We start from the raw sequence: 113996 nt of genomic DNA, 5'->3' as shown, positions 1-113996 counted from the left end.
CCCGAGCCGTCGGCGCCGGTGCGCCGCTCGCGTCGCCCACCCCCGCGCCCACCCCGGAGATACCGGACTCGCCTGTGGGCGAGCAGCTCCGCTGGCTCCTGGAGGCGTCCGCGGCCCTTCCGATCCCCGAAGACCAGATCAGCGCGCACTTCAGCGCCGCCTTCCTCGAACAGATCTCACCGGCCCAGCTCAACGGGGTCCTGCAGAGCCTGGGCGGCCTGCGGCTCGAATCGCTGGCCGACGTCACGCCCACAACACTGACCGGGGTGGTCACGACCGGCGTCGGACGTCTTCAGATCTCCATGGCCGTCGACGGCGACGGGAGGATCGCCGCCCTCCTGTTCCAGCAGGAGCAGCGGCCGGCACCGCAGAGCTGGGCCGAGCTCGACCAGCGGCTGCGCGCGCTGGCGCCCCGGGTGGGGTTCCTGGCGGCCGAGATCCGCGGGAACGGCACCTGCCGTCCCGTGCACACCATCGCGCCGGACACTCCGCGGCCGCTCGGTTCGATGTTCAAGCTCTACGTGCTGGGCGCGACGGCCGAGAAGATCAAGAAGGGCCGGCTGTCCTGGGACACGCCCCTGACCATCCGGCCCGACCTGAAGAGCCTGCCGAGCGGCACGCTCCAAGACCGTCCGGACAACAGCACGGTCTCCGTCAGGGAGGCCGCCCAACTGATGATCTCGATCAGCGACAACACGGGCGCCGACCTGCTGATCGACAAGGTCGGCCGTGCCCGCGTGGAGGCCCAGGTGGGGCGGTGGTCCGGCCACACGGCGCTGAACCGGCCGTTCCTCACCACCAGGGAGCTGTTCCTCCTCAAGGGCGCGGACTATCCGCGCCTCGCGAAGAAGTACCTGTCGCTCGACCGCGCCCGGCGTTACCGCTATCTGGCCACGACCGTCGCGCGTACGCCGCTGAGCGCGGTGACGCCCTGGGACCGGCCGCGCGACATCGGCGCGCTGGAATGGTTCGCCTCGCCCGGAGACGTCTGCCGCGCGTTCGCGGGACTGTCCGCGCTGAACACGCCGCCCATCGACGAGATCATGTCGGCCAACGACGCCGGGCTGGGGCTCGACGCCGAGGCCTGGCCCACGGTCTGGTACAAGGGCGGCGGCGAGCCCGGCGTCCTCTCCATGGGCTTCCTCGCCCGTGACGCGGCCGGCAGGACGTACGTGGTGACCGCGCTCACGAGCGATCCCGTCACCGCGCTGGACGAGGCCTCGGCCGCGCCCGAACTGCTGGCCCTGGTGCGAGGCTCGTTCGCGATGCTGGCCCGCAGCTGATCCCTCCGCGACTGATCCCTCGGGCCGCGCCTGATTCCTCGCGCCTGACTCCTCGCGCCTGATTCTTCGCGGCTGATTCCTCGCGCCTGCCCCGGGCCGCGCCTGACTCCCCGCGGCCGATCTCCCGGCCCGCGTCAGGAGCTGAAGTCGCCCGCGGCGACGCGCAGGGTCCTGAGCAGGCCGAACATGTCGTCCAGCTCGGCGTCGTCGTACATGCCCATGCAGAAACCCGCGTTCATCAGGTCGGCCGTGGCGCGCCGCACGATGTCCCGGCCCTCGTCGGTGATCTCGGCGAGCACGCCGCGGCCGTCCCGTGGGTTGCGCATGCGGCGCACCAGGTCGGCGCGTTCGAGGCGGTCCACGGTATTGGTCACGCTCGTCGGGTGCACCATCAGCCGCTCGCCGATCTTCGACAGCGGCAGCGACCCGGCCCGGCTGAACGTGAGCAGCACGAGCGCCTCATAACGGGCGAAGGTCAGGTCGTACGGCTTGAGCAGCGTGTCCAGTTGCGCCAGCAGGATCTGATGGGCTCTCATGATCGAAGTCACGGCGGCCATGGCGGACGACGGCCCGAAGGTCGAACGCCATGTCTCGGCCGCCCGCTCGATCGGGTCGAACGGGAGCTTGAGCGGCCGGGGGCCACCCATGGGCGGCGGCTCTGAGCTGGGCGGAACGGACACAGCGATATACGGTAGCGCGACGCCGGCCAAGATCGACCAGTGCACCGAGCGTAACCGAATTCATTCCTTGACCCCAGAACTCCCCCTCGTACGGGTCACGCTCCGTTATGGTTGCCACGTCGAAAGGTGAGGCGGCGGCAAACCCGGCGGCACGGGGAACCCCGTCTGCTAGAGGACGTCTCGCGGACGGGGGTCCGCGGGGAGACGCGTCCGACGGCGGGCGAGGCGAGGCCGGCCGGCGAACCAGCGCCACGGGGAACGGCGTGGGTTCGCGTGCACCGCTCACACAGACACGGGGGAGATTCTCAATGGACAGCATCGCTGTCCCGGCGCCGCATGCGCGCCGGACTTCGGTGGCGTGGCCAGGGGCCGCGCCCTGCTGTGGGTGAGCATAGGGGCGGTTCACGCGGTGAGCTGAGACACGGCGCACTGGTCGCGGCGACCGTGCTGTTCGTGCTCGCGCTCGTCGCCGCGTGGAGCGTCCTCATTCCCGGTTTCATGGACTGGGACGACATAGTGGCGGCCGTCATCGGCTCGCTGCGCCTGACCGGGCCGCTCGGAGCCGCGTTCGCGGCCTGGGTCGCGTTCCGCAGGCGCCGCGCCGAGAAGGGCCGTGTCCTGACGCCGTGGCGGGCCGCCAGGGCGCCGTTGTCGATCATCGCGGTCGTCGCCGGCTCCTTCGGGGCCACCGTGCTGCTGCTCGGGCTGCGCGCCGCGCTGACCGGGCAGGGCGGGCCGCCGCTGCCCGGCGGTCTCGCGATGTCCGTCGCGGGGCTGGGGCTGTACATCGTGATCGGCTGGATCCTCGGCTGGCTCGTGCCGGTCGTCGTCGTCCCGCTGATCGCGGGAGCCGGCACGTTCGGGCTGTTCACCTGGCTGGCCACCGGGCCCAACTGGGCCGACCGGCTCACGCCCGCCACGCGGGAGCCGTACGACCTGCTCTCCGGCGTCAGCGAGACCGCCTACGCGGACCAGACGCTGTGGCTGCTGGGCCTGAGCGCCGCGCTGCTCCTCGGCTGGGTGGCCCTGGTGACCCGGCGCACGCTGGCGCTGGCCGCCGCGGTGATCGCCGTGCTGGCCGCCGGGACCGGCGCGGCCCGGCTCGTCACCGTGCCGCAGGCGGTGCCGGTGAGCGAACGCCTCATCTGTCAGGAATGGCCCATCAACGTCTGCGTCCATCCGGCGCTGCGCGGGGGCCTGGCCGAGCTCGCCACCGTGTTCACCACGCTGGCGCTGAAGCTGGCCGGCACGCCGGCCGCCTTCAAGAGGGTCGAGCAACGGGAGTACGGCGAGGACGACTCCGTGGGACCGGGCGTGATAGTCGTGCACATCGACGATCTCGGGTCCGGGTACGCCCAGCGGGCGGCCGCCGAGTTCCTCGACCGTCTGGCCCACCCCTGCGCGGGAGCCGTGGCCGCGGGCTACCGGGCCATCATCATCGCCTGGCTGCGAGACGTCTCGCTGCCCAGCGGGTCGTTGCGCGAGCACCAGCAGGCGGCCATCTGGTTCTCCGAGCTGAGCAACGCCCAGCGGCAGGACTGGCTGCGCATGTTCTACTCCGACTTCGTCTCCTGCGGCCTGCAGGCGAAGCACTTCGGCGGCGGCACCCATCCCGCCGACCCCGTCGCGTCGCGTTATCCGGTGAACCCCACCCCGACGTACGCGCCGGGCTATCCGGCCGAGCCGTCTCCTTCGGGCATGGCCGTCGCCACCGGCATGCCGACCGGACCCGACTGGGAGCCGGTCACGGACCCGCGCGGCGGCGAGATCGGCCCGGGATGGATCGGCCCGAGTCCGGCCGCCTCCGGGTGGCCGTCTCCCGCCGCCAGTCCCCCGGGTCCGGGCTCCGTCAGTCCCAGCCCCGTCGGTCCGGGCGCTGGCGGTCCGGGCGCTGGCGGTCAGGCTCCGGGCGGGCATGGCTCGACGGGTCACGGCCCGATGGGCCGCCCGGGTTATCCGGGTTCGTGGGACATGCCGAACCGCGGAGGCGCCCGGAGAGGCCGCCCTTGGGGGCCGACCCCCGGACGGTCGCCGCACCCCTGGCGGCCCGGAAGGACCGGCAAGCCCGCCGACCCCGCATCCCCGGACCGCCCGGGAACCCAGGAAAGGCCCGGCGCTCCTGGTGCTTCGAATGGGCAGGGTACGCAGACGCGGCCCGGCGGCGTCGGCGCGAGCCCTTCGCCCGCTCCGGATCGTTCCGGCCGCGCGCGGCCCGGCGGTGCCAGCCCTTCGCCCGCCCAGGACCACCGTCACGGCAGGCGACGGTCCGGCGGCACACCTCCCGGCCGCGACGGCCGCGCCGGACGCACCACCACGCGCCCCGGCGACGCCGGTCGCGCCACCCCTGCCCCGCATCCAACCGCCGACACCGACGCCCACGACACGATCCCCGAGGACGACCCCGGCGTACCCGGCGCGCTCCTGGCACCCGTCGTGTAGCCCGCCCCCCCGGCGAGAGAGGACAAGCCCCCGGCCCCGCCCACATAGGCCGATAGGCCCCAGAGGTCGCACCCCGCACGCTCCGCACCGCGCACCACCCCGCGCCCCGCACGGTCCCTACCCCGTGCGGGGCAGAACCCGGCCCGGGCAGGCCGCCGAACCTACAAACGAGGCCGCACCCCCCACCACCCGCGCCCGGCGCAGTCCGCACTCCGCGCCGGGCATGGCGGGAGCCGCCAAGGCACCGCAGGCGGCGTGAGCGCGGCGGCGGCAACCCGCCCGCTGCCGACAGGCGACACGCTCGCACAGCAGGTGCGCACCAACGTCGAGCATGGGGCGGCCGGCTGTTGCCGAGCGGGCCCGAGCGCCGCCGAGAAGGCCGGTTCGGTTATCGGTCCGGACCGGCGATGAGTTTGAGAAGACCGAAACACGGCCCACGAGCGGACGCGATCTTGTCCCGCGTGAGATCGCGGAAATACCGGGAAGATTCCCCCCGTGGACCGTCAGACCCGTCCCTCATTCGCGCCGGCCGACGCCGGCGCCGCCGCCACCGACGCCACGGCGAGCGCCGCGGCCCCCGCCCCCCGCTCGCGGCGCGGCTGGCGGGTGCTCGCCGGCCTGCTGTTCGTGGTCCTGCTGCTCGTGGTCGGCGCGCGGCTGACCTGGTCCTGGCTCGATCCGCTGGGCGAGCGCACCGTCGACCGCAGTGGGCCCGCGCTGCTGCGGTCGGTGCAGAACCTGAGCCGCTTCGAGGCCGCGACCGGCGACTTCCAGGTCATCGTCGACCTGGAGAAGGACGCCAGGTTCCTCCCTGACGCGATCAAGGGCTCCCGCACGCTCTTCGTGGGCGCCGGGACCGTGGACGCCTACGTGGACTTCTCCACGCTGCCCAAGGACGCCTTCACGGTCTCCCCCGACCGCACGACCGTGACGGTGCGGCTGCCGCACGCCGAGCTGGAGAAGCCCAACCTCGACAACAAGCGGTCGTACGTCTTCGCCCAGGAGCGGGGCATCTTCGACCGGATCTCCGACTTCCTGTCGTCGTCGCCGCAGAACCAGCAGGAGCTCTACGTGCTGGCCGAACGCAAGATCGGCGACGCCGCCGCCGCGAGCGACCTGCGTTCCCGGGCCGACCAGAACACCAAGGCCATGCTTGAGGGCATGCTGAGGTCCCTCGGCTTCACGACGGTCACGGTCAAATACGACGGCGAGCCCTGACCCGTCGGCCGCCGCGATGCGAGAGCCGTACGGGCCGGGGCTGGGCGCGGCGCCTGGGCGCGCCACAGCACCTCGGCGCAGCGCGGCCCGGTGGCTCAGCACAAGCCGACGGCTCAGCGCAGTGCGGCGATGAGGTCGTCGGCGGCGGCGTAGGGGTCGGTCTCCGCGGCGAGCAGCCGCTCGGCGAGCACGTCGAGACGGTCACCGTGGAGCACGGCGAAGCGCGACCGGAGCTGGGCCAGCGCGATGGCCTCGATCTCGTCGCGTGCCCTGGCCAGCCGCCGCCTGCGGGCCTCTCCGGACTCCTCCAGGTAGGCCTGGTGCTTGTCCAGCGCGGCCAGCAGGTCGTCCACGCCCTCACCCTTGGAGGCGACGGTCGTGACGATCGGGGGCCTCCAGGGCGCCTCCACGAGGGCCGTCATGGTCCGCAGCTCCCGCACGGTCGTCTGGACGCCGTCGCGGTCGGCCTTGTTCACGACCAGGACGTCGGCGACCTCGAGGATGCCCGCCTTGGCGGCCTGCACGCCGTCGCCCATGCCCGGCGCGAGGATGACAACGGTCGTGTCGGCCAGGTGAGCGATCTCCACCTCGGCCTGCCCGACGCCGACCGTCTCGACGAGGATGACGTCGCACCCCGCGGCCTCCAGCACGCGCAGCGCCTGCGGCGTGGCCCACGCGAGCCCGCCCAGGTGCCCTCGGCTCGACATGCTGCGGATGAAGACACCGGGGTCGGTCGCGTGGTCCTGCATGCGTACGCGGTCGCCGAGCAGGGCGCCGCCGGTGAACGGGCTGGACGGGTCGACCGCCAGCACCCCCACCGTGCTGCCGCGCCTGCGGAACGCCCGGATGAGCATGCCGGTCGAGGTCGACTTGCCGACGCCGGGGGAGCCGGTCAGGCCGATGACCCTGGCGGGGTGCGGCCGGGCGCCGCCGGTGGCGAGCTCGGCCATCGCCTCGCGCAGCGCACGGCTCACCGTCGTGTCTCCCCCGGCGGAGGCACCGCTCTGACCGCCGTTCGCGGCGGTTTCGGCGTTTTCGACGGCGTTCTCCACCAGCGAGATCAGCCGGGCGACGGCGCGCGGCCGGCCCTGCCGCGCCTGACCGACAAGCTCACGGACGTCCACCTGCGGCTCCGATCAGGCGCCGGGCGCGGGAACCCGGATGATCAGCGCGTCGCCCTGGCCGCCACCGCCGCACAGGCCGGCCGCGCCGAGGCCGCCGCCGCGCCGCTTCAGCTCGTGGGCCAGCGTCAGCACGATCCGGGCGCCGGACGCGCCGATCGGGTGGCCGAGCGCGATGCCGCCGCCGTTGACGTTGATCTTGTCGAGCGGGACGCCGAGCTCCTTCGCCGACTGCAGCACGACCTGGGCGAACGCCTCGTTGATCTCCAGCAGGTCGAGGTCGCCCACGGTCAGCCCCTGCTTGGCCAGCGCCTGCTTGATGGCGTTGGCGGGCTGGGACTGCAGCGAGTTGTCCGGCCCGGCCACGTTGCCGTGCGCACCGATCTCCGCCAGCCATTCGAGGCCCAGTTCCTCGGCCTTGGCCTTCGACATCACCACCACGGCGACGGCGCCGTCGGAGATCTGCGAGGACGATCCGGCCGTGATGGTGCCGTCCTTGGTGAACGCCGGCCGCAGCTTCGCCAGGACCTCGACCGTGGTGTCCTTGCGGATGCCCTCGTCGGCGGAGAAGAGCACGGGGTCGCCCTTCCGCTGCGGCAGCGGCACCGGGACGATCTCGTCATCGAACAGGCCCTTCTCCGTGGCCTCGGCGGCGCGCTGGTGCGACCGCGCCGAGAACTCGTCCTGCTCCTCCCGGGTCAGGCCGAGCCTGGCGTTGTGGCGCTCGGTCGACTCCCCCATCGCGATCTGGTCGAACGCGTCGGTGAGCCCGTCGTGGGCCATCGCGTCCAGGATGCCCGTGCCGCCGTACTTCACGCCCTTGCGCAGGCCGGACAGCAGGTGCGGCGCGTTGGTCATCGACTCCATGCCGCCCGCGACGACGATGTCGAACTCGCCCGCGCGGATGAGCTGGTCGGCCAGCGCGATCGCGTCGAGGCCCGACAGGCAGACCTTGTTGATGGTGAGGGAGGGCACCGTCATGGGAATGCCGGCCTTCACCGCCGCCTGGCGCGAGGGGATCTGACCGGCCCCGGCCTGGAGCACCTGCCCCATGATCACATACTGGACCTTGTCGGGGGAGACACCGGCGCGCTCCAGCGCGGCCTTGATCGCGATCCCGCCCAGTTCGACGGCGGACAGATCGGAGAGCGAGCCGAGGAGCCGTCCGATCGGTGTGCGTGCTCCGGCGACGATGACGGAACCAGACATTGAGACCCTCCACTACGAGATCGGGGCGACGGTGTCACCATACCCATGAGTAGGGCGGCCGCCCGGACGCGGGCGGCACGACGGGAACGCGGAGGAGACGGCGATGCTGCTGCGGATCGATCACGTGGGTGTGGCCTGCCACAACCTGGAGGAGAAGATCGAGTTTTACGAGTCCGTCTTCGGCCTGACCGTCGTCAGCCGGGAGGTGAACGAGGAGCAGGGCGTCCGCGAGGCCATGCTGCACGTCGCCGACGGCGCCCAGGGCGCGTCATATGTCCAGCTTCTCGAACCGCTGCACCCCGACACAGCGGTGGGCAGGTTCCTCGCCAAGCGGGGCGAGGGCGTGCATCATATCGGGTACGGCGTGGCGGACGTCACCAAAGCCCTGGAGGAGATCGGGGCGAAGGGCGTGCGCCTGATCGACGAGCGGCCCAGGCATGGGTCGATGGGAGCCTCGATCGCGTTCCTGCATCCGAAGGACGTGGGAGGGGTTCTCACCGAGCTCGTCGAGACGTCCAGGCGCTAAGTAAACGCAAGAAACGTTCATACGTAACAAGTCGCGCAGAAAGTCGGAGGGGGCCTCCAACGCGGCAGTACCGGAGTACGCTGGCGTACCACCGGACGTGGACGCCACACCGGCTTCCTCGCCTCGGAACCGACCCCCCGTCCGGCCCCCTGTAGCCGTCTCGACAACCAGGATCGAGCCTCATGCAGTCCGACATCGACGCCCAGCTGAACAACTTCTTCGAGGACGCCCCATCTCGCGAATTCGACGTGGTGCTCCGGGGTTATGACCGGCACCAGGTCCACGACCACCTGAAGACCCTCGACACCGAACTGCGTCAGGCCAAGGAACAGATCGGCGCCCTTCAGCGGGAGCTTTCCGACTCGCAGCGCCAGCTCCAGGAGCAGGAGCGGCCGACGTACTCGGGTCTCGGCGCCCGCATCGAGCAGTTGCTCAGGCTCGCGGAGGAGCAGGCTACCGAGCTCGTCCAGGCGGCCAGGTCGGAGGCGAACGAGATCCGCGCCGCCGCCAAGGTGGACGCCGCCGACCTGCGGGCGGCAGCGGAGAACGAGGCGGCGGAGAAGCGGGCGCTGGCGGCGCGCGAGGCCGAGGAGATGCGCAGCACCGCCGAGCGCGACGCGGAGGAGATCCGGTCGACGGCCCGGCGCGAGTCCGACGAGCTGACCGCCACCACCGAGCGCGAGGTCGCCAAGATCCGCGCCACCGCCGACCACGAGGTCGCGGAGAAGCGGGCGGACGCCGAGCGCGAGATCGCCAAGCTGCGCACCACGACCGAGCGCGAGGTGGCCCAGCTGCGGGCCTCGACCAAGCGCGAGCGCGACGAGGTGCTCACCACCGCCAAGCGTCAGGCGGACGAGATGCGGGCCCAGGCGCAGCGGATCCTGGAGGAGTCGGAGGCCAAGCGGGCCCAGGACGAGGCGGAGTTCGAAATCCAGCTCGCCGCCCGCCGCGAGGAGGCCGAGCGCCAGGAGGCCGAGCGCCACGCCACCGCCCAGGCCAACACCCAGAAGCTGGTCGCCGAGGCCGAGCAGCGCGCCGCCACGGCCGAGCAGCGGGCCGCCAAGGCCACGCAGCAGGCCGAGCAGACCCGCCGCGAGGCCGACACCCACGCCAAGCAGCTGCTGGCCAACGCCCGCAAGAACGCCGACCAGCTCGTGGCCGACGCCAAGGCCAGCGCCGACACGATCGTGACCGAGGCCAAGAACGAGGCCGAGCGCACCCGTACGGCGATGCAGCGCCAGGTGGACGAGCTCACCCGCCAGCGCGACAGCATCACCAGCCACCTCGCCCAGCTCCGCCAGCTGCTGGGCGGCGCCCCGCTGCCGGGCATGGACCCGGAGCCGGCGCCCGTCACCGCGGCCCCGCCGAAGCCGGCCCTGTCGGCTCCGCCGGTCGTGGAGAAGCCGTCCGTGCCCGCCACGCCGTCCGTCGAGCCGATCAGCTCCACCAAGAGCGACGACGACGCGGAGTGGTGGCAGGAGTAGCCACCGGCGCACAGGCGCACATCGGGGAGTCTGACGGCTGAACGAACGGGGCCCGGCAATACCGGGCCCCGTTCTAATGCCCGCCCCCCGACCCGCGTCTGAGCAGAAGATCCCGGCCCCCGGCTCGGCCAAGGACCCCCGAACCCCACGCCGAGCCAAAGGCCCCCGGCCTCAGGCCGAGCCGAAAACCCTTCGGCCCCCGGATCAACCGACGACCGCCGGCGCAGTTCCTGCCCCCGGCCCCGGCTCAGTCCAGTGACTTGACGAACTCCGCGACGGCGCGGTTGAACGCCTCGGGCTGCTCGATGGCGGACAGGTGGCCCGCCTTCCCGATGACGACGAGCTGCGCCTGCGGGATGGCCTCCGCCATGGCCTGGGCGTCCGGCAGCGGCGACAGCTCGTCCTCGTCGCCCACGACGACCAGCGCCGGCACGGTCAGGGACCGCAACGTGCCGAACGCGTCGGGCCGCGCGGCCATCGCCCGCTGGGCCCACGCGACCGCCGCGGGCGGCGCCGCCTGGACGAGCCCGCGCACGCGCCCGGCGACCATCCCCCGGCACTCCTTTGTGGTCGCCCCGAGCATCGCGGGCAGCGACTCGGTCACGAGGATGCCCGTGCCGCTCTCCAGGACCGCCGTGGCGATCCGCTCCCGGTTCGCCCTGGCCGGCTCGGGGTCGGCCTGGGCCTTGGTGTCGGCGAGGATCAGGCCGCGTACGCGGTCGGGGTGGCGGCGGCACAGGGCCATCGCCACGTAGCCGCCCATGGACAGGCCGCCGATCACGGCGCGGTCGATGCCCTCCTGGTCGAGCAGGTGCGCAACGTCGTCGGCCATGAGGTCGATCGAGGGCTCGTCGTCACCGAGCATCGTGCCACCGAAGCCGCGCAGGTCCGGGGTGATCACCCGGCAGACCGGCGCGAGGCCCTCGCGCTGGGCGAGCCACATCGCGGAGGACAGGGGGAACGCGTGGAGCAGGACGACTGGCAGGCCGCTCCCGGCGGAACGCGAGTAGAGCTGCATCAGGTCACGGTAACGCGCCACGCGCCCGGCACCGCCGTTCGTCACCGATTCGCGACCCCGGCGGCCCGTCCGTCACGTTCAGACCGTGGTGGGCAGTGGCGCGGCGGGCGGGTTCACCCGCTTGACGATCTCGTTCAGCACGATCCGCACGTACGGCTCGCCGACCCACAGGTGCTTGGCCCCGTCCACGCCGACGACCTCCGCCTGCGGCACCGCCGCGAACCGGCGTACGGCCTCCTCGGGCTGCAGGTAGTCGTCGTGCTCCGGCACCAGGGCCACCAGAGGGCGGCCGAACTCGCCCCAGGCGACGAGGTCCTTCTCACCGGCCCGCTTCAGCGGCGGCGACAGCAGGATCGCGCCCTGCACGATCGGGTCTCGACCCCACTTCAGCGCCAGCTCCGTGCCGAACGACCAGCCGAGCAGCCAGGGGTTCGGCAGGTCGTGGAAGTCGGCGTACTCCAGAGCGGCGGCCACGTCCCACCGCTCCCCCTCGCCGCCGTCGAAGGCCCCCTGCGAGGTCCCCCGGTCGGAGGTCGTGCCACGGGTGTTGAAGCGCAGCACCGCGATGTCGGCGAGTGCGGGCAGCCGGTAGGACGCCTTGCGCAGCACGTGGCTGTCCATCATCCCGCCGTGGGTGGGCAGGGGATGCAGGCAGACCAGCGTCGCCACCGGCGGCCGGCTCTCCGGCACGGCCACCTCGCCGACGAGGGTGAGCCCGTCGGCCGTCTGCAGCTCGATGTCCTCGCGCCGGGCAGGCAGCACCGTGGACGCCCTGATGTCCATTCCCACTCCGAAAGGTCGTGTCAATAACGGCTGCGGCCCGGACCGCGGTTGGCTCGGTTGCGCCAGCACGTGGTGTGCCAGTGCCGCCGCTCGTCCTCTCCCCCGGCCCAGGCCGGCCAGCTCACCACGTGCGGCAGTCCGGGCCTGATCTCCTGCTCGCACCCCGGGCACCGGTACGCCTTGCCCTGGGCGGCGCCGGAGACGTTGCGGACGACCCAATCGCCGTCGTGCGCGCTCTCCACACGGTCCACCCCGGCCACCTGAGGGCCCACCGGCCGTACGGCACTGCCGTCCGGGCGTTCGAACGGGCCGCGGCGGCGGGCACGTCGGGGACTCACGGCGGGCATCCTTCCGGGGGGCTCATGTCAGGCAGAACGGGAGAAGACGGCCCATTCTTCCAGCACCCGGTCGGGCGGCGTACAAGCGGACGCCTCGAACCCCGCGCACCGCGCCAGCCCACCCTCCGGCCTCCTCCCCCGCCCGGGCCATGCCCGACAGTCTCCCAGAACGCCTCGGGACCTCCGCGATCCCGGTAGGGTTGGCGCACATGCGGCTGGTCATCGCGCGGTGCAGCGTGGATTACGTGGGACGGCTCACCGCCCATCTCCCCATGGCCCCTCGGCTCATCCTCATGAAGGCGGACGGAAGCGTGTCGATCCACGCTGACGACCGGGCGTACAAGCCTCTGAACTGGATGAACCCTCCCTGCAAGGTGCGCGAGGAGGAGATCGACGGCGTGCTCACCTGGTCGGTCGTGCACGGCAAGACCGGCGAGAAGCTCGTGCTGACGATCGAGGAGATCCTGCACGACTCCAGCCACGAGCTGGGCATCGACCCGGGCCTGCGCAAGGACGGCGTCGAGGCGCACCTGCAGGAGCTGCTCGCCGAGCACATCACCACGCTCGGCGACGGCTGGACACTGGTGCGCAGGGAGTACATGACCGCCATCGGCCCGGTGGACATCCTGTGCCGCGACCACCTCGGCGGGGCGGTCGCCGTGGAGATCAAGCGGCGCGGCGACATCGACGGCGTGGAGCAGCTCACCCGCTACCTCGAACTGCTCAACCGCGACCCCCGCCTGGCCCCGGTCAAGGGGATCTTCGCGGCCCAGGAGATCAAGCCGCAGGCCCGCGTGCTCGCCGCCGACCGCGGCATCGAGTGCGTGACGCTCGACTACGACGCCCTGCGCGGCATCGAGCCGGAGAACCCGACACTGTTCTGAGCCCGGCCTGTGTCGACCCTGTTCAACCCCTGTCTGAGCCTGGTCAGCCCGTGAAGTCCGCCGCGTGGTCACGGGCCCACTCGGCGAACGTGCGTGCGGGCCGGCCGGTGACCTGCTCGGCGGTCGGCAACGGCCGGCGTTCCGGCGCGGGCCGCGCGCCCGCGTCCGCGCCCGCGCCCGTGTCCGCGTCGGCGTCGGCGTCGGCGTCGGCGTCGGCGTCCGGCTCGACCTCGCGTCCCCCGTAATCGGTGAACCCGAGCAGGAAGTCGGCGTTCGCCGCGGCGAAGCCGCCCATCCGGAGGTAGAGCTCGCGCGCCTCCTCCCGGCCGACCTGTTCGAAACGGATCTCCCGGCCGATCGCGGCGGCGATGGCGGTCACCTGTTCCCGCCGGGTCACCCACTGGGGACCGGCGAGGGTGTACGCGGCGCCGGCGTGGCCGTCCTCGGTCAACGCCAGCACCGCCACGTCGGCGACGTCCCGTTCGTGCACGGGGATTCCGGCCTGCCCCGGGAAGGGGTCGCGGACCACCCGCTCGGTGCGGATCGACTCCCCCCACAGTTCGAGCCTGTTCGTCATGAACTCGCCTGCCCGCACGTGCGTCCACTCCAGCCCCGACTCCTCCACGGCGCGCTCCACCGGCAGGTGGAAGTCCGTGTCGAGGCCGAAGGTCACGGCGCCCGAGGACAGGACGACGACACGCCGCACCCCCGCGTGCTTCGCCTGCTCCACCACCGCGTGGGCGGTCGCGGGGTGCGGGAACAGGTAGACGCGCTCGACGCCGGACAGCGGCCCGGCCAGCGTCGCCGGATCCGCGAGATCACCGAACACCACCTCCGCCTCCGGCGGCAGCGTCGCCTCGCCGGGCCGCCGGGTGAGCGCGCGCACCCGCTCACCGGCCCGGATGAGCCCTTCGACGACGATCCGCCCGACGTTGCCCGTCGCACCCGTGACCAGGACAGTCATGCTCCACCCCATTCTCGTATGGCGTACGGATAGAATAACCGTACCGCATACGAAAATGTAGGATTCACGCTCATGGGAGTGGAGCGCAGCGGCGGCGGCGATCCGGAGCGGACGCTGGCGCTGCTCTGGCGGGACCACGCGGCCGCCGGACGCGGCGGCGACAAGCCGGCGAAGGGGCGCCGGCCCCGGCTGACCGTCGACCAGATCGTCGGTGCCGCACTGTCGGTGGCCGACCGCGAAGGGTTGACGTCGATGTCGATGAGCCGGGTCGGGGAGGAGCTCGGCGTGGGCACCATGTCGCTCTACACCTACGTTCCGGGCAAGGCCGAGCTGATCGACCTCATGGTCGACGCGGTGCTCTCCGAGCGGGATCTGCCCGGCCCGGGCGACCCGCGGCCGGAAGGCTGGCGGGAGCAGATCGAGCTGTACGCCGAGCGCACCCGGGAGGCGTACCGGCGTCATCCCTGGCTGCGGCAGGTCTCCACGGTGCGGCCGCCGTTGGGTCCGGGCCTGATGGCGCAGCAGGAGTATCTGCTGTCCGCGCTGTCGGACATCGGGCTGTCACCCCGGCAGATGACCGCTGCGGCGGGGGCGATCGTCACCTTCGTCGACGCCGCCGCTGCCGTCAGCGCCGAGTATGACCACGTGGAGCGGACGACCGGGGAGTCCGCGGACGCCTGGTGGGCGGCGCGCGGCTCGTTCTGGGACGACTACTTCGACACGACCCGGCATCCCGCGATCACCCGCGTCTGGCGCGAGGGCGGCTTCGACGCGCCGGCCGCGGAGGCGAACGCCGAGTCCTACCGGTTCGGCCTGCGGCGGCTTCTGGACGGCATCCAGGCGCTCACAGGGCAGCTCCAGTAGGCGCGGCGTATCCGCCGTACGGAGGATGCCGATCATCGTCCTGTGGGGGGTGTTCCGTGATCCTTCCGCGATGCATCCTCTGGGCATGGAACACGCGATATGTGTACGCGGCCTGACGAAACGGTACGGCGACGTGCAGGCCGTCGCGGGCCTCGACCTCGATGTCGAGCACGGCGAGGTGTTCGCCGTCCTCGGCCCGAACGGCGCGGGCAAGTCGACCACGGTCGAGATCCTGGAGGGGTATCGCCGGCGAGACGCGGGAGAGGTCACCGTCCTGGGCAGGGACCCGGCCCGGCCGACCCGCGAGTGGCGGTCCCGGATCGGCATCGTGCTGCAGAGCTCCGACGACCGGGCGGAGCTGACCGTACGGGAGACCCTCCGGCACTTCGCCACCTACTACGCGAACCCCCGCGACCCGGACGAGCTCATGGAACAGGTCGGGCTCGCCGACAGCGCGGGCAAACGCATCCGCCAGCTCTCCGGCGGCCAGCGCCGCCGGGTGGACGTCGCCCTCGGCGTCATCGGCCGCCCCGAGCTGCTGTTCCTCGACGAGCCGACGACGGGTTTCGATCCCGAGGCGCGGCGGCGGTTCTGGGAGCTCATCGAGGGGCTGGCGCACGACGGCACGACGATCGTGCTGACCACCCACTATCTGGAGGAGGCCGAGACCCTGGCCGACCGCGTGGCGGTCGTGGCGCGGGGACGCGTGGTCGCCCAGGGCGACCCCGCCACGCTGGGCGGCCGGGCCACCGCCAGGGCCAGGGTGGCCTGGTCGGACGGCGAGATCGAGACCGACACCCCCACGGAGGTCGTCCTGGAGCTGTCGCGCAGGTACGACGGGGAGATCCCCGGGCTCACCGTCACACGGCCCACGCTTGAGGACGTGTATCTCCGCCTCATCGAGGCGGAGGAGCCATCTGCCGGCAGCGCCCCGGAGACCCCCGCCGAACCCGTGGAGAGCACGCCATGACCACCCCACTCCGTCACATGATCACCACCCCGGGCGCCGCCCGCCCGTACGGAGAGGGCGGCATGACCACCACTCCGGCCGACGTCCCGCCTGTGGAGAGCACGCCATGACCACCACCCCCGCCCCCGATGTGGCCCTGCCGTCCCCGCTGAGGATCGCGCTGGCCCGCGCGGCCGTCGAAACGAAGGTGCTCTTCCGGGAGAGGGACGCCGTCGTCTTCACCTTCGCCCTGCCGATCGTGTTCCTGGTGCTGTTCGCCGCGATCTTCTCCGGCAGCGCCGAGGGGACCGGCGTCACCGTCGCCCAGCTCTACACCGCCGGGCTCATCGGCTCGGGCGTGATGGGCACGGGGTTCCAGAACCTCGGCATCGGCATCGCGGGCGACCGGGACGACGGCACGCTGAAGCGGCTCGTCGGCCTCCCGATGCCGCGTGCGGCCTACTTCATCGGCAAGATCGCCAGCGTGCTGGTGATGACGGTGCTCCAGGTCGCAATCCTGCTCGCCATCGCGGTGCTGTTCTACGACCTGGAGCTGCCCTCAGAGGTGTCGGCCTGGCTCACGTTCGCCTGGGTGTTCGTGCTCGGCGTGTCGGCCGCCTCGGTGCTCGGCATCGCCGTCAGCGGCCTGCCCCGATCGGGCAGGAGCGCGACCGCGGTGATCAGCCTGCCGTTCGTCGTGCTGCAGTTCGTCTCCGGGGTCTTCATCCCGATCACGGAGCTGCCCGACTGGTTGGTGAACGCCGCCTCGATCTTCCCGCTGAAGTGGATGTGCCAGGGGTTCCGATCCGTCTTCCTCGGCGACGCGGGGGCCGCCCTCGAACTGACCGGGTCGTACGAGCCGGTCAGGGTGGCCCTGGTCCTGGGCGCATGGCTCGTCGGTGGCCTCGTGCTCTGCGTGACGACGTTCCGATGGAAGGGGCGGCGCGACGGGTAAGGCCGATCACGCACCGGGGATGCCGTTCGCACGCGCTTCTGTAATTGCCGATGCAATTGCAGCGAGATCGATCTATCCCAATTGGTAAGCGTGCTGACCTCTTGACGGCTATGTCAAGCTATTGAGCGTCTTTGGCATAGCACGAGAGTGCCCATTTCCCAGCACTTCCACAAAAAGGATCTTGCGTTCATAATGGGGACTTCTGGGGGGACCATGACAGTGTGAGGTGAAAAGTGGCGGGACGGGACTATCGGGGGATGTCGGCTGCCGAAAGGCTTGCAGACAGGAGGGAAAGGCTCATATCGGCCGCCTACACCCTGTTCGCCCAACCCGGCTTCCACGCGACCACCATCGAGAGGCTGTGTGCGACCGCGCGCATCTCCAATCGCGCCTTCTACGAATGCTTCTCCAGCCGTGAGGATCTGATGCGCGCGGTTTACGAGCGGTGCATCGAGGAGACCCTCGCCTCGGTCAGCGAGGCCATCGACACGGCCCCGTCGACGCTCGACGACCGAATCGTCGCCGGCATCGCCGAATACATCCGCTTCGTCACCAAGGACGTGCGGCGCGCCCGTCTCATGCACCTGGAGGTCAGGCGGGCGGGCAACGTGCTCAGCGGCGCCCGTCAGCAGGCGGTGGCGTCGTTCACCAAGGTCATAGAGTCCTCGGCGCGGGGCACGCGCGTGCCCGCCCTCGATCTCCACCTGCTGGCGCTCGGCCTCATCGGCGCGATCACCGAGTTACTCATCGAGTGGGTGATGAGCGAGCCCTCACCGCCCACGGAGCAGCTGATCGACACCGCCGTGTACATCTTCCGCCGCACCTTCTCCTCCGACGGTCCCCTGGCGGCCTCCGCCGGGTGAGACAGGGCGGCCGCCCCCGGGGGAAGCGGAGCGCGGCGACTACGCTGAGCCGCATGACCCGAGCCGACAACGACACACCGGTCGTCCTGTCCAAGATCTACACGAAGACGGGCGACGACGGCACGACCGCACTGGGCGACATGAGCCGCACCCGCAAGACCGATCCCCGCCTGGCCGCCTACGCGGACGTGGAGGAGGCCAACGCCGCCATCGGCGTCGCGCTCGCCACGGGCGGCCTGTCCGAGGACGTCACGGCCGTCCTGAGCCGGGTGCAGAACGAGTTGTTCGACGTCGGCGCCGACCTGTGCACGCCGGTCGCGCAGGAGCCCGATCCAGAAGATCGGGACTACATTCCGCCGCTGCGGGTCGAGGAGCCGTACATCGCCTGGCTGGAGGAGCAGTGCGACCGGTTCAACGCGGAGCTGAAGCCGCTGCGCAGCTTCATCCTGCCCGGCGGCGCGCCCGCCGCGGCCTCCCTCCACCTCGCCCGCACGGTCGTACGGCGAGCCGAGCGGTCGGCGTGGGCGGCGCTGGAGGAGCACGACGACATGAACCCCCTGACGGCCAAGTATCTGAACCGCCTGTCGGACCTGATGTTCATCCTCTGCCGCGTGGCGTCCGCCGGCGACGAGATCCTCTGGAGGCCAGGCGCCACCCGCTGAGCGCAACCGATGGGCGCGCCCACGGCGAATGTCAGGCGGCGTCGAGATGGGCGCTGGGCGGGGCCGACTCCAGCCAGGCGAGGAAGCCGGTGAGGGCGTCCTCGCTCATCGCCAGGGACAGCGGGCCGCGTTCTGCCGAGCAGACGACGGTCCAGTAGCCGGCGGGCCCCTCACCCGTGTCGAGCATCCTCCGGCTGGAAACGGTGAGGCCGCGCCTCGCGATAGCGTGGCGCGGCCTCAGGCCGAATCCCAGGAACGGAATCCAGTGGAGCTCTCCCCCTACGTAGCGGGCGACCCCGCTCTTCCAGCTCCCCTGGCCGTGCCGTACTCGGCAGACGATCGTGCCCCGGGCCCGGGCCAGGACGAAGCCCCGGAGGACGAGGAGCGCGGCCACGGCGAAGACGCCCGCGAGTATCTCAAGCGCCGCCAATGCCGCCCTCCTCCTGGTGTCAGACCTCTTCGCCGGCCGCCCGAAGCCGGGCCGCCGCACGCTTGGCCTGAAGTCGTGCGTCCGCGTCCTCCTGGTCGGCCTCGATCGAGGCCTGAGCACGCTGCAGCGCGTCCTTGGCCCGTGCCACGTCGACCTCGGAGCCGAGCTCGGCCGCCTCGGCCAGGATCGACACGTCGTTGTCGGCGACGGAGATGAATCCGCCGTGCACCGCGGCCACGAGGTCGCCTTCGTCGCCGCGCTTGACGCGCAGCACTCCGCCCTCGACGAGGACACCGAGAACGGGAGCGTGGTTCGGCATAATACCGATCTCGCCGTCCACGGTCTTGGCAATGACCATGTCGGCCTCGCCCGTCCAGATCTCACGTTCCGGCGACACGACGCCCACGCGAAGCTTTGCCACTTCTCAGCTCCCTTTCGACGGACGCCCGTGCGGCGCGGCCGGAGCCGTGCCGCACAGGCGTCGAAGGCGTCCTAGCGCTCGAGTTCCTTCGCCTTGGCGATGGCCTGCTCGATGCCACCGACCATGAAGAAGGCCTGCTCGGGCAGGTGGTCGTACTCGCCGGCGCACAGGCCCTTGAACGAGGCGATGGTCTCGTCCAGCGGCACGAACTCACCCGGCTGACCGGTGAACGCCTCGGCGGCGTACATCGGGTGGGACAGGAACCGCTCGATGCGGCGCGCCCGCTGGACGGTGACCTTGTCCTCTTCGGAGAGCTCGTCGATGCCCAGGATGGCGATGATGTCCTGCAGTTCCTTGTACTTCTGCAGGATCCGCTTGGTCTCCTGGGCGACCGCGTAGTGCTCCTCACCGATGATCTGCGGGTCGAGGATCCGCGAGGAGGAGTCGAGCGGGTCCACCGCGGGGTAGATGCCCTTCTCCGAGATCGGCCGGGACAGAACGGTCTGCGCGTCGAGGTGCGCGAACGCGTTGTGCGGCGCCGGGTCGGTGATGTCGTCCGCGGGCACGTAGATCGCCTGCATGGAGGTGATCGAGTGACCACGGGTCGAGGTGATGCGCTCCTGGAGCACACCCATCTCGTCGGCGAGGGTCGGCTGGTAACCCACGGCGGACGGCATACGGCCGAGCAGCGTGGACACCTCGGAACCCGCCTGGGTGAAGCGGAAGATGTTGTCGATGAACAGCAGCACGTCCTGCTTCTGCACGTCGCGGAAGTACTCCGCCATGGTCAGAGCGGACAGCGCCACCCGCAGACGGGTGCCCGGGGGCTCGTCCATCTGGCCGAAGACGAGCGCGGTGTCCTTGAGGACGTCCGCCTCCTCCATCTCCAGCCACAGGTCGTTGCCCTCACGGGTGCGCTCGCCGACGCCCGCGAACACCGAGGTGCCCGAGAACTTCAGCGCGACGCGGCGGATCATCTCCTGGATCAGAACGGTCTTGCCGACGCCCGCGCCGCCGAACAGACCGATCTTGCCGCCCTTAACGTACGGCGTGAGCAGGTCGATGACCTTGATGCCGGTGGGCAGCATCTCCGTACGGGCCTCGAGCTGGTCGAAGGCCGGTGCCGGACGGTGGATCGGCCAGCGCTCGTTGACCTGGATGGAGGCCTTCGGCGCGTCGAGCGGCTCGCCGAGGGCGTTCCACACGTGGCCCTTGACGGAGTCGCCGACCGGCACCGAGATCGGCGCGCCGGTGTCGGTGACGGCCGCACCGCGGACCACGCCGTCGGTGGGCTGCATGGAGATGGCCCGGACGATGTTGTCGCCGAGGTGCTGGGCGACCTCGAGCGTCAGGGTCTTGGTCTCCTCGCCGAGCGTGACGTCGACGGTGAGCGCGTTGTAGATGTCCGGCATGGCCTCGACGGGGAACTCCACGTCGACGACCGGACCGGTGACGCGGGCGACACGGCCCACGGTGGTCTCAACAGTCTGTGCGGTCATTTCACTCTTTCCCCGCTGCGGCGTCAGCCAGCGCGTTCGCGCCACCGACGATCTCGCTGATTTCCTGGGTGATCTCGGCCTGACGCGCCTGGTTCATCTGCTGGGTGAACACGCGGATGAGCTCGTTGGCGTTGTCGGTGGCCGACTTCATCGCGCGGCGCCGGGCGGCGTGCTCGGAGGCCGCCGACTGGAGCAGCGCGTTGTAGATGCGCGACTCGATGTAGCGCGGCAGCAGCGAGTCGAGCACGTCACCCGCCGTCGGCTCGAATTCGTAGTAAGGCGGGATGCCCTCCGGGGCCGTCTCCGCCTCCTCGACCTCGAGCGGCAGGATCCGCTTGACGATCACGTTCTGCGTCAGCATCGAGACGAACCCGGTGTAGACGACGTGGATCTCGTCGATCCCGTCCTCCGCCTTGAACGCCGTGATGAGCGCGTCGGCGATCTCCTTGGCGTTGGCGTACGACGGGTTGTCGGAGAAGCCGTCCCACTCGCCGAACATCTCCCGGCTGCGGAAGCGGTGCCAGGTGATGCCCTTGCGGCCCACGACGTACGGCTTCACGGCCAGGCCGCGTCCGGTGAGGTGGCCCTTCAGCGCCTCGGCCTCACGGAGGATGTTGGCGTTGTAGCCGCCGGCGAAGCCGCGGTCGCTGGTGACGATCAGGACGCCGGCCGTGGCCGGCTGCTCCTTGGCCACCGTGAGCGGGTGGTCGACGTTCGTCGTGTTCGACAGGACGGCCGACACCGCGTGGGTGATCTCCCGCTCGTACGGCACGGCCGCCTGCATCCGCTGCTGCGCCTTGACGATGCGCGACGAGGCGATCAGCTCCTGCGCGCGGGTGATCTTCGCGGTGGACTTGACCGACTTGATCCGCCGCCGCAGCTGTCGAAGCTGGGCACCCATGGGTTACTTCGCCTCGACCTTGCGGACGTGCTTGACGACCTTCTCCTGGCCGACCTCGCTGGCGTCCAGCGCCTCCACCGGCTCGTCGTTGACGAGCAGCTGACCGCTGGAGGTGGTGAAGCCCTTCTTGAACTCCGTGATGGCGTCCTTCAGGGCGGTCACCGTGTCGTCCGTCAGCTCCTTGGTCTCGCGGATGCTGTCGAAGACACCCTTCTGGGCGGTGCCGAGGTAGTCGAGGAACTCGGCCTCGAAGCGGCGGATGTCCTCGACCGGCACGTCGTCCAGCTCGCCGGTGGTGCCGGCCCACACCGAGACGACCTGCTTCTCGACCGGGAACGGGCTGTACTGCGGCTGCTTGAGCAGCTCGACCAGGCGGGCGCCGCGCTCCAGCTGGGCGCGGGAGGCCGCGTCCAGGTCGGAGGCGAAGGCCGCGAAGGCCTCCAGGTCGCGGTACTGGGACAGCGACAGACGGAGCGTGCCGGCCACCTTGCGCATGGCCTTGACCTGGGCGGAACCACCGACTCGGGAGACCGAGACACCGACGTTGATCGCCGGGCGGACACCGGCGTTGAACAGGTCGGTCTCCAGGAAGCACTGGCCGTCGGTGATGGAGATGACGTTGGTCGGGATGAACGCCGACACGTCGTTGCCCTTGGTCTCGATGATCGGCAGACCGGTCATCGAGCCGCCGCCCATCTCGTTGGAGAGCTTGGCGCAGCGCTCCAGCAGACGCGAGTGGAGGTAGAAGACGTCGCCGGGGAACGCCTCACGGCCCGGCGGACGACGCAGCAGCAGCGACACGGCGCGGTAGGCGTCGGCCTGCTTGGTCAGGTCGTCGAAGACGATCAGCACGTGCTTGCCCTGGTACATCCAGTGCTGGCCGATGGCAGAACCGGTGTACGGGGCGATGTACTTGTAGCCCGCGGGGTCGGAGGCCGGAGCGGCGACGATGGTCGTGTACTCCAGCGCGCCCGCCTCCTCGAGGCGGCCACGGACCTGGGCGATCGTGGAGCCCTTCTGGCCGACGGCGACGTAGATGCAGCGAACCTGGCGGTTCGGGTCGCCGGAGAGCCAGTTCTCCTTCTGGTTGAGGATGGTGTCGACCGCGATCGCGGTCTTGCCGGTGCCGCGGTCGCCGATGATCAGCTGACGCTGGCCGCGGCCGATCGGCGTCATGGCGTCGATCGCCTTGAGGCCGGTCTGCAGCGGCTCCTTCACCGGCTGACGCTGGACCACCGAGGGGGCCTGCAGCTCGAGGGCGCGGCGGCCCTCGGCGGCGATCGGGCCCTTGCCGTCGAGCGGGTTGCCCAGGGGGTCGACCACGCGGCCGAGGAAGTCGTCGCCGACCGGCACCGACAGGACCTCGCCGGTGCGGCGGACCTGCTGGCCCTCCTCGATGCCGCTGAAGTCGCCCAGGACGACCGCGCCGATCTCGCGGACGTCGAGGTTCAGCGCCAGACCACGGGTGCCGTTCTCGAACTCCAGCAGCTCGTTCGCCATCGCCGAGGGAAGGCCGGAGACATGGGCGATGCCGTCCCCGGCGTCGACGACGGTCCCGATCTCCTCGCGCGCGGCACCTTCCGGCTCGTACGCCTGGACGAAGCGCTCAAGGGCGTCCCGGATCTCGTCCGGCCGGATCGTAAGCTCCGCCATCTCTTTCTTGTCTCCCTATTCGCCTCAGCCGGCCAACCGGCGGCGGACTTCTTCGATACGTCCGGCGATCGTGGTGTCGATGTAGTCGTCTCCGACTCTGACGGAGAACCCACCGAGCACCTCCGGGTCCACCTCGACGTTCAGGTGGACGTCTCGCCCGTAGGTGGTTCGCAGCCAGGCCGCGAGCCGCTGCTTCTGCTGCTGTGAGAGCGGCACCGCGCTGCGGACCACACCCACCAGGCGCTCGCGCGCCCGCGCGACGATCCAGCCGAACTCCTCCAACGCAGTTTCCAGGCTACGTCCCCGCGGGTGCACAACGGCCTGCGTGACGAGCCGGACGGTGGAGGGGGCGGCCTTCCCGCCGAGCAACGTGGCGAGCAGGTCGCGCTTGCGCTCGGCCGGTACGGCCGGGTCGCTGAGCGCGCGGCGCAGCTCCGGGTTGGCGGCGAGGATGCGGCCGAAGCGGAACAGCTCGTCCTCGACGTCGTCGAGGCGGCGGTCCGACTCGGCCTCGGCGGCCGCGGACATCACGCCGATACGCTCAAGGGCGTCCGGCAGGTCGCCGGCCTTGGACCACTTCGCCCTGACCGCGGCGACCGCGATCTCCAGTGCGGCGTCGCCGACCTTGCCCTGCAGCAGGGAGCGCAGGACGCTCTCCTTCTGCTCGGCCGGGCGCGAAGGGTCGGAAAGACCCCGCCGCAGCCCGTGCTCGCGGTCGAAGAGGTCGGCGACGGCGAACAGCTCCTCGGCGAGGGCACCGAGGTCGGCGGTCGCGGCGGCGGTGTTGAACCGCTCCTCGACCTCCGTCAGGGCGGTCCTGCTGAGGCCGCGCATCAGCGGACCGCCTCCGGACGGCCCTCGAGCTCTTCGAGGAACCGGTCCACGATGCGGCGCTGGCGGGCCTCGTCCTCGAGCGACTCGCCGACGATGCGGCTCGCCAGCTCGGTGGACAGGCGCCCGATCTCACCGCGCAGCTGCGTGAACGCCTGCTGACGGTCGGCCTCGATCTGGGCGTGGGCCGCCTCGATGATGCGCCGCGCCTCGGCCTGGGCCTCCTCGCGGAGCTCGGCCTTGATCGCGGCGCCCTGCTCACGGGCCTCCTCGCGGAGACGGGCCGCCTCCTGGCGGGCCTCCGCGAGCTGCGCCCGGTACTGCTCCAGAGTGCGCTGGGCTTCGGCCTGGGCGTCCTCGGCCTTCTTGATGCCGCCCTCGATAGCCTCGGTCCGCTCGGCCAGCGTCTTCTGGATGCGCGGGGTGAGGATCTTTCCGACGACGAGGAAGACGACGAGGAAGGCGAAGCTGCCGACGACCAGCTCGTAAGCGTGCGGAATGAGGGGGCTCTCGCCCTCCGCCGCGAGGAACGTAGCTGCCAGAGTCATAGGTGCAGCCTTCCTTCAGAGTGGGTACGTCAGTAGATGAACGGCGCGACGAGGCCGATCAGGGCCAGCGCCTCGGTGAGAACGAAGCCGAGCAGCATGTTCTGGCGGATGAGGCCGTACGCCTCGGGCTGACGGGCGATGGCCTGCACGCCCTGACCGAAGATGATGCCCACGCCGATGCCGGGGCCGATGGCGGCGAGGCCGTAACCGACGGCGCCAAGGTTGCCGGCGACTTCAGCGAGAACGCTCATTGCTGTTCTTCCTTTACTGGTCGGCCGGTGAGTGTGCTCTCACCGGTCTGGTCTACGTCGAAAGGTCGGGTCTGGGGAGATCCGTCAGTGCTCGGCGTGGAGCGAGTTGCCGATGTACATGGCGGCCAGCATCGTGAACAGGAACGCCTGCAGGAACTCGATGAACATCTCGAAGCCGGTCATCGCGATCGTCATGATCACACCGACGACACCGAGGCCCGCACCGAGGGGAGTCGGCTTCTCGAAGAGGAACCAGAAGCCGACCATGCTGAAGAAGGCCAGGATGAGGTGGCCGGCGAACATGTTCGCGAAGAGTCGGACGGCGTGCGTGAACGGCGCGATGATCAGGTTCGACAGGAACTCGATCGGCGCGAGCAGCACGTAGATCGGCTTGGGCAGCCCGGGCGGGAACATCATGTTCTTGAAGTAGCCGCCGAGGCCCTGGTGCTTGATGCCCAGGTAGATCTTGATCACGTAGATGGTGATCGCGAAAACGATGGGGAACGCGATGTGCGACGCCACGGGGATCTGGATCAGCGGGATGACGCCGAAGAAGTTCCACAGCAGGATCAGGAAGAACAGGCTCAGGAGCAGCGGCATCCACCGCTCGGCGTCCTTGCCCAGGAACGGCCGGGCCACCTGATCGCGGACGAACTGGTAACCCATCTCGCCGAGGTTCTGCATTCCCCGGGGAACAAGCTTGGGGTTGGCGAAGGCACTCCAAGCGAGGGCGCACACCACGACGGCGCCGAAGAGCGCCATCAGCACCGGCTTGGTCAGCCAGTACGGCGCACCGTCATAGAGCGGAGGGAAGTCGAAAATCGACGGTCCCGGCGCCTTGAAGTCGTCGGCGACGACCATGAGGGGGGTCACCTGGCCACCTCGCCTACCTGCTCGAGGCCGAATGCCCGAAGCATGTGCTTGTTCGTCCGTTCGCTACGCTCGCGCACGGGCGTTCCCTTCAACGATTGGATCAACAGAAGAGCGTGGGAAGCGGGCCGGCTGTCAGCGGCCGTACTTCAGATAGACGAGGTAGGCAGCCAGCCCGACCCCGAGAATGACGCCTATGGGGATGAACGCGTGCACGCCGGTCCACCAGCTCAGCAACCAGCCGAGGCCGCCCCATACCAGGATCCCGGACAGCAGATAGCTCGGGACCGACCAGGCGGCGTCGGCGAAGTCGCGGCCGTCGGTCTCGGGCCTGCGCTCCTGTTCGCTCATCGCGGCACGACGATAGCAGGAGCCATGCGGACTAGTCATATCGGGCTGCCCCGTACGCATGGTCATCCGCGCCCCTGCCCGGGAACCTTCGCCTCAGGCTCCACGTAGAGCATCTTCAGTTTCATGAATCCGCGCATCTCACCGATGGTCCAGGCGAGCGTGCAACCGATGACGCTCAGCGCGAACACGCGGGAGTCGAACGCGGTGGTGCCCTCGAAGGCTTTGAGCATCGCCATGATCGCCAGAACCTTGACGACATAGCCCAGCACGGCGGCCGCCATCATCGCCATAGGCGAGACCCGGCCCGCCCAGGAGACGACGACCAGACCGATGGTGAAGAAGGCCGCGACAAGGACGAGACCGATGCCGGCGCCCAACGCACCCTTGGCCCCGGTCGTGAACACCGCGATGAGCGCGGCGAGGAGACCGACGACCAAGGTCGGCACGGCGGCGCCCTTGAGAACGCGCACGTCGTTGGCCTGCAATGGGACTCCAGAATCGGTTGTCAAACGAGCGATTGCTACCTGCCGGGACGTCGTTGGCCTCGCCCCTTGCTAGTGAAAGCTATCACAAGCCCCGGAGTGCCACCTTTACCTGCCGTTTCGGGTCGCCGTCGACCTGCGGGGACGGCTCATGGGATGGCCCGGCGGACGGGCTCGGGGGACGGGCCTGGGGAACGGGCCTGGGGAACGGGCTCAGCGGAAGGTGCCGGTGTCGGCGCGGGAGGTGGTAGGGGGAACGCCCGGGCCACCCGGGGCGCCCGGGGCGCCCGGGGCGCTCTGTCCCGGGTAGGGGTTGCGACCCTGCGCCGGAAGCCTGCCCGGACCCGCCTGTCCAGGACCCGCCTGTCCAGGAACCGCCTGACCCGGCGCGGCCTGACCCGGCGCGGCGGAGTCACCGGGCGTGACCGGAGGGGCGGGCGGGGGGACGACGGGATAGACGAGCGTGTCGTGTTCGGAGATCCCGCGAATGGCAGGACCGGTGGCGGGCGGACGGTTCCCCGTCGCATGCGCCCCGGCCTTCTGGCCGCCCTGGCCGCTCCCGTCTCCCTTGTCGTCATGCGTCACCGTACGGCGCGATCGCCACCGCGGCAGGCCCATGATCACCAGCACCGCCACGGCGAGCACGATCGTCAAGGGGAACACGATGAACGGCACGCGGCCGATCGACAGGCCCACGATCGCGAAGGCGAACAGGAACGTCCAGGCGTACATGATCAGGACGCTGCGCCGGTGGGAGTGGCCGATGTCGAGCATCCGGTGGTGCAAATGGCCGCGGTCGGGGGCGAACGGGGACATACCCGCCGATGTACGGCGGACGACCGCCATGATCAGGTCGGCCAGCGGCAGCACCACGACCGCGATCGGCAGGATCAGGGGCAGGATCACCGGGAACCGGTTGAGCTTGCCGACCACCGCGTCCGGCTCGACCGACGACAGGCTGGTGATCAGCGAGGTGGCGAGCAGCAGGCCGAGCAACATGGCGCCGGTGTCGCCCATGAAGATCTTGGCGGGATTGAAGTTGTGCGGCAGGAAGCCCACGCACATCCCGATGAGGATGGCCGCGATGGCGGCCGTCCCGTTGATCCGCGAACCGCTCGCGGTCTGCTGCAGCACGATCGAGTAGGCGAAGGTCGCCATCGCCGCGATGGCGACGATGCCCGCGGCCAGGCCGTCCAGACCGTCGACGAAGTTCACCGCGTTGATCACGACAACGACGATCATGATGGTGAGGATCGTGTGCAGGGTGTCGTCGAGGGCCTGGGAGCCGCCCATCGACTGCGGCAGCGGCAGGAACTGCAGATATACGCCGAAGTAGACGAGCAGCCCGCCCGCTGCGATCTGGCCGCCCAGCTTCACCAGCGCGTCCATGCCGAGCCAGTCGTCCAGGAACCCGGTGAGGACGATCAGGCCGCCGGCCGCGAGGAGCGCGGTCACCGTCTTTCCCGTCTGGCCGCTGTCGAACGCGCCGCCGACGTACGGCAGGTTGCTCGCCACCAGCAGGGCCGCCACCATCCCGCCGAACATCGCGAGCCCGCCCAGACGCGGGGTGGGCACCGTGTGCACGTCCCGCTCCCGCACCTCGGGGGCCGCGCCGATGCGCAGCGCGAACACCCTGACCGGCGGCACCAGCAGGTAGGTCACCGCAGCCGCCACGAGCGCCAAGAGGAGATATTCGCGCACGGACCTAGTTTCCTGGATAGGCGGATCAGTTGTGACGGGCAAAAGACATAGATCGCCCTATCCCTGACGGGGATATGCCGGATGCGTCGCGGTCAGCCCCTTTACCCGTTCGAGGACCGACGTTATCGCACCTGGGCGCCGGATGGCCCGGACGATGAGAGACGCGGTCTCTCTCAGTTCCGCCGCGGCCCATCCCCTGGATGGTCGTGCAGAGCGTGCCGGCCCTGATCCCGGAGGCCGCGGTCGCGGACGCGGGATCGTACGGGATCGCGTTGTGATCGAGCAGGATGCCTGCCTCGGCGCAGCGCCGCTCCGCCTCCGCTCCGCGCACTCGGCGCCGCGCAGGTCGACCAGCGCGAGGTGGGTGTCGGTGCCGCCCGACACCGGGCGCAGCCCCTCGGCCGCCGGCCCCTCCACCAGGGTCCTGGCGTTGTCCGCCGCCGCCGCGGCATAGGCGCGGAACTCGTGGCGTAGGCGCGGCACTCGGGGCGCAGCGCCTCGCCGAACGCAATCGATCAGCCGGGAATACGCCGTGGCGCCGCAGACGATCACCCGGGGGACGGTGGCGCAGCGCCAGGTCCCGCACCTCGTCGTAGTCGATCGTCTCGGTGTCCCGCCGCACGCCGTAGGAGACGACGTCGAACCGTCTGCCGGAGAAACCGGCCTTGGACCCGTGGGTGATGCGGCCGCCGTGCTCCAGGGCGAGCGCCGGGACCGTGTCGCCCGGCTGCGGAAGGGCCGCGTACGCCGCCAGGATGGCCGTGGTGCCGCTGTAGGGCTGCACGCGTTGGCATGATCGACCCGAACAACCGCTTGGCCCGCTCTACGGCGATCTCCTCGGCGCGGCCGGCCTCCTCGCAGCCGCGGTAGTACCGGTGGCCCGGGTAGCCCTCGGCATGCTTGTCGTTGAGCACCGAGCCGAGCGCGGCGAGGACCGCGGGCGAGGACAGGTTCTCGCCCGCGGTGAGCTGGAACCCGCCCCGCGGCCGGGCGACGTCCGGATCCTGCGCGGCGAGCCGGGCGAAGTCAGGACCGTAGAACGGCTCCGAACTGTCCGTGGAACCGCCTCACGTGTCTTCGCTCCAGGCGAAGACATCGCGGGTCAGAGGGCTGTTCAGCGGTCGCTCGGGAGTGCGTTCAGGATGTGAAGGCGTGCGGCGCGCCGGCCTTGGCCGGGATCCAGCGCGGCGTGTCCGCGGCCTGATCGCTGATCGCCGTGAGCACCGCCTGGCGGTACATCCCGAGCCGGTTGCGCCATTCCGCCAGGTCCTGGACGTACCGCTCGGCGACCGGAGCGTCCCACACGTCCCTGCTCCGGGCCCTCTCGTACGGCTTGTCCAGCGACTTGGTGAGCTGGTCCATCAGCGGGACCACCTGCAGCCACAGGTCGACGAGCTTCTGGTATTCCGGGTTGAACACCCAGCCCGTCGGCTGCCCGCCGGGCGACAGCAGGTCGGTGCTCGACGGCGCCGGCGGGGTCTCCCCCGGCTGCAGCGGAGTCGGCGCCGGCGGGTCGACATAACTCACGATCGCGCCTCCTGTGCGAAGCCGGCCAGCACGCCGGCGTTGGTCGTCGCCTGTCCTGCCCCGGACACCCCGGCGGCCCGCCGCCCGGCTCCGCTCGCCGGGTCGCACCACCCCGCACCGTCGTCCGGCCGCCGCGCGGCGCTGCCGATCCGCGTGAGTACGGCCGCTTCCGGGTGTCGCGGGGGTCGGATCCCTGCGCGTCCACGCGGGTACGTCGCTCGCACGCCTCACTTCTCCGGCTTCTGGATGATGACCTCGACGGCTTCGACGCTGCCGGCGGGTCCGTCTGGCTCGACCTTCCTCGCCACCCAGTCGCCCTTGCCCCACTCCCCTTCCGGGACACGTACGTCCGGCATGTCCACGGGCTCGACGTCCCGGTGGTGGTCCACCAGCATGCGCGGCACGGCCTCGTCGCCTGAGTGGCGGGCGGGATAGCCGAGCACGTCCCCGGGCTGCGCGGCGGCGAACGATCGGGCATCGGGTGCCGGGGCCTGGCCGGGGCCCGGAGTCCTCGTCGTGCCGTGGGTCTCCGCGCCGTTCGTCCCCGCGCCGTTCGTCCCCGCGGCGTGCCCTGCCGCGTGGTGTGCGCCATGATCATGCGTTCCCGCATGGTGCACGCCGTGGTGATGTGCCGCCCCCTGGCCGGGAGCGCCATGCGTCGCCGCGTCGTGCGCACCCGCGCCGTACGCCCCCGGGTTGTGCGTCGCCGCGCCGGATGTGCCGGGGTTGTGCGTCGCCGCGCCATGCGGGGACGCGCTGGATGCACCCGGGTTGTGCGTCGCCGCGTCGCCTCCGGCCATCCCGGTCGCGCGCGTACCGGCATCGTTGTCGCACGGTCGCCCGCTCGAGTCGGGCGCGCCGTCGGCCCTGTCGCTCACACCGGTCGCCCCGATGTGACCCGTCGCGCCGTCGCCACCGGCACCCGCCGCGCTCGCGGTTCCCGCCGTCCCGGCCGCGTGGCCGTCTCCGGCCGCCCCTACGGTGGGCAGGCTGCCGGTCGCCGTGCCGGTCGTACCCGCGGCGTGCCCGCCACCAGAAGTGCCCACCGCCGGCAGGTCGCCGGTCACCGTCCCCGTCCCGCCCGACGCGGCAGGCGATTGCGAAGGTGCCGCATCGGCCGTGCCCGTGGCACCTGCCGATCCTGCCGCGTGAGCCGCGCCGCTCGCCGCGTTCGTCCCCGCCGATGCCGCAGGCGTCGCATCGGCCGCCGAGCCCACCGGATGAGCGGGCGCGGGCGCCCCGGGCGCGGGAGTGGCAGGGGTGGCGTCGGCCACACCGGCTGGCTGGGCGGTCACGGTCGGCACAGGCGCAGGGGTCGCGCCAGCCGTACTCGTGGCACCCGCCGCAGTCACAGGATGCGAGGTTCCGGTCGCCGTATCAGGCGTGGTCGCCGTGGGCGCAGGATGCGGAGTTCCGATCGCCGTATCGCCCGTACCCGTTGTGGTCGCGGCGGGTGCCTGATGCGGAGTTCCGGTCGCCGTGGCGGGCGTACCTGCTGTCTGTGCCGTACTAGCGGTCCCCGCCGACTGTGCCGTGCCGGTCGTATCTGCCGTCTGCGGCGTTCCGCCCGCACCAGTCGCACCGCTCGCGCCGACCGCGTCGCCCGGGTGAGAGGTCCCGGTCGCAGTGCCGCTTACGACCGTGTCGCCCGTGTACGCATGACCACCGCCGCTCGCCGCCACCACAGTGTGGCCGGCGGAAGTCCCCTGCACGGTGTCAGAGGCGCCCGTCGCGAACGGATCAACGGAGAGGTTGTCGGCAGGCGTGCCGACGTATGCGCCCATGGGATCGCCAGGCGCGAGGCCGGGCTGCGGAGGCTTGTTCGCCGCCGGATTGGTCGGCTCGGCGGGTGGCACCAATCCGGGCGGCCCGTCCGGGTGCGCACCGGTGGCGCTCGCCGTCTGCGCGTCCGCGCCGGGTATGTCGATCGGCTGGACGCCCTGCGCCTGCTCGGCGCCGGGCTGGATCAACGGGGTGCTGACGACCTTGACACCGTCGACTACGGTCACCTGCCGACCGGCGGGGTCGATGTCGTCGGGGTGGTCCTTGCCGGGGGTGTCGTAGATCGCGGAGTCGCTTCCGCCCGTGGAGGGGGGCTGCTCCCCCGCCGCCTTCGAATCGACCGGCGTCGCCTGAGCCGCGCTCGATCCCGGGTTCTGGCCCGGGTTCTGGGTCTGTCCCTGTCCCGGGTCGACCGGCGTCCCCTGCCCCGCGCTCGGCCCCGCGCTCGGCCCCGGGTTCTGGCCCGGATTCTGGGTATTTCCCTGTCCCTGGTCGACGGGCCGCTGCTGCCAACCGCCGTCGGACTGGCTCTGAGCGGCACTTTGATTGTCGCCGACGGGCTGGACGTGGCCCGTGCCTCCCTGATCCTGACCAACGACCTGATCGCCGCCGACCGGCTGACCCGGGGCGGCAGGCCGGTCCAGGCTCGCGCCCTGGCCGATGCCCTGGCCCGCGCCCTGGCCGATGTCCTGACCCACGCCCTGGCCGATGCCCTGACCCACGGTCTGGCTGTCGCCGGTCGGCGGCGTCTGCACCGCGCTTTGTCCCGCGGCCTGTCCTGCGCTCTGTGCCGTGCCCTGGCCGATGCCCTGGCCCACACCCTGGTTGTCGCCGGTCGGCTGACCCGGGCCGATGGGGTGGTGAACCTGGCCGGAGCCGACGTTCGCACCTGCGTCGCCGGTGCCGCCTACGGCGCCGTTGGCGCCCGCTTGGCCCACACCGGAGCCGGCAGATACGCCGGACCCGGTCGCGGTGCCGGATCCAGGCGTACCGCCGCTGTCGCCACTCGCACTCGTGGGCGGAGGCGTCCCCGTGCCCGAACCCGTGCCCGAACCAGTGCCCGTGCTCGCACCCGCGCCTGCACCTGTAGCCGTGCCCGTGGACGTGCCCGCGCCTGTGGCCGTACCGGCGTCGGCGGCGGGGTGGGCCGGACCGTGCGTCGAGGATGGCATCTGAGGGAGGGAACCCTCGATGGTGCCGTAAGCGGGCTTGTCCGCGAGCTTCGCTTCGGCCGCGCCCTGGCCTCCTCCGCCGCTGCTCGCGCGGGCCGCGCCGTCGGCGGCGCCGTGCGCCCGGTGGGAGGTCTCCCCCTTCGCCGCGCCGGAGTCGCCAGAACCGTGCGACGACGTCTTGTGGGCGTTCTGCGTGTCGTGGACCGCCTTGCCCTCGGGCCTGGCCTCCGGCTTCGCGTCCGCCTTGTGGTCGGACCTGCTGTCGGTCTTGTGGTCGGACTTGGTGTCGGACTTGTGCTCGTCCGGCTTCGCGTCCGCCTTGCCGTCGCCCTTGGCGTCCGGCTTCGCATCGGCCTTGTGATCAGCCTTGCTGTCGGCTTTGTGCTCGGACTTGCCGTCCTGCTTGTGATCCGTCTTGTGGTCGGGCTTGTCGCCCTGCGTGCTGGACGGCGCGGGATCGTCGGCGGGCATGGTGGTGTCCCGCTCCTCCGTGAAGGAGGCCCCGCGGGTCGTCGGGACCGTGCCCGCGCTCTGCTGTTTCTCCTTCTTCTCCAGCAGGGTCACGCGCTTGGTGACGTCCTTGACCATCGTCGTGCACGCGTCGGCGACCTGTGACGGCCGGTGGGTCACGTGCACCGAGACGCCGGCCGTACGCGTCAACTGGGTGATCCGGGCCTCGATGCCGTCCATCTGCTTCGCTGCGTGCTGAACCTCCGACAGCAACTCACGGACGAGCTTCGGATCCATCCCGTCGAGCTTGGCCATGGGCGCGCCTCCACAGAGATATCGGCGCACTTCACGGTAGCCGGGGTGGCATCGGTAAAGAAGCCCGATAGCCAGACGGCATCGATCGCCCTGATCAGAGCCGTGACGACATCTCGATATGCGAGACGTACGCCCGGATCGCGGTCACTCCTCGGTCGCGAGGTATCCCACGAGGGCGCGGATCTTGTCCACGGGGATCGCGCCCTTGCGCAGCACCCGGGGCACGGCCGTGGTGAGATCGACGATCGTGGACGGAACGGAGTCCGCACAGGGGCCGGCGTCCAGATAGACGTCCACCGCGTCGCCGAGCTGCTCCTCGGCCTCGTCCACCGTGGTGGGCGGCGGGTTGCCGGACCGGTTGGCGCTGGAGACCGCCATGGGGCCGGTCTCCTTGAGGAGGTCCAGCGCGACCGGGTGCAGCGGCATGCGGACGGCGACCGTTCCCTTGGTGTCGCCGAGGTCCCACGACAGCGACCGGTTGGCCCTGAGTATGAGTGTGAGCGGCCCGGGCCAGAAGGCGTCCACCAGGTCCTGCCCGTACGTCCCGAGGCTCTCCACGAGGGCGTTGGCGGCCCGTACGGTGCCCACGAGGACGGGCACGGGGATGTCCCTGCCCCGGCCCTTGGCCTCCAGCAGGGCGTTGACGGCGGAAGGGGTGAAAGCGTCGGCGCCGATCCCATAAACGGTGTCGGTGGGCAGCACCACGAGCTCGCCCCGCCGTACCGTCGAGATCGCCTCCGCCAATCCGGTCATCCGCTCCGTCTGGTCGGCACAGTCAAACCGTCGGCTCACGAAGCCATCCTTCCACGTGTCCCGTCCGAATCCGCCGCCGCGTGGCCACGGCCCGGGCCGTTCGCGTCAGTCCGGGGTCGGCCCGGAATCAGTCCATGCTCAGCCGGGCGGTGACGAACCTGTCCCGGCCGGTCAGGTCCTGGCGCAACCACACGTCGCGCCAGCCGTTCTCCTCGGCGAACAGCCAATAGACGGCGTTGCCCTGCTGGTCGGCGTGCTCGACCACGGCGAACCCGCCCGGCCGCAGCAGCCGTCGCGCCGTACGCTCGACGGCTCTCACCTCGTCGAGCCCGTCCTCCCCCGACCCGTAGAGGGCCCGCGAGGGGTCGTAGTCGCGCACCTCGGGATCGCGCGGGATCGCACCGGGCGGGATGTACGGCGGGTTGGAGATGACCAGGTCGACCTGGCCGTCCAGCTCCGGCAGGCAGTCGGCCAGGTCCTCGGGATGCAGGGTCGTCCGGCCCTGGCCGTGTTCGAGGATGTTGCGCTTGGCCCAGCCGTACGCCACGGGGTCGATCTCGACGGCGTGCACCTGCGCCAGCGCGACCTCCTGGGCGATCGACAGCGCGATGGCCCCGGAACCGGTGCCGAGGTCGACCACGACCGGAGAGGCGACGTCCATCTCGCGCAGCCGGTCGATCGCCCAGCCGGCCACGACCTCGGTCTCCGGCCTGGGCACGAACACGCCGGGGCCGACCTCCAGGGAGAGGTAGCGGAAGTAGGCCCGGCCCGTGATGTGCTGCAGCGGCTCGCGTGCCTCGCGCCGGGCGATGCCCTCCCAGAACCGCGCGTCGAAGTCGGCGTCCTTGACCGTGTGCAGCATGCCCCGCGGGACGCCGTGGATGAACGCCGCGATCTCCTCGGCGTCCGTGCGCGGTGACGGCACTCCCGCCTCGGCGAGCCGGGCGGTGGCGAGGGCGATTTCGTCGAGCAGGAAGGTCATGGTCTCTTACAGCACGGTCCTCGCGGCGTGGCCGGGGAAACGCCGGTCGTGGGCAGACGAGCCGCCGTAGCCGGGGAAACGCCGGTCGTGGGCAGACGAGCCGCCGTAGCCGGGGAGACGTCGCTCATGAGCAGACGGGCGGCCGGGACGGCCCATCGTCGTTCGACGTCCCACGTCCATCACCGCTTCTCCCATCGTCCCCTCATCAGGCTCGCCGCGGGCTCACGAATGAGCGGACAGCTTCTCCGCGAGTTCCGCGTCGAGCAAAGCCTGTATCACCGCGTCGAGATCGCCGTCCAGGACTTGGTCCAGGTTGTAGGCCTTGAAGCCCACCCGGTGATCGGAGATGCGGTTCTCCGGGAAGTTGTAGGTGCGGATGCGCTCGGAGCGGTCGACCGTGCGCACCTGCGACTTGCGCTCGGCCATCGCCGCCGCCTCGGCCTCCTCCTGCGCCATCGCGAGCAGCCGGGCGCGCAGGATGCGCAGCGCCGACTCCTTGTTCTGGAGCTGGCTCTTCTCGTTCTGGCAGGAGACGACGACACCGGTCGGCAGGTGGGTGATCCGCACGGCCGAGTCGGTCGTGTTGACGCTCTGGCCGCCGGGGCCGCTGGAGCGGAACACGTCGATTCGCAGGTCGTTGGGGTCGATCTGGACGTCGACCTCCTCGGCCTCGGGGTAGACGAGCACACCGGCGGCCGAGGTGTGGATGCGGCCCTGCGACTCGGTCACCGGCACCCGCTGCACGCGGTGCACGCCGCCCTCGAACTTGAGCCGCGACCAGACGCCCTCCCTGCCCTTGATGGCGACGGTGACGTCCTTGTAGCCGCCGAGATCGGAGTGCTGGGCATCGATGATCTCGGTCTTGTAGCCGATCCGCTCGGCGTACCTGAGGTACATCCTCAGGAGGTCTCCGGCGAACAGGGCGGACTCCTGGCCGCCCTCGCCCGCCTTGATCTCCATGATGACGTCCTTGTCGTCGTTGGGGTCGCGCGGGACAAGGAGACGGGTGAGCTTCTCCTCCAGCACCGGGATGCGGCCTTCGAGCTCGGCCGCCTCCTCCGCGAACGCCGGGTCCTCCGCCGCCAGCTCACGCGCGGCAGCGAGGTCCTGCCGTACGCCTTCGAGCTCCCGGTAGGTCGCGACGATCGGCGTGAGCTCCGCGTAACGCTTGCCGTACGTCCGCGCCTTGCTCTGGTCGGCGTGCACGGCGGGGTCGGCGAGCCGCAGTTCCAGATCCGCGTACTCACTCATGATCTCGTCGAGGTTCACCGCACGCTCCTTTGCTCAAGCTCCTCGGTAAAGGCCGTAATCACCAAGAACGCCGACCCGGAGACGCCCCGCGAGAGGGGCGCCCCCGAGCCGGCGTCCTGGAGGAGCTACTTGCTCTGGGCCTTCTTGCCGAAGCGCGCCTCGAAGCGCGCCACCCGGCCACCGGTGTCGAGGATCTTCTGCTTGCCCGTGTAGAAGGGGTGGCAGGCGGAGCAGACGTCGGCGTGGATCACGCCGTTCTTGGCGGTGCTACGCGTGGTGAAGGTGTTCCCGCAGGTGCAGGTCACCTGGGTGACCACGTACTCCGGGTGGATGTCGGGCTTCATGTCTCAGTCCTAACGCTAGGCGCGGTCGCCGGGTCGCTTTCGCCTGTCACGGCCTGCGCGCATCGGCACACCTGTGATGCGCGGCTGCGGGAACCGGTACCGCTGCGGTTCGGCTACCAGTGTGCCAGATCCACCAACCATCCCAGGCCATCGGCTATTCCCAGGCCGGGCATCGTGGTGACCGGGGCGGCGGCGAGGGAGGCGGCGGGCGGGGTGCGGTGGTCTTCGGGCACGGATCGGCGGGTCACGCCGACGCCCCGTACGGCACGGGCCGTCCGGGGCGTCGGTCGGAAGGGCTTCAGTCGCGGTCGTTGCTGACCGTGGTCTTCTGCACCTGGAGCAGGAACTCGGCGTTGGACTTGGTCTCCTTCATCTTCTCGAGAAGGAGCTCCAGCGCCTGCTGCATGTCGAGGGCGTGGAGGACGCGGCGGAGCTTCCAGACGATCGACAGCTCCTCCTTCGCCATGAGGATCTCCTCCTTGCGGGTGCCGGACGCGTCCACGTCCACCGCCGGGAAGATGCGCTTGTCCGCGAGCGACCGGTTGAGCTTGAGCTCCATGTTGCCGGTGCCCTTGAACTCCTCGAAGATGACCTCGTCCATCTTGGAGCCGGTCTCGACCAGCGCCGTGGCGAGGATCGTCAGCGAGCCGCCGTTCTCGATGTTGCGGGCGGCGCCGAAGAACCGCTTCGGCGGGTAGAGCGCGGTCGAGTCGACACCACCGGACAGGATGCGGCCGCTCGCCGGCGCCGCGAGGTTGTACGCGCGGCCGAGACGGGTGATCGAGTCGAGCAGGACGACGACGTCGTGGCCCAGCTCCACCAGGCGCTTGGCCCGCTCGATGGCGAGCTCGGCGACGGTGGTGTGGTCCTCGGCCGGGCGGTCGAAGGTCGAGTGGATGACCTCGCCCTTGACCGACCGCTGCATGTCGGTGACCTCTTCCGGACGCTCGTCCACGAGGACGACCATCAGGTGGCACTCGGGGTTGTTGCGCGTGATCGCGTTGGCGATCGCCTGGAGCACCATCGTCTTGCCGGCCTTGGGAGGCGACACGATGAGGCCGCGCTGGCCCTTGCCGATCGGCGAGACGAGGTCGATGATCCGCGTGGTCAGGACGTTGGGCTCGGTCTCCAGGCGCAGGCGCTCCTGCGGGTAGAGCGGCGTGAGCTTGTTGAAGTCGGGCCGCTGACGGGCCTGCTCCGGGTCCATGCCGTTGACGGTGTCGAGGCGGACGAGCGCGTTGAACTTCTCGCGCCGCTCGCCGTCCCTCGGCTGCCGGACGGCGCCGGTGATGACGTCGCCCTTGCGCAGGCCGTTGCGGCGGATCTGGGCGAGCGAGACGTAGACGTCGTTCGCGCCCGGAAGGTAGCCGCTGGTGCGCACGAAGGCGTAGTTGTCGAGGATGTCCAGGATGCCGGCGATCGGGATCAGGACGTCGTCCTCGCTGATGACCGGCTCGTTGCCCTCGAAACGGTCGCGCCCGCGGCGGCCGCGCTCCCGGAAGCGGCCACGGCGCCCACGCCCGTCCTCGCCCTGCTGGTCGCCCTTGCCGTCGGCGCGGCCGTCCGTACGGCTGTCGCCGCGGCTGTCACGCCCGTCGGAGCGGTTGTCGCCGCGGTTGTCGCCACGGCCCTGCTGGTCACGACGGCCCTGGCCGCCGTCTCCCGTGTCGGCGGCGCGCTGGTCACCGCGCTGGTCACCGCGGCCGTCGCGCTCACGGCCCCGCTCGCCACGCTCACCGCGCGTGCGGCGCTCGCGGCGGTCGCCGCGCTCGGGCCGCTCGCTGCGGGTCTCCGGCTGGGCGGCGGCCTCGGCCTGCGGCTCGGCGACGGTGGCGGCGCCGTTCTGCGCGGCCTCGGCGGCCACGGCGGACGCAGCCTCGACCACGGGACGCTCCTCACGAGCCGCGGCGACGGGCTCGGCGGCCGGCGCCGGCTCGGGCGCGGAAGCCTGGGCGGCGCGGGAACGTTCCCGGCGGCCACGGGCGGGGCGCTCAGCGGCGGCGGGCGCTTCTGCGGCGGCCTTCGGCTCGGGCGCGGACTCTCCCGATCCGCCCTGCTTCTCCTGGATGGCCGCGATGAGCTGGCTCTTGCGCATCCGTCCGGTCCCCGTGATGCCGAGGCTGGTCGCCAGGGCCTGAAGCTCGGGGAGCACCATGCCAGCCAGGCCGGTGCCGGAGCGACGTCGCGGACGGGCCGGGGCGGAAGTGGGGGTGTCGCCGGCGGCCTGGCCGTCGGAGAGGAGTTCGGTGGTGTCGCTCAACTAAGGGTCCTTCCCAGGGGTCGGGCGCCAGAATCGTGCGTCCAGGCGTCCCGGTGATGCGACCCGGCGGGACAGACCGGGTCGGGCTTCGCGAATCTCATGTGTCGATGACCCTCGGGATCCGCGAGCGGTAGGTGCCCGGGGGCGATCCCCCGGATTGCCGCCACCGACCAGATGTCTTGGTGGTTCGAACGCGCATGTCTCCGAGAACGCCGCCTCTGGTCATGCCACCCGGAGGTGTGCCGACTGGAGGAAACGGTTTCGGGGAAATCGCCCTGCCCGCGTCGAAGGACGCGAGGCGAAGTGCAGCGATGTGCGAATGACAAGCACGCACCCAACACGGGGGCACCTGGTGCGGCTATCAGCCTAACATCACCAGCGCGCACAGCTATTCCCTGAAGGTCGAAGAAGCATCAGCGTGTCTCGGGAAACCGAACGTACGCACCAAGCGGGTCGACGTTCATTGGCTGGATGTGCCAGTCATTACCCACTTCTGGCGCGATCAAATCCTCGGTGTCCCGTGTCGTCAGTGCGAGAACCGTCGGACCGGCCCCCGAGACGACGGCGGGCACCCCGGCCTCGCGGAGCCGTCGCACCAGTTCAGCGGTGCGGGGCATCGCGGGAGCGCGGTACCACTGGTGCAGACGGTCTTCGGTGGCGGCGAGCAGGAGATCCGGTTCCGGTCTCTGCGTGAGCGCCGCGACGAGCAGAGCCGCCCGCCCCGCGTTGGCCGCCGCGTCGGAATGCGGTACGTCCTTCGGCAGCAGCCCCCGAGCCTCCTCCGTGGACAACCGGAAATCCGGGATCAAAACCACCGGCCGGACGTCCTCGTGCGGACTCAGTTTCACCATACTCGCCACCCCCGACTGGTCGGTCCAGGCGATGGTGAGTCCGCCCGCCAGGCACGGCGCCACGTTGTCGGGATGCCCCTCCAGCTCCGTGGCCAGCGCGAACACCTCCGCGTCCGGCAGATCCCCCGCGCCCCGCGCGCGTACGAGTTCGCGGGCGGCGAGGATGCCGGCGCAGATCGCCGCGGACGACGAGCCGAGCCCCCGCGCGTGCGGAATGCGGTTGCGGCAGCGCAGCGCGACGCCGTCCGGCTGGGCGAACCCCATGCGGTCGAACGTCGCCCGCATCGTCCTGACGACGAGGTGGCCCTCGCCCTCGTCCAGCTCACCGGCGCCCTGGCCCTCCACCTCGATCCGCACGCCGGGCGAGCCGGAGATCTCGGCCTCCACCTCGTCGTACAGGTCGAGGGCGAGGCCGAGGCTGTCGAAACCGGGGCCGAGGTTGGCGCTCGTCGCCGGCACGCGTACGACGACGCCGTGACTGTCCGTCAATTCGTCACCTGAACCCTTTTATGGGCGGGAATAGGGGCCGGTCAGGCAAGTCCGAGCGCGGCCGCGGCGGCGTAGGCGTCGATCGGGATCGTCACCGGCGCCGGGGCGCCGGAGATGGCCCAGTCGGGGTCCTTCAGGCCGTTGCCGGTCACGGTGCACACGACCCGCTGCCCGGGCGTGAGCAGGCCCTGCTCGTGCGCCTGGAGCAGGCCGGCGACGCTCGCGGCGGAGGCGAGCTCGACGAACACGCCCTCCTCCTGCGCGAGCAGCTTGTACGCCGCGGCGATCTGGCGGTCGGTCACGGCCTGGATGTCGCCGCCGGACTCGTCGCGCGCGGCCTCGGCGAGCCGCCACGAGGCGGGGTTGCCGATCCTGATCGCCGTGGCGATCGTCTGCGGGTGGGTCACGGGGCTGCCGCCGACCAGCGGCGCCGCGCCGCTCGCCTGGAACCCCAGCATGCGCGGGCGCTTGGTGGCCAGGCCGTCCTCGGCGTACTCCTTGTAGCCCATCCAGTAGGCCGAGATGTTGCCGGCGTTGCCGACCGGGATGCAGTGGACGTCGGGCGCGTCGCCGAGCGCGTCGACGATCTCGAAGGCCGCCGTCTTCTGACCCTGCAGGCGGTGCGGATTGACGGAGTTGACCAGCGCGATCGGGTAGGTCTCCGCGAGCTTCCTGGTCATCTCAAGGCAGTCGTCGAACGAGCCCTCGACCTGGAGCAGCCTGGCGCCGTGCACCAGCGCCTGGGCGAGCTTGCCCATCGCGATCTTCCCGCGCGGCACGAGGACGGCGCAGGTCAGCCCGGCCCGTACGGCGTAGGCGGCGGCCGAGGCGCTGGTGTTGCCGGTGGACGCGCAGATGACGGCCTGGGCGCCCTCCTCGACGGCCTTGCTGATCGCCACGGTCATGCCGCGGTCCTTGAAGCTGCCGGTCGGGTTGAGACCCTCGACCTTGAGGTGGACGTCACAGCCCGTGATCTGGGACACCCGCCTGGCCGGGACGAGCGGCGTGCCGCCCTCGAGCAGGGTCACCACTGGCGTCGTCGTGGAGACCGGCAGACGGTCACGGTACTCCTCGATCAGGCCACGCCAAGCCCTGAACATTGGTCGCTCCTCCCACGCGCGCGTACGCGTGTCACCAGGGGTATCGGTCACCGAGTCTACGGCCAACCGTCTGACGTGCGGACTCCGTTGTCCACCAAATGGACATATTGGGCGTCACCTTAGGGAACCGTCGGCCGCTTTCGCTAGGGTGGAGCAACCTTTTGACCAACGCTGTGAAGGACGAGGATTGGCCCACCTGACGGGCATGGAGCCCCAGCCCCGGCCGCGGATTCGCCACAACGACTACTCTCCGCTCACGCCACCGCCCATCGGCGAGTGGACGCCCACGCTCAGCGCGAGTGTCGTCATCCCCGCGCACGGCGGGCAGCACCGCCTCGACCTGACGCTGGCCGCGCTGGCCGCGCAGACCTATCCCGCGCACCTCATCGAGGTGATCGTCGTGGACGACCGCAGCGACCCTCCGCTGCGCCTGCCCGACCTGCGGCCCGACAACACCCGCGTCGTGGTCGTGCCGCCCGGCGGATGGGGCGCCGGACACGCGATGAACGCCGGCATCGCGGCGGCCGAGGGCGAGATCGTGCAGCGTCTCGACGCCGACATGGTGATCTCGCGGGAGCACCTGGAGGCGCTGTTCCGCTGGCATCACCTCACCGACTATCTCGTCACCATCGGCGGCAAGAAGTTCGCCGAGGAGCCCGCCCTCACTCCGGCGCAGGTCCACGAGGCCGTACGGCACGGCTCGCCCGAGGACCTGTTCGACCCGTCCGCGCTGGTGTCCAGCTCGACCGAGGAGACCATCCGCCGCCTCGACGGCCTGCGGGCCAGCAAGAACCCCTACCAGGTGTGCACCGGCCCGACGGTCTCCCTGCGGCGGGCCCTGCTCGACGACGTCCGGGGCTTCGATCCCGAGGTGGTGCGCGGCCAGGACACCGAGTTCGCCTACCGGCTCGCCCAGGCGGGGGCGGTGTTCGTTCCCGACATGGAGGCCCGTGCCGTGCATCTCGGCCTGCCGGCCCAGCGTGGCGAGCACGGCAAGTCGATCGTCCGGCTCGTCGAGACCCACCTGGCACACCGGGTCCCGCTCCGCCGTGACCTGCGCAAGGAGCCCGGCCGGCGCTGGCTCGTGCCGTACGTGGAGGTCGTCTTCGACGTCACCGGGGCGGACGAACGGGCGATCGTCGCGGCGGTCGACGCGGTGCTGCGCGGCACGCTCACCGACGTCGTGGTCACGCTGGCCGGCCCGTGGTCGTCGCTCGACGGCGGAGGCAGGTGGGCGCCGGGGACCGGAGCGTTCGATCTCGCCCTGGTCAAGGCGGCGTTCGGGCACGACGCGCGGGTGCGGTTCGCGGACCAGGCGGCGCCGACCGCCGCGCCCGTCCCCTTCCGCTACACCGCGCCCGTCGGCAGCCCTCCGGCTCCGGCCCTGCTGGAGCGGGCGGTCAAGGCGATGCTGGAGGAGCGCATCGGCCTGCTGGTCCTCGACCTGCCCGGCGGAGGCACGGCCACCCTGGAGCGGACCGAGGCCGTCGCGCGCGCCCGCCGGCTCGCCGCGCCGGGCGAGGACCCCGCCGGCGTGATCGCCCAGACCCACGGCGTACGGCACGCCGCGGCAAGCGAGTTCGAGACGCCTCCCGCGGCGGCGGCGAAACCGGCCGTGCCACAGGCCGCGCCGAAATCCACCCCGCCGAACGCCGGCAAGCCACAGGCCACGGCGAGCCCGAAACCGGCCGCGGCCCAGGCCCCGCGACCGGAGGCGGCGGCGCCGCGCCGCCGCGGCCTGTTCCGCCGCTCCTGACCCGCAGCGCCCCGGATCGCTGCCCCGCCCTGAGCGGTGGCGGGGGCGGGGTCAGGTCTTCTTGAACGTGAAAGGGCGACGCAGGCCGCGGGCGATGCCGCGCAGGCCCCGGGTGCGGTGCAGCGCCGAGACCTGCCCGCGCAGCACCGAGACCTGCCGCCGCAGGGTGCCCATCTCACGGCGGAACTCGACGGCGGACTTGCGCCACCGCCCGGCCTCGCCGCGCCATTTGGTCACCTGTTCCCGCAGCCGCTCGACCTCCTTGGTCAGCCGCTCGACCTCGGCCTCCGCCTTGACCCGCTTGCGATAGGCGGCGCGCGCGCTCATGAAGGCCGGAGCCTCCTCGGCCGTACGGAAGCCGAAGGTCTCGCCGTCGACCCAGTAGACGCCGAACATCTCGTCGACGGCGTCGTCGAGGTCCTCGCCCTCCTCGGCGACGAGTGCGGCGCGGGAGAACGCCTCGGTGCGCTCCAGCCGGGCGGCGGTGACGCCCTCGGCGTTCTCGGCCAGGAGCACGCTCACCAGGCCGCGTTCCCGGCCGCGCAGCACGTCGAGAAGCCGGCCGAGACCGTCCTCCTCGGGCACCCAGCCGGGCGGGATGCGCAGGCGGTAGGGCGACTGGGTGTCGGGCACCGTGGTGGCCAGCCGCACCCGGCCCTCGTGGGTGTAGTGGGCCCGCAGCAGCACGAGGTCGAGGTTCGGGTCCTTGAGCGGCGCGCGCTGCTCGGGCGCGAGCTCGTCCCACGGGCCGGTCAGCACCACGGCGAGGTCGGTCACCGTGCCTGCCAGCACGCCGTCCACAGTGGCCCTGACCTCGTCGTACGACCCGGCGGTGGCGTCCACCAGGACCTCCACCTGCGGGACCTTCCACTGGCGGGAGGGATGGGTGCGCAGCCACCGATAGCCGGGCACCCGATCGGTCACCAGGGCGTGGCTGACCCGGCTGATCGGCGCGCTGTCGCGCATGCGCATCGACGGGCCGAGGTGATAGGCCCTGGCCTGCGGGTCGGGGATGAAGACCGCGCCCGCCTGGGCGAGCCGGTATCCCATCTCGGTGTCCTGGCCGAGGATCATCTCCGGGTCCATCGGCCCGGCCCGCTCGAACAGCCGGGCGGAGACCGACGACGCGCCGCCGATGTGGATGCTGAACGGCCGCGGCGAGTTGACCAGCCCGTCCGACCGCTCCACCAGGTCTTCGATCCAGGCGTGCGGCTCGGCCGGCTCGAAGAGCTTCGCCAGGTCGTCCGTACGCGCGACGTCGGCGGGGCCGGGCAGCGGGGCGGTGGTGAAGCGCAGGTAGGAGGTGACCGACAGATAGGGCGCGAGGTGGTGCCAGCGCATGTGCGCCTCCACCTCCTCCGGCTCGGGCACGACGTCGGAGTCCATCCAGTGGATGACGTCGCCCGTCGCGGCGGCCAGGCCGGTGTTGCGGGCCCTGGCCCGGCCCGGCGCCGCGCAGACCAGCAGCCGCGTGTCGCGGGGCCGGATCTCCGGCAGGCGCAGCGGCGGCTCGGTGCCGTTGTCGACCACGATCACTTCGAGCAGGTCGGCCGGATATGTCTGCCTGGCCAGCCCGGCGAGCGTGAGATCGAGCTTGGCCTGATCGGCGTAGGCGGGGATCACCACGCTGACCCGCAGACGGGGTGTCCACGACGACCCGAGGGCCGGCGGCCGAAGGACGGTGTAGTCGTTTCCCCTTATGCGTGGCGTCATGGTGCTTCCAACATCACACTTGGGCGAAAGCCGCGCCACTGGTTCGCGGCTACTCGCAGGAAGTGGGCAAGAGGAAGGTTCCAGGTGTGTTCGGCGCCGACCGATCTCCGTAGGACGTAGCCCAGGCCGTGGGTGCGGTAGACCCGGCCGCCGGCCGCCGCGACCGCCCGCAGGAGGTGCGCGTCCTCGCCGCGGTCCAGCTCCCCGAAGCCGCCGGCCTGCTCGAAGGTCTCACGGCCGAGCATGATCGTGCCGCCCGCGACGTGGTCGGCCCACACCTCGCTGCTGTAGTCGACGCGGCGGATCGTCGCGTCGAGGGGCTGGAGGTAGAAGAACTCCGGAGCGGTCCCGACCAGCTCCGCGCCGGAATAGGCCATGGTGAGCAGCAGGTCGGCCAGGTGCTCTGGACCGTACCAATCGTCGTCGTCCCACTTGGTGACGATGCCGGTGGACGCCCGTGCCGCCGCCATGTTGAGCACGGCCCCGAGCGGCGCGTCCGGATCGGCCTCGACGACCGTCATCGGGTGGGGGAACTCCGCGAGCGCCTCCCGCACCCGCGCGGCCGGGAACCCGTGCAGGGCGACGATCGCCTCAAGGCCGACGCCGCGCTGGCGGGCGAGCTGCCGCAGCGCGTGGGCCACGTAGTGGGGCCGCCGCGTGGCCATGACGACGGTCACCGGGGCGAGGCCGGTGCCGACGCCCGCGGCCCGCAGCGCGTGCCTGCGCAGGCGCACGCTGTGCTCCTCCCTGCGCAGGTCGGCGACCGAGTCGGGCCTGCCGTCGTCGGCCTCGGGAGTCCAGGCCGTGATCAGGCCGGCGAGCACGGGATCGGCATCCCGCACCCACCCCGGCGGGTCCTGGCCGGTGAGCGGCACCCCCGCGGCGGCCAGGGCGGCGACCGCCTCCAACGCCCCGGCGGCGGGCCGCTCCGGCCACTCCACGCGAAGCCCGCGCAGCGGCCGGAGGGCTGCGACGTCGTCGGCCTCCGGGGGGACGGCCAGCGGGCGGCCTCCCACCGACCACCGCCCGTCGTCCCAGGACAGCGTCGCGGTCTCCTCGGTCGGGCCGCGCGTGAAGCCGTACGGCGAGCAGATGCCGGTCGTCACCGTCACGGTGTCCCTCCTGCGCGTCCGTTTACAGGCTCGTCAACTTGTATCAGCCGAACCTTGTGAATCCCTGTGACCGTGAAGGTCACCTGACCACTGGCTGTGACGCGGCGCGACGGGATCACGGCACGGGCGACACTCCCCCGCCGACCACGTCGCCCATCGTCCGCACGTCGATCTTCCCGGCCTTCCGCTGCTTGGCCACCCAGTCGATGAAGGCGGCGAACTCCTTGGGCGCCGTCGCGTACTGGTCCCGCGGCTCGTTCTTGATCTCGTGGAAGACGAAGGTCACCATGCCGGGGTCCTTCTCCTGCTGGGCGCGGGTGACGAACTCGCGCAGCGTGCGGGCGGTACGCGGCAGGCGCGACTGGCTCGTGGCCCGTACGGCGGCGGGGTCCGCGGGCGGGATCGTCTCGGTGACCGGGCAGGCACGGCAGCTGTCGGGCCGGTAGAGGCCGTTGATGTCACGCGCGCTGTTGTAGCCGCAGCCCATCGCGATCCGCTTGCTCGACTCGTCGATGGCCCCGAACGGATAGGCGAACGAGCGCACGGCGAACCCCATCTTCAGCAGCGCCCGCCTGTCGTCGCAGATCTCCGCCTGCTGGGCGGCGTCGAACGCCTCCGGCAGATGCGGATGATGGAGGGTGTGCCCGCCGATCTCGTGGCCCAGCTTCGCGATGGCCCGCACCGCGGCCACGCTCAGGAAGCCGCGTTTGCCGAGGCGGCCGCTGTTGACGTAGAAGGTGCCCTTGAGACCGCGCCTGCTCAGCATCTTGGCGACGGCGAGGTGGTCGACCGTGCTGTCGTCGAAGGTGAGGACCACTGTCGGCACCCCGGCCGCCCGCGCTCCCTGTTGTGTCACGTGCGCCGGGACGGCCGATCCTGCCGCCGCGACGGCAGTGTGCTGGAGTCCCGCGATCGACGCCGCGGTTAGGAGACAGGCCGGAATAAGTCTCTTCACCGTAAGTCGCATGGAGAAGAACTTTACTCACTCACGGCAACCGCTCTTGAACGCGATGTCCAACCGTAATGAAACGGTCCACATCGCTCAGCCCTTGCCACGAGCGCGCTCGAACAGTGCGACGGTGAGGCCCGGCAGCTCCGCGGAATGCCAGGCCGTCGAAAGACGGTATCCGGCCGCGCGTACGGAGGCCACCCTTGGGATCTTCTTTCCCGTCAGCCCGGCCTGCTTCGTCCCCCGCCAGACCACCCAGACCCGGCGGTGCCCGGCCAGGGCCTCGGCCAGGTCGTCCCGCTCCACGTATTCGAAGGCGGGGCCCTGCCCCTTGAGAAGCACGTCGTCGGGCAGCTTCTCCCGGCCGTAGTAAACGAAGCCGGTGCGCAGCCGGCTCTGGCCGTACACGATGGCGTCGCCGGGGCGCTCCCGTGCCTGGATCACGCCGAGCGCGCCGGGGAAGTCGTCGTAGTGGCCGTTGCGCTGCCGATAGTCGGCCTGCGCGGGCAGCCCCAGCGCCGCGACGGCCAGCACGACGGGCACGCTGACCAGCGCGAAGGGGACGGGGGCCAGGCGCACCGAGGCCAGCGCCACGCCTGCCGCCAGGGCCAGGGCAGGTGCCGCGACGAACACGTAACGGTCCACGTAGGCCGGGGTCACCAGCATGTCGACCATGAGCAGCAGCACGGGCGGGAGGACGAGCCAGCCGCCTGCGAGGACGCCCCAGGGCACCGACCTGCGCAGCAGGATCACCACCCCCACGACGGCGAGGGCGAACAGCGGCGGCCCGGCGAGGTCGGAGCCCGCCGCGTGCTTGGGGAACTTCAGCAGCACGTCGGGCCCGTGCGGCGCGATCCAGCTGATCGCGTGGCGCTCGCCCCAGCCGACCAGCGCGAGGATCGCGAGGGGGACGCACCCCACCGCCGTCGCGGGAACGATCCTGGTCAGGAACGTACGGCGGGGCAGCACCAGCAGGGCGGCCAGGAACTGGGCCGGGAGCACCAGCACCGAGAACAGGTGGGTGCAGCCGAGGAGGGCCACCGACGCCGCGTACCAGCGGGTCCGGGAGCCGGTGGGCGCCTCGGCCACCCGGTGCAGCGTCCACGCGGAGATGACGGCCGCCGCCGCCGCGAACGCGTACGGCCGGGCGTTCGCGCCGTGGTAGGACACCGACGGCAATATGGCGAACAGCGCCGCGGCCAGCACGCCCGCGCGGGGACCGGCCAGCCGGCGGCCGAGGTCGGCCAGGAAACCCGCCGCCACCCCGGCCGCGAGGGCCGAGGGCAGGCGCAGCCACCACTCGGCCTCCCCCAGCCACGACCAGACGTGGATGAGCAGGTAGTAGGGCAGGAAGTGGCCGTCGATCTGCTGGACGAGCCCCCACAGCCCGCTCAGCGGCCGGGCCACCGCGGCGCTGTAGGTCGCCACCTCGTCGGCCGACAGCGACGCCGTGGTGCCGGAGATCGCGACACAGGTGGTCAGCAGGCCCGCGAGCAGCGGTGTCCAGCGAGGCCAGTCCTTCGCTTCGGCATCCGCCCGGTGAGTGGACGTCCGGACCGCCTCGCCCGTAACCACGCTTCCCCCTACGAATCTGATCATTTCGGCGACGTCAAAGGACATCGAACACGCACTGGCGCGCGGATCGGCGGGCCGTTATCCGATCGAGTCGTTGCCCGCGACCGCCCCGCCTTCCGGACATGCCGGGCTCCACCGTACGAGATCTCGGCGGGGACTCCTCACGGAACTGTTTGATTGTTATAGTGACATGCAAACAGTTTGGGAGGTGGCTCGTGTACGACTCCCCCCAGCACCACGGCCCTCAGCAGGACGCCGCACGACCGCCCCTGGGAGTGCCTCTGCTGCCGCTCGCGCCGGGCCGGCGGGCCGTCTACGCCGCGTCCGCCTGGTATCCGCGCTCGCTCCTGCTGGGGGCGGCGATGCTCGCCTTCGGCTGGTTCGGGCTCTTCAACCTCTCCCGCTCCTGGTAGGGGGCGACGCTCATGGCGCTGATGGGGCTCGCCGCGATCCTCTCGGCGCGCACCCGGCTCCGCATCGACGGCGGCGTCGAGGTCAGCCTGCCGGGGCTCGGCGGCCTGCGGCGGGTCGTGCCGTACGACACGGTGCTCTTCGCGTCGGTGCGGCCGGAGGCGTCCGGCAGGGGGCTCGGCATAATCGGCGGCAGCAGGGGGTGGGGATACGTGAGCGGACGGGAGCCGGTGCTGGCGCTGCGGCTCCCCGACGGGCGGGAGTTCCTGTATTCGACCCGCGACGCCGAGACGGCCGCCGCGCTGGTCAACGCGTCCCTCGCCCGCGCGAGGGGAGACGCCGGGTGCTGATCGTCGTCGATCCGTCCTCGGCGCAGCCCCTGGCCGACCAGGTGGCGGCCTCGGTGCGCTCGGCGGTCGCCAGGGGTGCGGCGGGTCCCGGGGACAAGCTGCCGTCGGCGCGGGCCGTCGCCGCCGCGCTCGGCATCAACCTGCACACCGTGCTGCGGGGCTACCAGCAACTGCGCGACGAGGGCCTGGTCGAGCTGCGCCGGGGCCGCGCGGCGACGATCACCGATCTCGCGGCCGAGGGCGGACGGCTGCGCCTGCGTGAGGCCGCCGAGGCGTTCGCCGCGGCCGTACGGCATCTCGGGGCCTCCGAGGAGGAGGCCCTCGACGCGGTCCGCAGGGCCCTGGCGCAGCGCTGACCCGCCCCTCGCGCAACGTCCAGGACGTCCACGCCACCGGGCCGATCACGCGCTGTCGGGTCACGCGACCCTCGCCGCCGGGCAGGTCTGGCACCTTCACGTCGGGATGGTCAGACACCGCTGGGCTGGTCACGCGGGCTTCGCCGTTACGCCGGTCAGGCGGCTTCGCCGTTACGCCGGTCAGGCGGCTTCGCCGTCCAGGGGGCGGCGGCGGAAGCGGCGAAGGTTCATGACCAGCAGGATCGCGGCCGCGATGGCCGCGGCGGCGCAGGCGGCGAGGACCGGCACACTGGGATCGCCCTTCGCCACCGCCCGTTCCCCGGCCGCGGGGAAGGTGATCGTCCCGGTCGTCGTACGGCTGACGCGGCCGCTGCGCACGATGAACCGGAACTTCCAGGGCCCGGCGGGCAGGTCGTCACCCAGCAGCACGGCCACCTGACCATGGCCGCCGGGAGGCAGGGTGGTGGCGCCGGCGCTGCGGAAGGGCCCGGCGCTGAGCGCGCTCGGCCCCTCCGACAGCCGCACCTCACCCTCCAGGTCGACGGCGCGCTCCCCCGTGTTGCCGACCTCGGCCACCAGCCGGGGCCGTCCGTCGTCGGTGCGCCCGGCGGTCACCTCGCCGATCCGGAAACTCGTCGGCGGATCGCCGCCCGGGCCCACGTCCAGGTAGGTGCGGACGCCGACCCGGTTGACGAGCGCGATGTTGCCCGACGGGCCGGGCGAGGCCGAGGAGATCTCCGCCCAGATGACCGCGTACCGCTCGCCCTTGGACGCCGTGGGCGGCACCGCGACGGTGGCCGTCACCGGGACGTGACCATGCGGCGGCACGTCCACTTCCGTACGGTCGAGCGTGATCCAGGAGGTCAGCTCGTTGCCGGCACGGCCGGGGGCGAAGGTGAACCCGCCGTTGCCGACCCGTGCCGCGGCGGGATACACCGTCACGTGCCGCGGCTCGGATGAGGTGCTGAAGACCTCAAGACGCCGGGTGAAGGTGGTGCCGGGGTTCACGTGGTCGACGATGAACGCATGCGAGCGCGGGTCGTCCAGCCGGTTCTCGGGGATCTCCAGCAGCCGGATGCCGAACCGCCCCTGCTCTCCCTCATGGTCGTACGCCGCCGCCGGTGAGACGGCCGCGGCGTACGACACGAGCGCGAGCAGGCCGGAGGCGATGATCCTGCGGGCTGTGCGGTCAGGCAACGGAGTGGTTCACCGTGCCGGTGTAGGTGCCCGCGACGGCCGCGTCGGGGACGTTGACGACAAGGGTGGGGTTCCACGTGGCGGAGTTGTTGCCGGAGCCGGTCGTCTTGCTGAACGCGGTGCGCGTCTCGTCGAGCGACTCGGCATCACCCGCGTCCTCCTGTCCCGGCACGAAGGTTCCGGTGCCGGTCGTGGCCGTCGCCGCGCCGGACCAGTAGAGGACGTCGCTGTTGGGGATGGTCTCCGGGGCGGTGCCGCCACCGGTGGTGAAACCTCCCGCCGCGGCCGACACCGTGGCCACCCATGTCGCGGTGAGCGCGGCTCGCTCGTCGGACACGGTGACCGCGCCGAGCTGGCCGCTGATGGGGTCGCCGGGCACGCCGCTGCCGGTGCTCACGGGTCCGTCCGGCACGGTGATCGTGAGGCCGTCAGGGGCGTTCACGGTGAAGGTCATGGTCGTCGGACAGGTGGTCGACTCCGGACATTCCGCCGCCCCGGCGGGTGACGTCGTGGACGCGACCATGAGCGCCGCGACCAGCGCCAGTCCTGCGACAGCCGCCGCCGGTGCGGCGACGCTCCTCTTGCCCATCTGCCGATCTCCTCCATCCGTGCGGTGTCCCCGTTAAGGCATTACGGGTGACATCCTGGCTGGTCAGAGGCGTGCGGCAGGGTTATTCCGCCGGTGTCTGGAGACCCTTTGTGATCAGATGACGACGGCCGGAGACGCGCGGCCCGTCGTCCACGGTTGCGGCTGGTTATGGCGTGGCGGCGGCAAGAGCCCGTGCCGGGGGCCTGCCGTATGCCGCTGGAGCCGCCGCACGGCGACGCGGGACCCGTACGGGCATGATCGGCAGACGTGACAGGGACTCCCGGGTGGAGCACCCGGGAGTCCCTTCAGCGCACGTTTCCGCCTTCGGTGTCAGGGCGTGTCGTCGCCCTCGACCCGCATGACGCTCGCGACCGCGCGGACGATGTTCAGGTCGCGCAGGTCCTTGATCGTGGCCGACAGGGCGGCGTCGCTGGCCCGGTGGGTCACCAGCACGAGCTGGGCGTCGTCGCCCCGCCCCTCCTGCCGCACCGTCTGGATCGACACGTCGTGCCTCGCGAAGATCTCGGCCACCCGGGCGAGCACACCGGGCTTGTCCGCGACGTCGAGCGACACGTGATAGCGGGTGATGCTGTCGCCCATCGGGTGGACCTTGAGATCGGCGTACGTCGACTCCTCCGGCCCGCGCGTGCCCGCGATGCGGTTGCGCGCCACGGCCACGATGTCGCCCAGCACGGCGCTGGCGGTCGGCGCGCCGCCCGCGCCCGCGCCGTAGAACATGAGCCGCCCGGCCGACTCGGCCTCCACGAAGACGGCGTTGTACGCCTCGCGCACCCCGGCCAGGGGGTGCGACCTCGGGATCATGGCGGGGTGCACCCGGACGCCGACCGTCTTGCCGTCGTCGGAGCGGGCGCAGATGGCCAGCAGCTTTATGACGTACCCCATGCCCTTGGCGGAGGCGACGTCGGCCGCGGTGATCTCCGTGATGCCCTCGCGGTGCACGTCGGCGGCCGTCACCCGGCTGTGGAAGGCGATGCCGGCCAGGATCGCGGCCTTGGCTGCGGCGTCGAAGCCCTCGACGTCGGCGGTGGGGTCGGCCTCGGCGTACCCGAGCGCCTGGGCCTCCTCCAGGGCGTCGTTGAACGAGGCGCCGGTGGAGTCCATCTTGTCGAGGATGTAGTTCGTCGTGCCGTTGACGATGCCCAGCACGCGGCGCACCCGGTCGCCGGCCAGCGACTCGCGCAGCGGGCGCAGCAGCGGGATCGCCCCGGCGACGCTGGCCTCGAAGTAGAGGTCGGCGCCGTTCTCGCGGGCGGCCCGGTGGATCGTCGCGCCGTCCTCGGCCAGCAGCGCCTTGTTGGCGCTCACAATGGACTTGCCGTGCGCCATGGCGGCGAGGATCAGCGACCTGGCCGGCTCGATGCCGCCGATCACCTCGACCACGATGTCCACGTCGTCGCGGGTGACCAGGGCCTCCGCGTCGGTCGTGAGCAGGGCGGGGTCCACGTCGGTGTCCCGCTTGCGCCCCAGCCTGCGCACGGCCACGCCGGCCAGCTCCAGTGGGGCGCCGACACGGGCGGCCAGGTCGTCGGACTGCTCGCGGAGCAGGCGCACGACCTGCGAACCGACGACGCCGCAGCCCAGCAGCGCGACCCTGAGCGCCGGTTTGGCCTTACTCACGATGCCTCCTCGCTTCGCCGCCGGACTGCTCGGGGCGGGCGGTCACAGCTGCCCCCTGAGCAGGTCGTCCTCGGTCTCTCTGCGGATGATGACCCGCGCCTGGCCGTTGGACACCGCGACGACGGCGGGCTTGGGCAGATAGTTGTAGTTGTTGGCCAGCGACCGGCAGTAGGCGCCGGTGCCGGCGACGGCGATCAGGTCTCCGGGGGCCAGGTCGCCCGGCAGGTAGAGGTCGCGCACGACCATGTCGCCGCTCTCGCAGTGCTTGCCGACCAGGCGCGACAGCATCGGCGCCGCCTGGCTCACTCGGGAGGCGAGCACGGCCGTGTATTCGGCTCCGTAGAGGGCGGTGCGGATGTTGTCGCTCATCCCGCCGTCCACGCTCACGTACGTGCGCAGGCCCTCCACGTCCTTGACCGTACCGGCCTCGTACAGGGTCACCCCGGACACCCCGGCGATCGAACGGCCCGGCTCGACCGTGAGCCGGGGCACGGGCAGCCCGGCCGATTCGCACACCTTCGTGACGATCTCCCGCAGGCTGTCCGCGATGACCTTGACGTCCAGGGACTCGTCGCCCACCACGTACGGGATGCCGTATCCGCCGCCGAGGTCCAGCTCCGGGAGCACGACGTCGTGCTCCTCCTTGATCTCGACCAGCAGCCTGGCCAGGCGGCGGGCCGCGACCTCGAACCCGCCGGTGTCGGTGATCTGCGACCCGATGTGCGAGTGCAGACCGACCAGTTCGAGCTGCGGCAGCGCGAGGATGCGCCGCACCGCCTCGGCGGCGGCGCCGCTGCTCAGCGACAGGCCGAACTTCTGGTCGTCGTGGGCGGTCGCGATGAACTCGTGGGTGTGGGCCTCGACGCCCACGGTCACCCGGATCATCACCTTCGGCCGCACGCCGTGCTTGTCCGCGAGGAAGCCGAGGCGGGCGATCTCCTCGTACGAGTCGACCACGATGTGGCCCACGCCGACCTGGACGGCCCTCTCCAGCTCGGCGAGCGACTTGTTGTTGCCGTGCATCGTGATCCGCTCGGGCGGGAAGCCGACGCTGAGCGCCACGGCGAGCTCACCGGCACTGCACACGTCGAGGCCGAGGCCCTCCTGGTCGATCCAGCGGGCGACCTCGCGGCACAGGAACGCCTTGGCGGCGTAGTGGACCTCGCCGTCGTGGAAGGCGGATCGATACTCACGGCAGCGTGAGCGGAAGTCCTCCTCGTCGATGACGTACAGAGGCGTGCCGAACTCCTTCGCCAGGTCGCGTACGTCGATTCCGCCGATGGTGACGGCGCCGTCGGCCCTGCCGGACGTTCGCGGCCAGATGGCCGGTTCGAGCGCGTTGAGGTCAGCGGGCACGTGCTGCGGACGCTCCTCTGGCAGTCCGGCGGTCACGGCGACGATAGATGAAGCGGCGTGCAGGTCGCCGGCTGGGTGGGCGAATCGACTCACCCGAACGAGGCTAGCCGACCCTGCGATTCACTCGCGCCTGCTGTTCACCCTGCGAGACGGCCCGGAAGGAAGATATTCAGGTCCGCAGGTCGTTGACGGCATTGCTTCCGGCTATCGGCGGGTTTGACTCAGATTTTGCCGGGCGGGGTGACACCCAGCTCCACCAGTCCCTCGCCGAGCACGAGGCGCACCGCCTCCCCCATCCGCACCCGGGCCGCGTGGACCTCCGACGGCGGCTCATCGCCCATGGGAATCGGGGACGCGCGCTCGACGGCGGTGTGGTAGGCCTCGGCCAGCCGTTCGAGGTACGCCGCCCATCCCGGGTCGCGGCTCTCCCGCCTGCTCGGCAGCTCGGCCAGCACCCGCAGCACGGCCCGGTCGAACGGGCCGTCGAGCAGCTCGGGCCGCGCCGCCACGCCGGTCCGCACCCCCAGATCGCCCGCCCATCGCCGTACGGCTCCCGCCCGCACGTACGCGTACCGTACGGCGAAACCGGGGTTGTCCCAGGTGCGGGGGAAGTCCGGCCACGGCGCCGCGTGCTGCGGGGACACGGCGGCCCCCGGCTGCGAGTGCACGGCTCCCGGTCGGGGCACGGCGACCGGGGCGGCTCCCGGCCGCCGGGGCGAGGCCAGGACGTCTTCGACGATCCGTCCCGGCGTGGCGACGCCGATGACGAGGAAGCCGTTCGGCCGGACGTCCACCCGACGGACGCCGGGCACCGCGCGCAGCCGGGTCGCGAGCCGCTCCGCCGCCTCGGCAGGGGACTCCGCCGTTCCCCCCGGCACCGCCGTTCCCCCCGGCACCGCCGTTCCAGACAGCGCAGACGTTTCAGGCAGCGCGGACGTTTCAGGCAGCGCGGACGTTTCAGGCAGCGCCGCCGCTCCTCGCAGCGCCGCTGTTCCGGGCAGCGCCGCCGTTTTACGCAGCGCCGTTTTACGCAGCGCGGCCGTGGAGACGAAGCACGCGTCCCGCTCCCACGATCCCTGCGGCACCGGCGCGGCGCCGAGAACGCCGCGCAGCTCCTCGATCATCACGCTGCCGGGACGGCTGTGGTGGTCATCGCGGCCAGTCTAGGCCGACCTCGCCGGTGAGGTCAGAGCAAGGCGAGGGGCTCGGCCGGGACGAATCCCTCCATGCGCGCCGAGCCGAGCAGCGAGCCCTCGGCCGAGTCGCGGACGCACACGTAGGAGTAGCGGTCGGCCGAGTAGACCCGCACCCCGTCCGTACGGCACTGCCGCATCAGGACCTCACCCCACTCCTCCGAGACGTCGCCGAAGCCGAGCTCGGTGAGCACCTGGCGGCGGGCCAGGACGGTGCCCCCGGCCACCTCGGGGAGGAACCGGTGCTCGGCCTCCGGCTGGCGCAGCAGGGTCGCGCCGGTCGCCGGCAGGTGGGCGTAGAACGACGCCTTCCCCAGCACCTCGGCGTCGGTGGAGGCGAAGTGGCGGACGAGGTCGGCCAGGTAGTGCTCGCCGTACAGGTCCCTGGCATCGAGCACGGCCACGTAGTCGCCGTCGGCGAGCCGCACCGCGCGGTCGAGGGCGGCGCCCCGGGTGATCGGCTCGCCCGTGGTGCGGACCACGACGTCGATGTCCGGGCACGACTGGCGGACGGTCTTGTCCACCAGGCCCGCGTCGAGGCCGTCCGCGACGATCACGATCTGGCCGGGCCGTTCGACCTGACGGGTGATCTGGGCGAGCAGGCGGTCAAGCTCCGCAGGGTCGGAGACGGCGGTGATCGCCGAGATCACGCCGCTGCCGCGCACGCTCGGCACACCGAGGGTGTCGAGGATCGGGTCGAGCAGCGGGGTGACGCTGGTGCGGGCCCGCCAGGCGAGGTGGGCCTCCCTGGCCAGCCGTCCCTCGTCGGCCATGAGGATCTCCGCCGCCGCGAGGATCTCCTCGCCCTTGGCCCCGGCCCGCACCTGGAGCACCGGGGTGCCGCAGGCCGCGACCTCTCCTATCACCCTCGGCTCGGCGTCGGCGCCCGCGATCACCAGGGCCGGCCGCCGGTAGGCCGTCAGCACGTCGTCGTACGACGTCTTGTCGTCGCCCTGCCCGGCCAGCGGCTGCCAGGCCGCGCCGCCGGCCGGCGGGGTGACCGTGCCGAGGGTGACGATCTCCCCGGTCCTGCCGCCCTCGGCGGGGATGGGGTTGTGCACGCGCGGCTGGATGGCGTGCGGGAGCACGCCGACCCGCTCGTGCCGCAGCGCGGAGCGCCACTCGCGGGCGCGGGCCTCGGTGGTGGCCAGCACGTACTCGAAGTGCTCGGCCGCAGGGACGGCCCGCGACACCGCGCCGCCCGAGTGCCAGAAGACCGTCTTGATCCCCCGCTTGTGGCAGGCCGCCACCAGGTCGCGCAGCGCACGCGTCTCGCCCGCCAGCGCCTCCAGCCAGCGCCCGCCGTTGCCCTGCCGGGGGCCGGGCCGTACGGACTCGACGAACAGCACGTGGGGCTGCTGCTGGTCGAGCATGGCCTCCCAGTTGTCGGGGCCGAAGTTGGTCACCAGCCGCCACTCGTAGCGCAGCAGCGCCTCGGTCTGCCGGTCGACGATCGCGGCCACCGTCATGTACGGCCGGGCCGTCGGGCCCTTGGGCACCGTGAACGACTCGGCGAGCGGCGCGGAGACCTGCGGGGCCTTGGGCTCGGGCGCGGCGGGGGCCGCCTTCACCTCGGGGACGGCGGGGATCTCCGGCTTGAAGTCCGAGCGCTTGGGCGCGGGGCGCTTCCTGACCGGCGCCTTGAGCGTCCTGGCCACCGTGCCGGGGTTCTTGCTGTGGATCGCGTCGCCGAGCTTGATCCACCGGTTCTCCTGGAGCGAGGCGAGCTTCCAGTTGGCGACCTCGGTCTGGTACTTCTGCTCGGCGAGCTGCTTGGCGAGCTGCGCGTTCTGCCGCTCGACGGTCTTCAGCCGCGCCTCGGCCTCACGCATCTTCGTCAGCGCCTCGGCCTCCGAGCGCGCCGCCTCCTCCAGCCGACGCTGGTAGTCCGTGATCAGCCGGGCCAGCTCCGCCGCGCCGGAGGCCCGCTCCACCGCCTCCGCCAGCGCCTGCCGCAGCGCCGCCGGGTCGCTCCGCTCGGGCTGTACGGCTGCCGGCTCGCTTAGCTCGCTCATAGGGGGTGACTCCGCGGTAGACCTTCAGGACCAGAGTCACAATATTCGCAGAACGCCCTGATCGCTCTCAGCTGGAGCCGAGACCTCGTGCACCTCGTCCGCCACATCCCTCGGCGACCAACGGCTCACGTACCCCGCGACCGATTCACCACGTGCCCTGCGACCGATTCACCACGACACGCATGGAGACGATCGAGCTGTGGCCGTTCTCCCAGGGGGAGATCGACGCCACCCCGGACAGGTTCGTGGACGCGATCTTCGCCGAGGGCGAGAACCTCCATCACACGTCCTCGTTGTCGCGTGCCGACTATGCCGAGCGACTCGTGCGCGGCGGCTTTCCCGAGGCGGTGACCCGGACGAACCCGCGCAGACGCGAGCGCTTCTTCGACTCGTACGTCTCCGATCTGATCGCGCGGGACGTGAGCCGGCTGTCCGAGATCGAGCGGATGGCCGAGATGCGAGCCCTGGTGCGGTCGGTGGCCGCCCGGTCGGGACAGTTGCTGGTCGCCAGCGCGCTCGGAGCGGACATCGGACTGTCCGGGAGCACCGTCAACCGCTACCTCGGCCTGCTCGAAGAGGTCTTCCTGATCAAGCGCATCCCCGCCTGGTCACGCACCTCAGCAACCGCGCGGTCGGCACCCCCAAAGTGGCCCTCGTCGACTCGGGCGTGGCCGCCAACCTGCTGGGCGCCGACGCGAGGAGCCTGGTGCGGCCCGACGGCCAGTTCGGACCGCTGCTGGAGGGCTTCGTCTCATGGAGCTCGCCCGGCAGCTCACCTGGTCGGACGAGCGGGTGGAGCTCTTCCACTACCGGACCAAGGACAAGGTCGAGGTCGACGCGGTGCTGGAAAACCGGCAGGGCCGCGTCGTCGGCGTCGAGGTCAAGGCCTCCTCCACGGTCCGCGCCGACGACTTCCGCGGCCTGCGCCACCTCGCCGACCGCCTGGGCGACGACTTCGTGGCGGGGATCGTCCTTTACACCGGCACCCAGACCCCCTCCCCTTCGGCCCCCGTCTGCGCGCCATGCCCGTCAGCGCCCTGTGGCCAGGGCTGAAGCGTTCTCAGGTTGTGAGACCGAGTAGCTGAAGTGCATCGGTGGGGTGGCTGCGGTAGTGGTCGGTGGCGGCGGCGATGTTGGTCCAGCCGATCAGGCGGGCCAGGCCGATGGCCAGATTGCGGAGGCTCGCCATGATCCGGGGTGCGGCCCCGGTCCTCATCGTGCAGGCGTCTTCGCGGTAGGTGACGTCTCGGATGTGGTGCAGGGCTTCGATGCTCCAGTGGCCGCGGATCAGTCCGGCGAGGTGGGCATGGGTGATCTGGCCGGGGTGCAGGCTGGTGATGGCGTAGATGGTGACGATGGTGGTCTTCCCGGTGGCGTTGTTGGTGCGGCGTCGTTTGACCTGGATGGCCTGGGCGGCGTGGGGGAAGGGCAGGCCTGGGCGGACGGTGCAGATCTTCATGCGGCGGATCTCGCGGCGTCCGTGCCGGGTCTCGTCGGTGCGGTCGTTGAGGATGGCCTCGCGCCAGGGCAGGGCCTTGAGCCGGCGCAGCAGGGTGGGCTGGTTGCCCTTGACGATGAACACGTAGTGCCCTCCGGCCGCGACGATCTGCCTGGCGTGCTCGTGCTGGGTGTGCAGGGCGTCGGCGGTGATGACCACGCTGGTGAGGTCGAGCCCGGACAGCAGGGGCGTGAACGCGGGGATCTCGTTGCTTTTGGCTGCGACCTGGGCTTGAGCCATCACCGTCTGGGTGTCGTGGCGGGTGGCGGCCAGCAGGTGGGTCACACGGTCGCCGGTGCGGCTGCCGCGCAGGGTTTTGCCGTCCACGGCCAGGCCGAGTAGCGCTGTTCTGCCGTTCGTGCCGTTCGTGCCGTTCGTGCCGGTCGCTGGTGGCGCGGCGGCCAGCCTGGCCAGGTAGGCGCAGGTCGCAGCGTCGAAGTCGTCGCCGTCCAGGCGGGCCAGCAGCCGTCCCAGGGTGGAGGCGGCCAGCCGTACGGGGCCCGGGAGACCGATCCGGGCGCGTAGCTCGGGATCGTATCCGGCGATGAACCGGGTGATCTTCGCCAGGGAAGTCGCTCCGCCGAGCACGGCGAGCAGGGCTAACGCGAGCAGCGGGCCGAGTCGGTAGCGGCGCCCGCGGCGGCTGCGAGGGTCCGGTATGGCATCCAGCACCTCGGCAAGGGTGGGCAGGTCGGACAGCGGATCGCAGATGGTGACGCGCTCCAGGTGGCGGGAGAGCACGTCGATCGGGGATGATGGCACGCGAACGCGACCCCTGTTCTTGATCGACTGGCTAGACACCGACGATCATGAGGGGTCGCGTTTGTCATCTCCGCACCGGGGCGCCCTCAACTACCCGTCCGTCCCAGGGCTGCGCCCATCTCACCAGCCGAGAACGCTTGGGCCCTGGCCCTGTGGCAGGTTTGAGGCTGGATAGAACGCCACAACAACGTTTTGCCCGATATTTGAGAACAGTCGCCCGGATAGACCACGCCGAGCCGCCTACGAACCGTCCATGATGGCCCCATGACCATCACTCAGGGCCACGTGTGCTCCAACACAGCGACGAGTATCGTCGCCGACGGTCCCGACTGCTTCCGGACACGAGTGGCGACCTCCTTCACCCTGTAGTCATCGAAACCTACTTGTGCCAGGTAAGCATCGAGAGGCGACAGGGTCAGATAAGCCTCTAATTCATCCGACTCGAGATGAATCGCATCAGGAGTCCGGTCATTCTCCACTTTCCAACCCCGAGAGACCAAGAGATCGGCGCGACGCTCTAGAGCATCTGACATGTTCATCCCATCGACAGCCAGGAAAAGATACCTCCTCGAGATCATGTAGTCGGATTGCGTACGCTGCGCCGTCGCCTCCCCCATCTGCCGCCCGATCCCCTGAACTTGGCGCACCGCCCTCTCGTCCACAATGAGTGGCCTGCCAGCCCAAGAGGATGCGACAAGATTCACCAATAGCGCCGCGAGGATCAGCAGCGCAAGGGGAATCATAAACAGGAGCAGAGCCTTTCTCAGCCGCCTGCCGGCCACTGCCATGCCTCCATCTTCTTACGCCACGGCTGCGCCGCATGGCTCGTCACACTCCAGACACACTCGCGTGAGCGGGGAGAACGCCCTCTCTACGCAACATCGTCGTCACACTCGAAGCACGATGGAGCAGCCCCGCAAAACAAAATTTCGCAGGCAAAGATTGGCAAACGTGCAGAAACGTATAACACCGCCGAGCCAAAGATCAAGGGATGCGTCTATATTTTGTTCAGATACGCGCTCGCATGCGGAATTACACACTCCGTCACCACGGAGCGCGATGATGACCGCCCCCGCAAGAAATAAAAAGAACTTCCGTCGGGGTCATCAGGTAAAAACACCTCCCGCAACAGCTTTTGTGACGGCCCGCTATCTGACCGCGACCTCGCCTGCCGCAGGGGCTGGCTCCGGTCCCCCTGCCGGCCCCGAGGTCCGTAGACTCGGCTGGGGTTCAAGGGAGGGCAAACCGTGCGCAAGGGTGAGTGGCCGCGATTCCAGGCCAGGCCGTACGTCTGCGGGGCCATCGGGCCCTTCGAGCAGGCGACGCTCGACCTGCTGGCACGGTCGGGGCCGGCCGTGCAGGCCGTGCACTCCGCGCCGGAGGCCGCGCTGCTCACGTCGGCCCCCCTGGCGCCGTACGCCACGGGAGCCCGGACGACCGCGTACGCGTGGGGCGGCCGGCAGCCCGAGACCGGGGGCGAGCCCCGGGCGAACGCCTGGCTGCGGGTCGCGGAGACCTACGAGACCCCGGGCCTGGTGGACGAGCCCGACGCGGTGAGCCTGCACACGGGCGGTCTCGGCCTGATCGACGTCTACTACCTCCAGGACGGCGACGCCGTCTACTTCTCCTCGCTGATCGAGCCGCTGCTCGCGCTGGCCCGGCGGCCGTACGAGGTGAACTGGGAGGCATGGGCGGCGATCCTCATGCTCACCTATCCGCTCCTCGAGGACACGCCCTACCGCCAGATCCGGCGCCTGCCCGGCGCGACCGCGCTGACCTGGTCGCGTCGCGAGCGCAGGCTGAGGGTGGACCGGCGGGCCCCGCGCTGGGTGCGGGAGGAGCCGGTCGACCGGGGCGTGACCGGCGGCGACCTGGTCGCGCTGCTGCACGACGCGCTCAAGCCGTACGAGCGGGTGCTGGTGCCGGTGAGCGGCGGGTATGACTCGCGGCTCCTGGCCAGCGTGGCGGTGGCCAGGAAGATGGACATCGAGTCGTGGACCACCAGCCCCGACGACGGGCTGGACAACGACATCGACTTCGCCCGCTACATCACCCGTGAGCTGGGCGTCCCCCACCGGATCATGCCGCAGGACCCGGCCGCCTATCCGCAGGAGGCGCTGTGGGCGGCCCGGCGCCTGGAGTTCCTCACCAGCCACCACGCGTGGTACTCCCCCTTCGCCCGCGAGGTGCACGGCGCGGGCCGGGCGCTGGTGGACGGCCTGGCGGGCGGCCCGCTGATGAAGAACTTCCTCATCACGGCGGACGCCGTCGGCGCGGGGACGGGCGCGTCCCGCCGCGATGCGCTGTTGAAGGCGCTGTCGACCGGCGACGCCCACATCCCGGTGCTCGGCGAGGCCGCCGCCGCGTGGATGGACGACCGGGTCCGTACGGCGTTCACCCGGGCGACCTCCATGCTGCACGGGCACCGGGCCGAGCTGCCGCTGAGCGTGCTGCACACCCGGACCGTGCGCGGCATCGCCCGGTCGCCGATCAACCTCGTCGGCCCCGAGGCGACCCCGGTCTTCCCGTTCCTGCACCCGGAGTTCTTCGACGCGGCGCTGTCGGTGCCGGTCGTCCGCAAGGAGGGCGGGAAGTTCTACCGGGAGGTCCTGCGGGCCGCCAACCCTCGGGTGGCGGCGCTGCCCTCGACCAACACCCCGCTGCTGCCGAACCGCCGGGTGCCGCTGCGCTCGAACGGGCCGGTCGCCCGCGAGTGGAACCACCGGATGCTGGTCAGGGCCGCGCAGATCCCCGGGCTGATGTCGCCCCAGATGCTGGACGCGATCGCCGGCGGGCCGGACGCGCTGACCGCCTTCGGGTCGTGGAACTCGCGGTTCTGGCTGCGGGCGCTGGTGGCGTTCGGGGCGTGGCTGGCCGACTACGAGGACGTGCTCGGCGACCTCACTCCGCCCTGGTCCGCGGCGTAGGCCGGCAGTCCGCACAGTTGTGGAGCGCGGCTGTGCGGTAGCTCTGCGTGATCACCTGGAAACAGGTAAAAACTGCATGTCAAACCGGCGTCAGCCTTTTCGGTCAGACCACTTCTGGTGGTAGTTTTGGTCAAATAGAGCCAAACATCATGGCGAGAGCTTCAAAAGCTCGGGTGTGACCTGACAACACGCTCCTCCTTCCTCAAGCGAGAACCAGATGAACGCTGCTGCGCCCTGCCCTGACTCGGCTTCCGGGTCATTCGGCGCCACCACCGGCGATCTCCCGGAGATCACCGACTTCACCTCACAGGACCCCCGCTGGTACAAGCGCGCGGTCTTCTACGAGGTACTGGTCCGCGGCTTCAAGGACTCCAACGGCGACGGCACCGGCGACCTGCGCGGGCTGATCGAGAAGCTCGACTACCTCAAGTGGCTCGGGGTCGACTGCCTCTGGCTGCTGCCGCTGTACCAGTCCCCGCTCAAGGACGGCGGCTATGACATCTCGGACTACCTCAAGATCCTTCCGGAGTTCGGCGACCTCGGCGACTTCGTGAAGCTGATCGAGGCCGCGCACGAGCGCGGCCTGCGGGTCATCACCGACCTCGTGATGAACCACACCAGCGACCAGCACCCCTGGTTCCAGGCGTCCCGCAGCGACCCGGACGGCCCGTACGGAGACTTCTACGTCTGGTCGGACGACCCGAACAAATACTCGGGCGTCCCCATCGTCTTCGTCGGCTCCGAGGAGTCGAACTGGACGTACGACCCGGTGCGCAAGCAGTACTACTGGCACCGGTTCTTCCACCACCAGCCCGACCTGAACTACGACAACCCGGACGTCCAGAACGCGATGATGGAGGTCATCCGCTTCTGGCTCGACCTCGGTGTGGACGGGTTCCGGCTGGACGCGGTGCCCTACCTGTTCGAGCGCGAGGGCACCTCCTGCGCCGGGCTGCCGGAGACGCACGCCTACCTCAAGAAGGTCCGCGCCGAGGTCGACCGGCTCTACCCCGACCGGGTGCTGCTCGCCGAGGCCAACGGCTGGCCGGAGGACGTCGTCGAATACTTCGGCGACCCCACCACGGGCGGCGACGAGTGCCACATGGCCTTCCACTTCCCGCTGATGCCGCGCATCTTCATGGCCGTACGCCGGCAGAGCCGCGAGCCGATCTCCGAGATCATGTCGCGTACCCCCAAGCTGCCGGAAAGCGCCCAGTGGGGCATCTTCCTCCGCAACCACGACGAGCTGACGCTCGAGACCGTGACGGAGGAAGAGCGCGACTACATGCACAAGGAGTACGCCAAGGACCCGCGCATGCGCGCCTACCTCGGCATCCGGCGGCGCCTGGCGCCCCTGCTGGAGAACGACAGGGACCAGATCGAGCTGTTCACCGCGCTGCTGCTCAGCATGCCGGGCTCGCCGGTCATGTACTACGGCGACGAGATCGGCATGGGCGACAACATCTGGCTGGAGGACCGTGACTCGGTCCGTACGCCGATGCAGTGGACCCCGGACCGCAACGCCGGGTTCTCCGAGGCCGACCCCGGCCGGCTCTACCTGCCGGTGGTCATGGACCCCGTGTACGGCTACCAGTCGGTCAACGTCGAGGCGCAGACCAAGAGCGAGTCGTCGCTGCTCCACTTCACCCGGCGGATGCTGCAGATCAGGCGGGAGCACCCGATCTTCGGCACCGGCAGCTACACCGAGCTGTGGTCGCCGAACCCGAGCGTGCTGACCTTCCTGCGGGAGGAGGGCGACGACGTGGTCCTGTGCGTCAACAACCTGTCGCGCTTCGCCCAGCCGGTCGAGCTCGACCTGCGGCGCTTCGCCGGGGTGACGCCCGTCGAGTGCCGGGGCGGCGTCCCCTTCCCGACGGTCGGCGAGCTGCCGTACCTGCTCACGCTGCCGGGCTACGGCTTCTACTGGCTGTCCCTGCGCAGGTCCTGATCCGGCCGGCGTGGCAAAGAGCCCCGTCCCGGGCCCTTCCACGGGCCTTGGACGGGGCGTCGTCGTGTTCACGGCAGACTTGACGCCGCCTTGGCCCACCCCTTTCGCCCGATGTGCCTACCGTGACGTGAACGGGCGGATTTCTCGCATCGGCGAGAGGGGGAGCCTCATGCTCCGGCACACCTACCTGTCCTTGGCCGCCGCGGTGGTCGCGGGCGCGGCCGTCTCCGGGGCCGCCACGGCACAGGCGCCGATGGTGCCGCGCGACGTCGACGCCACCGCGACTCTCACGAACGCGCAGGGGCAGAACGTCGGGACGGTCCAGGTGGAGAACGACGAGAACGGCGGGACCGAGGTGAAGATCAGGGTCACGGCCCTGCCGCCCGGGTTCCACGGCATGCACATCCACGACAAGGCCGTCTGCGACCCGAACGCGAAGGACCCGGCGACCGGCAGCCCCTTCTCCAGCGCGGGCTCGCATCTCGGCTCGGGCTCCCATCCCGGGCACGCGGGTGACCTGCCCGATCTCCTGGTCCGCGGCGACGGCGTCGGGCAGGCCTCGTACGTCACCGACCGGTTCACGGTGGAGGACCTGCTGAGCGGCGACGGCAGCTCGATCATCATCCATGCCAAACCGGACAACCACGCGAACATCCCCGGCCGCTACAGCCGTTCAGGGCCCGACGCCGAGACACTCAAGGCCGGCGACTCGGGCGGCCGGATCGCCTGCGGCGTGTTCAGGAGAGACTGACCGGCGCGTCCTCAAGAGGACCGAGCGACGTTCCGAGGCGGGATCGAGTGGCCTTTCGGGAGCGGCTGAACGGCGTTTCAGCAGCGGTGCGCGGCGTCATCAGGAATGGCCGGGCAGCCGGGGGGGGCGGGGAAGACCGGCGGACGTCCGGGGCGAGTTCGCCGGTCCTTCAGCGGGCGGTGACGGGCACCTGCGCCCGCGCCGCCCGCCTGGCGGGGATCAGCGCCACCAGCAACGCCGCGCCGATCGCGATGAGCAGGGCGGCCGCGAGCATGCCGGGCGTGGGGGCGCGGCCGATGCCGGCGCCGACGCCGCTGCCGCGGCCCTCCAGGTCGATCAGCCACCGTGACCAGAACGCCCCAGCCGCGGCCCCCAGCACGACCCCCACCGCCGCGGGCAGGCCGGTGGCGGTCACCAGCGTGGCCATCACCTGGCGTGGGGTCAGCCCCATCGCCTTGAGCACGGCCAGGTCGAGGACGTGGTCGCGCAGCCCGAGCGCGCTCGCCGTCAACAGGCTGGCCAGCCCGATCAGGGCCAGCACGGCGACCAGCGCGATGATGATCACCCGGATGACCGCGAGCCGGTCGGCCGGGTTCACGGCCTGGGCCACCTCAAGCCCCTGCCCCTGCAGGCGTGCCCTCACCTGGGCCGCGTCGGCGCCGGGTCGCAGCACGAGTGCGTAGAACTGGGGCGGCTCCGCGTCCTTGGCCGCCAGGCTGTCCAACCCCAGCGACAGCACCTCGCCGTCCTGCTCCGGCTCGACAACGCGGCCCACGATCCGGACGATGAGCGGCGTGCCGCCGATCGTCACGCGGACCCGGTCGCCGATCTGCACGCCGAGGAGGTCGAGCAGGCCCTGCCCGGCGACCGCCTCGCCCCGGTCGGCGAACATCCGGCCCTCGACGACGGGGAAGGGGTAGGGGTCGGAGGACAGGCCGAGCGCCCTGGTCCGCACGGTCCTGGTCTGCCAGGGGACGAGCGCGTCGAGCTCGGCGCCCGGATAGGCCGCGACCACGTCCGGGTCGGCCATCGCGCGCTGGCGCGCCTCCTCGGCGGTCAGCTCGGCCGGCCGTACGGTCAGGGCCGCCGCCTGGCCCACGCTCTCCGGGTGGCGGATGAAGTCGTCCAGGGTCGTCCAGCAACCGAGCCCGATCGTGATCATCATCATCGGGATGGCGATGCCGCACAGCGTGAGCGCGGCGGGCGTCCTGCGGGTGAAGGCGTCCCTCGCGCCGAGGACGAGCGCGGGCGGCAGCCGTACGAGCAGGGCGACCCGGGCCAGCCGCGACAGGTGCCCGCGCGGCGGCGCCGCCGGGGCGGCCGGGATCGGCGGGGTGCGCCCGCCGCGCCAGGCCGGGATCAGCACCGCGGCCAGCACCGTCAGCGACGTCCCCACGAGGATCGCGGACAGCGGTCCGGCCGACAACGGGACGACGACCGACTCCCCCATGGCGTACGTCGTGATCAGCCGGGCGACGAGCGCACCGGCGGCGATGCCGAGCAAGCCGAGCGTGCCGTGCTCGATGACGAGCATCCGCACCACCTGGCCGCGAGTGAACCCGAGCGACTTGAGCGTGGCGATGTCGCGCAACTGCATCAGCACCCGGCCTCCGGCGGCGTTGGCGAGCGCCAGCGCGGCGGCGACCAGGCCCGCGACGCCGAACAGCGCGAGCAGCAGGCCGAGCAGCCGGTTGTCGAGCTCCATGGAGGCCCGCACCTCGCGCCAGGTCGTCACCCGCTGCACCTGGTTGCGCATCGTGAAGACGGCCCGCTGGACGACGAGATCGGTGGTGGCGGGGTCGGCGAGGCGGAGCCCGGTCACGGTCTCGGTGCGGCCGGGGGCGGGCTCGACCACGTTCAGCGTCTGCGCGAGCGTCCAGGCCAGGCCCGGGGTCCACTCCGGATAGAACCCCTGGTCGCCGCTTTCCGCCAGCCCGGCGACGGTCAGATTGTGGGTCGCACCGTTCAGTCCGGTGACGGTGAACGGGCTGCCCGGCCGCAGGCCGAGAGCGCGGGCGAACGACCGCTCGACGACCACGGCGTTCGGGGTGCGTACGTCGAGCCAGCGGCCCTCGCGCAGGAGCGGGCGGGCCACGGCGGGGAAGGCCGCCGGCGTCTCCTGCAAGGTGATCGGCACCCGGCGGCCATGCGCGACCAGCGTGGCGGGCGCGCTGCGGTAGGGCCCGGCGATGTCGGTCACGCCCTTCAACTGGCGCAGCGCTGACACGTCGGGCACGTCCTTGCTGTGGATCCAGATGTGCGCGCTGTTGCTGCGCTGGAACAGGCCGCGCCAGGGATTGGTGCCGTCCTCGAGCAGCGTGGCGGCGATGATCAGCGCGGTGACGATCCCCGCCACCGCGAGGACCGTGAGCGCCGCCTGGCCCCGGCGCGCCCGCAGGTCCGCGCGGATCCAGCGCAGCTCCGCGGTCCTCGTCGTGATCACGCGGCCCCCTCGCGCCGAGCCGGGCACTGCCGGCTCTTCGGGCTCTGCGGAGGGGTCACCGGGAAGGCATGGCGGCGGGACGGATTCAACTGCGCAGCTCCACGACGTCGCCGGCCGCTCCCAGAGGGCGCCGGCGCGACTTCGGGATCGCGCCGTCGTCGACGATCTGGCCGTCCAGCAGGCTGACGACGCGGTCGGCCATGCTCGCCACCCGCGCGTCATGGGTGACCAGCACGATCGTCTGGCCCTGCCCGTGCACCTGGCCGAGCAGGCGCAGCACGTCGCGGGTGTTGCGGCTGTCGAGGTTGCCGGTCGGCTCGTCGGCCAGCAGCAGCCGGGGCTGGTTCGCGAGCGCGCGGGCCAGCGCGACCCGCTGCTGCTCGCCACCGCTGAGCTGCGCCGGCGACGCCCCGGCGCGGTCGGCCAGGCCGAGCTCGCCCAGGAGATACTCGCGCCGTTCCCTGGCCTGCCGGGGCGAGACGCCGCCCAGCAGCGCGGGCAGCTCGACGTTGTCGGCCACGGTCATGTTCGCGACCAGGTTGAAGAACTGGAAGACGAAGCCGATCTTCTGCCGGCGCAGCACCGCCCACCCGCTCTCGGAGAGCGTGTCGGCCCGGCTGCCGTCCAGCCAGATCTCGCCGCTCGTTCTCGTGTCCAGGCCGCCGATCATATGGATCAAGGTGGACTTGCCCGACCCGGACGGGCCCATGACCGCGACGAACTCTCCCGCCTCGACGGTCAGATCGACCCCGCGTACGGCGTGCACCGGCAGCCCGCCGGTCTGGTAGATCTTCACCAGGTTGACGGCCCGTACGACGGGCGCCTCGGCACTCATTCCGCCTCCTCGCCGTGCGGCTTGGGGCCACATAAGTCCAGGGCGCTGCGCCTGTCGGTTCGCTCGCTCATGCCGCCCCCTCGCCTGACGGCTCGGGGTCGCATTCGCGAAACGCCCTGTGCCTATCGATTCGCTCGCTCCGCTCGCTCATGGCAGTTCCTCCTGGCAGCGTTCGAGCCAGTCGAGGTCGGCCTGCAGGTGGAGCATGGCTCCCTCGATGAGCAGCAGCGCGACGCGGTTGGCCGGATCGGTGCGCTCGGCCAGCTCGCGGAGATCTCGCATGAGCGAAAGGTAGTGCCGTCGCTGCCGGTTCACCAACGCCATGCGGTCGGAGAGCCCGGTCATGGGAGCCAGCACGAGCTTCATGAAGAACTCGTCACGCACCCGGGGGCCCTCGGTGGGCTCCTCGACCCAGTTCTCCAGTGCTTCCCTGCCGCTGGCGGTGATGTAGTAGACCTTCTTGTTCGGCCGGTTGGCCTGCTCGACGTCGACCGACCGGACATGCCCGTCCTTCTCCAGCCGGCCCAGGGTCACGTAGATCTGGCCGATGTTGGGCGACGGGTAGGCGCCTCCGAAGATCGTTTCGAGCGCCTGTTTCAGCTCGTATCCGTGGGCAGGTTCCTTCGCAAGGAGCGCCAGCAGCGACTGCCGCACGCGCCCACCCCCCCAGCCGTATCGAGCAGTTATCGGAGCGTTACGAGCTCATCCGTTGACGCTCACATTATCGCTATGCATAACATGCATGCACTTACCTAACACGTATGTAACCGGCTTTTCATACGGAGGCCACATGGTTCGCCGAGCTCTCGCCGCCCTGGCCGTCTTCCTGGCGGCCGGCTGCGCAGGGCTCGCCGACACCGGCGCCCAGTCGACGGTGGGCAGCGACGGCACCGGGCCGATCACACTGGCGATCGGCAGGGACACCACCGCCTACCTCCGCCCGCTGCTGGACCGGTGGAACCAGACGCACCCGGACGAGCCGGTGTCGCTGCTCGAACTGCCCGAGGCGGCCGACGAGCAGCGCGCACAGATGGTGGCCAACCTGCAGGCGCACAACGACGTCTACGACGTGCTCGCGCTCGACGTGATGTGGACGGCGGAGTTCGCCGACGCCGGCTGGATCGTACCGCTCGACCGCAGCCTGTTCCCCCTGGACAAGCTGCTCAAGGGCGTCGCCGACACCGCCATCTACCGGGACAGGCTGTGGGCCGCGCCCTACACCAGCAACGCCGGCCTGCTCTACTACCGGTCCGACATCCTGAAAAAGGAGCACCTGAAGCCGCCCAAGACCTGGGCGGAGCTGCGCGACCAGGCCTCCCGCCTGAGCGCGAAGTATCACATCGGTGGATATGCCGGGCAGTTCCTGCCGTACGAGGGGCTGACCGTCAACTTCGCCGAGGCCGTCCAGTCGGCGGGCGGGTCGATCCTCAGCCCGGACGCCCGCAAGGTCACGATGGACCTCGGCAGCGCACGAGCCGCGCTCGACTTCCTCGTCGGCGGAATCAAGGAGGGGTGGATCCCCCGCGAGGCGCTGACGTACAAGGAAGAGGAGTCGCGGCTCGCCTTCCAGGAGGGGCGGCTGCTGTTCGCCCGCAACTGGCCCCACGCGTACGGACCGGCCGCCCACTCGAAGCTGGCCGGGAAGTTCTCGGTGGCCCGGCTGCCCGGCCTGAACGGGCCGGGGTCGAGCTCACTGGGCGGCTACAACCTCGCCATCAGCGCCTTCTCGAAGCGGCAGAAGTCGGCGCTCGACTTCATCCGCTACTTCACCGGCCTCGACAACGAGCGGCTCGTGCTCACCGAGGGCTCGTTCCCGCCGGTGTGGGCGGAGCTGTACGACGACCCGGAGCTCATCAGGCGGTTCCCCTATCTGCCCGCGCTCAAGGAGGCGATCGTCTCGGCCCGGCCGAGGCCGGTCACCGCCGACTACAACCAGATCAGCCTGCTGATCTCCAGCGCCGTCTCCGGCGCGCTCACCCTCGCAAAACCCGTAGACGAGACCGTCGCCGACCTGAAACAGGGACTCGGCGAGGTCATCCAGTTCGGAGGATAGATATGCGGAAACTTCCCCCCATCATGGTCGCGTGCCTCGCTCTCGCCGCCGCGGCCGCGTGCGGCAGCGACTCCGGCAGCGAGCCCGCCGCCTCGGGCAGCGCCCCGGCCGCCGACAGCGCCGCGGCCAAGCCCCTGGAGGGTGTGAAGGTCGAGGTCGCCGCCAAGTGGACCGGCGACGAGCAGGCCAACTTCGAGAAGGTGCTCAAGGCGTTCGAGGAGAAGACCGGCGCCACGGTCACCTACGCGTCCACCGGTGAGGACACCGGCGCCTACCTCGGCCCCCGCATCCAGGGCGGCAACCCTCCGGACGTCGCGATCCTGCCGCAGCCGGGCCTGGTGCAGCAGTACGCCGACGAGAACGCGCTCAAGCCGCTGGCCCCCGAGGTGCAGGCGCAGATCGACCAGAACTACACCCCCTACTGGAAGGAGCTCGGCTCCGCCAAGGGCCAGGTGTACGGCGTGCTCGTCAAGGCCGCGCACAAGTCGCTCGTCTGGTATCGCCAGTCGGCCTTCGACGACGCCGGCGCGCAGCCCGCGTCCACCTGGGACGACCTGATCAAGAACGCCCAGACGCTGTCCGACTCCGGCGTCCCGCCGTTCGCGCTGTGCGCCGCCTCCGGCTGGACGCTGACCGACCTGTTCGAGAACGTCTACCTGTCCACCGCGGGCCCGGAGAACTACGACAAGCTCGCCAAGCACGAGATCCCGTGGACCGACGCCACGGTCGCGACCGCCCTTGAGAAGATGGCGCAGATCTTCGGCAAGAAGGAGTTCATGCTCGGCGGCTCGTCCGGTGCGCTGCAGACCGACTTCCCGACCTGCGTCACCCAGGTGTACGCCCAGAAGAAGGCCGCGATGGTCATCGAGGCCGACTTCGTCGCCGCCTCCCTCGGCCAGTCGGGCGCCAAGGTCGGCGAGGAAGCCAACATCATGCCGTTCCCGAAGGCCGGCGACACCGCTCCGGTCGTCCTCGGCGGTGACGTCGCGGTCGTGATGAAGGACAACAAGGGCGCGCAGGCGCTGGTGGAGTATCTCGCGTCCAAGGAGGGCGGCGAGGTCTGGGCCAAGCAGCCCGGCTACCTGTCCCCCAACCGCAACGTCTCCCCCGACAACTACCCCGACGAGCTGACCAAGCAGCTCGCCCAGACGATCATCTCGGCTGGCGAGTCGGTGCGGTATGACATGTCCGACCTCGCCCCCAGCGCCTTCGGCGGCACCGACGGCAAGGGCGAGTGGAAGGACCTGCAGGACTTCCTCCGCAACCCCTCCGACGTGAAGGGCGCACAGGAGAAGCTCGAGGCGGACGCCGCCAAGGCCTTCAAGTAAAGGAAGTACGGCCGTGACCGATCGGTTGGACGGCCAGCAGGCCACCGGCGACGGAGAAGCCGTCGCCGGGGCCTCCTCCGGCCCGCGCGAACCCCTCGCAGATCCTTCCTCCGACTCCCCCCAGGCGGGAGCGGCCCACTCCGATGCCGGGGCCGACACCCCGGCCGCCTCGGAATCCCTGACCGTTTCCGAGTCCCCTGCCGATTCCGGCTCCAGTGCCGGTTCCGGTGCCGAGCCCGTTTCCGCTGCCGGTTCCGGTGAGCCGGCGGCGGGTCCGGCCGCGGCGGGGTCCGCGACGGCGGCCCCGCCCGGCGCGGTCGCCACGGCGGGCACGGCGGCGGGCACGGCGCAGGCGTCCCCGCGCCTCGGCCCGCCGCCGAGACTCGCGGTGATGTTCCTGCTGCCGGCGGCGCTGCTGCTCGCCGCGTGGATGATCTATCCGGTCGTCTACTCCATCTGGCGCAGCCTCTTCGACGCCACCGGCGACCGCTTCGTCGGACTGGGCAACTACGTCTCGATCTTCACCGACTCCTCGACGCTCACCACGATCAGGAACAACATCATCTGGGTCGTGGTGGCCCCGATCATCGTCACCGCGCTCGGCCTGGTCTTCGCGGTGCTCACCGAGCGCATCAAGTGGTCGACGGCGTTCAAGCTCGTGCTGTTCATGCCGATGGCCGTCTCGCTGCTCGCCGCCGGGGTCATCTTCCGCCTCGTGTACGAGCAGGACCCCGACAAGGGCGTCGCCAACGCCATCATCACGACCGTCCACGACGCCTTCTCCACCAGCGCGAGCTACCCCGGAGCCCGGCCGCGGGAGAACGACCAGGCGCCCGCGGTCGTGCAGGACGGCGCCGTGGTGACAAGGCAGGAGGCGCAGGCGGGCACCCCGGTGCTGATCCCGCTCGTCGGCCTGACCCAGGACGCCGTGAAGGACGCCGCACCGGCCAAGGCCGCCCCCGGCGGCGACGGCCTGAGCGGCACCGTCTGGCTCGACGTCGTCCGCGGCGGCGGAGGCACGCTGAACCAGATCGACCCGCAGGAGAAGGGCCTCGGCGGCATCACGGTCGAGGCGGTCTCCGGCGGCGCGGTCAAGGCGACGACCGAGACGGCCGCCGACGGCACGTTCCGCTTCTCCGGTCTCCAGGCCGGTTCCTATGTCGTACGGCTGCCGCAGTCGAACTTCACGGCGCCCTTCAACGGGCTCACCTGGCTGGGGCCGTCGCTGATCACTCCCGCGATCATCGGCGCGTACATCTGGGTGTGGGCCGGATTCGCGATGGTGCTGATCGCGGCCGGGTTGTCGGCGATCCCCCGTGACGCCCTGGAGGCGGCCAGGATCGACGGCGCGACCGAGTGGCAGGTGTTCCGCCGGATCACCGTGCCGCTGCTGTCGCCGGTGCTGCTCGTCGTCTTCGTCACCATGATCATCAATGTGCTGAAGGTCTTCGACCTGGTGTTCATCATCGCCCCCGGCTCGGTGCAGCCGCAGGCCAACGTGATCGCGCTGGAGATGTGGCGCGTGTCGTTCGGCGGCGGCGGCAACCAGGGCCTGGGAAGCGCGCTGTCGATCTTCCTGCTCGTGCTGGTGGTGCCGTTCATGATCTTCAACATCCGCCGGTTCAGGAGGGACGAGGGATGACGACCCTGGCCGAACCCCGGCACGCGCAGCCGATCCAGCGCAACGTGGTCGCACGGGTGGTCGACCGCCTCGGCGGCGGCCTGGTCCAGGTCTTCATGATCCTGGTCGCGCTCTTCTGGCTGCTCCCCACCCTGGGGCTCCTCGTGGTCTCGCTGCGCGGCGAGACCGACAACAACTCCTCCGGCTGGTGGACGCTGTTCACCAAGCCCGCGCAGCTCACGTTCGACAACTACTCGAGCCTGCTCGCGTCGGGCTTCGGCTCGTCGTTCTGGAACACCGTGCTCATCACGGTGCCGGCGACGCTGCTGGTGATCGGCATCGCGGCCATGGCGGCGTACGCGTTCGCCTGGATCGAGTTCCCCGGCAGGGACCTGGTGTTCCTCGTGGTCATCGCCCTGCTGGTCGTCCCGGTGCAGATCGCGCTGATCCCCATCGCCAAGCTGTACGGAGCCCTCGGGATCTTCGGCTCGATCCTCGGGGTCGTGCTGTTCCATGTGGCGTTCGGTCTGCCGTTCGCCATCTTCCTGCTGCGCAACTTCTTCGTGGGCATTCCGCGCGAGCTGCTCGAAGCGGCGAGGATGGACGGCGCGCCGGAGTGGCGGATCTTCGCCACCGTGGTGTTCCCGCTGGCCAAGCCCGCGATCGCGTCGCTCGGCATCTTCCAGTTCCTGTGGGTGTGGAACGACCTGCTCGTCGCGCTGGTGTTCGCCGACACCGAGAACCAGCCGATGACGAAGGCACTGCAATCCCAGATGCGGCAGTTCGGCACGAACGTGGACATCCTCGCGCCGGGCGCGTTCCTGTCGCTCATCATCCCGCTGGTGCTGTTCTTCGCCTTCCAGCGGTATTTCGTGCAGGGCATGCTCGCGGGCTCGGTCAAGTGACCGGCCGGAGGCCCCGGATCGTCCCGGGGCCTCCGGCATCACCGCGGTCACCACGGGAAATGTCCCGTGTGTGGTGCACCGTACAGAAAGGGGGTCGGATGCCCGCTTTACGGGGGTAAGCGGGCATCCGATCTTTCCGCTGCCGGGCCGTACGGGGGCCGAAAAGCCGATAGAGTGCGCGGACATGTCAGGACGTCCGTTGCACGAACTCGTGGAAGCCGGGTGGGCCGAGGCCCTCGCACCCGTGGCCGGGCGGATCGCCGCCATGGGCGACTTCCTCAGGCAGGAGATCGCGGAAGGCCGCCAGTACCTCCCGGCGGGGAACAACGTCCTCCGCGCGTTCCAGCAGCCGCTGAGCGAGGTCCGGGTGCTGATCGTCGGTCAGGATCCGTACCCCACCCCCGGACACCCCGTCGGGCTGAGCTTCTCCGTGGCCCCCGACGTACGGCCGCTTCCGGGCAGCCTGGTCAACATCTTCAAGGAGTACATGGCCGATCTCGGCCACCCCACCCCGCCCTCGAACGGCGACCTCACCCCGTGGACCGAGCAGGGCGTGCTCCTGCTCAACAGGGTGCTCACGGTGATGCCGGGCAAGCCCGCCTCCCACCGGGGCAAGGGCTGGGAAGAGGTGACCGAGCAGGCCATCAAGGCGCTGGTCGCGCGGGGCGGGCCGCTCGTTGCGATCCTGTGGGGCCGCGACGCCCGCAACCTGCGGCCGATGCTGGGCGACGTGCCGTGCATCGAGTCGGCCCACCCCAGCCCGCTGTCGGCGCGCAGCGGGTTCTTCGGCTCCCGTCCGTTCAGCCGGGCAAACGCCCTGCTGGAGCAGCAGGGCGCGGCGCCGGTCGAGTGGAAACTGCCGTAACGGCTAGCCGATAGGATCACCACCATGAGCGATGGAACGGACACCGGTCGCTACCTGCGGCTCACCGTCGACCTGGTGGTCGAGGTCCTCGATGTCGACGCGCTGCAGGCAGCGGCGCTCGCCGAGATCCGCGACCCCCAGGCCGAGCTGAACGACGCCGAGCGGCAGGAACAGATCGAGCTGGTCAACTCCGACGAGACGGGCGCGGCCGCCCTGCAGTGGCTGATCGAGCCCGACCACGTGCTGGGCCTGGTCGAGCACGTCGCCGAGGTCGAGCCGCGCGAGGCGATGCTCGGCGTGGAGCCGTCGGAGGGCGTCCTGGAGGACGAGGACGACCACGACCACGACGAGCCGGGCCACACCCACTGATTCCCGTCCGCTGAGGCCGGTCTGCTGCGGCCGGTCTGCTGCGGCCGGTCTGCTGAGGCCGGTCTGCTGAGGCCGGTCTGCTGTGGCCGGCCGCATCCACCTCAAGCCGGGTCTGCTGAGGCCGGGCCACACCCACTGATACCCGCCCACTGAGACCCGTCCGCTGCGGCCGGTCCAGATCTGCTGAGACCGGCCCATGGGAGGGCGTCGGGCCGGCCGCCTGCCGGGCCGACGCTTCCGCGCCGGCCCCTTACCCGGCCGAATGACGACCACGGGTAAGCGTCACAAAGCCTCAGGCATTCGGGATGAAACGGCGAAAACCATCACAGGACCGCGGGTAAGCCACATCGTCGCGGCCATGCGTGACGGGATCGAGGTAAGTGCCACACGGCCGCGGGCAGGCGTCAGGGGACCGCGGGCAGGCGCCAGCGCCGCTCACACCGGCCGAAGAGGCTCGTGCGGTCCGGCCGGAGGCTCCACGTAGATAGGGTCGCCGGGCCGGACCTCGCCGCCCTCGATGACGATGCCCATGACCCCCGCCTTGCGCACCAGATTGCCCTCTTCATCCCGATCCAGCACGGCCTTCATCAACCCGTCCTGGAAACCGTTGAGCTGCGCGCACGGGTTGCGCAGGCCCGTCACCTCGACGACGGCGGTCTCGCCGAGGCGCAGCCGTGTCCCCGTGGGCAACGCGAGCAGATCGACACCCCTGGTGGTGACGTTCTCCCCCATGTCCCCCTCCCGTACGGCGAAGCCCGCCTCGCGCAGTTCGTCGTGCAACTCCGCGTGCACCAGGTGCACCTGGCGCAGGTTCGGCTGGCTGGGATCACGGGCGACCCGCGACCGGTGCTTCACGGTCACTCCGGCGTGGGCGTCGCCCTCGACACCGAGGCCGGCCAGCAGCCGGATCGACTCCAGAGGGGTCTTGCTGAAGGTGTGGGTGGCGCTGCGGCTTACCGCTATCACTCTGCTCGTCATGTCTTCTCCTCTTAGGGCAACGGCTCCATTCCGTGCACGAAGGTGAGAAGACGGCAAGTGGATATTCGTCACACGGGGCCTGCTCGCCGACCCGCGCGACGCGTTGACCAGCGGAAAGAGGCCGGCGATCTCTATAGCGCCGGGCACCCCGCCGTCCCGTGCACGCGCGTGCCGTCAGGAGCGGTACGCGTGGCGCCCCGGACGTCAGACGCCGGGCGTCGGGCGTCGAACGTCGGGCGTCGAACGTCGAACGTCGAACGTCGGGCGTCGGGCGTCGGGCGTCGGGCGTCGGCGAGCAGCATCAGCGCGAACAGCCCGGCAGACCCGGATCCGCTCATGTCGGCCACGGCGCGAAGCGTGCGGCGCCGCCCGAGGACGCGCACCTCCGCCGAAGACTTCTTCGACAGCCTGGCCGGGCGGAACGGGTCAGGAGCTCAGGACCTCCTCACGCCGCCGGGCGAGGGAGTCCTGCTGACGGGTGAGCTCACCGCAGCGAACGGACACCTGGGCGACCATGGCCGCGACCCACTCGGCCACCTCGCGGACGGCCTCCGCCGTACGGGCGATCCGCTGGTGCTTGATGGCGTCGGTGATGATGTTGTCGAAGAAGACGTCGGCGAACCAGCGGGTGTCCACCTTCGGCAACCGGGGTGCGGCGACGACGCCGATGTCGGCCAGCTCGCGGGAGAACCGATCGAGAGCGCCCTGCGCGTGCCACGCCGCCTCGTCGGCCTGACGCAGGTGTCCGTGCTCGACCATGTCGGCGAAGCCGCCGCTGCTGAACATGTCCCATGTCGAGGCGCCGCGGGCGCCGCTCAGGTGCCGCAGGACGTAGCCGACCGCCTGGCCCGCGGCGGCTCCGGCCTGCTGCGCCTCCTGGTGCTCGCGCAGGTCGGCGCTGACGTTCGCCAGCCGGGCGGCGATGTCGGCCAGCTCCCGCCCGCGCGGGTCCCCGGACTCGACCAGCATCCGTTCCTTGCGGGCGAGCAGCACCTCCAGCTCCTGATGCGGGTTGCCGAGCTCCGCGAGGGCCTGGTCGGTGGTCCGCAAATCGCCGGCGAGCCACTCCAGGCGGGTGCGCTGACCGGTGACCCGCTGGCGGGCCGCCGCCGCCTCGGCCCGTTCTCGTGCCAGGCGTTCTTCCTTGTCGCCGGTCAGTCCCGCCAGGAAGGCGGCGAAGCCGCCCTGTTCCAGCTTGGCGACGTCGCGATCCTCCTTGGCGAGCTGCCGCTCCAGATCGGCGAGCATGCCACGCACCTCCTCGATCTGCGTCAGGAGAGTGGCACGCTGCCGGGTGAGCTGGTCGCGGCGTCGGGCACGATCCCGCGCGTCCCGTATCTCGTCATCTATGGCAGCGAAAAGGGTCACACCTTACAGACGTCCCATGGTGGTCCAAACGTTCCCGCGCCGCCGCCTGATCACCTGGTCAGGGGACCAGCCGATCGTTCCAGTGGTCCCGCGCGGCCCTGCCCAGCCCCATCGTGCCGATGGTCCCGCGCGGCCCTGCCCCAGCCCCCATCGTGCCGATGGTCCCGCGCGGCCCTGCCCCAGCCCCCATCGTGCCGATGGTCCTGCCGGCCTCCAGCCCCATCGGTGCCGGTGATCCCACGCCCCCTCCCCCGGCTCGTGTGCCGTACGCCTGACTTGTGCGCTGGACGCCACGCCCCCTGCCCCCGGCACGCCGCCCGGGCAGGCGGTTCAGGCGACCAGCAGCCCCGCGGTGTGGTGCGGGTGAGGGTTCCCGCCGTGACCGCCCGGCAGGCCGAGCTTGAGGCACGAGCGCGCGGCGGCGGCCGGTGTGAGACGCACGCGCAGGAGCCCGTTCTCCTCGTGCACGGTGCCGGGCTCGGCCTCGTGCTCGGCGTTCGCCATGCGGCCGCTCTCCCGATCCGGCCGACCCGCCCACACAACGAGCCGCCCACGCAACCCCTCGGACATGCCGGGCTCAGCCCCGTGCTCGGTGCCGGGGACCTGGGCGGAGCTGTCTGGCCCCGCTCCGCCGGACAGCACGGCGTAGTCGATGCCCGCCATCCGGAGGCGGCGGGCGACGGCGCGGCAGGGCGGCGGCGTTTCGGTCTGCCACCGGGAGCCGGAGGACAGCCAGGCGAAGTGACCCGCGAGCAGCGACTCTGCCACGGCCCGCAGGACGGTCACCGCACACAGGCTGTGCGCGCAGGCGAGGCCGGTCAACGCGATCTCCGGCAGGCCGAAACGCCGCAGGCCGCGCGAGATCGTGACCAGGCACGAGCAACCCCCGCCGGCATCGGCTCCCACGGGTGCGGCAGTGCCGAGGCCGAGGACACAGGCGTGCTCCTCGTCGGCGCACGACACCCTCCAGCCCAGCCAGTCGTCGCCGAGGTCGAAGTCGCGCCGTTCCCCCGGGCACTCGGCGCAGTGGTAGACGGCCGCTCCGGTGAGCGGGTCGTACAACACGCCGTGGTAGGCCTCCGCGATGCCGCGCGCGGCCGCCCGGGCGACCTGGGCGGCCTCGGGTTGTTCCTCGACGGGTGCGGTGCTCGTCACCACCACATGGTGGCGGGCCCGTCTCACCCGTTTGAGGTCCTCGGTGCTCAGGTCCATGCGCCGCCACGGGGAGCGCGTCGACCGGAACGCCTCCAGCCTCAGCCGTGGCGTGCCGAGCGCGTCCCTGGCGGCGCGCCGGTGTGACGGCCCCATCCGCCAGGGGACGATCGACGTGAGATCGGTCGGCGTGCGGTCCGTGACGACGACGAAGACCGACGAGGTCTGCGCGGGCACGGGATAGGTGATTCGCATGGCTCCTCCTCCGCGACGTGCTGCATCTACAACCGCCGAAGCGGCCGCGGGAAGTGCCGTAGGAGCAGACGGCCCCGCGCCTGCCGCTCCCCGCACTGCCGCAGGTCCACAGCCTGCGCGAAACCACCGTCGCCCGGCCCGGCCGAACGCCATTCTGTGGATAGTCGGCGAACAGAACGGGCGAATCTCCGTGCCGCATCACCCCTATCCACAGGTCGCCGGTCGACCAACCTGTCCGGCGACCGTCCGATCGGCCCTCTAACCGGCCCTGCCCGAGATCAGGAGCCGATGGGCCTCCAACGTCCCCTCCGGCAGGTCGTCGGGCGCGCACCACCGGGCCTCCAGGATCTCCCTGGGGTCGAGCTTCATCGTGCCGCCCACGAACTCGGCCTCGTACGCCGCCACCTCGACCCGCAGCCGGTAGCCGCTCCTGAGCTGGACGAGCTCGCCGACGCGCACGGTCAGACCGGTCTCTTCACGCACCTCCCGGACGACCGTGTCCTGGAACGTCTCCCTCTTCTTGGCGCTGCCGGTGGGCAACCCCCATTGCCGGCCTTCCGGCCACAACCGGTGCCGGAGCAACAGAACCCGCCCGTCTCCGTCGCGAACGATCCCCGTGACGCCGATCATGAACTTCGCCTGCGACATCCACAGCAGCCGCCACTGCAATGAGCCGCCGATGCTCCGCCACAGCCGGGCGACCAGATCGTTCACGTGATTCCTTTCGTCCACGATGCGGGGAAAAGGACATCATCACAGGCCTGGCCGCCGGTTCCGCGCCACTTCCCGCCAGAGGGACGCCCACTGATCGGCGGTCAGGTCCTTGGGCAGCGCGTTGGGCGCCACCCCGGCCTCACGCGCCCAGGCGCGTACGGCCCGGCGGTCCAGGCATCCGGTGCGTTCGAGGATCTCCGCGAGGCCGCGCCCTCGGCCGGTGAAGACCCGGCGTACGAGGTCCTGGTAGGGCTCCCGCTCATCGACGAGAGGTGCGGCCCTGCGCGTCATGGTGAGCAGCCCGCCGTCGACCGAGGGGGTGGGCCGGAACGAACGGGCGGGCACCCGCGCATGCACCTCGAACGCGTACCACGGCCACCAGGCGGCGGTCAGCATGCTGGCGCCGCCGACGCCGGCCCGCCGCCGGGCGACCTCCCACTGCACCAGCAGCACCGACGTTCTCCAGCCGGACGCCGCGAGGAGCCGCCGCATGATCGAGGTCGTGAGATGGAACGGCAGGTTTCCGACGACCACGTGAGGATGCCGGGGAAACCGGAACCGCAGGATGTCGGCGGCGACGACGGTGACGTTGGCCGGGACGCGCCGGGCCAGCCGGCGTGCCCGCCCGGGATCGACCTCGACGGCCGTCACCGGCCTGCCGTACCGGCTGAGGGGAAGCGTGAGCGCGCCGTCGCCCGCGCCGACCTCGACGATCGGGCCGGTCGTCCCGGCGACGAGGTCCCCTATGCGTGCGACCACCATGCGGTCGACGAGGAAGTTCTGGCCGAGCTCGTGCCGTCCGCCCTGATGAACCATGAAAGTGCTCCGCGAGTGCGCGATCGGAGCCGGGCAGCACGAAGCGCCGCACCGGCGAGGACACCGATGGCGGCGGAGCCGTACGAAAGGAAGGGATCCGCCGCTATGAGCGGCGGATCCTCGTGAAGCATGCGAAGCAGCCCATGAGCGTCACCCTAGCGAGGACGACGGCGGGACCCGCAAACCATTTTCCGCGCGTGTCCTCCGCCGTTCCCGGCGCCCGAGGACGGTGTCAGTCGTGCGCGACCGACGGAAGCCTGCGAAGAAACCGCACCTCCCGCCAGGCCGGACGGCCGAGGAGGGCCAGGAGCCCCGGCCGCAGCAGGCCCCGGACGACGGTCGCGTCCAGCAGGATCGCCACCGCCAGGCCGCCTCCGAGCTGCTTCATCTCCAGCGTCGAGAGGGTCGCGAGGAGGGCGAACACCGCAACCATGATGACGGCGGCGCTGGTGACGACCCCGCGGCCCTGACGATGCCGCTCCGGACGGCGTCCTTGACCCCCTCGCCCCTGACGACCGCCTCGCGAATCCGGCTGAGCACGAACACGTGGTAGTCCATGGACAGGCCGAACAGGACGACGAAGAGGATCAACGGGATCCACGAGACGACGGCGCCGTTCGACTGGAATCCCAGGACAGGCTCGGCCCAGTCATTCTGGAAGACGAGCACGAGGATGCAGTAGGCCGCCGCCACGGAGATCAGGTTGAGCAGGCCGGTGACCAGGGTGACGAGGATTGAGCGGAACGCGACCAGCATGACCACGAGGCACAGCAGGACGACGAACCCGACGACGTGGGGCGGCCGCTCCTCCTGCACGCTGGCGTGCCAGCCGAGAATCCGCCCGTGTCGTGTCGCGTACGACATCACCGTGCCGCGCGACGCCTCGATCACGGGCCTCGTCGCCGACGGCACGATGACGGTCTCCGGTGTGGACGGTCGTGTGCGGGTGAGCACGCCGCGCGGCGACGCTCCGTGAAGGGCGCCCTGAGGGGTCCCCGGAGGCCCCCGGACCCGGTGAGCGCCGGGGTCCGGGGGTGACGAACTACTGGGACTCGCCTTCGCTCCAGGTCATGTCGATACGCCGCCCGATGACCTCGTATCCGGCACGGAGGAACGCCTGGGCCATCGGGACGTTCCCGACATCCGTGGCGGCGCGGACACGCGGGACGTCCTGCTCCGCGAGGATCCGCGTCCCCTCGGCCAGCAGGTCGTCGATGTAGCCCTTGCCGCGGTGCGCGGGCACGACCCCGATGTACGCGATCATCGCGTTGTAGGAGTTGCGCGCCGGGATGACGAATCCCACGGGTTCGCCTTCGGGTGATGTGCCGATCCGCCACCATTCCCGTGGGCTCGGATAGTGGGCGAGCTCGTCGTCGTAGTGCAGGGCCGCGGCCTGCTCGGCGGGCATGCGGACGAGGTCGGCGCGGCTGTGGGCGTCGAGCGTGCCGTCGAGGACGAGGGTCATCAGCGCGACCAGCTCCTCCCTCCCGGACACGGGGCGGAAGGCCAGCCGGCCGCTCGGCGGTGCGATGGGCGCGCCCGGACGCCACTCCAGCCGCAGCCGTTCGACGAGCGGCCGGGCACCGGTTCGCTCCAGTACGGCGATGCGGCCCTCGACCGCACGCCTCGCCTCCGCGTCGTCGCGCCACCGCGGGGGGACGTACGCGTTGTGCTCCGGTGGGCGAACCCCGGCGGGCAGCACCGCGGCGCTCGCGGTCTCGAACAGCCGGACCCCGGCGTCGATGCTCGCCGGTGCGGGCGTGGCGTCGTCGAGATCGAGGATGTCCAGCAGCTCCGGCGGCTCGCCCGCACGCGGGGCCCACCAGGACAACCGTGCGACGAGGTGGTCGCCGCGCAACGCCATCCACATCCACTCGGGCCGCCGCCGACCGGCGGCGAGGTCGTCGTCCAGCTCGTCGTTCAGTACGTAGGGCAGACGGCGGAAAAGGTCGAGTTCCGAACGCCCCGCGATGGGGCGAATGATCAGGTTTTCGGGGTTCACTGCACTTCCTCGGGTGAGGTGCGCCGCTCGCGCCCAGGGGTCAGCGTCCGGCCACACCCCGGGAAGGAACCGGCACGACGTTTTCGGTGTACATCGGCTCGTCCCTCCTCTCGTCCTCGAAGGTCCGCCTGTTCTATCGGACCTGCCGTCCGGCCCGCCAATCATTTTCGGCCGGCCCGAAAGCCGCACGTGAGAGGGGCCGCCCGGCGCAGGCCGGGCGGCCCCCACAAGCCGGCCTCACCGGGCCGTGGTGCGGACGTCCGGAATCAGCCGCAGTTGCCCCATCCGCTGCGACCGCCGCTCGCGACCTCGCCGTTGATGCGGGTGTCGGCGATCGTGCCCGAGTATTTGACACACAGGCCCTTGGCGTACAGCTTGATCGGACCGGCGTAGTACTTGTACTTCCCGCTGTCGCTCTTGTGCGCGGTGGTCACCGGCTCGTCGCGGTGGCGCCTGACCTGCGTCACCAGGGTCGCGGACGTCCGGGTGGCCGTGCCGGCGTACGACGACTTGATGGTGACGACGCAGTTCTGCCCGGTCTTGCGGTTGTAGAGCAGGTAGACCCGCCCGAAGACCCGCCCCGAAGGGGTCTTCACCGCCCGGCTGCCGTCATCGCTGACCCGGCCGAAGCCGGAGCCGCACACGCCCTCGGGGGTGTAGCCGGCGGAGATCGCGTATGCCGGGTTGGCGACGAGCCCTCCGACGGCCAGCGCCGCAGCGACGACGACCGTACTCGCGGACCTGCGCATACGTTGTCCTTTCCCAACCGCCGCCCTCGGTCCGGGCGGCGTCCTGGCGATCATCTTTGCGGATCATCAACCAGGAGATGACCGAAACAGTCAAATTCGGGCGAGGCCAATCATCTCGACGTGGCGAACACGGCTTCCGCGAGCGCCCGCGCGGCCAGGGCCGGACGGGCGGCGGGCCGGGTGACGGCGTGGGCGAGCACGCCGTCGATGAGCACGAGGAGCTGGTCGGCGCCCGCGTCGGGAGCGGGATGCCCGTGGCGGGTCAGCTCCGCCGCCATCAACCGGTGCAGGCCCTCCTTGAAGGACCGCACCTCCCCGTGCGCCGGATGCGCGGGGTCGGTGAGCGCGAGCTCGGCCGCGGTGTAACGGCACCCGCGGAAGGCCGGCTGCGAGGTGATCACGTCGAGCTCGTCGAACACGGCCAGCACCCGCTCGCGCGGATCGTCCCCCGCCGCGTCCATGACCTGGCGGTAGCGGTCCAGCCCGCCGTCGCTGCGCAGCACCTCGGCCACGAGGCCGTCCTTGCCGCCGAAGTGCTGATAGAGCGAGCGTCTCGCGACGTCCGCCTGCTTGAGGATCGCGTCGACGCCCACCTGTACGCCCTGGCTGTAGGTGAGCTCCCTGGCGGCGTCGAGCAGCCGCTGGCGGGGACCGGGTCTCGTCGTCACATGCCGATTCTGGCACGCACTTGACAGTAGATCAACCAGTCTATCTAATTGGGCGGTGCATACCGATCGTTCTATCCACGGCGGCGGCACCGTCGCGTTCCAGCACGGGCTCGTCCACCTCATCGTCATCACCCTGGCCATCGCCGCTCTCGTCCAGTGGCTTCCGCGCGCCAGGGCCACGGCCTGACCCGTCATCAGCGAAGGAGAACCATGAACGATCTCAACGACCTGGCCCGCCGCTACGCCGCCGTGTGGAACGAGCCCGACCCCGCCGTACGCCGCGAGTCGATCGCCCGGCTGTTCGCCCCCGACGCCGCCCACTACACCCCGTCGATGGAGGCCCACGGCCACGCGGAGCTGGAGGAGCGCATCGCCACGTCGTACGACAAGTGGGTGGCTCCGGGCACGTACGTCTTCCGGGCCGTGGAGAACGCGAACGGCCACCACGGCGCGGTCCGCTTCAACTGGGAGATGGTGCGTACGGCCTCCGGCGAGGTGGACTCGGTCGGGTTCGACTTCCTCACGCTCGGCGAGGACGGCCGGATCAGGACCGATCACCAGCTCATCGAGAGCTGACCACCCCGCCCGGCCCTCGCGTACGGATCAGCGCGAGGGCCGGTCACCGGCTCGGCTCGAACTCGCCGGCGTGCGGCCAGAACTGGAGGGCCGGATCACCGAGGGCGTCGACGACTTCCCCGCCGCGCAGGACAAGATGCGCCCCGGGAAGGCTCCGGTAGCGGAGCATGGCGTAGAGCACATCGGCGAACGGCTGATCGCGCAGGGACGTGACGATTTCGGCCGCCTCTTCAGCGTCCGAGCCGAGCAGCCTGGCCCGATCACGGAGCATGGAGACGGTCCGGACGAAGGCGGAGGCGCGGCCCCGTACGAGATCGGCTCGGTTAAGGCCGAAGACCTCGATCGTGATGTCTCCCCTGCGCGTCAACGCCTCGTAGACGCCGGTGCTTAGCACGAGTTCGAGATGCTCGTACGGATCCTCGGCCGTAGGGTCCACGAGCAGTGGTGCGCCGTCCTCGTCCCGAGGGAACAGCTCGCGCTTCTGGTGGCTGTTGCAGTGGGAGCAGGCCAGCAGGTGGTTGGGCCAGTCGAAGGCGCGTAACGGCGCCTCGGCGAGCGGCTCGAAGTGGTCGATGTCCGTACCGAGGCCGTCACCGCAGTACATGCATCGTCTGATGCCGGTGGTCATGCCGGTGAGATGCACCGTCAGCTGCGTCCGGACGTTCCTGGCGGACTTCCACTCAGCTCGCGCTACCGAGCCGTCTGCACGTTTCTCTCGTAACTTTCCCGTGCGATCATCAAGCTGCTCGGCCAGCTCAGGGGGAAGCGCCAGACGATATAGGCGGATCATGGCGTGTCGGCGATCCTCCGGGCCACCTCGCCCACTCTCGTGGTCAACGTGCTGCTGAGCCTTTCGCGTAGACGGTCATACTCGGCCAGTTCCGCAGGCGTCGCTCTGCCGCGCAGCACGGCGCGTTCGAGCACGGTCAGCCGACGCCGCAACTCTTCGGCGCGTTCCGAGTAGGGCGAGTCGATGCCGAAGAGGTCCGTGAGCAGCGCGTCGTCACCGCTGCCGTACACGATGCGGTCATACAGGTCCGGCTCCACGACGCGTGGAGGAACGTCTTCGTCCACTCCCGCAAGCCTGATCAACCCGCCGGGGTCGGCGCTCTGGCAAATGTACGGGCTGTGAGAGGTGACGATGAACTGAACAGCCGGAAAGTGGGCCTTCAGCCACTCGCCGATTCTTTTCTGCCAGCTCACATGCAGATGCACGTCGATCTCATCGATCAGCACGACGCCCGGCATATGAACAACCGGATTTCCCGCCTCCGACCGCTCTGCTCCAAGGAAGACCTCGGTGATAGCACCCCCGTACATATCTCTCATGTGCCTCAGCAGGTCGAGAACCAGTGCGGTGACGGTCCGGTAGCCGTCGCTCATCTCTCTGAGCGCGATCAACCGGCCGTCCCGCTCGGCCCACAAGCCCTCGCTGTCCACCCGTACGACGCGGAAACCATCGGGCAGAAGTCCGTCGTTCAGGAGGTCGATGACGAAGGAGAGCAACTGCTCGGCGCCCGGCCGCCCTTCCAGCCGACGCAAATGCAGGTCGATCAGCCAGCTCACGCTCTCCGCGAGAGAAGCGTCCTCGTGAAAGAGGCTGGCCAGACGAGAAACGGCACCCGTGCCCAGCATGAGCCGCTGGGCATCCGCCGAGCCTCCAACCAACCGACGGAAAGGCCCATAACCGGCGACAAACCACCCCTGCGGGTTTTCCCTCCACGGCCCCCGCATAGCGGGAGTCTTTTCACCGGCGTGCAATGCCGGCTGCGCGCCGTACTGCCCTGACTCGTCGAGCCGCTGCCGGGCCCAGGTCAGGCGAACCGGGAAAGGATTCCTCGCATCCCGCCTGACAGACGCAAATCCGTCCCATTTCTCGTCGAATGCGATTTCCGCTCCGACGGTGCCCTTCTGCTCGTCATCGGAGATCCAGCCGTCGAAGGCCGGCACCAGGCTCCGAGCGACGAACGGGCCTGCCATCGCCAGCGCCATCGCACGGAGCAATGTCGTCTTGCCCGAACCGTTGCGGCCGGCCAGGACCGTCCAGCCCGCATGGCTGCCGTCGGGACGGGTAAGCCGAAGGTCCACGCTCCGGGGGCCGGAGAACCCGCGAATGCCGGAGACCTTGACCTCGGCGAGGTACATCGTCCACTCCCGTTCCCTGGTCGTGCCATGCCTTCTTGAACCTTAGGACCCCGCAACGGCACGGCCTACTGGACGGGCCGCGGCCTCAGGGGGTGGGCTCGAACTCGCCGGCGTGGACGCCGAGCAGGAACGCCTTCCACTCCTCAGGTGTGAAGAACAGCACCGGGCCGTCGGGGTCCTTCGAGTCCCGTACGGCGATCAACCGGCCGCTCTTGTGCTCGGGTCCGTCGCCATCGATCTCCGCCACCTCGACGCAGTCCCCGCCATTGCTTCCCGAGTAGCTCGACTTGCGCCAGCGCGCCCGGCTCAGGTCCATCTCTCCTCCACTGTCTTTCTGATGAGGTCGGTGGACATGCTCAGCGGCAACGCCTCGGTGCGGATGGATTCGAAGCACTCGATGGCTGCCGTGACGTCCTCTTGGTCGCTCGTAGTGAGGCCTCGGACGGCCGTCTCCATATAGACCAGATCGTTTCCTCCGTCCAGCGTCGCAATGGAGAACCCACCGAGCAAGCCCGAATGCATCCCATGCGGGACGACCTGAATGCTCAGCCTCGGGCCCACCATCGCCAGCAGGTGATGCAGTTGTTCGCGCATGACCAGCGGTGCCCCGATCGGCCGATGCAAAACGGCCTCGTCGATGACGCATCGGAGGATCGGAGGGTGCGGATCCTCGCGGGTGAGGATCCGCTGACGGTCCAGCCGTGCGGCCACCGCCGTCTCGTCCCCCGACAACAGCACGCGGGCGTACGCCTCTGTCTGCAGCAGGCCGGGTATGACAAGCGGCTGATAGGAGCGAAGTGTGGTGGCGACCTGTTCCTTGTCGCGCCACTTGCCGAACCAGGAGGGGGAGACCTGGCCCTTGCGCCAGTCGAGCAGGCGATAGAGCGCGCCGCCTGTGGACAGCGCCTCATCGCAGCACCGCGCGAACTCCGCGCTGGCCGGAAGCTGGCCCGTCTCGACACCGCTGATCAGCGACTCGCTGAAATGCACCTTGTGGGCCATCTGGGCCTGGGTCAGCCCCGCCGCCTGCCGGTAGTGCCGTAATTCTCTGCCCCATATCGCCTGTGGTGAGTAGATATCGACCACAACGTCCCCTCGTGTCGGAGTTCAACGAATGGACACGACCTTCAAATGTCGTTCTTGGTAACGAAATCGACACTTACAGTAGTCGTGAGCAGACAGTCCGGACGTGGATTTTCGACAACGGGAGTACGCCGATGACCGAGGCAATCGCGGCCCGCACGGTGCTGGCCGAATATCGCTACACGCCCGACCGGCTCGTCCCCGTCCTCGGCGAGAAATGGCTGCCCCGCGACATCCGCTGCGTCGCCTCGGCCCGGCGGTTCGTCAAGGATGTGGCCACCGACTGGAACGCGGCCGGCGACGTCCCGGAGGTCGCCGAACTCCTGGCCTCGGAACTCGTCACCAACGCGCTCGTCCACGGCACTACCGGCATCGGCGCGGCATCGGCGGCGAGCACGGTCCGGGTCACGGTCAGCCGGGAGAACGACCTGCTCGTCGTGGACGTCCACGACCCCTGCCCCGCGCTCCCCCGGCTGCGCCGTGCCGGCGCACTCGACCCGTACGGCCGGGGGCTCGCGATCGTCCAGGCATGCTCCCACCACTGGGGCTGGACCCTCACGCCGTACGGCAAGTCCGTCTGGTTCCAGCTCCTCGCCTGGCCGTCGGCCGCCAGGCCGCAGAAGGCATCGATGACGCCGCCCCCGCCGCGCCGCCCGGAGTCGTGACCGGACGCCGTCACGAGGTCAGCGGGGGCGCCTTCCTGGCCGAGCCGCGATAGGTCTCGGGATCGTAGCGGCGTTCGTTCTCGTCCAGCTTGGCGTGCGCCGCCTCGGCGAGGTCGACGCCCAGCGCGTCGGCCAGCCTGACCAGATACAGCGTCACGTCCCCGAGCTCGGCGCGGACCCTGCGCAGGGCGTCCTCGCCGAGGTCGCACGACTCCTCGGCCGTCAGCCACTGGAACTCGGCGACCAGCTCCCCCGCCTCTCCGGCGAGGGCCATCGCCAGGTTCTTGGGCGTGTGGAACCTCTCCCAGTCGCGCTCGCGGACGAACTCGCGCAGCCGGGCGGCCAGGTGCTCCAGCTCACCGCTCACGTCAGCCGACCCTACTCGGCGGCCGTACGGCGCCGTGCGTGAGGCCGTCGGCCACCAGCCTGACCAGGTCCTCGCCGAGCATCGCCGCCTCCCGCAGGGCCGACCGGAAGTCGGCCAGGCGCCGGAACACCGCGCCATATCGGCGTTGCTCCTCCAACGGCAGCAGCGGCAGCTCGGCACGCCGTACGTCGACCCGATAGCGCGAGGACATGGAGGTGTAGTGGCGGACGTTCACGGACGCGCAGAGGAAACCGGCGAGAAAGTCGGGGTCGAGCACCTCGGGATCGGGCCGCAGCAGGGACAGGTGGGGGCCGAGCAGGGCGTCGCCCTTCGTCACCACCCGCGCGACCGGGGCGGCCACGACCTGCGGCACCACGACGTCGCCGGGCCGGGTGACGATCGGCCGGGCTCCGGCCTGCTCCGAGGATCCCGTCGCGGTCCGGTCCGCCAGCACGTCATCGACGGTGAGCACCGGCGCGCCCCGAAGCGGTTCGTCCCCCGGCCGGGCCGGCGTCTGCTGCTCGACCACGAGCATGCCGCGCCGCACCAGCTCGGGCAGCGGGACCAGGGCGAGCTCGTCCGCCGGCGCCGCCGCGACGGACGGCAGCAGCCGGGCGACGTTCCCCAGCAGCTCGTCGAGCCGGGATCGGGCTCCGGCGATGCGCTCCGGTGACAGGTCGTCGGCGACCGTGGACAGGTAGCGGGCGGGGGTGAGGTCCACGTCCTCGTCAAGTAGATCGACGAGCGGGACCGACCTGCTGACGCCCGGCTCGTCCAGCTCGCGACCGGCGCTGAACTCGCGCCAGGCAGCGGCGGCCACCCCGGCGTAGTCGTCCGGCCTGCCGGAGGTGTCCACCATCAGCACATGACTCGGCGTGCCGCCCTCGGGCGGCGGGCACAGGATCCACAGCGTCAGGCCGACCGCCACGTTGGGCACGGCGCCCTGCGGAAGCGCGATGACCGCGCGCAGCGCGCCGCGCCGCAGCAGCTGGGACCTGATCCGGCGGCCCGATCTGCGGGAGGCGACGGCTGGAGGCATGAGGAGCACGGCCACGCCTCTGGGCGCCAGGTGGGCGAGCGCGTGCTGCACCCAGGCCAGCTCCGGCTCCACGCGCGGCGGCAGGCCGTACTCCCAGCGGGGGTCGGCCGTCAGCTCCTCGTAACCCCAGTTGCGGTCGTTGAACGGCGGGTTGCACACCACCGCGTCCACCAGCTCGCCGGGGAAGGCGTCCGCGCGCAGGGAGTCTCCCGGCCTGATCCGCGCGGTGTCGCAGCGCAGCGCGAGCCGTACGGCGGTGAGCCGGGCGGCCACGGGATCGACGTCCTGGCCGAGCAGCCGGGCCCCCGGCGCGCGTTCGAGCGCCCGGCCGAGGATGCGGCCCGAGCCGCAGGCGGGGTCGAGCAGGGAGCGGAACCCGTCGCCCACGAGGTCGAGCGTCAGCATCACGATCTCGACGGGCGTGGAGTAGACGCGCCGGGTGTGCACCTCGAAGTAACGCTCACGCAGGAACTCGAAGGTGTCGCGGGCGCCGCGTTCGGCGGCCAGCCGGGCGATCGAGCGGACCAGCGGCACGCGGGTCACCGGAACGGTCTCCGGGAACGCCTCCGCGCTGACGGTCTCCGCGCACGCCGCGCGCACCCGGGCCGGAAGCTCCCGCGCCACCTCCTCGTCGGTCCCGGCCGAGAGCCTGGCCCAGTCGTCGGCCTCGTGCTGCACGTACACGAGGAAGGCCCCGAGGTCGGCGATCAGGTCGGCGAGGTCGTCGTCGTCGACGGTGGTGCGCAGGTCCTGCCAGAGCCATTCGTCCAGGGGGAGGTCCCTGCCCTCGGTGTGGCCGCGCAGCCACTCGCGGATCTCGGCGAGGGAGAAGGCCGGGCTGGTGGACGTGCCTCCCACGGGCTCGGGGAAGTCGTCGTGCCTGCGCCGCCAGTTGCTGACCGCCGCACGTCCCACGCCGGCCAGGCGGGCGATGTCCGCCGCGGTGACGTGTACGTCTCGCCGCACGCCGCTCCGCCCTTCCGCTGGTTCTTCGATCCGACCGGACGATATCCGATGCCCTGGACCTGGGCAACGTCGCGCCAAGGTCTGGTTGATTGTGTCAACACATGCTCTAATGGACGCCTGGAGTCGGCATGGAAGGGAGCAAGGATCGTGAGCACCCCCATCACTCGCCTCAGGTCACTGCGTCGCGGGCGCGCGATCCATCTCCTGGACATCGAGAACCTGACCGGATCTCCCCTGCCGAGCAGCCATGACGTACGGCGGGTGATGAGCACCTACCAGCGGACGGTGCCGGTCGGGCCGCTCGACCAGTTCATCGTGGCGGTCAACCACAACGCGCTCGTCTCCGTGGGGATCGTGCTGAGCGGGGTGCAGTTGCTGGCCCGTTCGGGCCCGGACGGCGCCGACCACGCCCTCGACGACGCGGCCCGTACGACCCGGGTGGACCTGCGGTTCGAGCGGGCGGTGATCGGGTCGGGCGACGGCTACTTCGCCGACCTCGCCCTCTGGCTTGCGGGCCGCGGCCTGCACGTGACCGTCGTCGCCCAGCGCACCTGCCTGAGCTGGCGGCTCTACACCGCCGTCCCCGACACCGTCACTTTCGAACTGCCCGCCGCCCAGGCCGCCTGAGATCTATCCCCGCCCGAGCGATGTGGGCAAGATGGGGTGAATGATCGACTATTTGGTGATCGGCGCCGGTTCGGCCGGATGTGTCCTGGCGAACCGGCTGTCGGAGGATCCCGCCGTCCGCGTGCTGCTCGTCGAGGCGGGCGGCGCCGACCGTCACCCGCTCTACCAGGTGCCCAAGGGGTTCGGGAAGCTCTTCGACGATCCGCGGAAGGTCTGGCACTACCGGACACAGCCGTTCGGGCCCGACGGACAGGCCGAGATCTGGCCGCGCGGCCGGGTGCTCGGCGGGTCGAGCTCCATCAACGGCATGGTGTACAACCGCGGCCACCGCGCCGACTACGACGAGCTCGTACGGCTCGGCAACCCCGGCTGGGGCTGGGACACGATCCTGCCGATCTTCCGGGCGATGGAGGACAACGCCCTGGGCGCCACGGCGACGCGCGGGGCAGGCGGGCCGCTGCACGTGTCCCCTCCGCGCGACCCCGATCCGCTCTGCGACGAGATGATCGCATCCGGCGCCGCGCTCGGCCTGACCGCGATGCCGGACATCAACGAGTCCGACGACGAACGCGTCGGCCACGCGATGGCGACCATCAAGGACGGGCGGCGGTTCAGCACGGCCCGTGCCTTCCTCCACCCCGTACGCCACCGGAGCAACCTCACCGTCGTGACCGGGACGACGGTGACCGGGCTGCTGTTCGACGGCGACAAGGTCGTCGGGGTCACCGCCCGCGACGCCGGCGGCGCCACCGTCGAATATCGGGCGGCCCGCGAGGTCGTCCTGTCGCTGGGCAGCCTGGGCACGCCGAAGCTGCTGCAGTCGTCCGGCATCGGCCCCGCGGAGGTGCTGCGGGCGGCCGGCGTGGAGGTCCGGCTGGACCGGCCGATGGTCGGCGCCCGCATGCGCGAGCACCGGTGCCTGGCGCTGAAGTTCCGGCTGAAGGACGACCTGGGCTACAACCGCATGCTGTCCACGCCGTTGCGGCAGGGCCTCACCGCGCTGCGCTACCTGATGAACCACAGGGGCCCGCTCGCCGCCCCGGCCTACGATGTGATCGCCTTCCTCAAGACCCGCCCCGAGCTGGACCGGCCGGACGCCCAGTTGCTGATGGGGCCGTGGTCGGTGGCGACCTACCGGGCGGGCGAGACGGTCACGGTCGAGCGGCAACCCGGAGTCTCGGTCGTCGCCGAGATCCTCCGCCCGACCGCGGAGGGCAGCGTGGCCATCACCTCCGGAGACCCCGCCGCGCCGCTCCACATCGAGCCCAACTACTTCGGCTCCGAGCACGACCGGCAGGTCGGCGTCGACCTGTTCCGCCGCATGCGCGAGTACTTCGCCCAGGAGCCCATCGCGGGACGGCTGGCGTCCGAGACGTTCCCCGGTCCCGGGGTCGACTCGGACGAGGAGATCATCGACGCGGCGCTCGGCGGCGGCTACTGCGGCTACCACGCGATGGGCACCTGCGCCATGGGCCCGCACGACGACGACGTGGTCGACTCGCGGCTGCGCGTGCGAGGACTCGACAACCTGCGGATCGTCGACTGCTCGGTGCTGCCCACCATGATCTCGGGCAACCTGAACGGCCCCATCATGGCGATGGCCTGGCACGCCGCCGACCTCATCCTCGGCAGGGCGTGAGCGTCTCGCCGCGACCGGCATCGTGAGTGCGGAGGGTGCTCAATCCCGCACGCTGAGAAACTCCAGGAGGATTTCGGGCGGTCTCGCCGGGGCGTTCCCAGTGAGGCAGATGGCCCACCCCGTCCAGCAATCGGATGTCGGCGTTCGAGAACACCTCGTGGACACGGCTCTCGGGCGGCATGGGGGTCACGGGGTCCTGACGGCCCCAGACGAGCTGGACGGGCAGGTCGCTCGCATCGACCCTGCGGTAAAGGTCTTCCGCCCGGTGGATCGGCAGGTTGCGGACGGCCGACAGCAGGGCGCGCTTGAAGCCCCGGTAGCGGAGCTCCGGCACGAGGCGCTCCCGCACCGAACGCCAGCGCGACGAGCGTCACCGAACGGTCCACGCCGAGGGCGTCGAATGGGAGGACGCGGTGGCGAGAAGACGGGTGATCAAGCCAGGCGAGGAGCGGCGGGCGGATCTGCTGGACGCCGCGCTGGCGGTCTTCGCCGAACGCGGCGTCGACGAGGCCACCGTCAGCGACATCACCACCCGCGCCGACGTGGCCAAAGGCACCTTCTACCTGTACTTCCCGTCGAAGGACCACCTGGTGGCGGCGCTGTGGGAGCGATACGTGAACGGCTTCCTCGACCTGGCCGGCAAGGCGCTCGCGGATCCCACCGCCGCAGGCGCGTTGACCGCCCTCTTGGAACGGCTGATCGACCACGCCGTGGCGCACGCCGACCTGCACCGCATCGTGTACGGCTCCGCCGACGCCCGGGCTCTCGCCCTCTGCCGGGAGATCGACCAGAGGGTGGTCGAGGTGATCGCCGAGGCGATCCGGCGCGGTGTGGACGCGGGCGCCCTGCGGCCCTGCGACCCGGCGGCCTTCGCGAACGTGGTCTACCACGGCGCGCACGGCACGCTTCACGAGGCGCTGGCCGGCGGCGCGCCGTACGGCCGCGACGAGGTGGTCGCGACCGCACGTCGGATCGTCGTCGACGTGCTCGCTCCGCGCCCCTGAGCTACACCTCCAGGACAGCCAGGGAGCGGGCGGGGAGGTCGAGGACGTGACCGGTCAGGCGGGCGGAGTCGTCGGAGGCGAGCAGGAGCCGTGACGCGGCCAGCCGTACGGGCACCGGGCCTTCGGCGAAGTTGGCGGCGATCCGCAGTGAGCCGCGTTCGATCACCACGACGCGCCGGTCCTCGTCCACCTCGACCCGCACCCGGTCGAGGCGGGGATCGGTGAGGTCGGGACGCGACTTGCGGAGCGCGATCAGGTCGCGATACCAGCCCAGCAGCGCGGCGTGCTCGCCCTTGGCCGGCTCCTCCCAGTCGAGCTTGGAGCTCAGGAATGTCGTCTCGTCGCCCGGCTCGGGGGCCTTCCAGTCGTAGCCGAAGCCCTCGAACTCCCTCCTGCGCCGTTCGCCCTCGCCCGCCGCCAGGTGCGGCTCGAAGTGGTCGGTGAAGAAGTAGAACGGCGTGGTCGCCCCCCACTCCTCGCCCATGAACAGCATCGGGGTGAACGGCGAGGTCAGCAGCAGCCCGGAGGCGAGGCGGAGCTGGTCGGGCCGCATGCGGTCGCCCTCGGGCCGGTTGCCGATCTGGTCGTGGTTCTGCGCGCAGCAGACGAACCGGTGGCCGGGCACCCCGGTCGCCGGCCTGCCGTGCGAACGGCCGCGGAACGACGAGTAGGTGCCGTCGTGGAAATAGCCGGACGTAAGCACCTTGGCCAGGGACGACAGGGTGGCGAAGTCGCCGTAGTAGGCGTTGCTCTCCCCCGTGACGTTCGCGTGGATGGCGTGGTGGACGTCGTCGTTCCAGGCCGCGTGCATGCCGAGGCCGCCGGCCTCGCGCGGGGTGACCATGCGGGGGTCGTTGAGGTCCGACTCGGCGATGAGCGTCAGCGGACGGCCCACGGCGGCAGACAGCGCGTCGACCTCGGCCGACAGCTCCTCCAGGAAGTGGACGGCGCGCTTGTCGTGCAGGGCGTGCACGGCGTCGAGGCGCAGCCCGTCGACGTGGTAGTCGCGCAGCCACTGCAGGGCGTTCTCGATGAAGTAGCGGCGCACCTCGTCCGAGCCGGGCCCGTCGAGGTTGACCGCGTCGCCCCAGTAGGACCCCTTCGCGTCGTGGAAGTAGGGCCCGAACCTGGCCAGGTAGTTGCCGGACGGCCCGAGGTGGTTGTAGACGACGTCGAGGATCACGCCGAGACCGGCCCGGTGACAGGCGTCCACCAGGCTCTTCAGCCCGTCGGGCCCGCCGTACTCCTCGAAGACCGCGTAGAGGTCCACGCCGTCGTAGCCCCAGTTGCGCTTCCCCGGCACCGGCGGCACCGGCATGATCTCGACGAAGTCGACGCCGAGACCGGCCAGGTGATCGAGCCGGTCGGCCACCCCCTGGAAGGTGCCCTCGGGCGAGAACGTGCCGACGTGCAGCTCGTAGATCACCCCGCCGCGCAGGTCGCGTCCGTGCCAGCTCTGGTCGGTCCAGGCGAACCTGTCGTGGTGGTAGACGCGGCTCGGACCGTTCACCCCGTACGGCTGCCGCCGCGTGCGGGGGTCGGGGAACGGCCCGTCGCCGTCCACCCAGAAGGTGTAGTCGAGGTCGTGCTCGTCGCCGGGGGCGGTCCACCGGCCGCCCTCGCTTCGCGCCATCGGGTGCCGGGCACCCCCGTGCTCGACCTCGACCCGCGCCGCCGCCGGCGCCCACACCTCGAACATGCGTCGTCTCCCCCCGCTGATCAGGCTTCGAGAATCGCGACCGGACAGGCCGACAGCAGGGCGGCCATCCGCACCTCGCCGGCGTGCTCGGCGCCGGTGAGCAGGTCGCGCCAGCGCCCCGGCGGCAGCGTGATCGTCTCACTCCCCCAGCCGCCCTTGCGCTCCAGCCCGACCGGCAGCCGGGTCGCGACCACGACGGCGGCCGTCCCTTGCCCGGGAACGCCGCGCGTGAACGCCACCGCGTGCTCCCCCGCCTCGATCGGCGCGTACGGCGCCTCGGGGTCGAGCCGCCGCCGCAGCCGGAGGGCGGCGGCGGTGACGCGGATCTTCTGACCGTCCCAGCTGTCGTCGGGCTCGGCGAGCAGCCGGCGGCGGCGTTCGAAGTCCACCGGCCGCCGGTTGTCCGGATCGACCAGCGAGAAGTCGGTGATCTCGTTGCCCTGGTAGACGTCTGGTATGCCCGGCATGAGGAGCTGGACGGCCTTCTGCCCCAGCGAGTTGACCCGGGCGTAGCGGTCCACGATCTCGGTGAACGCGGCGACCGAGTAGCCGCAGGCGTCGATGGCCCGCCGGGCGAAGTCCCTGACGCCCTCCTCGTACGCCAGGTCGGGGTTCAGCCAGGAGATCGACGTCTTGGCCTCGCGTGCCGCCTTGAGCAGATAGTCGGTGAAGCGGTCGAGCCGGATCGGCCAGGCCGCCATCAGCGACTGCCAGGCGAGGTAGTCGAGCCGGGGATCGAACGACACGGCCGCGGCCCAGGAGTCGACGGCCGCCGTCCACTCCTCGGGCAGCTCCGACAGCACGGCCAGGCGGGCGCGCACGTCCTCCGACCGCTTGGTGTCGTGGGTGGACAGCGTGGTCATGGTGCGCGGCGGCAGGCCGGCGCAGAACGCGTGGAACTCGGCGGGCGACACCCCGAACCTGTCCGGTTCCCCGCCGACCTCGTTGAGGCAGGCCAGCGGATACCACCGATAGAGCGCGGTGTCCTCCACACCCTTGGCCATCACCGGCCCGCAGGTCTGCTGGAAGCGGGTGACCGCCTCCGGCGGGCCGTACAGGACCAGGTCGGCGACCTTGGCCACCGCGGCGGGGTCGGTCCTGGTGGCCGCCACCCCGGCCGCCTCCCGGATGATCGCCTCCGACTCGGCGGACGGCTGCTCGCCCGGGTTCACGTACGCCCGGTAGACGGGCATCGCGGCCAGCAGCTCCACGACTGCCTCGCGCAGCGCCGGATCGCCGAGATCACCGGTCAGCCGGTCGATCTCGCCGGAGAAGAACAGGTCGATCACGTGCTTCTTGGAGTCGTGACGCACGGTCTCGTAGTCGTCGCGCACGCCGGTGTGACGGCCGAACGTCTCGACCAGCGCGTCGCGGCCGGCCGGGTCGACGAACAGCCGGGTGACCATGTTGAGCGCGTCATATCCGGTGGTGCCGTCGCACGGCCAGTCGGCGGGCAGCCGTTCGCCGTCGATGAGGATCTTCTCCACCCACAGCGGCCCGGGCACGTGGGGGCGCAGCCGCCGCAGGTAGCCGCGGGGGTCGGCCAGGCCGTCGGGGTGGTCGACGCGCAGTCCGTGGATCAGTCCCTCCTCGATGAGGCGGAAGGTGACGGCGTGGGTGGCCTCGAAGACCTCGGGGTCCTCCACGCGCAGGCCCATCAGCGACGACACGTCGAAGAACCGCCGATAACCGGGGCTTTCCCGCCAGTGGGCCAGCCGGTAGTGCTGGGCCTCCAGCAGTTCCGGCAGCGGCAGGTGCCCGGTGCCGGGCCTGATCGGGAACGCGTGGTCGTGATAACGCAGCACGTCGCCGTCCACGCGCAGCGCCTCGCTCGCGTCGTCGCCGAGCAGCGGCAGGGTGACCGGCCATTGGAAGTCGAACCACCGGGCGGCCGGCGATCCCGGCCCGTCGCGCAGCGCCGCCCATAGCTGGGCGTTGTCCGACTCGGGCACCGGGACGGTCATGTGGTTGGGCACGATGTCGGAGATCAGCGGCATGCCCTCGGCCGCCAGCGCCCGCAGGCCCTCCTCGCCGCCGAACTCCTCGCGTACGCGGCTGTGGTCGGTCACGTCGTAGCCGTGCTGCGACTCCCGGCACGACTGGAGGATCGGCGACAGATAAAGGTGGCCCACCCCCAGGTCACGGAGATATCCGACGAGACTCGCGGCCTGGGCGAATCCGAAGCCGGGCGTCAGCTGCACCCGATAGGTAGAAGTCACCGAACCGCCTTTCACCGCGCGTTTCCGGAGGTCGTGTTCATAGTGCCCGGCACGGGCGCGCCCCTGCCACCACCGCCCGGACAGGAGGAGCACCGTGCAGGAGAAGCACCGTGCAGGAGAAGCACCGTGCAGGAGGAGCGCACGAGCAGCTCCCCTCCTGCCCGGTGTCGCGCCGGCCGACGGCCGAAGCGCACTCTATTCGGGCATCGGCGCTGGTCAGGACCCCAGCCCCGGCCGGACCCTGCGCAGCACCCGCACCGACCGGCCGCTCACCGGCACGGCCTCGCCCGCCCGGCACACGCGCGACTCGCGCATCACCGGCATCGCGGTGTCCAGGTCGGTGGCCCACAGCTCGCCGTAGTCGTCCGGGATCGTGAACTTGATCACCTCGTGGTGGGCGTTGAACAGCAGCAGGAACGAGTCGTCGCTGATCCGCCGGCCGCGCCGGTCGGGCTCGGTGATTGCGTCGCCGTTCAGGAACACCGCCAGCGCCTTGGCGTAGCCGTTGGTCCAGTCGGCGTCGGTCATCTCCGTGCCGGACGGCGTGAGCCAGGCGATGTCGCTCAGCTCGTCGTGCGATCCGCGTACGGGCCGGCCGTAGAAGAAGCGGCGGCGGCGGAAGACCGGGTGGTCGCGGCGCAGCCGGGCCAGGCGCCGGGTGAAGTCGAGGAGCTGGCGCTTCTCCCTGGTGCCCGCGTCGGCCCGCGCATTGGCGTCCAGGATCGCGCCCCAGTCGACCCAGCTGATCTCGTTGTCCTGGCAGTAGGAGTTGTTGTTGCCCTGCTGGGTGCGGCCGATCTCGTCGCCGTGCGACAGCAGCGGCACGCCCTGCGACAGGAACAGCGTGGCCAGGAAGTTGCGCTTCTGCCGTTCGCGGAGCTGGGCGACCGGGCCGGTGGCCGGGCCCTCCACCCCGCAGTTCCAGGCGCGGTTGTCGTCGGCGCCGTCGCGGTTGTCCTCGCCGTTGGCCTCGTTGTGCTTGTCGTTGTACGACACGAGGTCCTGGAGCGTGAACCCGTCGTGACAGGTGACGAAGTTGATCGACGCGGCCGGGCGGCGGCTGTCGTCCTGGTAGAGGTCGCTCGACCCGGTGAGACGGCTGGCGAACTCCGGCAGCGCGGCGGGCTCGCCCCGCCACAGGTCGCGGATCGTGTCGCGATAGCGGCCGTTCCACTCGGTCCAGCGGGCCGGGAAGTTGCCGACCTGGTAGCCGCCGGGGCCGACGTCCCACGGCTCGGCGATGAGCTTGACCTGCGACAGCACCGGGTCCTGCTGCACGAGGTCGAAGAACGCGCTCAGCCGGTCGACCTCGTGCAGCTCGCGGGCGAGGGAGGCCGCGAGGTCGAAGCGGAAGCCGTCCACGTGCATGTCGCGCACCCAGTAACGCAGCGAGTCCATGATCAACTGCAGCGCGTGGGGGCTGCGCATCAGCAGGCTGTTGCCGGTGCCGGTGGTGTCCATGTAGTAGCGCCGGTCGTCCTCGACCAGGCGGTAGTAGTTGGCGTTGTCGATGCCCCGCATCGACAGGGTCGGGCCCAGGTGGTTGCCCTCCGCCGTGTGGTTGTAGACGACGTCGAGGATCACCTCGATGCCCGCCTCGTGCAGGGCCTTCACCATCGCCTTGAACTCCAGCACCTGCCCGCCGCGCTGCCCCGAGCTGGAGTACGCGTTGTGCGGCGCGAAGAACCCGATCGTGTTGTAGCCCCAGTAGTTGGACAGCCCGCGCTTCTCCAGCATGTGGTCGGTCACGAACTGGTGCACCGGCATGAGCTCGATCGCGGTGACGCCGAGCGAGGTGAGGTGGTCGATGATCTCGGGGTGGCCCAGGGCGGCGTACGTGCCCCGGATCCGCTCGGGGATCTTCGGGTGGCTGATCGTCAGGCCGCGCACGTGCGCCTCGTAGATCACCGTGTCGTGGTACGGCGTGGCAGGCGGCCGGTCGTGTCCCCAGCCGAAGAAGGGGTTGACGACGATCGACCTCGGCACGTAGGGCGCCGAGTCGCTGTCGTCCCGGCTGTCCGGCTCGCCGAAGCGGTATCCGTAGACCGCCTGGTCCCACTGCACCGAGCCCTCCACCGCCTTGGCGTACGGGTCGAGCAGCAGCTTGCCGGGGTTGCAGCGCAGGCCGTCGGCGGGCGAGTAGGGCCCGTGGACGCGGTAGCCGTACCGCTGGCCCGGCCCCACACCGGGTAGGTAGCAGTGCCAGACGAAGCCGTCCACCTCGCTCAGCGTGACGCGTTCCTCGTTGCCGTCGTCGTCGAAAAGGCACAGCTCGACGCGCTCGGCCACCTCGGAGAAGAGCGAGAAGTTGGTGCCCGCGCCGTCGTACGTCGCCCCGAGCGGATAGGAATCCCCCGGCCAGATCTCCCTCACTGGACCTCCTCGCCCTCCGGCTCGGCGGTCGCGCCGGGAAGGTCCCGGAGCCCACCGGCTCTATGGTCGCGCCCGCGCACGGCCCGGCCGGTCCCGGACACCCCGCGCGCGGGATCGTGGTGCTGAATGTCGTTCACAAGACATCGTGCCTGCCCGGAAATGGCTTCGACAGTCTCGCCACGTTAACTGCGTGTATGGCAACGGGTTGAACCGCCCATCGGCGAGCAAACCACCGGTGACCTGCACCGACGCCCGGTCAGCGTCGTTCGTGGCGCAGGCGGGCCGCCACGACGTCGGGCATGCGCTCCTCCGCCCAGGCGATGAGGGGAAGCAGGCGCTCGGCGGCCTCGCGCCCGAGCGGGGTGATGCTGTATTCGACCCGGGGCGGGATCGTGTGCTCGGCCTCGCGCAGCACCATGCCGTCGCGTTCGAGTGCCTGGAGGGTCTGGGACAGCATCTTCTCGCTCACCCCGTCGACGCGGCGGCGCAGCGCGTTGAATCGGTAGGGCGCCTCGTACAGGGCCGCCAGCGCCAGGATCGCCCACCGGCCGGTGATCGTCTCCAGCACCGAGCGCGATGTGCATTTCCGCGAGAAGACATCGGCGACGAAGTCCTCGAACTCCTCCATGTCCGCCAGCTTACGCTCCCATAGTGCTTTCTGATAGAAAGCACTAACCAAGGGAAAGTCCCGTGGAGGGAGAAACCATGATCGTCGTGACCGGAGCCTCCGGACACCTCGGCCGTCTGGTCGTCGAGGAGCTCTCCGGGCGCGTGCCCGCCGAGCGGATCGTCGCGGCGGTACGCAGCCCGGAGAAGGTGGCCGACCTGGCCGAGCGCGGCGTCCAGGTGCGCGAGGCCGACTACGACCGCCCCGACACGCTCGGACCGGCGTTCGAGGGCGCCACCAAGGTCCTGCTCATCTCCGGCAGCGAGGTCGGCCGGCGCGTCGGCCAGCACAAGGCCGTGGTGGACGCCGCCAAGGCCGCCGGTGTGGAGCTGCTCGCCTACACCAGCATCGTGCACGCCGACACCACCCCGCTGGGGCTCGCGCCCGAGCACAAGGCGACCGAGGAGTACATCCGCGCGAGCGGGGTGCCCTTCGCGTTCCTGCGCAACGGCTGGTATCACGAGAACTACGTCGCGACGGCCCGGCAGGCCGTGCAGAGCGGCGTCATCGCGGGCAGCGCGCGCGACGGCCGCGTCGCCTCGGCGGCACGCGCCGACTACGCCGCCGCCGCGGCGGCCGTCCTGACCGGTGAAGGCCACCGCAGCGCGGTGTACGAACTGACGGGCGACGTCGCCTGGAGCCTGCCCGAGCTGGCCGCCCTGGTCTCCGAGCTGTCCGGCGCGCCGGTCGAATATCGGGACCTGCCCGTCGCGGAGTACGCCAAGGTCCTGGAGTCGTACGGCCTGCCCGAGCCGGTCGCGGCGATGTTCGCCCAGACCGACGCCGGCATCGCCGACGGCTGGCTCGGCGCCACCCCCGGCGACCTGTCCCGCCTCATCGAAAGGCCGACCACGCCGCTGCGCGACACCCTCGCGGAGGCCCTGAAGAACGGCTGATCACCCGCCCGGCTTCTCTCCGGTTGCGGTCCTCCGAATTCACCTCACGGCAGGAGGAGTTTTCGGACGATCCCGGCGCGGAGTCAGGGGCGGGAGCCGTGGGCCCGGGTGCGCCGCAGCAGGCGGCGGCGCGGGCCCGCGGCCCGGCCGTCGGTGTGCAGCCACAGGTTGACACCGGTCCCCCCGAGCGCCGAGGGCTCGATGCGCACCCCGCCGCCCGTCGACTCGGCCAGCCGCCGGGCGATGTCGAGACCGAGCCCGGTCGAGCCGGCCCCGCTGTTGCCCCGCCGCAGCGCCTTCTCGGGATCGGGGATGCCCGGGCCCGCGTCGGCGACGAGGATGCCCACCATGCCGCTCCCCCGGTGCAGTGTGACGCGGAAGGCCGTGCCCTGCGGCGTGTGACGGAAGACGTTGCCGAGCAGCGCGTCGACCACCGCGCCGAGATCGGCCGCGGCGACCGGCACCGGGCTGGGCTCGTCGGCGCCGACGAGCTGCCACGGCCGCGCCTGGTCCTCGGCCAGCGCCGACCAGAAGGCGAGCCGTTCCCGGAGCACGAGCGCGGCGTCGCAGCCCGCGGGCACCGTCCGGGACGGCCGCCGGGCGGCCTCGATGATCTCGTCGACGGCCCGTTCGAGCCGGTCGATGGCGAGCCTGCGCTGCTCGGCCTCGGGTCCGGTGCCGCCCAGGTTGAGCCGCAGCGCGGTCAGCGGGGTGCGCAGCCGGTGCGACAGGTCGGCGGCGAGCTCGCGCTCGGCCGCGAGCAGTCCCGCGACCTGGTCGGCCATCGCGTTGAACGCCCGCCCGGCGGCCACCAGCTCGGGCGGGCCGTCAGGGGTGATGCGCACGGTCAGGTCGCCCGCGCCGAGGGCCGCAGCCGCCTGCCCGAGCCTGCGGGCCGCCCGCACCACCCGGGCCCCGAGCCGGTCGGCCACCACCACCGACCCCACCACGAGGGTGACCGCGACGCCGGTCAGCACGGCCCATGAGGTGGACACGCCCTTCCTCGCGTCGGCCTCGGGCGCGTACACCTCGATGACGGCCCACCGCCCGTCGCCCAGCGCGACCGGCCTGAGCAGCACATATCCCTTGCCTACCGGCACGGTCCTGGCCCTTTCCGCCGCGCCCGCGACGTCGGTCGCCGTGACCCGGGAGCGGCCCACCGTACGCCCGTCCGGGAGATGGACGGCCAGGCGCGAGGTCCCCGCCGGGGTGCTGGCCAGCGCGCGCTCCAGCGCGACGGCGTCGTCGGTCACGACGAGGGCGGGCACGATCGTGGCGGCCTGGCGCTCGGCGTCGGCGAGCGCGCGGCTCTCGGCGATCTCCTTCACGGCCACGGCCAGCGGGATGAGGAAGGCCAGCGCGACCATCGCCGTCACGGCCACCGCCACCAGGGCCAGGCTCCGTCTCACCGCCGCTCCCGCTCAAGACGCCGGGGTTCAGCCCTCTGCAGGGGGGCTGAGGCGCACGCCGACGCCCCGCACCGTGTGCAGATAGCGGGGCCGGGAGGCGCTCTCGCCGAGCTTGCGCCGCAGCCAGGACAGGTGCACATCGATCGTCTGGTCGTCTCCGTACGACTGCCGCCACACCTCCGCCAGCAGCTCCCTGCGCGAGATCACGCGGTCGGGACGGGCGGCGAGGTAGGCCAGCAGGTCGAACTCCCGGCGGGTGAGGTCGAGCGGCGCGCCGTCGAGGCGGGCCTCCCGGCGGTCGGCGTCGACGACCAGGCCGCCGACCCTCGCGACCGACGACGACGCCCCGGGCCTGGCCCGGCGCAGCACGGCTTCAAGCCGGGCGTTGAGGTGGTCGCCGGAGAACGGCTTGACCAGGTAGTCGTCCGCGCCGTCGCGCAGCAGGCGGACGATCTCGGCCTCGTCGTCCCGCGCGGTGGCCACGATGACCGGCACGTCGGAGATCGCGCGGAGCATCTTCAGCGCCTCCGCGCCGTCGAGGTCGGGCAGCCCCAGATCGAGGACGACCACGTCGGGGGCGACGTGGGCGATCTCGCGCAGGGCGTCGAGCGCCCGGCCCGCGCTGCGGACCGCGTGGCTGCGCCCGGTCAGGTCGCGGATGATCGCGGATCGGACGAACTCGTCGTCCTCAACCACCAGAACGGTCGCCATGAACCCGAAACGTACACTCCGACCCGGCGCGGCGTCCCGGGAAGAGCGATCCGAAACACGCGGCTTTATGGCCATTTACGGCATGCTCAAATTAGTAGAGGTTGACCAAAATGGACCGAGCGACAATTCCGATCACGGACTAGAGTGAGCGGCCACATGAGAAGGACCGCCGGTTACGTGATCGCCTGGTGCGGGGCCACCGCCGTCGCCGTCGGCGTGTCCTGGCTCGGCGTGCGCGACGTGTTGCGCAGCGCGATCCTCGACGATGCTCCACTCGCTCCCGTGGTGGCCGTCGCCGCGCCCCCGTCCGTCTCGCCGCCGGTCCCGCCGACCGTCTCGCCGACCGTCTCGCCGACCGCGGTGGGGGTGTCGGAGAAGCCGTCCCCAGCGCCGTCCGGGCCGCGGCCCTCCGGCGGCGCGACACCCGGCCGGCGGTCTCCCTCCCGGCCCGCCGCCACTCCGGTGCGGACCGTGCGGACCTCCCCGGCACCGCGCCCGGCCCGGGCCACGCGGCCGGCGCGTACGACGGAGTCCGCACCCGCCCCCCGGCAGCGCAAGGCCGCCGACGGGGAGAGCCTGCACACGTTCACGCTGAAGGGCGGCCGGGCGACGATCGCGGTGACCTCCGCGGACTGCCATGTGGTGACGGCGACCCCGAACGACGGCTACGAGGTCAAGGTCTGGGAGGAGGACCAGTGGCTGCGGGTCGCGTTCCTCCGGGACGCCCATGAGTCGTCGGCGTTCTGCACCTGGAACGCCCTGCCCCCCAGGCTCGACACGTACGAGAACTGAGGGGTTCCGGCGGCGGGGCTCAGTCGAGCAGGTCGCGGTATTTCTTGAGCTCCTTGACCTCGGCGCCCAGCGCGGTGACGGTGGCGGTGGCCAGCGCCTTGGCCCCGTCGAAGGAGCCGTCGGCCTGCTCGGCCCGGGCGAGCTTGATCGCGCCGTTGTCGTGCTCGATCATCAGCGTCACGTACTTCCGGTCGAAGGACGGGCCGTTCAGCTTGGCCAGCGCCTCGATCTCGGCGCGCGTCTGCGTGCCGGGCATCGCGTGGTCGCGCGGCAGAGGCTCCGCGCCCCACATGTCGAGCCAGCCCTTGAACGTGCGGATGTCGGCGTCGCGGGCCGTGGCGACCTTCGCCGCGAACTGCCCGACCCACGGGTCGCCCGCCCGGGTCTGCGCGATCCTGGCCATCTCCAGGGCCTGGAGGTGGTGCGGCACCATCTTCCGGGCGAACGCCACGTCGGCGGCCTTGCTCCCGCCGGGCTGCTGCGCCGCATCGGTCTCGTCCGGTGCCGCGGCGGCCTCGGAAGTATCAGTGGCGTCGGGGCTCGGTGTGGGCGTCGTCTCAGGCGTGGCGGGGGGCGAGGCGGCGGCCTGTCCCACCGGAGCCGGTGAGGCGGCCTCGCCCGCCAGGTCCGGGGTTCCGCATCCGGCGAGCAGGGCCGCCGTGAGCATGCCCGTTAATGCTCCCGTCACACGGATCGTGACGGCGGGGAGACGGCGGATAGTGGTCGTCACTGGAAGGCCTTTCCGGTTCTGGCTCGGGGACGGCCGCGACGCCCACCGGGGCCCGGCGAGCGGGTCCGTCCGTGATCCCTTGCCGCAGGACCCTACCGCCGGGCAGTTCCGGCCGCCCTCCGCACGGCGTTTCGGCATATTTACGGTGATTATCGGACAAGCTGGGCATCGCGTGTCAAAATTCCCATTCACTTCCCTGGATCACCCTTGTGCTCTAGCCTCCAACTGTGCCAAACAGGAGCGAAACTCTACGAAAGGTTTCACACCGAGGAAACCTCTGTTGACACGAGCGAAACAGTGATACTTTCGCTTGGGAGCGCTCCCAAGCCGTGTGAACCTTCGGGCCGAGGAGACCGGATGGCCGATCTTCCCACCCTCGCAGAGGTAGCCGCCGCAGCCGGCGTCTCCCCGGCAACAGCTTCCCGGGTCTTGACCGGCTCGGTACGCGTGACCACGTCGACCCGCCGACAAGTCCACGACGCGATGTCGCGTCTGGGCTATGTACGGCGCCGCGCCCCCCGGGGATCCGCGGGCAGGCGGGCCGAGCAGATCATCGCCGCGGTCGTCTGCGAGCACAGTCCACGCCTTTTCACCGAGCCGTTCTACGCCAGGCTCCTGTCCGCCTGCGAGGAGGTGTTGACGACGCATGGGGTGCCGATGGTCGTGATGACCGCGACCCCTGCGACCGCCTCCATCGCCGCACCGCCGCTGGTCGCGGGCGCCGTCGACGGCGTCCTGCTGATCGGGGCACGCGCGCGGCACCCCCTCGCGGTCACGCTGGCGGCCTCGGGCGTCCCCGTACGCTGTGCCGGGCGGCCGCCAGACGGCATCGACCTCCCGTTCGTCGACATGGACAACCGTGACGGCGGACGGCAGGCGGCCGAGCACCTGCTGCTCAACAACCGCAAGCACATCGCCACCATCGCCGGGCCGCCGACCCTGCCGGCCGCGCGCGACCGGCTGGAGGGCTTCCGGCAGACGCTTCGCGACGCCGGTGTGCTCGACATGCCGGTGGCGTACGGCGACTTCACCCACGCCTCGGGTGCGCACGCCATGCAGTGGCTGCTGCAACGGGCGCCGCACCTCGACGCCGTGTTCGCGGCGTCGGACGTGATGGCGGCCGGGGCGATGCAGACACTGCGCCGCGCCGGGCGGAAAGTGCCTGACGACGTGGCCGTCATCGGATACGACGACGCGCCCGTGGCCAGGCACACCTCGCCGACGCTGACCACGGTCAGGCAGCCCGTCGAGGAAATGGCCACGCTCGCCGCACGACTGCTTCTCATGACACTCGGGGACGGGGACAATCCCAAGGGCAATCCGGTGCTGCCCACGGAACTGGTGGTTCGTGAATCGGCCTGAGCTTCGAGAAGGCGACGTCCTGACCCGTCGCTATCTGCTCCAGGAGCGGATAGCGACGGGCGGGATGTCGGTCATTTGGCGCGCCTTCGACCAGTCACTCCAGCGCCTGGTCGCGATCAAGGTGCTGGACGGCTCGCTCGGCGACGACAATCCCGGACGGGAACTCATGCGCCGGGAGGCCAGGGCCACCGCCCGGCTCATCCACCCGGACGCGATCGAGGTCTACGACTACGGCGAGACGGTCACGAACGGCGGCAGGCTGGCGTCCTTCGTGGTCATGCGCCTGCTGGAGGGCCGGTCGCTGGCCGACCGGATCATCGAGGGCCCGCTGCCCTGGGCCGAGGCGGTGGAGATCGCCGCCGGGCTGGCGAAGGTGCTGGCCGCGGCCCACGACCGGGGCATCGTCCACCGCGACGTCACCCCGGAGAACGTGCTGCTCGCCGACGACGGGCCCAAGCTGCTCGACTTCGGGATCGCCGCGTTCATCGGCGAGGCCGACGACCAGCTCGTCGCCGACTTCGGCACCCCGCCGTACGTGGCGCCGGAGCGGCTGAAGGGGACGACGGCCGACCCGGCCGTGGACGTCTACGCGCTCGGCGTGCTGCTGTTCGAGATGCTCACGGGCACCCTGCCCTACCCGGAGAAGACCTGGGAGGACATCGAGGCGGCACGGCGGGAAGGCCCGCCGCCGACGCCGGAAGGGGTGCCGGGCCTGCCGCAGGAGGTCGCCGACCTGTGCCGGCGCTGCCTGTGCCCCGACCCGGTCGACCGGCCGACCGCGCGGGCCGTCGCCGCCGCGCTGACCTCGATGAAGAAGCCGCCCGGCCCACGCGGGGCCGGCTGGGGAGCCACCGCCGTCGGGGCAGCCGCCCTCGGCGGCATTCTGTGGTTCACCCAGGTGCAGGGCCCCGAGGTCGGAGCCGTCGCCGTCCCGCCCACCCCCTCGCCCGCGCAGTCGCAGGTCACCGCCTCGCAGGTCACCGCCTCGCCGGCGCCGCAGGCCGGAGCCGTCGCCGAACTCCGGCACACCGTCGCCCCCGTCGCCGACCCCCTGCAGGAGGCCGGGCCGGGCAGGCACCGCCCCTCCCCCTCGGTCAAGGTGAGGGTCGTCAAGAAGGACCGCCACGCCGGCGACACGGTGCGGCAGCCGGAGACCTCGGCCACCCGCAAGGCCGACGTGGCGCCGCTGCCGCTGGCCACCACGGCCGCGCCGATGCGGGTCGACACCGCGGTCCGGCAGTTCAACCTGCTCGTGGACGGCGCGGAGGCCACCCACGACATCGACGACGACGTCGCGCTCGACCTCAAGCAGGTGCTGCGCAACGCCGTCGGCAACGGCGAGGGACTGGCCGTCATGCGCACCAAGGTCGAGGTCCGCTATCAGGAGGGACGCCTGCCGCTCACGCTGAAGGGGGAACTGCTGGCCGCGCTCGACCGGGTTGAAGCCGCTCTCAGCGAGGCCAGCGATACCTAAAGTGGGAGCGCTCCCAGAACAACCCTCTGTTGAGTTCCGTCAGGACCGAAAGTCCAGCCGTGTCCGTTAATCGGTCAAGCTGGGACCGAAATCATCTTCTACCGCCGTAGGGCCGGCCGACGAAGCCCAGCCCCCGGACGGTGTTCAGATCCGTTTGATCGTCGCGAGCCACGCCGGTGCGCCGTTGTCGTGACATCGCGTGTGAACCCGATCCGGTTCGACGGCCACGACATCCCATCCGCCGACCGCGGCGAACGCCCCCTCAGCTCTTCCTCACCGACCGGATGCGGGCCGGTGTCAGGACCCCTGTCGCTGAAGCACAGCACGAACACGATGCCGTCGCGCTCGGTCACCGCCGCCAGGCTCGCCACGTATCCGAGGCGCTCGTCGCCGTCGAAAGTATGGAACAGCCCGCAGTCGAGCACCGTCTCGAACCTGCGCCCCAGGCGTTCCAGGTGGAGGGCGTCGGCCACGGCGAACTCGGCCTCGATCCCCCGCTCGCCGGCCTTCGCCCACGCTCTCGCCAGTGCCGTCTCGGCCACGTCGACGCCCAGAACCGGCAAGCCCAGCGCGGCGACGTGCAGGGCGTTCTCTCCGCTCCCGCAGCCCGCGTCGAGAACCGTTCCGGCGAACCGGCCCTCGGCCGCCAGACGTACGATCGCCGGCTGCGGACCCCCGATGTCCCATGGCGCGGGGCCGTCGTGATACGACGCGTCCCACGGCAGCCCCGTCATACGTTCATGACTGGTCGGAGGCCGTCCGCCGAACGAATCACCGGCGGGGTTTTCCGGTCGCTCGGACATCGTCGTCCCCTTCCCCGCATGGGTCTATTTCAGATCCCTACGGGCCACACCCTTGCATAGGGGAGGTAAAACAGATAGGCCGTTGCCTCATGAGCGGATTCAAGAAGTTCCTCATGCGGGGCAATCTGGTGGAGCTCGCCGTCGCCGTGGTCGTGGGCGCGACGTTCAGTGGACTCATCCAGGCCCTGGTAGAGGACCTGATCACCCCCCTGATCGCGGCCGTCACCGGCGGGAGGCAACCCGACTTCTCCGGCTTCACGTTCACCGTCAACGGCGCGGTGTTCAAGTATGGCGACTTCGTCAACCACCTGTTGACATTCCTGATCATCGCCGCCGTCATCTACTGGCTGGTCGTCCTGCCGATGACCCGTTTCCTGAGCCTTTTCGACACCAAGAAGGAGGCCACCGAGAAGAAGTGCCCCGAGTGCCTGTCCGACATCCCCGTCGGCGCCAGGCGCTGCGCCTTCTGCACAGCCGAACTGTCCATCGTCCCCGCCGCCGAGAAGCCCCCTGCCTGACCTCTCCGCGGGCCCGTCCTCGTCGTCAGGGGCGGAACCGGCTCAACGTCCGCTCTCCGGTTTCCGGCAGTTCCCCGGGAACGGGGCGGCCGGCGCGCCGCAGCACGTCCACGATGACGAGCGACGTCCGGTGCGGGTCCCTGGTGATCCGCACCCCGTGGGCCAGCCAGCACGCGGCGGCGATCATGTCCCGGGCCCGTTCGAGGTCGCCCGGGCTGGTCCCCGCCCTGCACCACACCCACAGGCGCTCGCCGAACGGCTCCGGCCTCGTACGGAGGATCATGGGCAGCTTGCCCCGCCGGTTGACGATCAACGCCTCGGCGCAGGCCTTCCGTACGCGGTGGGGGGTCACCACGCACCAGAAGCGGCCCGCCATCTCCCGGCGTGCCTGCGGCCACACCAGGATGAGCAGGCAGACCAGGGATCCGGCGACGATCGTCACGGCCGGGCCCGCCGCCCGTACGGCGACGGCCACAACCGCCGGTCCACCCGCCAGCAGCATCGCCTCGTAACGCCACCTCCACAGCACCACCAGCGGTCCCGGGCGCGCGACGGGAGAGGTCTCCCGCTCGATGAACCGCAGGACCAGGTGCGGATTCCGCCTGACGAGGTGCCTCATGCCCGGCCACCCGAGGGGCGCTCCGGCCTGCGGGAGGCCGGCGGTTCGAGCAGGTTGACCCGCCCGGTGCCCCGGCATCGGCGGCACGGCAGCCCCGTCGGGCATTGCCCTTGCGCCGAGCAGACCGTACAGGCGACCAGCGCGTCGAACCGGGTGTCGCGGTAGGTGTGCGTGTGCCAGGTGCGCCGGATCTCCCAGCGCTGCACCCAAGCGAACGCGTCGATCTCGGCGAACGCCTCCTCACCGACCCTCCACAGGAGGGCGATGATGCGCATCCGTAATCCAGTGGGGGAAGGAGCACGCATGTTCTTGTTGTTAGAGTGCACGGGATCATCCCTTTGCTGAGCAGGCAGGTCGGATGGTCGTCTGCGCTGGGTCGATGTGCCACCATCGGCCCAGCAGCGCGTTTCCGGGGAAAAGAGGGCCAGAAGATGGGCCCCCGCCTCGCATCGCCTCCTTCCGGGAACCGGCTGGTCCAGCCGCCACGTTGAGGCTTATGTCTGGCTCATACCCGTCCTTTGCCTGCGGCAATCAGCTGTTGGCAATTGACAAACGACATTTTCCTGCGGCACCTGCCATCCGCGTGTTAACCTGCGACTCTTAGCGCTTCATGGGCTCAGAAGGTGACCGCTCATGGCCGGGACGAACGTGACCATCCGCCGGCGCCAGTTGGCGAACCGGCTCAGAGAGATGCGGACTTCCGCAGGGATGACGGCCGAGCAGGTCGCGGAGCAGCTGCTCTGCAGCGCAGCCAAGATAACGCGCATGGAAAAGGCGCAGCGTGGCATCAGCCAGCGCGACGTACGAGATCTGTGCCGCATCTACGGCGTGACGGACGAGGACCAGGTTCGCCAGCTAATGAACTGGGCCAGAGAGTCGCGCCTGCCGGGGCTCCGCCAAGAGTACGGCGACCTAGGCTACGACGCGATCTACACGTACATGGACCTCGAGGCGGCGGCGTCTTCGATCATCGAACTGCAGATCAGCTACCTTCCCGCACTGTTCCAGACAGAGGAGTACGCCCGGGCGCTGATCCGAGGGCTACTTCCGGGCATCAGGCAGGAGGTGCTGGACAGGCGCGTCGAGGCTCGCATAAAGCGCCAAGAGCTCCTGGCGAAGCACGAACCCCCTCGCTACTGGACCTTTGTCGACGAGGCGGCACTGCACCGAGTGACCGGCGACGCGGCGGTCATGGCCGCCCAGCTGGAGCATCTGCTCGCCGTGGGACAGGCTCCGCATGTGACGGTGCAGGTAATCCCCTTCACCGCGGGACCCTACATGTGTGCGGACGACCCCTTCGTGATGTTCCGCTTCCGCGACTCACATCTGTCGGATGTCGTCTATCACGAATCACTGGACCGAGTGGAGTATCTGGAGAAGCCCAACGAGTTAGAAGTTTACCGTGAGGCGGTCGACCGCCTACGCGCTATCGCGCTCTCTCCCAACGAGTCCCTCAAACGCATTGCCCGTGCTAAATCGGACTTCAGCCCCAGCTGACCACCCAGATCACAGAGGGAGCGACCGTCTCTCGGGACACTCTACTGAGGGACAGGAGCATATGAAACCGATTGAGAGAAACGTGGAATGGCGTGTCTCCTCGCGCTGCAGCGGTGGGAACTGCGTGCAGTTCGCGCAGGTGACGGAGGGAGTCGCCCTTCGGGACTCGAAAAATCCGGACGCCGGAGCGCTCTATTACTCACTCCAGGAATGGCACGCCTTCGTGGCGGCTGCGAAAGCGGGCGCCTACGACCTCACGAAGTGATCTGCCGCGCTCGCCACTATCCCGAAGAGGGCCTGCAAAGGTAAATTTATGGGAGTGGCGCTTTCGCCGTTGCTGCGCAACTCACGTTCGGGAGGGTGGATGGCAGGCCGACCTACGTTCAGCGATGCGACATGGCGGCGGGCCTGCGGCGGCGGTAACTGCGTCGAAGTGGCTTTTCAGGATGGGCGAGTCGGCGTTCGCGACGGGAAGCAGGGCGACGACAGTCCTGTGCTGGCCTTCACTGCCGAGGAATGGCGGGCATTCCTGCAGGAGGCCAAGACCGGGGCGTTCGACCCGTCCTGACATCGACGGGCACGCGTGAGGGCTTCCCCGGGCTGATGGCCGGGGAAGCCCTTTCAGTGGGTGAAGAGGTTCACCAGGGGGACGGGGCGGGTGGGGGGACGACCGGGGGGCGGTCGTCGCAGGTGATGGTGTTGGGCAGCATCCAGGGGGCGAGCCAGCCGCCGTCGTTGCCGCCGAGGTCGGTCAGGGAGAACTCCGACCCCGTGGGCGGGAAGTTGAACGACCCGCAGTTGTTGACACCCACCGCGCCGACGTTGCGGGCGTCCACGTTCTCGAAGGACGCCGAGCCCTTCACGCGGGCACTGACCACGGAGGTGCCCGTGCCGTCGACCCGGATGTCCTTGAAGCGGACCTTCGGGATGGCGTACTGGTCCTTCACCGACCACTCGCTGACCAGCATGATCGCGTTGTACGTGCTGTCCAGGTAGTGGTCGCCGCTGACCTCGATGTCGGCGTCGATGTCCTTCTCCAGGGCGTAGAACCAGATGGCCCCCAGGCCGATGTTCCAGTTCAGCTCGTACGTGCCGGCTCGCACGGTCGTGTTGCCGTTGATGCGGAGCCTGCCGGTGAACGGCTCGGCGCCGAACCGGGAGCCGACCTGGATGGCGCTGCCCTCCCTGATCGGGTCGGCGATCAGGTTGTCGGAGACCGTGTTGTCTCTGCCGCCGTAGATCGCGATGCCGTTGGCCAGCACGGGCGTCTGGATCGTGTTGTGGTCGAACGTGTTGCCCGCGTCGGCGGTCTTCTCCGACCACATGGCGAGGGCGTCGTCACCGGTGTTGCGGAAGAAGTTGTTCGACACGACGGAGCCCGTCACGCCGGTGTGAAAGTTCAGCCCGTCCGCGATCTGGTCGACGATCACGTTGTTGGTGATCTT

112 protein-coding genes and 4 pseudogenes (2 of these 116 only partly in view) are annotated in these 113996 nt (G+C 70.8%); 41 read left to right on the top strand and 75 right to left on the bottom strand.

Going from position 1 to position 113996, the window contains the following annotated elements; all coding sequences use genetic code 11:
* On the top strand, nt 1-1283 hold the 3' portion of the coding sequence (locus OHB01_RS19995; protein WP_328855796.1) for a serine hydrolase. It extends 214 nt beyond the left edge of the window; 1283 of the gene's 1497 nt are visible here — the last part of the coding sequence; the start codon falls outside the window, past its left edge; its stop codon occupies nt 1281-1283.
* A 134-nt stretch (nt 1284-1417) separates the two neighbouring features.
* On the opposite strand, the gene OHB01_RS19990 is transcribed toward OHB01_RS19995, so the two are convergent.
* Nucleotides 1418-1930, bottom strand: coding sequence for a MarR family transcriptional regulator (locus OHB01_RS19990; RefSeq protein ID WP_328855795.1), 513 nt, complete (start codon nt 1928-1930; stop codon nt 1418-1420).
* Nucleotides 1931-2344: 414 nt separating this feature from the next.
* Between OHB01_RS19990 and OHB01_RS19985 the strand changes: the two genes are divergently transcribed.
* The gene (locus tag OHB01_RS19985) at nt 2345-4402 is read left to right on the top strand and encodes a hypothetical protein (protein ID WP_147944366.1); all 2058 of its coding nucleotides are present in this window, start codon (nt 2345-2347) and stop codon (nt 4400-4402) included.
* A gap of 495 nt (nt 4403-4897) precedes the next feature.
* Nucleotides 4898-5620 (top strand): DUF4230 domain-containing protein, encoded by a 723-nt coding sequence (locus OHB01_RS19980; RefSeq protein ID WP_260617203.1) that lies wholly within the window; start codon nt 4898-4900, stop codon nt 5618-5620.
* Between the two features lie 113 nt (nt 5621-5733).
* Here the strand turns inward: OHB01_RS19980 and meaB are convergent, their stop codons facing one another.
* Together meaB and OHB01_RS19970 are read right to left on the bottom strand one after the other, a co-directional pair.
* Entirely contained in the window at nt 5734-6744 is a 1011-nt protein-coding gene (gene meaB / locus OHB01_RS19975; RefSeq protein ID WP_328855794.1) for a methylmalonyl Co-A mutase-associated GTPase MeaB, read from the bottom strand.
* Between the two features lie 12 nt (nt 6745-6756).
* On the bottom strand, nt 6757-7950 hold the full coding sequence (locus OHB01_RS19970) for an acetyl-CoA C-acetyltransferase (protein WP_147944368.1): 1194 nt from the start codon (nt 7948-7950) through the stop codon (nt 6757-6759).
* A gap of 103 nt (nt 7951-8053) precedes the next feature.
* On the opposite strand from OHB01_RS19970, the gene mce reads away from it, so the two are divergent.
* Together mce and OHB01_RS19960 are read left to right on the top strand one after the other, a co-directional pair.
* Complete coding sequence (mce, locus tag OHB01_RS19965) at nt 8054-8476, top strand: methylmalonyl-CoA epimerase (RefSeq protein ID WP_142647135.1); 423 nt, start codon at nt 8054-8056, stop codon at nt 8474-8476.
* Between the two features lie 182 nt (nt 8477-8658).
* A complete protein-coding gene (locus OHB01_RS19960; RefSeq protein WP_142647136.1) occupies nt 8659-9960 on the top strand; it encodes a DivIVA domain-containing protein in 1302 nt (433 codons plus the stop codon).
* 247 nt (nt 9961-10207) lie between these two features.
* Here OHB01_RS19960 and OHB01_RS19955 read toward each other — a convergent pair whose 3' ends face one another.
* From OHB01_RS19955 to OHB01_RS19945, 3 genes are all read right to left on the bottom strand, one after another.
* Entirely contained in the window at nt 10208-10978 is a 771-nt protein-coding gene (locus OHB01_RS19955) for an alpha/beta fold hydrolase (RefSeq protein ID WP_147944369.1), read from the bottom strand.
* 78 nt (nt 10979-11056) lie between these two features.
* Entirely contained in the window at nt 11057-11761 is a 705-nt protein-coding gene (locus tag OHB01_RS19950; RefSeq protein ID WP_147944370.1) for an alpha/beta hydrolase, read from the bottom strand.
* 20 nt (nt 11762-11781) lie between these two features.
* Nucleotides 11782-12108, bottom strand: a complete 327-nt coding sequence (locus OHB01_RS19945; RefSeq protein WP_205830104.1) for an ATP/GTP-binding protein — start codon at nt 12106-12108, stop codon at nt 11782-11784.
* A gap of 200 nt (nt 12109-12308) precedes the next feature.
* Here OHB01_RS19945 and nucS point away from each other — a divergent pair, with 200 nt between their 5' ends.
* Nucleotides 12309-12983, top strand: coding sequence for an endonuclease NucS (nucS, locus tag OHB01_RS19940; protein ID WP_142647139.1), 675 nt, complete (start codon nt 12309-12311; stop codon nt 12981-12983).
* Nucleotides 12984-13026: 43 nt separating this feature from the next.
* Here nucS and OHB01_RS19935 read toward each other — a convergent pair whose 3' ends face one another.
* On the bottom strand, nt 13027-13947 hold the full coding sequence (locus tag OHB01_RS19935) for an SDR family oxidoreductase (RefSeq protein WP_328855793.1): 921 nt from the start codon (nt 13945-13947) through the stop codon (nt 13027-13029).
* A gap of 72 nt (nt 13948-14019) precedes the next feature.
* Here OHB01_RS19935 and OHB01_RS19930 point away from each other — a divergent pair, with 72 nt between their 5' ends.
* The 6 genes and pseudogenes from OHB01_RS19930 to OHB01_RS19905 all read left to right on the top strand — a co-directional run bounded on the left by OHB01_RS19930 (nt 14020) and on the right by OHB01_RS19905 (nt 18240).
* Nucleotides 14020-14811: a TetR/AcrR family transcriptional regulator gene (locus OHB01_RS19930; protein ID WP_147944372.1), complete on the top strand. Its 792-nt coding sequence runs from the start codon at nt 14020-14022 to the stop codon at nt 14809-14811.
* A gap of 85 nt (nt 14812-14896) precedes the next feature.
* On the top strand, nt 14897-15781 hold the full coding sequence (locus OHB01_RS19925) for an ABC transporter ATP-binding protein (protein ID WP_142647142.1): 885 nt from the start codon (nt 14897-14899) through the stop codon (nt 15779-15781).
* Between the two features lie 106 nt (nt 15782-15887).
* Complete coding sequence (locus tag OHB01_RS19920) at nt 15888-16715, top strand: ABC transporter permease (RefSeq protein WP_142647143.1); 828 nt, start codon at nt 15888-15890, stop codon at nt 16713-16715.
* Nucleotides 16716-16972: 257 nt separating this feature from the next.
* Nucleotides 16973-17140: pseudogene (locus tag OHB01_RS19915) on the top strand (TetR/AcrR family transcriptional regulator); the annotation flags it as partial.
* Nucleotides 17141-17578 (top strand): hypothetical protein, encoded by a 438-nt coding sequence (locus OHB01_RS19910; protein ID WP_328855897.1) that lies wholly within the window; start codon nt 17141-17143, stop codon nt 17576-17578.
* A 53-nt stretch (nt 17579-17631) separates the two neighbouring features.
* Entirely contained in the window at nt 17632-18240 is a 609-nt protein-coding gene (locus OHB01_RS19905) for a cob(I)yrinic acid a,c-diamide adenosyltransferase (protein ID WP_142647145.1), read from the top strand.
* Between the two features lie 31 nt (nt 18241-18271).
* Here the strand turns inward: OHB01_RS19905 and OHB01_RS19900 are convergent, their stop codons facing one another.
* The 24 genes and pseudogenes from OHB01_RS19900 to thrC form a co-directional block, all read right to left on the bottom strand.
* Complete coding sequence (locus OHB01_RS19900) at nt 18272-18670, bottom strand: DUF2550 domain-containing protein (RefSeq protein WP_142647146.1); 399 nt, start codon at nt 18668-18670, stop codon at nt 18272-18274.
* A 19-nt stretch (nt 18671-18689) separates the two neighbouring features.
* Nucleotides 18690-19091, bottom strand: coding sequence for a F0F1 ATP synthase subunit epsilon (locus OHB01_RS19895; protein WP_079320504.1), 402 nt, complete (start codon nt 19089-19091; stop codon nt 18690-18692).
* 71 nt (nt 19092-19162) lie between these two features.
* Nucleotides 19163-20590 carry a F0F1 ATP synthase subunit beta gene (gene atpD / locus OHB01_RS19890; RefSeq protein ID WP_142647147.1) on the bottom strand — a complete coding sequence of 476 codons (1428 nt, stop codon included), beginning with the start codon at nt 20588-20590 and terminating at the stop codon, nt 19163-19165.
* Between the two features lies 1 nt (nt 20591).
* Entirely contained in the window at nt 20592-21491 is a 900-nt protein-coding gene (locus OHB01_RS19885) for a F0F1 ATP synthase subunit gamma (protein WP_142647148.1), read from the bottom strand.
* A gap of 3 nt (nt 21492-21494) precedes the next feature.
* Nucleotides 21495-23144: a F0F1 ATP synthase subunit alpha gene (gene atpA / locus OHB01_RS19880; protein ID WP_142647149.1), complete on the bottom strand. Its 1650-nt coding sequence runs from the start codon at nt 23142-23144 to the stop codon at nt 21495-21497.
* 24 nt (nt 23145-23168) lie between these two features.
* Nucleotides 23169-23978, bottom strand: coding sequence for a F0F1 ATP synthase subunit delta (locus OHB01_RS19875; protein WP_142647150.1), 810 nt, complete (start codon nt 23976-23978; stop codon nt 23169-23171).
* Nucleotides 23978-24523, bottom strand: coding sequence for a F0F1 ATP synthase subunit B (locus OHB01_RS19870; RefSeq protein ID WP_142618976.1), 546 nt, complete (start codon nt 24521-24523; stop codon nt 23978-23980). The genes OHB01_RS19875 and OHB01_RS19870 overlap by 1 nt, the downstream gene beginning before the upstream one ends.
* Before the next feature lie 29 nt (nt 24524-24552).
* Nucleotides 24553-24774, bottom strand: a complete 222-nt coding sequence (gene atpE / locus OHB01_RS19865) for an ATP synthase F0 subunit C (RefSeq protein WP_030510489.1) — start codon at nt 24772-24774, stop codon at nt 24553-24555.
* Between the two features lie 84 nt (nt 24775-24858).
* A complete protein-coding gene (gene atpB / locus OHB01_RS19860; protein WP_260617204.1) occupies nt 24859-25647 on the bottom strand; it encodes a F0F1 ATP synthase subunit A in 789 nt (262 codons plus the stop codon).
* 132 nt (nt 25648-25779) lie between these two features.
* Complete coding sequence (locus tag OHB01_RS19855; protein WP_079320510.1) at nt 25780-25995, bottom strand: hypothetical protein; 216 nt, start codon at nt 25993-25995, stop codon at nt 25780-25782.
* A gap of 62 nt (nt 25996-26057) precedes the next feature.
* Nucleotides 26058-26480: a hypothetical protein gene (locus OHB01_RS19850; RefSeq protein WP_142647151.1), complete on the bottom strand. Its 423-nt coding sequence runs from the start codon at nt 26478-26480 to the stop codon at nt 26058-26060.
* Nucleotides 26481-26690: 210 nt separating this feature from the next.
* Nucleotides 26691-28178 (bottom strand): MraY family glycosyltransferase, encoded by a 1488-nt coding sequence (locus tag OHB01_RS19845; RefSeq protein ID WP_328855792.1) that lies wholly within the window; start codon nt 28176-28178, stop codon nt 26691-26693.
* A 57-nt stretch (nt 28179-28235) separates the two neighbouring features.
* Nucleotides 28236-28595 (bottom strand): hypothetical protein, encoded by a 360-nt coding sequence (locus tag OHB01_RS39935; RefSeq protein WP_419197592.1) that lies wholly within the window; start codon nt 28593-28595, stop codon nt 28236-28238.
* 199 nt (nt 28596-28794) lie between these two features.
* Nucleotides 28795-28962 (bottom strand): annotated as a pseudogene (locus OHB01_RS19835) (serine hydroxymethyltransferase); the annotation flags it as partial.
* A 70-nt stretch (nt 28963-29032) separates the two neighbouring features.
* Nucleotides 29033-29128: pseudogene (locus tag OHB01_RS19830) on the bottom strand (hypothetical protein); the annotation flags it as partial.
* 187 nt (nt 29129-29315) lie between these two features.
* Nucleotides 29316-29705, bottom strand: a complete 390-nt coding sequence (locus OHB01_RS19825; protein ID WP_142618972.1) for a hypothetical protein — start codon at nt 29703-29705, stop codon at nt 29316-29318.
* A gap of 227 nt (nt 29706-29932) precedes the next feature.
* Entirely contained in the window at nt 29933-33424 is a 3492-nt protein-coding gene (locus OHB01_RS19820; RefSeq protein ID WP_328855791.1) for a hypothetical protein, read from the bottom strand.
* 144 nt (nt 33425-33568) lie between these two features.
* Nucleotides 33569-34216: an L-threonylcarbamoyladenylate synthase gene (locus OHB01_RS19815; protein ID WP_142647154.1), complete on the bottom strand. Its 648-nt coding sequence runs from the start codon at nt 34214-34216 to the stop codon at nt 33569-33571.
* A gap of 88 nt (nt 34217-34304) precedes the next feature.
* Nucleotides 34305-35159, bottom strand: coding sequence for a peptide chain release factor N(5)-glutamine methyltransferase (gene prmC, locus OHB01_RS19810; RefSeq protein ID WP_142647155.1), 855 nt, complete (start codon nt 35157-35159; stop codon nt 34305-34307).
* Nucleotides 35160-35381: 222 nt separating this feature from the next.
* Entirely contained in the window at nt 35382-36428 is a 1047-nt protein-coding gene (prfA, locus tag OHB01_RS19805) for a peptide chain release factor 1 (RefSeq protein WP_221889899.1), read from the bottom strand.
* Between the two features lie 107 nt (nt 36429-36535).
* The gene (gene rpmE, locus OHB01_RS19800; protein ID WP_079317149.1) at nt 36536-36754 is read right to left on the bottom strand and encodes a 50S ribosomal protein L31; all 219 of its coding nucleotides are present in this window, start codon (nt 36752-36754) and stop codon (nt 36536-36538) included.
* A 298-nt stretch (nt 36755-37052) separates the two neighbouring features.
* Entirely contained in the window at nt 37053-39014 is a 1962-nt protein-coding gene (rho, locus tag OHB01_RS19795) for a transcription termination factor Rho (protein ID WP_328855790.1), read from the bottom strand.
* 413 nt (nt 39015-39427) lie between these two features.
* Nucleotides 39428-40354 carry a homoserine kinase gene (thrB, locus tag OHB01_RS19790; protein WP_142647157.1) on the bottom strand — a complete coding sequence of 309 codons (927 nt, stop codon included), beginning with the start codon at nt 40352-40354 and terminating at the stop codon, nt 39428-39430.
* 41 nt (nt 40355-40395) lie between these two features.
* Nucleotides 40396-41454: a threonine synthase gene (gene thrC, locus OHB01_RS19785; RefSeq protein WP_142647158.1), complete on the bottom strand. Its 1059-nt coding sequence runs from the start codon at nt 41452-41454 to the stop codon at nt 40396-40398.
* A 187-nt stretch (nt 41455-41641) separates the two neighbouring features.
* Here thrC and OHB01_RS19780 point away from each other — a divergent pair, with 187 nt between their 5' ends.
* Nucleotides 41642-43210 carry a glycosyltransferase gene (locus OHB01_RS19780; protein WP_240971310.1) on the top strand — a complete coding sequence of 523 codons (1569 nt, stop codon included), beginning with the start codon at nt 41642-41644 and terminating at the stop codon, nt 43208-43210.
* 51 nt (nt 43211-43261) lie between these two features.
* On the opposite strand, the gene OHB01_RS19775 is transcribed toward OHB01_RS19780, so the two are convergent.
* From OHB01_RS19775 to OHB01_RS19760, 4 genes are all read right to left on the bottom strand, one after another.
* Entirely contained in the window at nt 43262-44923 is a 1662-nt protein-coding gene (locus tag OHB01_RS19775) for a glycosyltransferase family 2 protein (RefSeq protein ID WP_142647159.1), read from the bottom strand.
* Nucleotides 44920-46035 carry a glycosyltransferase gene (locus OHB01_RS19770; RefSeq protein ID WP_205830106.1) on the bottom strand — a complete coding sequence of 372 codons (1116 nt, stop codon included), beginning with the start codon at nt 46033-46035 and terminating at the stop codon, nt 44920-44922. Before OHB01_RS19770 ends, OHB01_RS19775 begins: the two co-directional genes overlap by 4 nt.
* Before the next feature lie 115 nt (nt 46036-46150).
* Nucleotides 46151-46861 (bottom strand): polysaccharide deacetylase family protein, encoded by a 711-nt coding sequence (locus OHB01_RS19765; protein ID WP_168065840.1) that lies wholly within the window; start codon nt 46859-46861, stop codon nt 46151-46153.
* 216 nt (nt 46862-47077) lie between these two features.
* A complete protein-coding gene (locus tag OHB01_RS19760) occupies nt 47078-48559 on the bottom strand; it encodes a glycosyltransferase family 39 protein (RefSeq protein WP_260617206.1) in 1482 nt (493 codons plus the stop codon).
* Nucleotides 48560-48774: 215 nt separating this feature from the next.
* On the opposite strand from OHB01_RS19760, the gene OHB01_RS19755 reads away from it, so the two are divergent.
* From OHB01_RS19755 to OHB01_RS19745, 3 genes are read left to right on the top strand one after another with little or no spacing between them, the layout of a single operon-like run.
* Nucleotides 48775-48972, top strand: a complete 198-nt coding sequence (locus OHB01_RS19755; protein WP_142647162.1) for a hypothetical protein — start codon at nt 48775-48777, stop codon at nt 48970-48972.
* Nucleotides 48973-48984: 12 nt separating this feature from the next.
* Nucleotides 48985-49320: a hypothetical protein gene (locus tag OHB01_RS19750; protein WP_142647163.1), complete on the top strand. Its 336-nt coding sequence runs from the start codon at nt 48985-48987 to the stop codon at nt 49318-49320.
* Nucleotides 49314-49676, top strand: a complete 363-nt coding sequence (locus OHB01_RS19745) for a GntR family transcriptional regulator (protein ID WP_147944381.1) — start codon at nt 49314-49316, stop codon at nt 49674-49676. The genes OHB01_RS19750 and OHB01_RS19745 overlap by 7 nt, the downstream gene beginning before the upstream one ends.
* A 180-nt stretch (nt 49677-49856) precedes the next feature.
* On the opposite strand, the gene OHB01_RS19740 is transcribed toward OHB01_RS19745, so the two are convergent.
* The 6 genes from OHB01_RS19740 to OHB01_RS19715 all read right to left on the bottom strand — a co-directional run bounded on the left by OHB01_RS19740 (nt 49857) and on the right by OHB01_RS19715 (nt 57664).
* A complete protein-coding gene (locus OHB01_RS19740) occupies nt 49857-50873 on the bottom strand; it encodes a peptidase (protein ID WP_328710809.1) in 1017 nt (338 codons plus the stop codon).
* The gene (locus OHB01_RS19735; RefSeq protein WP_328710810.1) at nt 50866-51462 is read right to left on the bottom strand and encodes a hypothetical protein; all 597 of its coding nucleotides are present in this window, start codon (nt 51460-51462) and stop codon (nt 50866-50868) included. The genes OHB01_RS19740 and OHB01_RS19735 overlap by 8 nt, the downstream gene beginning before the upstream one ends.
* A gap of 330 nt (nt 51463-51792) precedes the next feature.
* The gene (locus OHB01_RS19730) at nt 51793-53100 is read right to left on the bottom strand and encodes a homoserine dehydrogenase (RefSeq protein ID WP_142647167.1); all 1308 of its coding nucleotides are present in this window, start codon (nt 53098-53100) and stop codon (nt 51793-51795) included.
* 42 nt (nt 53101-53142) lie between these two features.
* The gene (lysA, locus tag OHB01_RS19725; RefSeq protein WP_185948957.1) at nt 53143-54549 is read right to left on the bottom strand and encodes a diaminopimelate decarboxylase; all 1407 of its coding nucleotides are present in this window, start codon (nt 54547-54549) and stop codon (nt 53143-53145) included.
* 128 nt (nt 54550-54677) lie between these two features.
* Nucleotides 54678-55580, bottom strand: a complete 903-nt coding sequence (locus OHB01_RS19720; protein WP_328855856.1) for a hypothetical protein — start codon at nt 55578-55580, stop codon at nt 54678-54680.
* 62 nt (nt 55581-55642) lie between these two features.
* A complete protein-coding gene (locus OHB01_RS19715) occupies nt 55643-57664 on the bottom strand; it encodes a glycosyltransferase family A protein (protein ID WP_142647168.1) in 2022 nt (673 codons plus the stop codon).
* Between the two features lie 182 nt (nt 57665-57846).
* Between OHB01_RS19715 and OHB01_RS39930 the strand changes: the two are divergent.
* Nucleotides 57847-58227: pseudogene (locus OHB01_RS39930) on the top strand (hypothetical protein); the annotation flags it as partial.
* Between the two features lie 190 nt (nt 58228-58417).
* Nucleotides 58418-58717 (top strand): DUF4143 domain-containing protein, encoded by a 300-nt coding sequence (locus OHB01_RS19705; RefSeq protein ID WP_328855789.1) that lies wholly within the window; start codon nt 58418-58420, stop codon nt 58715-58717.
* A 7-nt stretch (nt 58718-58724) separates the two neighbouring features.
* On the opposite strand, the gene OHB01_RS19700 is transcribed toward OHB01_RS19705, so the two are convergent.
* Nucleotides 58725-59924, bottom strand: a complete 1200-nt coding sequence (locus OHB01_RS19700) for an ISAs1 family transposase (RefSeq protein ID WP_168066700.1) — start codon at nt 59922-59924, stop codon at nt 58725-58727.
* 275 nt (nt 59925-60199) lie between these two features.
* On the bottom strand, nt 60200-60712 hold the full coding sequence (locus OHB01_RS19695) for a hypothetical protein (RefSeq protein WP_142647169.1): 513 nt from the start codon (nt 60710-60712) through the stop codon (nt 60200-60202).
* A gap of 459 nt (nt 60713-61171) precedes the next feature.
* On the opposite strand from OHB01_RS19695, the gene OHB01_RS19690 reads away from it, so the two are divergent.
* From OHB01_RS19690 to OHB01_RS19680, 3 genes are all read left to right on the top strand, one after another.
* Complete coding sequence (locus OHB01_RS19690; protein WP_142647170.1) at nt 61172-62851, top strand: asparagine synthetase B family protein; 1680 nt, start codon at nt 61172-61174, stop codon at nt 62849-62851.
* A 217-nt stretch (nt 62852-63068) separates the two neighbouring features.
* Nucleotides 63069-64799, top strand: coding sequence for a maltose alpha-D-glucosyltransferase (treS, locus tag OHB01_RS19685; RefSeq protein ID WP_142647171.1), 1731 nt, complete (start codon nt 63069-63071; stop codon nt 64797-64799).
* Between the two features lie 169 nt (nt 64800-64968).
* Nucleotides 64969-65550 carry a superoxide dismutase family protein gene (locus OHB01_RS19680; protein WP_142647172.1) on the top strand — a complete coding sequence of 194 codons (582 nt, stop codon included), beginning with the start codon at nt 64969-64971 and terminating at the stop codon, nt 65548-65550.
* A gap of 169 nt (nt 65551-65719) precedes the next feature.
* Here the strand turns inward: OHB01_RS19680 and OHB01_RS19675 are convergent, their stop codons facing one another.
* The 3 genes from OHB01_RS19675 to OHB01_RS19665 all read right to left on the bottom strand — a co-directional run bounded on the left by OHB01_RS19675 (nt 65720) and on the right by OHB01_RS19665 (nt 69482).
* The gene (locus OHB01_RS19675) at nt 65720-67993 is read right to left on the bottom strand and encodes an FtsX-like permease family protein (protein WP_142647173.1); all 2274 of its coding nucleotides are present in this window, start codon (nt 67991-67993) and stop codon (nt 65720-65722) included.
* Between the two features lie 85 nt (nt 67994-68078).
* Complete coding sequence (locus tag OHB01_RS19670; protein ID WP_142647174.1) at nt 68079-68828, bottom strand: ABC transporter ATP-binding protein; 750 nt, start codon at nt 68826-68828, stop codon at nt 68079-68081.
* A gap of 147 nt (nt 68829-68975) precedes the next feature.
* Nucleotides 68976-69482: a PadR family transcriptional regulator gene (locus OHB01_RS19665; RefSeq protein ID WP_142647175.1), complete on the bottom strand. Its 507-nt coding sequence runs from the start codon at nt 69480-69482 to the stop codon at nt 68976-68978.
* 136 nt (nt 69483-69618) lie between these two features.
* Here OHB01_RS19665 and OHB01_RS19660 point away from each other — a divergent pair, with 136 nt between their 5' ends.
* The 6 genes from OHB01_RS19660 to OHB01_RS19635 all read left to right on the top strand — a co-directional run bounded on the left by OHB01_RS19660 (nt 69619) and on the right by OHB01_RS19635 (nt 75969).
* Nucleotides 69619-70881 carry an ABC transporter substrate-binding protein gene (locus OHB01_RS19660; RefSeq protein WP_142647176.1) on the top strand — a complete coding sequence of 421 codons (1263 nt, stop codon included), beginning with the start codon at nt 69619-69621 and terminating at the stop codon, nt 70879-70881.
* 2 nt (nt 70882-70883) lie between these two features.
* Nucleotides 70884-72209 (top strand): ABC transporter substrate-binding protein, encoded by a 1326-nt coding sequence (locus OHB01_RS19655; protein ID WP_142647177.1) that lies wholly within the window; start codon nt 70884-70886, stop codon nt 72207-72209.
* A gap of 13 nt (nt 72210-72222) precedes the next feature.
* Nucleotides 72223-73851 (top strand): ABC transporter permease subunit, encoded by a 1629-nt coding sequence (locus OHB01_RS19650; RefSeq protein ID WP_312845731.1) that lies wholly within the window; start codon nt 72223-72225, stop codon nt 73849-73851.
* Nucleotides 73848-74735, top strand: coding sequence for a carbohydrate ABC transporter permease (locus tag OHB01_RS19645; RefSeq protein ID WP_142647179.1), 888 nt, complete (start codon nt 73848-73850; stop codon nt 74733-74735). The genes OHB01_RS19650 and OHB01_RS19645 overlap by 4 nt, the downstream gene beginning before the upstream one ends.
* A 184-nt stretch (nt 74736-74919) precedes the next feature.
* Nucleotides 74920-75600: a uracil-DNA glycosylase gene (locus OHB01_RS19640; protein ID WP_142647180.1), complete on the top strand. Its 681-nt coding sequence runs from the start codon at nt 74920-74922 to the stop codon at nt 75598-75600.
* A 24-nt stretch (nt 75601-75624) separates the two neighbouring features.
* Nucleotides 75625-75969 (top strand): hypothetical protein, encoded by a 345-nt coding sequence (locus tag OHB01_RS19635; RefSeq protein ID WP_142647181.1) that lies wholly within the window; start codon nt 75625-75627, stop codon nt 75967-75969.
* 435 nt (nt 75970-76404) lie between these two features.
* On the opposite strand, the gene OHB01_RS19630 is transcribed toward OHB01_RS19635, so the two are convergent.
* The 11 genes from OHB01_RS19630 to OHB01_RS19580 form a co-directional block, all read right to left on the bottom strand.
* A complete protein-coding gene (locus tag OHB01_RS19630) occupies nt 76405-76947 on the bottom strand; it encodes an MOSC domain-containing protein (RefSeq protein WP_142647182.1) in 543 nt (180 codons plus the stop codon).
* A gap of 426 nt (nt 76948-77373) precedes the next feature.
* Nucleotides 77374-78315 carry a hypothetical protein gene (locus tag OHB01_RS19625; RefSeq protein ID WP_142647184.1) on the bottom strand — a complete coding sequence of 314 codons (942 nt, stop codon included), beginning with the start codon at nt 78313-78315 and terminating at the stop codon, nt 77374-77376.
* A gap of 58 nt (nt 78316-78373) precedes the next feature.
* Nucleotides 78374-78556, bottom strand: a complete 183-nt coding sequence (locus tag OHB01_RS19620) for a hypothetical protein (RefSeq protein WP_142647185.1) — start codon at nt 78554-78556, stop codon at nt 78374-78376.
* A gap of 89 nt (nt 78557-78645) precedes the next feature.
* Nucleotides 78646-79722 (bottom strand): hypothetical protein, encoded by a 1077-nt coding sequence (locus OHB01_RS19615; RefSeq protein ID WP_142647186.1) that lies wholly within the window; start codon nt 79720-79722, stop codon nt 78646-78648.
* Nucleotides 79723-79980: 258 nt separating this feature from the next.
* Nucleotides 79981-80436, bottom strand: a complete 456-nt coding sequence (locus tag OHB01_RS19610; RefSeq protein ID WP_142647187.1) for an NUDIX domain-containing protein — start codon at nt 80434-80436, stop codon at nt 79981-79983.
* Nucleotides 80437-80475: 39 nt separating this feature from the next.
* Nucleotides 80476-81252 (bottom strand): 23S ribosomal RNA methyltransferase Erm, encoded by a 777-nt coding sequence (erm, locus tag OHB01_RS19605; RefSeq protein ID WP_142647188.1) that lies wholly within the window; start codon nt 81250-81252, stop codon nt 80476-80478.
* 232 nt (nt 81253-81484) lie between these two features.
* On the bottom strand, nt 81485-81676 hold the full coding sequence (locus OHB01_RS19600; RefSeq protein ID WP_205830110.1) for an MMPL family transporter: 192 nt from the start codon (nt 81674-81676) through the stop codon (nt 81485-81487).
* Nucleotides 81637-82206 carry an MMPL family transporter gene (locus tag OHB01_RS19595; protein WP_205830111.1) on the bottom strand — a complete coding sequence of 190 codons (570 nt, stop codon included), beginning with the start codon at nt 82204-82206 and terminating at the stop codon, nt 81637-81639. Before OHB01_RS19595 ends, OHB01_RS19600 begins: the two co-directional genes overlap by 40 nt.
* Before the next feature lie 88 nt (nt 82207-82294).
* Entirely contained in the window at nt 82295-83254 is a 960-nt protein-coding gene (locus OHB01_RS19590; protein ID WP_260617207.1) for a GNAT family N-acetyltransferase, read from the bottom strand.
* A gap of 266 nt (nt 83255-83520) precedes the next feature.
* The gene (locus OHB01_RS19585) at nt 83521-84003 is read right to left on the bottom strand and encodes a hypothetical protein (protein WP_142647189.1); all 483 of its coding nucleotides are present in this window, start codon (nt 84001-84003) and stop codon (nt 83521-83523) included.
* 110 nt (nt 84004-84113) lie between these two features.
* The gene (locus OHB01_RS19580; RefSeq protein ID WP_221889900.1) at nt 84114-84671 is read right to left on the bottom strand and encodes a TetR/AcrR family transcriptional regulator; all 558 of its coding nucleotides are present in this window, start codon (nt 84669-84671) and stop codon (nt 84114-84116) included.
* 55 nt (nt 84672-84726) lie between these two features.
* Here OHB01_RS19580 and OHB01_RS19575 point away from each other — a divergent pair, with 55 nt between their 5' ends.
* Nucleotides 84727-84858 (top strand): hypothetical protein, encoded by a 132-nt coding sequence (locus tag OHB01_RS19575; RefSeq protein WP_260617208.1) that lies wholly within the window; start codon nt 84727-84729, stop codon nt 84856-84858.
* A gap of 23 nt (nt 84859-84881) precedes the next feature.
* Nucleotides 84882-85247: a nuclear transport factor 2 family protein gene (locus OHB01_RS19570; protein ID WP_142647190.1), complete on the top strand. Its 366-nt coding sequence runs from the start codon at nt 84882-84884 to the stop codon at nt 85245-85247.
* Nucleotides 85248-85290: 43 nt separating this feature from the next.
* Here the strand turns inward: OHB01_RS19570 and OHB01_RS19565 are convergent, their stop codons facing one another.
* The 4 genes from OHB01_RS19565 to OHB01_RS19550 all read right to left on the bottom strand — a co-directional run bounded on the left by OHB01_RS19565 (nt 85291) and on the right by OHB01_RS19550 (nt 88478).
* A complete protein-coding gene (locus tag OHB01_RS19565) occupies nt 85291-85875 on the bottom strand; it encodes an HNH endonuclease (protein WP_205830112.1) in 585 nt (194 codons plus the stop codon).
* Nucleotides 85876-86033: 158 nt separating this feature from the next.
* Nucleotides 86034-87392, bottom strand: coding sequence for an AAA family ATPase (locus OHB01_RS19560; protein ID WP_142647192.1), 1359 nt, complete (start codon nt 87390-87392; stop codon nt 86034-86036).
* A gap of 85 nt (nt 87393-87477) precedes the next feature.
* The gene (locus tag OHB01_RS19555) at nt 87478-87708 is read right to left on the bottom strand and encodes a DUF397 domain-containing protein (RefSeq protein ID WP_142647193.1); all 231 of its coding nucleotides are present in this window, start codon (nt 87706-87708) and stop codon (nt 87478-87480) included.
* The gene (locus OHB01_RS19550) at nt 87699-88478 is read right to left on the bottom strand and encodes a helix-turn-helix domain-containing protein (RefSeq protein ID WP_142647194.1); all 780 of its coding nucleotides are present in this window, start codon (nt 88476-88478) and stop codon (nt 87699-87701) included. Before OHB01_RS19550 ends, OHB01_RS19555 begins: the two co-directional genes overlap by 10 nt.
* 131 nt (nt 88479-88609) lie before the next feature.
* Between OHB01_RS19550 and OHB01_RS19545 the strand changes: the two genes are divergently transcribed.
* Complete coding sequence (locus OHB01_RS19545) at nt 88610-89140, top strand: ATP-binding protein (protein ID WP_142647195.1); 531 nt, start codon at nt 88610-88612, stop codon at nt 89138-89140.
* Nucleotides 89141-89150: 10 nt separating this feature from the next.
* Here the strand turns inward: OHB01_RS19545 and OHB01_RS19540 are convergent, their stop codons facing one another.
* The gene (locus OHB01_RS19540) at nt 89151-89507 is read right to left on the bottom strand and encodes a nucleotide pyrophosphohydrolase (RefSeq protein ID WP_221889901.1); all 357 of its coding nucleotides are present in this window, start codon (nt 89505-89507) and stop codon (nt 89151-89153) included.
* Between the two features lies 1 nt (nt 89508).
* Nucleotides 89509-91512, bottom strand: coding sequence for an N-6 DNA methylase (locus tag OHB01_RS19535; RefSeq protein WP_328855788.1), 2004 nt, complete (start codon nt 91510-91512; stop codon nt 89509-89511).
* A 147-nt stretch (nt 91513-91659) separates the two neighbouring features.
* Here OHB01_RS19535 and OHB01_RS19530 point away from each other — a divergent pair, with 147 nt between their 5' ends.
* Both OHB01_RS19530 and OHB01_RS19525 read left to right on the top strand, forming a co-directional pair.
* Nucleotides 91660-92139: a hypothetical protein gene (locus OHB01_RS19530; protein ID WP_328710822.1), complete on the top strand. Its 480-nt coding sequence runs from the start codon at nt 91660-91662 to the stop codon at nt 92137-92139.
* 40 nt (nt 92140-92179) lie between these two features.
* The gene (locus tag OHB01_RS19525) at nt 92180-93778 is read left to right on the top strand and encodes a GMC family oxidoreductase (protein ID WP_142647198.1); all 1599 of its coding nucleotides are present in this window, start codon (nt 92180-92182) and stop codon (nt 93776-93778) included.
* Here the strand turns inward: OHB01_RS19525 and OHB01_RS19520 are convergent.
* Nucleotides 93759-94112: an alpha/beta fold hydrolase gene (locus tag OHB01_RS19520; protein WP_142647199.1), complete on the bottom strand. Its 354-nt coding sequence runs from the start codon at nt 94110-94112 to the stop codon at nt 93759-93761. The genes OHB01_RS19525 and OHB01_RS19520 overlap by 20 nt on opposite strands.
* Nucleotides 94113-94191: 79 nt before the next feature.
* On the opposite strand from OHB01_RS19520, the gene OHB01_RS19515 reads away from it, so the two are divergent.
* On the top strand, nt 94192-94782 hold the full coding sequence (locus OHB01_RS19515; protein WP_328855787.1) for a TetR/AcrR family transcriptional regulator: 591 nt from the start codon (nt 94192-94194) through the stop codon (nt 94780-94782).
* 1 nt (nt 94783) lies between these two features.
* On the opposite strand, the gene treZ is transcribed toward OHB01_RS19515, so the two are convergent.
* The 4 genes from treZ to OHB01_RS19495 all read right to left on the bottom strand — a co-directional run bounded on the left by treZ (nt 94784) and on the right by OHB01_RS19495 (nt 101701).
* Nucleotides 94784-96481, bottom strand: a complete 1698-nt coding sequence (treZ, locus tag OHB01_RS19510; RefSeq protein WP_328855786.1) for a malto-oligosyltrehalose trehalohydrolase — start codon at nt 96479-96481, stop codon at nt 94784-94786.
* 20 nt (nt 96482-96501) lie between these two features.
* Nucleotides 96502-98700 carry a malto-oligosyltrehalose synthase gene (gene treY, locus OHB01_RS19505; protein WP_260617209.1) on the bottom strand — a complete coding sequence of 733 codons (2199 nt, stop codon included), beginning with the start codon at nt 98698-98700 and terminating at the stop codon, nt 96502-96504.
* 216 nt (nt 98701-98916) lie between these two features.
* On the bottom strand, nt 98917-101073 hold the full coding sequence (gene glgX, locus OHB01_RS19500) for a glycogen debranching protein GlgX (RefSeq protein WP_142647203.1): 2157 nt from the start codon (nt 101071-101073) through the stop codon (nt 98917-98919).
* Between the two features lie 256 nt (nt 101074-101329).
* Complete coding sequence (locus tag OHB01_RS19495) at nt 101330-101701, bottom strand: winged helix-turn-helix transcriptional regulator (RefSeq protein ID WP_142647204.1); 372 nt, start codon at nt 101699-101701, stop codon at nt 101330-101332.
* A 77-nt stretch (nt 101702-101778) separates the two neighbouring features.
* On the opposite strand from OHB01_RS19495, the gene OHB01_RS19490 reads away from it, so the two are divergent.
* The gene (locus tag OHB01_RS19490; protein WP_142647205.1) at nt 101779-102636 is read left to right on the top strand and encodes an SDR family oxidoreductase; all 858 of its coding nucleotides are present in this window, start codon (nt 101779-101781) and stop codon (nt 102634-102636) included.
* 83 nt (nt 102637-102719) lie between these two features.
* On the opposite strand, the gene OHB01_RS19485 is transcribed toward OHB01_RS19490, so the two are convergent.
* Together OHB01_RS19485 and OHB01_RS19480 are read right to left on the bottom strand one after the other, a co-directional pair.
* Nucleotides 102720-104045 (bottom strand): sensor histidine kinase, encoded by a 1326-nt coding sequence (locus tag OHB01_RS19485; protein ID WP_142647206.1) that lies wholly within the window; start codon nt 104043-104045, stop codon nt 102720-102722.
* A gap of 27 nt (nt 104046-104072) precedes the next feature.
* Nucleotides 104073-104756, bottom strand: a complete 684-nt coding sequence (locus OHB01_RS19480; protein ID WP_142647207.1) for a response regulator transcription factor — start codon at nt 104754-104756, stop codon at nt 104073-104075.
* Between the two features lie 156 nt (nt 104757-104912).
* Between OHB01_RS19480 and OHB01_RS19475 the strand changes: the two genes are divergently transcribed.
* Nucleotides 104913-105548 carry a hypothetical protein gene (locus OHB01_RS19475; RefSeq protein ID WP_147943861.1) on the top strand — a complete coding sequence of 212 codons (636 nt, stop codon included), beginning with the start codon at nt 104913-104915 and terminating at the stop codon, nt 105546-105548.
* A 19-nt stretch (nt 105549-105567) separates the two neighbouring features.
* Here OHB01_RS19475 and OHB01_RS19470 read toward each other — a convergent pair whose 3' ends face one another.
* The gene (locus OHB01_RS19470; protein WP_277351439.1) at nt 105568-106215 is read right to left on the bottom strand and encodes a DUF305 domain-containing protein; all 648 of its coding nucleotides are present in this window, start codon (nt 106213-106215) and stop codon (nt 105568-105570) included.
* 420 nt (nt 106216-106635) lie between these two features.
* Here OHB01_RS19470 and OHB01_RS19465 point away from each other — a divergent pair, with 420 nt between their 5' ends.
* Nucleotides 106636-107640 (top strand): LacI family DNA-binding transcriptional regulator, encoded by a 1005-nt coding sequence (locus OHB01_RS19465; protein ID WP_030510556.1) that lies wholly within the window; start codon nt 106636-106638, stop codon nt 107638-107640.
* Nucleotides 107627-109114 (top strand): serine/threonine-protein kinase, encoded by a 1488-nt coding sequence (locus OHB01_RS19460; RefSeq protein ID WP_260617210.1) that lies wholly within the window; start codon nt 107627-107629, stop codon nt 109112-109114. The genes OHB01_RS19465 and OHB01_RS19460 overlap by 14 nt, the downstream gene beginning before the upstream one ends.
* 98 nt (nt 109115-109212) lie before the next feature.
* On the opposite strand, the gene OHB01_RS19455 is transcribed toward OHB01_RS19460, so the two are convergent.
* Nucleotides 109213-109848 carry a class I SAM-dependent methyltransferase gene (locus tag OHB01_RS19455; RefSeq protein ID WP_328855785.1) on the bottom strand — a complete coding sequence of 212 codons (636 nt, stop codon included), beginning with the start codon at nt 109846-109848 and terminating at the stop codon, nt 109213-109215.
* A 158-nt stretch (nt 109849-110006) separates the two neighbouring features.
* Between OHB01_RS19455 and mscL the strand changes: the two genes are divergently transcribed.
* Entirely contained in the window at nt 110007-110435 is a 429-nt protein-coding gene (mscL, locus tag OHB01_RS19450) for a large conductance mechanosensitive channel protein MscL (RefSeq protein ID WP_142647211.1), read from the top strand.
* Nucleotides 110436-110460: 25 nt separating this feature from the next.
* Here the strand turns inward: mscL and OHB01_RS19445 are convergent, their stop codons facing one another.
* Both OHB01_RS19445 and OHB01_RS19440 read right to left on the bottom strand, forming a co-directional pair.
* Nucleotides 110461-111054, bottom strand: coding sequence for a hypothetical protein (locus OHB01_RS19445; RefSeq protein WP_142647212.1), 594 nt, complete (start codon nt 111052-111054; stop codon nt 110461-110463).
* Entirely contained in the window at nt 111051-111329 is a 279-nt protein-coding gene (locus OHB01_RS19440) for a hypothetical protein (RefSeq protein ID WP_142647213.1), read from the bottom strand. The genes OHB01_RS19445 and OHB01_RS19440 overlap by 4 nt, the downstream gene beginning before the upstream one ends.
* A gap of 358 nt (nt 111330-111687) precedes the next feature.
* On the opposite strand from OHB01_RS19440, the gene OHB01_RS19435 reads away from it, so the two are divergent.
* The 3 genes from OHB01_RS19435 to OHB01_RS19425 all read left to right on the top strand — a co-directional run bounded on the left by OHB01_RS19435 (nt 111688) and on the right by OHB01_RS19425 (nt 113119).
* Nucleotides 111688-112551 carry a helix-turn-helix domain-containing protein gene (locus OHB01_RS19435; RefSeq protein ID WP_142647214.1) on the top strand — a complete coding sequence of 288 codons (864 nt, stop codon included), beginning with the start codon at nt 111688-111690 and terminating at the stop codon, nt 112549-112551.
* 61 nt (nt 112552-112612) lie between these two features.
* On the top strand, nt 112613-112816 hold the full coding sequence (locus OHB01_RS19430) for a DUF397 domain-containing protein (protein WP_142647215.1): 204 nt from the start codon (nt 112613-112615) through the stop codon (nt 112814-112816).
* 54 nt (nt 112817-112870) lie between these two features.
* A complete protein-coding gene (locus OHB01_RS19425; protein WP_312845732.1) occupies nt 112871-113119 on the top strand; it encodes a DUF397 domain-containing protein in 249 nt (82 codons plus the stop codon).
* Between the two features lie 70 nt (nt 113120-113189).
* Here OHB01_RS19425 and OHB01_RS19420 read toward each other — a convergent pair whose 3' ends face one another.
* Nucleotides 113190-113996, bottom strand: the 3' portion of a protein-coding gene (locus OHB01_RS19420; protein WP_328855784.1) for a glycosyl hydrolase family 28-related protein. It continues 1170 nt past the right edge of the window; the window shows 807 of its 1977 coding nt (coding positions 1171-1977); the start codon falls outside the window, past its right edge — the gene reads right to left on this strand; it ends in the stop codon at nt 113190-113192.

The organism is Microbispora hainanensis (assembly GCF_036186745.1).
Taxonomy (GTDB): Bacteria; Actinomycetota; Actinomycetes; order Streptosporangiales; family Streptosporangiaceae; genus Microbispora.
This window is presented reverse-complemented; position numbering and strand designations above follow the sequence as displayed.

Coding starts and splice junctions, on each gene's coding strand:
- OHB01_RS19990 (WP_328855795.1), bottom strand. CDS start 1,930: ATGGGTGGCCCCCGGCCGCTCAAGCTCCCGTTCGACCCGATCGAGCGG.
- OHB01_RS19970 (WP_147944368.1), bottom strand. CDS start 7,950: ATGTCTGGTTCCGTCATCGTCGCCGGAGCACGCACACCGATCGGACGG.
- mce (WP_142647135.1), top strand. CDS start 8,054: ATGCTGCTGCGGATCGATCACGTGGGTGTGGCCTGCCACAACCTGGAG.
- OHB01_RS19960 (WP_142647136.1), top strand. CDS start 8,659: ATGCAGTCCGACATCGACGCCCAGCTGAACAACTTCTTCGAGGACGCC.
- OHB01_RS19955 (WP_147944369.1), bottom strand. CDS start 10,978: ATGCAGCTCTACTCGCGTTCCGCCGGGAGCGGCCTGCCAGTCGTCCTG.
- OHB01_RS19950 (WP_147944370.1), bottom strand. CDS start 11,761: ATGGACATCAGGGCGTCCACGGTGCTGCCTGCCCGGCGCGAGGACATC.
- OHB01_RS19945 (WP_205830104.1), bottom strand. CDS start 12,108: ATGCCCGCCGTGAGTCCCCGACGTGCCCGCCGCCGCGGCCCGTTCGAA.
- nucS (WP_142647139.1), top strand. CDS start 12,309: ATGCGGCTGGTCATCGCGCGGTGCAGCGTGGATTACGTGGGACGGCTC.
- OHB01_RS19935 (WP_328855793.1), bottom strand. CDS start 13,947: ATGACTGTCCTGGTCACGGGTGCGACGGGCAACGTCGGGCGGATCGTC.
- OHB01_RS19930 (WP_147944372.1), top strand. CDS start 14,020: ATGGGAGTGGAGCGCAGCGGCGGCGGCGATCCGGAGCGGACGCTGGCG.
- OHB01_RS19925 (WP_142647142.1), top strand. CDS start 14,897: ATGGAACACGCGATATGTGTACGCGGCCTGACGAAACGGTACGGCGAC.
- OHB01_RS19920 (WP_142647143.1), top strand. CDS start 15,888: ATGACCACCACCCCCGCCCCCGATGTGGCCCTGCCGTCCCCGCTGAGG.
- OHB01_RS19910 (WP_328855897.1), top strand. CDS start 17,141: ATGCGCGCGGTTTACGAGCGGTGCATCGAGGAGACCCTCGCCTCGGTC.
- OHB01_RS19905 (WP_142647145.1), top strand. CDS start 17,632: ATGACCCGAGCCGACAACGACACACCGGTCGTCCTGTCCAAGATCTAC.
- atpD (WP_142647147.1), bottom strand. CDS start 20,590: ATGACCGCACAGACTGTTGAGACCACCGTGGGCCGTGTCGCCCGCGTC.
- OHB01_RS19885 (WP_142647148.1), bottom strand. CDS start 21,491: ATGGGTGCCCAGCTTCGACAGCTGCGGCGGCGGATCAAGTCGGTCAAG.
- atpA (WP_142647149.1), bottom strand. CDS start 23,144: ATGGCGGAGCTTACGATCCGGCCGGACGAGATCCGGGACGCCCTTGAG.
- OHB01_RS19875 (WP_142647150.1), bottom strand. CDS start 23,978: ATGCGCGGCCTCAGCAGGACCGCCCTGACGGAGGTCGAGGAGCGGTTC.
- OHB01_RS19870 (WP_142618976.1), bottom strand. CDS start 24,523: ATGACTCTGGCAGCTACGTTCCTCGCGGCGGAGGGCGAGAGCCCCCTC.
- atpE (WP_030510489.1), bottom strand. CDS start 24,774: ATGAGCGTTCTCGCTGAAGTCGCCGGCAACCTTGGCGCCGTCGGTTAC.
- OHB01_RS19855 (WP_079320510.1), bottom strand. CDS start 25,995: ATGAGCGAACAGGAGCGCAGGCCCGAGACCGACGGCCGCGACTTCGCC.
- OHB01_RS19820 (WP_328855791.1), bottom strand. CDS start 33,424: ATGGCCAAGCTCGACGGGATGGATCCGAAGCTCGTCCGTGAGTTGCTG.
- prmC (WP_142647155.1), bottom strand. CDS start 35,159: ATGACCTTCCTGCTCGACGAAATCGCCCTCGCCACCGCCCGGCTCGCC.
- rpmE (WP_079317149.1), bottom strand. CDS start 36,754: ATGAAGCCCGACATCCACCCGGAGTACGTGGTCACCCAGGTGACCTGC.
- thrC (WP_142647158.1), bottom strand. CDS start 41,454: ATGTTCAGGGCTTGGCGTGGCCTGATCGAGGAGTACCGTGACCGTCTG.
- OHB01_RS19775 (WP_142647159.1), bottom strand. CDS start 44,923: ATGACGCCACGCATAAGGGGAAACGACTACACCGTCCTTCGGCCGCCG.
- OHB01_RS19750 (WP_142647163.1), top strand. CDS start 48,985: ATGGCGCTGATGGGGCTCGCCGCGATCCTCTCGGCGCGCACCCGGCTC.
- OHB01_RS19735 (WP_328710810.1), bottom strand. CDS start 51,462: ATGGGCAAGAGGAGCGTCGCCGCACCGGCGGCGGCTGTCGCAGGACTG.
- OHB01_RS19720 (WP_328855856.1), bottom strand. CDS start 55,580: ATGATCGAGGAGCTGCGCGGCGTTCTCGGCGCCGCGCCGGTGCCGCAG.
- OHB01_RS19715 (WP_142647168.1), bottom strand. CDS start 57,664: ATGAGCGAGCTAAGCGAGCCGGCAGCCGTACAGCCCGAGCGGAGCGAC.
- OHB01_RS19705 (WP_328855789.1), top strand. CDS start 58,418: ATGGAGCTCGCCCGGCAGCTCACCTGGTCGGACGAGCGGGTGGAGCTC.
- OHB01_RS19695 (WP_142647169.1), bottom strand. CDS start 60,712: ATGGCAGTGGCCGGCAGGCGGCTGAGAAAGGCTCTGCTCCTGTTTATG.
- treS (WP_142647171.1), top strand. CDS start 63,069: ATGAACGCTGCTGCGCCCTGCCCTGACTCGGCTTCCGGGTCATTCGGC.
- OHB01_RS19680 (WP_142647172.1), top strand. CDS start 64,969: ATGCTCCGGCACACCTACCTGTCCTTGGCCGCCGCGGTGGTCGCGGGC.
- OHB01_RS19670 (WP_142647174.1), bottom strand. CDS start 68,828: ATGAGTGCCGAGGCGCCCGTCGTACGGGCCGTCAACCTGGTGAAGATC.
- OHB01_RS19660 (WP_142647176.1), top strand. CDS start 69,619: ATGGTTCGCCGAGCTCTCGCCGCCCTGGCCGTCTTCCTGGCGGCCGGC.
- OHB01_RS19655 (WP_142647177.1), top strand. CDS start 70,884: ATGCGGAAACTTCCCCCCATCATGGTCGCGTGCCTCGCTCTCGCCGCC.
- OHB01_RS19645 (WP_142647179.1), top strand. CDS start 73,848: ATGACGACCCTGGCCGAACCCCGGCACGCGCAGCCGATCCAGCGCAAC.
- OHB01_RS19640 (WP_142647180.1), top strand. CDS start 74,920: ATGTCAGGACGTCCGTTGCACGAACTCGTGGAAGCCGGGTGGGCCGAG.
- OHB01_RS19635 (WP_142647181.1), top strand. CDS start 75,625: ATGAGCGATGGAACGGACACCGGTCGCTACCTGCGGCTCACCGTCGAC.
- OHB01_RS19630 (WP_142647182.1), bottom strand. CDS start 76,947: ATGACGAGCAGAGTGATAGCGGTAAGCCGCAGCGCCACCCACACCTTC.
- OHB01_RS19615 (WP_142647186.1), bottom strand. CDS start 79,722: ATGCGAATCACCTATCCCGTGCCCGCGCAGACCTCGTCGGTCTTCGTC.
- erm (WP_142647188.1), bottom strand. CDS start 81,252: ATGGTTCATCAGGGCGGACGGCACGAGCTCGGCCAGAACTTCCTCGTC.
- OHB01_RS19585 (WP_142647189.1), bottom strand. CDS start 84,003: ATGCGCAGGTCCGCGAGTACGGTCGTCGTCGCTGCGGCGCTGGCCGTC.
- OHB01_RS19570 (WP_142647190.1), top strand. CDS start 84,882: ATGAACGATCTCAACGACCTGGCCCGCCGCTACGCCGCCGTGTGGAAC.
- OHB01_RS19565 (WP_205830112.1), bottom strand. CDS start 85,875: ATGACCACCGGCATCAGACGATGCATGTACTGCGGTGACGGCCTCGGT.
- OHB01_RS19560 (WP_142647192.1), bottom strand. CDS start 87,392: ATGTACCTCGCCGAGGTCAAGGTCTCCGGCATTCGCGGGTTCTCCGGC.
- OHB01_RS19555 (WP_142647193.1), bottom strand. CDS start 87,708: ATGGACCTGAGCCGGGCGCGCTGGCGCAAGTCGAGCTACTCGGGAAGC.
- OHB01_RS19545 (WP_142647195.1), top strand. CDS start 88,610: ATGACCGAGGCAATCGCGGCCCGCACGGTGCTGGCCGAATATCGCTAC.
- OHB01_RS19525 (WP_142647198.1), top strand. CDS start 92,180: ATGATCGACTATTTGGTGATCGGCGCCGGTTCGGCCGGATGTGTCCTG.
- treZ (WP_328855786.1), bottom strand. CDS start 96,481: ATGTTCGAGGTGTGGGCGCCGGCGGCGGCGCGGGTCGAGGTCGAGCAC.
- OHB01_RS19495 (WP_142647204.1), bottom strand. CDS start 101,701: ATGGAGGAGTTCGAGGACTTCGTCGCCGATGTCTTCTCGCGGAAATGC.
- OHB01_RS19490 (WP_142647205.1), top strand. CDS start 101,779: ATGATCGTCGTGACCGGAGCCTCCGGACACCTCGGCCGTCTGGTCGTC.
- OHB01_RS19480 (WP_142647207.1), bottom strand. CDS start 104,756: ATGGCGACCGTTCTGGTGGTTGAGGACGACGAGTTCGTCCGATCCGCG.
- OHB01_RS19475 (WP_147943861.1), top strand. CDS start 104,913: ATGAGAAGGACCGCCGGTTACGTGATCGCCTGGTGCGGGGCCACCGCC.
- OHB01_RS19470 (WP_277351439.1), bottom strand. CDS start 106,215: ATGCTCACGGCGGCCCTGCTCGCCGGATGCGGAACCCCGGACCTGGCG.
- OHB01_RS19465 (WP_030510556.1), top strand. CDS start 106,636: ATGGCCGATCTTCCCACCCTCGCAGAGGTAGCCGCCGCAGCCGGCGTC.
- OHB01_RS19455 (WP_328855785.1), bottom strand. CDS start 109,848: ATGACGGGGCTGCCGTGGGACGCGTCGTATCACGACGGCCCCGCGCCA.
- mscL (WP_142647211.1), top strand. CDS start 110,007: ATGAGCGGATTCAAGAAGTTCCTCATGCGGGGCAATCTGGTGGAGCTC.
- OHB01_RS19445 (WP_142647212.1), bottom strand. CDS start 111,054: ATGAGGCACCTCGTCAGGCGGAATCCGCACCTGGTCCTGCGGTTCATC.
- OHB01_RS19440 (WP_142647213.1), bottom strand. CDS start 111,329: ATGCGCATCATCGCCCTCCTGTGGAGGGTCGGTGAGGAGGCGTTCGCC.
- OHB01_RS19435 (WP_142647214.1), top strand. CDS start 111,688: ATGGCCGGGACGAACGTGACCATCCGCCGGCGCCAGTTGGCGAACCGG.
- OHB01_RS19430 (WP_142647215.1), top strand. CDS start 112,613: ATGAAACCGATTGAGAGAAACGTGGAATGGCGTGTCTCCTCGCGCTGC.